This window comes from Alteromonas sp. MTD1, assembly GCF_042848195.1.
Lineage (GTDB): Bacteria > Pseudomonadota > Gammaproteobacteria > Enterobacterales > Alteromonadaceae > Alteromonas.
The window spans coordinates 519045-613339 of the sequence record NZ_BTGG01000001.1 but is presented as its reverse complement, the minus strand read 5'-3'; the positions used below and the strand labels follow the sequence as shown (position 1 = coordinate 613339).

Here is a 94295-nt window from a genome sequence, read left to right as displayed (position 1 = left end):
TCTGCAGCTTTATACCAACGCAAATACGCGCTTTAAGCTTCAATAAATGGCTAAATTAAACATTTATAATAAACAAGTAGGCGATGCGAAGAGGGGAGGGTTTTTAATTTTAGGAAGATGTAAAAAAAAGATGTTGTTATAAGAAAAAGAGTGGCTTATTGGCACTTATCAGCTTGATGGCGTTAGTGGTTTTTTGTGGTGGTTAAGAAACAGTGTTGTTTGAAAATAGCGGTGTGCATTTACCGTCATGCGCACTCTATCCTGCCTGAACATTGTAAGCCAAAAAGAAAAAGCCCGACTTGCGTCAGGCCTTTAGAATTCTTTCTTAACGCTCTGGCTCTTCTTTAAAGCCTATATTTTCCGCGTGAAGCCCTTTAGGGCCTTCTTGAACCTCGAATGTCACTTCTTGGCCTGCTTTCAATGAGCGATAACCTTCCATTTGTATCGTAGAGTAGTGGGCAAAAATGTCTTCACCACCGTCCTCAGGAACGATGAACCCAAAACCCTTCGCGTTGTTAAACCATTTAACTTTGCCGATCGCCATACTTCAACTTCCTCTTAGTCCTTGAACTCGCACGTTTATGCCCCCATTATAGATCCGGAAGCACAGTGGTATGAGTATTGATTCAGTGTTGATACAGTATTTAAAAGTATTGAAACAGAGTAACACTCAATCCCACTATCAAAATGTAGATTTTTTAACCACATTATGTCAAGGGCAAATGTGAATAAATTTATTCGAAAGTTTGTGCACACAAATGCCATTAAACCACTATTATTAAGTTATGAGTAAAGACAACACCATTAGTATCGATAAGGAAAAACAGAAAGACGCGCAGCGACAAAAGCCGCAGCCGCCTCCCATGTACAAAGTGTTGTTGAATAATGACGACTACACGCCGATGGATTTTGTCATTGAGGTACTCATGCAGTTTTTCAATATGGACGCTGAGAAAGCCAACCAACTTATGCTAGCCGTTCATTATCAGGGTAAAGCCGTGTGTGGCATTTTCACTGCTGAGATAGCAGAGACGAAAGTAATGCAGGTAAATCAGTACGCACGCAAGCATCAGCATCCGTTGATGTGCACGATGGAACAGGCATAAGGTATTTTGTAGAGGGCGAGCAATATGTTAAACAAAGAATTAGAACAAACGCTGAATAGCGCGTTTGTATTTGCCAGAGAGCACCGTCATGAGTTTATGACGGTAGAGCACTTGTTGTTGGCATTGCTCGACAACTCAGCTGCTCGAGAAGCTCTGAAAGCGTGTGGTGCTGATATCGAGTCGATTAAAAGCGAGCTCCTATCTTTTGTGAAAGACACTACGCCACTTATTTTAGAAGACCAGCTAACGGACCGCGAAACACAGCCTACTTTAGGTTTCCAACGTGTGTTACAGCGTGCAGTATTTCACGTGCAATCGTCAGGTAAAGATGAGGTAACGGGCGCTAACGTTCTTGTAGCGATTTTCAGCGAACAAGAATCTCAAGCCGTTTACATTCTTAAAAAGTCAGACGTTACGCGCCTTGATGTGGTGAACTTTATTAGCCATGGCGTAAGCAAAGCTGATGACGACGAGCCAGTGAATCCAGAAGCCGGTGATGAGGCCGAGGGCGGTGAAGAGGGCGGTTCTGCATTAAGTAAATACGCTACCGATTTAAACCGCCAGGCCAAAGACGGCAAAATAGACCCACTTATTGGTCGCGACTCGGAAGTAGAACGCACTATTCAAATCTTATGTCGTAGAAGAAAGAACAATCCTCTGTTAGTTGGTGAAGCGGGTGTAGGTAAAACAGCCATAGCCGAAGGTCTTGCTTATCGTATTGTTAACGACGATGTGCCAGCTGTTATTGCCGAAAGCACGGTTTATTCTCTTGATTTAGGTGGTCTTCTAGCGGGTACTAAATATCGTGGCGATTTTGAAAAGCGTTTAAAAGCTATTCTGAAAGAGCTTGGCAAAGACAAAAATGCTATCCTGTTTATTGATGAAATTCATACTATTATTGGTGCCGGCGCTGCATCGGGTGGTGTTATGGATGCATCTAATCTGCTCAAGCCTAAACTATCTAGTGGTGAATTGCGTTGTATTGGTTCAACTACTTACCAGGAATACCAAGGTATTTTTGAAAAGGATCGTGCTCTGGCACGTCGATTCCAAAAAGTGGACGTTACTGAGCCTAGCGTAAGCGATACGACTAAGATTCTAATGGGTCTGAAAAGCCGTTATGAAGAGCACCACAATGTGCGCTTTACGCAAAAAGCTATCCAAGCTGCGGCTGAATTGTCTTCAAAGTACATAAACGAGCGACATCTGCCTGATAAGGCCATCGACGTGATGGATGAAGCCGGTGCAAGCCAGCGCTTGTTGCCACCGTCAAAGCGTAAAAAGATGATTGGTGTGGGCGATATCGAACAAATAATTGCTAAAATGGCACGCATTCCAGAGAAGTCGGTATCAGCATCTGATAAAGAGGTGCTGAAGAACTTGGGTCGTAACCTTAAGATGGTGGTGTTTGGCCAAGATAAAGCCATAGAGACGCTGAACGACGCTATTTTACTCTCACGCTCGGGCTTAGGTGCTGAAACGAAGCCAATTGGTAGTTTCTTGTTTGCCGGTCCGACAGGTGTTGGTAAGACAGAGGTTACACAGCAGCTAGCGAAAATTATGGGGGTAGAGCTTGTGCGTTTTGACATGTCGGAATACATGGAGCGTCATGCTGTAAGCCGTTTAATTGGTGCCCCTCCTGGTTATGTTGGCTTTGACCAAGGCGGTCTACTTACTGACGCCGTCATTAAGAACCCTTACTCAGTGGTACTTCTTGATGAGATCGAAAAAGCGCACAGCGATATTTACAACATTCTGCTACAGGTAATGGATCACGGTACGCTTACCGACAACAATGGCCGTAAGGTTGATTTTAGAAACGTTGTGTTGGTAATGACGACCAACGCTGGTGTTCAGGAAACGGTGCGTAAGTCGATTGGCTTTAAGCAGCAAGACCATAGCCACGATGCTATGTCTGAAATCAATAAAGTGTTTACACCTGAATTCAGAAATCGCCTAGACGGAATTATCTGGTTCAATCACCTAGATTCAGAAATTATTCTGCAGGTGGTAGATAAGTTTATTATCGAACTTCAAGCTCAGCTTGACCAAAAAGGCGTTTCACTTGAGGTGACAAGCGATGCCCGTGCATACCTTGCTGAAAAAGGCTATGACAAGTCTATGGGCGCTCGCCCAATGGCACGCCTTATTAAAGATGAGCTTAAGAAAGAGCTGGCAAATGAGCTATTGTTTGGAGAGCTTTCAAAAGGCGGCAATGTGAAAGTGGACTGCGTAGACGACAAACTAACGTTTTCGTTTACTGGTGTAGATGCCACGTCAGAAGAGGCTGAACCAAGCTAAGGCTGAAAAAGTTATTATACGTTTAGCAAAAGAAGGTCAGTGAAAGCTGGCCTTTTTTATTGCTTCTAAAAGCTAAGTTTTGTTTATTTGAGATACAAAAAAGCCCGATAGTCATCGGGCTTTTTACAATGCGTTACCGCTTCAATGGCACATTATCTGGCGCGGTATACGATACGACCTTTAGTCAAATCGTAAGGCGTCATCTCAACGGTGACCTTATCGCCAGTAAGAATTCGGATATAGTTCTTACGCATTTTACCAGAGATGTGTGCAGTCACTACGTGACCGTTTTCCAGTTCAACGCGGAACATAGTGTTAGGTAGTGTGTCTAGCACAGTACCTTCCATTTCAATACAATCTTCTTTTGCCATGTAAAGCAGTTACCTCAGTAATTCAAAATTTTTGCCGCGCAGACCTTACCCAATCTTGAGTTCAGTGTAAAGCAATTAAGTGGGTTTTTTAGTAAATAGACGCCATTCGTTGTCGCTAAACTGTTCAAAGGGCAAAAACTTGTGCTTATATGACATCTTTTGACACCCTTGTACATAATAACCCAAATACACAAAGCGATGACCAAGTGTTTTAGCCTGCTGTATTTGCATAAGTATCATCCATGTACCGAGTGATGCAGACGCATAGTCTGGATCGAAAAATGTGTAAAGCGCAGAGAGTGCACCCTGAGACTCGTTAGCATCAACAATGTCTGTCACGGCTACTGCGATTAGTTTATCGCCGTCATAGGCCTCTAAAAAGTGTGTGGTCATCCACTCGCATCGAACGAAGCTATCAAATTGTGTTTTAGACGGTGGATACATACTGCCATCCGCATGTCGTTCACTGATATAGCGCTCGTAAAGTGAATAATAAAGGGCGTTAGGTTCATCAACTAGGCGCACGCTAAATGCGCTGTTTGCATTTAAAATGCGCTTCTGACTGCGAGATGGGCGGAAGTCGTCAACGGGAATTCGTACCGATTGGCACGCATTACAGTTAGGGCAATGGGGGCGATAAATTTGCTCGCCGCTGCGTCTGAAGCCTGCCTGAATTAACTGAGAATATCGCCATGCTTGGAAGTCGCTACTTTCAGCATATACAAGTAACTGTTCTTGCTCATCAGGCAAATAGCTACAGGTAAAAGACTGCGTAATTCCAAACTTCATGGTGTTATAACCTTGGCTTGCCAACGTTCAATATATTCATCAGAGAGTTCACCTTTGTCGTTCAAAGTGTGGTTGTTTATACGCAATTTTTCAATAAAAGTGTTTCTTGAAATTGCTTTTGCACCCAAAGATTCAAGGTGATCGGTTGGCAACTGGCAGTCGATAAATGCCATGTTGTGAGACTTCATGTGTTGCACAAGCGACAGCATTGCTAATTTAGATGTGTTACTTTTAACGTGAAACATAGACTCACCACAAAAAATATTGCCTATGCCCACACCATATAAACCACCCACTAGCATATCGTCTTCCCAAACCTCGACAGAGTGCGCAAGACCAAGCCCATGCAGCTGTGTGTAGGCCATCATCATATCGTCGGTAATCCATGTCTCAGTTGACATGTCATTACCGTCTGTACGTTTTCTCGGAATAGAAGAACAAGCGTCGATAACGCGTTCGAACGCATGATTGAGCGTTACTTTGTATTTTTGTTGTCTAGCAAGCTTCTTAAGGCTTTTCGACACGATAAAGTCGTCTAATTCAATAATGGCGCGTGGGTCCGGCGACCACCATAACAACGGCTCGTCATCGCTAAACCATGGGAAAATACCTTGTGAATAGGCTGAAAATAACCTGGCGGGGCTTAGGTCAGCACCGAAAGCGAGCAGTCCATTGGGCTCGGATAACGCAGTATGTACAGGAGGGAAGGGCGCGCCTTCTTCAATATAATGTAACGCAATCATAATAAAAAAGGCCCTTGGTTAAGGGCCTTATCATATTAAAGCTAATGCTATTTAGACGCTAAACCGTCAAGGAATTTTTCAGCATCAAGCGCAGCCATACAGCCAGTTCCAGCTGATGTAATAGCCTGACGATAAATGTGATCGCTTACGTCACCTGCTGCAAAAACACCTTCTACGCTGGTTTGTGTCGCGTTACCATTTGTACCACTGTTAACAGTGATATAGCCGTCTTTCATTTCAAGCTGACCGTCGAAAATGTCGGTATTTGGCTTATGGCCTATAGCAATGAATAGACCCATTACATCAAGCTCTTCCGTTGCTTCGCTTTCAGTGTCTTTAATACGGATCTTATTAACGCCCATGTCGTCACCCAGCACTTCGTCTAGCGTGCGGTTTAAGTGCAGTACAACGTTACCGTTCTCTGCCTTATCACGTAAACGCTGCTCTAGAATCTTTTCGCTACGGAAGGTGTCGCGTCTGTGAATTACATGCACTTCTGAAGCGATGTTTGATAGATAAAGCGCTTCCTCAACAGCCGTATTACCACCACCAACAACCGCAACTTTTTGGTTGCGATAGAAGAAACCATCACACGTTGCACATGCCGATACACCTTTACCCATGAATGCCTGTTCAGACTCCATACCAAGGTATTTTGCAGACGCGCCCGTTGCGATGATAAGCGCATCACAAGTGTATGTGCCGCTGTCGCCATAAAGCGTGAATGGGCGTTTGCTAAAATCTGTTTTATTGATATGGTCAAAGATGATTTCAGTATCAAATTTTTCAGCATGCTTCTGCATACGTACCATTAAATCTGGGCCAGTAAGACCTTCTGGATCACCCGGCCAGTTTTCTACTTCTGTAGTGGTAGTAAGCTGTCCGCCTTGTTGAATCCCAGTAAGAAGTACAGGTTCCAAATTAGCGCGCGCTGCATAAACTGCCGCTGAGTAGCCAGCAGGGCCTGAACCTAAAATAAGTAGACGGACGTGTCTGCTTTCTGCCATTTTCGTCTCCAAGTATTGTACCCACTTATGGGCATCTGTTCTCTCTGTAATACGCTAGATGAGGGTATCACGTTATATTTCAACCTCAATGCTAGTCTGCATTTTTATTGTTCTAATTTTGAAGGCCGTATGATGCCTTCAATGAGGTCAAAAGTCACTTAAAGAGTGAACGTTCTTATGTGTTCTTGTTCTAAATAAATGTGGCTTATGGTGTCTTTATGATTGAATACAACTGAGATTGAATGTTACTTATTAAAGTTTCTCCACATTAAGCAGTTGCGGTGAGTCATCCGTATTTTATGAATAACATAGCTTGTATTAGTTAAAAAGCGTATTACAATTTTGGGTGAAAGCAGCAACGAGTGTACGTAACTTTCGTTCGGATCTTAAACTCAAGTATGAGCGCGGTTAAAACTGCCTGTGAGATAACTTAAGACCAAAAAGCCTGAAAGTTTAACTGCGAAGAATACAAGCTCCGAGTTGTGTTATTTTGAGGAGAGAAGCCATGTCGCAATCAGTGATGGCAATGATAAAAGACGGTCAGCAGTACATGAAAACATGGCCAATGAAGAAAGAGTTGTACGCCTTTTTTCCTGAGTGTCGCGTTGTGGCTGCAACTAAATTTGCGATAAAAACCATGCCTCCAGTAGCGTTAGTATCTTGTGCTTTGTTATTGCAGAACCTTGGCGCCGAGTATCTTCCTCAAACCATCGCTATTGGCGCATTTTTCTTAAGCCTTCCTCTACAAGGCTTGTTATGGCTTGGCCATCGTTCTGATCAGTATTTGCCTCCACAGCTTAAAAGTTGGTATCAAGAGATCCACGCAAAAATGCGTACGCAAGGTTGTAATGTGGCCTCCGCAAAATCAAAACCAAAGTACAAAGAATTGGCAAAGCTATTAAAAACTGCCTTCAACGACTTAGATAGCGTATTCACCGAGCACTGGTTCAACTAAAGACCTGTTTCAGTTTAACCCAGATTCAACCTACTGATACCAACTACTGCAAAGCGGGTACAAGGATTTGATTGCAACGCTTGCACCTGTACTGAGTACCCTTTCTAACGTTGTTATGCCTGCGTGTTGAGAGAGAATACGTATTGCATTGGCATTGATATGCAAATGTTTTTACAGCCGACTTGGTATCAAACGTGTGTGTAGTATTAGGTTCGCGATTGAATACACCACGCATAATGCTTTGCCATTCGGTGCCATGAGGTTTCACTTTTCCAAATAATTGCCATACCAATAAGTGACTTATCTCGTGGGGCACCACGTCGGTAAGAAACGCTTCGGTATTTTCTTTAAACAACACAGGGTGAAAGTTAATTCTGTTTTGTTGCAAAAACGCAGAGCCAGCATTTTTCCCTGAACGACGAAAAGAAAGCGTGGGGCGCGTAAAGTACCTTTTAAAATAGCTATCAGCCTGCTGATAGTATTGCTCTACAGCGTCTTCAATAGCATGTTTTAGGGCAGGGGGTAAATCGGAGAGTGCGATACTTACACCTGAATAGTAAATACGGTTAAAAATAAAAACGCGCTTGTGATAGTAAACACAAGCGCGATTTGAACTGTTTGATGTTGGTTATATATTCGTAGTACCTAACGCTAACTTTTTCTACCTAACGTCAGCTCTTTACTACCTTACGTCGCTTTTTTTTAACTGACGTCACAGGGCAAACAAAGTACGTAGGTGCCTTTAGGGTCGTTTAGGCGGTTAACAACGCTGAACTCTTTAAGTACGCGTTTAAACTCGTTTATTAACGCTGAATCGGCATTTGAAAATTGCCATTTACCAACATAAGTCATCGCCTGACCAAAGAACTCTTTCCAGAATAGGTCTTGTGCTGATAACGAGTGTTGTACGTACTGCGTATCGTATTCTTCCAATGCAGCAAACTCTGCCGCTGCAGACACAGCATCTTCAAGCGTGCCAAGCTGGTCAACAAGTCCAAGTTCAAGCGCATCTTCACCAATCCATACGCGGCCTTGCGCTACATCGTCTACTTCTTCAACCGTCATCTCGCGAGATGATGCAACAAGTGATAAGAAGTTGCCGTACGTGTTTTCAACATTACGCTGCAAAATTTGACCGAATTCTGGGGCCAATGGGCGCGCTACCGAGAACCCAGTTAGTTCAGTAGAACCAACGCCGTCACTATGAACACCAATATAATCAAGCGAATTTTCGTACGTCATAAACATACCGAAAACACCAATTGAACCTGTGATAGTGCTTGGGCTTGCAATAATCTTGTCGGTGCTGGCCGCAATCCAATAACCACCTGACGCTGCATAGGTGCTCATTGATGCAACAACAGGTTTACCGGCTTGCTGTAGCTGTAGCACTTCTTGCCTAATAATTTCCGACGCGAACGCGCTTCCCCCTGGAGAGTCAATTTGAAGTACCACTGCTTTAACGCTGTCGTCCAAACGCGCCTTTCTTAACAAACGCGCAGTACTGTCACCGCCAATTGTTCCTGCTTTTTGGTCGCCATCTAAAATGGTACCTTTAGCTACAACAATAGCCACTTTGTCTATATTGTTTTCAATTGCCGGCAATGGCGGGTTTACCACCTTCAAATAAGTACTGTACGCGGTTAAGTTCACGCCGTGGCGGTTATCACCTTCACCTACCAGTTCAATAAGCTCTTGTCTTACTTCTTCACGGGTTTTAAGCGCATCAACCCATCCATTTTCCAGAGCGTATTGTGCAAAGTCCCCGCCAGCTGCCTCAAACTTTCCTAGCAGCCCCTCAAGTGTTTCGTCGAAATTCGATGTTTCAATGCCTCGTGCAGCGGCAACATCTTGCTTGTATTGATTCCAATAGCCATCAAGCCATTGCTTCTCTGCTTCTTTGGCTTCCTCTGACATATCGTTACGCATGATTGGCTCAACAGCCGACTTGTACGTACCTACACGAAAAATGTGTGTTGTAACTTTAAGCTTTTCAAGCATATCTTTGAAATACATGCCGTATCGACCGTAGCCTTCAAGCATTAAGCCGCCCATTGGGTTCAAATAAATGTTGTCAGCATGCGCAGCAAGATAGTATTGGTCTTGAGAGAAGTAATCGCCAATCGCGTACACCGGCTTTTCAGATGTTTTAAATTCATCTATGGCTTCTGCTACCACACGCAGTTTGTCTAATCCGCCACCTGTTAAACCGTGCAGGTCTAGGACTAGCGCTTTAATACGACGATCTTTCTGTGCATTTTCTAACACTTTGACTACATCGCGTACCAGTACCTCCGGGTTGTCCGGTTCATCACCAAGGGCGTCTTGTAGGAATTGTTCAAACGGGTCAATGCCTTCTTTTTCGATAACCAGTTTACCGTTTAGTGTTAAATACAAAGCACTATTTGCATTAACGGTAAGAGGGTCGTTGTCTGAGCTGGTTGCCGCGATAATGATACCCGCGAAAATGACAATAAAGATGATATTAAAGAAAAGTTTGCGGGTGAAGTTGAGCACCGTCCACAAGCCAATAAACAAGGATTTTGTCCAATTTCCTTTGGCTGCCATAAATCACTACCTTTTTTAAATTATTTTCAACAGGTGTTTGTATCGATGTAATTCAGTGCGTTGAGGTTACTCGCACGTCGTCATTCTATTATGTTACCTAAATCGAGTAAGATCGCTAATAGAATTGTAATTTTTTGTTATGTTTGACACATCCAAGTTTAATTCTCTTTGCTATCAAGCCATTGGCTTATGAGCTTCGCAATACGTTTATGATCATTTTCACTTAGCTGCATAAGCAATTTACCTGATGGCGGTTTGTATCGGGTTTTTTCGTGCCCTTTTTGCATAATTCGTGTAAACGGCGATGTTTTTGACTGCTTAGATGAAATTTTTTTCATAGTTTGTCGTTCTACTAACTACCACACAATTACAGGTTGATGCTCATGACATCTCTTTATTCTAAATTCGTAGACAGTTTACGCCATGTAGACGGCATCCCATTATTACTGCTTCGCTTATATCTTGCACCAGTAATGATTCAAGCAGGCTGGAACAAAGCGTCAAGCTTTGATGGTATCGTAGACTGGTTTGGTAATGAAGATTATGGGCTTGGTCTTCCATTTCCGCTGGTCATGGCATTTTTGGCCACCGCAGCGGAGTTAGTGGGCGGAATATTCATTTTATTCGGTGCATTAACACGGTTGGTAAGTATTCCATTAATGATAACCATGATTGTAGCGATGGTAAGCGTACACGCAGAAAATGGCTGGCTGGCCATAGCAGATGCTTCGTCTTGGTTAGCAGACGGTACCATTTTACTTAATGAAAGCGTAATGGAAGCACCTGACAAACTGGCCGCAGCGAAGTCGCTGTTACAAGAGCACGGTCATTATGACTGGCTAACATCGAGTGGAAACTTTGTTGTGCTGAACAATGGTATTGAGTTTGGTGCAACGTACTTCGTTATGTTGTTGGTATTGTTTTTCTATGGTGGCGGGCGTTACGTAAGTGTTGACCACTTCTTTACCAAGAGAGAACTCAGCTAAGCCATACCGCTTACTTAAACCAATTAAGACCGGATTTTTCTGGTCTTTTTTGTAAGTGAGTCGTAGGATCCTGTGTATACAAATCAACGCCGTTATCTTGTTGATATTAACAACACTTTTTGGGTGGAGAACGCACATGGATGCACTAACGTTATTATTAAATAGAAGCTCTCAACCTCGTTTATCGGCGCCCGCGCCATCGGGGGACGCGCTTGAAAACATAATGCAAGCAGCGCTTCGCGCGCCAGATCACGCTTGCCTAACGCCGTGGCGCTTTATTGTTTGTGAAGGTAAGGGCCTCGACAAATTAGGGGCGTTGTATGAGCAATCAGCCATTGAAAATGATAAGTCGCAAAAAGAAATTGAGCGTGCAGTGCAGCTACCGCATCGAGCACCAATGGTTATCGTTGCAATAGCCAAATACACTGAACACGAAAAAGTGCCTAGAGTTGAACAAATCGCTTCAGCAAGTTGTGCAGTGATGGCAATGCAAATGGCTGCGGTAGCGCAAGGTTTTAACGGAATGTGGCGCACGGGTAGCTACGCACAGTGTGAAACGGTTAAAAATGGCTTGGGGTTAGCCGAAGATGATGAAATTGTAGGATACTTGTATTTAGGAACACCTGCGTTTGAGCCTGCGCCTAAACCGCAACGAAACAGTGCAGATTACTTCGAATATTGGAAGTAAAGGGTTATGAGATAGAAAAAAGCGCCGTTTATGGCGCTTTTTTAATGCCTAATATCTACAAACAGTGGGTATTTAGCCTCGAATGTTTAATTACACAATCTCGGCGCTAAAAACTCAATGTTGCGTTATAACCAGCGAATTTGCGGATATTGATAACGCGGTCTTCATCTAGCATCCAGTATTGACCTTTAATACCTTTGAGCACGCCGGTAAATGCAGGTGTTTTATCAAGGTTTAGCGATTTAATCTTTACCGGATATTCTTCTACAGGATAGTGAATATCGTGTGTAACCGCGTTGACCTCTGATACCGCTTGTAAACCTTTTTCTTGTTTAAGTGCCTCGAGCTCAGCGCTAATCTTTTCCATAAGTTCAGACTTAACCGCCTCTAGGTCAACCTCGTCTGGCTTTCCTTTTAGCATGGTTCGCCAGTTTGTTTTATCGGCTATGTGATCTTTACACAATGTTTCTACTAAGCCGCTTGTTAAACGGTCGGGCACGCGCAGCATTATCGTTGCCTGTGTAGCACCTTGGTCCATCCAACGTACTGACACACCATCAGAGACTTGGCGAGTAATGCCTACTTTTACGGTGCCTGTGTTCGCCAAGTAAACAAAATGCTCGCTAAAACAATGCTCTTCACCCCACTGTGGCTCGCGGCAGGTGCCCTCATGATAGTGACATTTTTCAGGTTTAATAATGCAGCTATCACATTGCGCAAGTGAAATTAGACAGGGATAGCAGTAGCCCTGATTGAAGCTTTTTTTGGTTTTACGGTTACAGCTGACGCAGTTTATTTCGCCATTATAAGTAAGTGTAACTTCTTTACCTATAAGCGCATTAACATCAACCAAATCATCACCAATAGGGAGCATATAGCTTACTTTGTTGTTTTCATCTGCTTGGGTACGCATCTTTTTAAGCATACCCGTATAAGTCGTTGTCACTGTATTGCCTTATATTTATTGTTTGTTTTAATGGTTTGAAAATTAAAACCTAGTTTTACTAGTCGCTTAGCTCACCACGCAAGTTTTGCGTTAGCATCTTACTTACTTCGTCAAATGTGAGGTCTTTACTTAGTAGGTAGTGCAGCTTTGCCAGTGCCGCTTCTGGCGTCATATCACTGCCAGATAATACACCTACCTCTTGTAAACCATGCCCTGTAGCATAGCCGCCCATATTAACGCGACCGCGCATACATTGTGTGCAGTTTAGCACTGGTATTTCACGAGACTTGGCATATTTTAGCTGTGAAATAAGCTCTGGGTTTTGTGGCGCGTTGCCAACACCATAACTTAATAAAATGAGTGCATTGACAGGTTGTTGAAGCGTATTTTTTATAACCTCTGGCGCAATGCCGGGATACAGGCTAACCATGCCAATGGGCTGGGCTTTTACGCTCGATACCGTTAAGGTGTTTTCAGGCGATTCAGCAAGCTTGCCCGCTTTTACTCGAATGTTAATACCGGCTTCTAAAAGGGGAGGGAAATTGGGTGAATCGAATGCGCTAAAACCGTCAGCGTCCACTTTACGACTTCTATTTCCACGTAAAAGTCGGTTGTTAAAAAATAAACCGACTTCAGCAATAGGGTAGTTTGCCGCAACATACAATGCATTCAGTAAGTTTACTTGCCCGTCTGAACGTAACTCGGCTAATGGAATTTGTGACCCTGTAACAATAACAGGCTTAGACAAATCTTCTAACATGAAACTTAGGGCTGATGCCGTGTAAGCCATAGTGTCAGTGCCGTGCAAAATAATGAATGCGTCGTAAGTGTCGTAGTTGTCGGCGATATCGTCAGCTATGCGCTGCCAATCAGACGGATTCATGTCAGATGAATCGATAAGGTTATCGTACTCATGTAACGTAAATAACGGCATTTCAGGGCGATGGAACTCAGGCATGTTTTTGAGCGTGTCGGCAAGGAAGCCAGCAGCTGGCACGTAGCCTTGTTTTGACGGCTTCATGCCTATGGTTCCGCCAGTGTAGGCAATGTAAATATGTTTGCGCATCAATAAACCTTACTTACCACTGTAAACAAAAAAGCGGTGTTAACACCGCTTTTATATTTTAGTTTGTACTGGCACCAACGTCTTTACGGTGCCTTGTTTTTATTTTACTTCCTTACCTGCCGCCTGTTGGTCGGCGTGGTAGCTTGAACGTACCATTGGGCCACAAGCTGCGTGAGTAAAGCCAATCTCTTTTGCGTAGTCGCCAAGCGCATCAAACTCTTTTGGATGAACGTAGCGCTTAACTGGATAGTGGTGGCGACTTGGCTGAAGGTATTGACCAAGTGTAAGCATATCAACGTTGTGCTCACGTAAGTCGCGCAACACGCCTTGAATTTCTTCGTTCTCTTCACCCATACCCATCATAAGACCTGATTTAGTCATAACATCCGGGTGTTGTGCTTTGAATTTCTTCAACAGGTCAAGAGACCACTGGTAGTTTGCACCAGGACGACACTCACGGTACAAGCGCGGGATAGTCTCTAGATTGTGGTTGAACACATCTGGTACGCCATTTTTGAAGATTTCAAGTGCGCGATCCATACGGCCGCGGAAGTCCGGTACAAGCACTTCAATGGTGGTAGAAGGGCTGTGCTCACGAATTGCGTTAATGCAATCGACAAAGTGTTGTGCACCACCGTCTCTTAAATCGTCACGGTCTACAGAAGTGATAACAACATAGCGAAGGTTCATCTCAGCGATGGTTTTCGCTAGTTTTTCTGGCTCTTCTGCACTGGGAGGAAGTGGTTTGCCGTGCGCAACATCACAAAATGGACAACGACGAGTACAAATGTCGCCTAAAATCATAAACGTTGCAGTACCGTGGTTGAAACACTCTGCCAGGTTCGGGCAGCTTGCTTCTTCACACACTGAATGAAGGTTGTTTTTGCGCAACGTTTTTTTAATGTGGTCAATTTTCTCGGTAGTACGAGGAAGCTTAATTTTGATCCACTCAGGCTTGCGCAGCATTTCTTCCTTTTCTGTAGGAATAATGGTGACTGGAATGTGTTTTACTTTTTCATCATCGCGGAGTTTTACACCCGCTTGAGGTCGTGCGTTACTCATCAAAACCTTCTTTATATGTTGTTTCCGTGATGGAAAGCGCTTCAAGTAGTAATTGGGTTAACTCACTGCCGGCAACAGAAAGCGATGTTGGACCTTGGAGTCTGGCAGTGTCTACCATCTCCATACCCGCATATCCACAAGGGTTAATTCGCTGAAACGGTGATAAATCCATATTAACATTTAACGCTAACCCATGGAACGAACAGCCATTACGTATTCTTAAGCCAAGGGAACACACTTTTTTTTCGTCGACATAAACGCCAGGTGCATCGGGCTTTGGATAGGCTTTAACGCCATATTTTGCAAGTAGTCCGACCACAGCTTCTTCCATCGCCGTGACTAAATGTCGAACACCCAGTTTGCGGCGCTTAATATTGAGCATTAAGTAAATAACTTGCTGGCCAGGCCCGTGATACGTCACTTGACCGCCGCGATCGACTTGTACCACCGGAATATCGCCAGGCATAAGAATATGCTCGGCCTTTCCAGCTTGACCTTGGGTAAATACAGCGTCGTGTTCTACTAGCCACAATTCATCTTGGGTGTGCTCGTCACGTTGGTCCGTAAAGCGTTTCATAGCTTCAAAAATTGGCTCATACGCTTGACGACCAAGTTGTCGTACTATGACGTTTTGCATGCTTGGCGTAGTGTTTGTAGCTGCGTTAGCAGTTAGTTCGCTCACTTACAGGACAACCCTAACCAGTTCTAGTTTTGCTAGCTCTGTGTAAATCGTTTCCATGTGCTCTTTACTGGTAACTCGCACACTAACCGATACCGAATGATACGTGCCTTTACTGCTTGGTTTAACTGCAGGAGAGTAGTCGCCTGGTGCGTGCTGCTGCAAACACGATACTACCTGTTGAGGCAGGTCTTCATGTGCCACACCCATCACTTTAAAAGTTTGGTTTGTTGGGAAGTCTAATAGTTCGTCGAAACGGGTATCCATGCGATATCCTTGGTACTGTCAATCTCATATAAAAAACGGCCAGATTGTAACAAATCTGGCCGCTTCACAACTAGCATTTACGCTAAAAAAACATAGCTAACACGCTTGGCGTGTAAACCTATTTACCCATGAAATAGAATAAAAGGCTTATGTTTATTCATCATCAAAACCTAGTTGAAGCATAATGTAGTCTTTCATTCGGTTGAAAAAGCTACCTTCTTTTACTTCTTGAAGGGTGACTAGCGGATAACTTGCCACGTCTTCACCATCTAATTGAAGGTAAAGCTTACCTACCACTTGGCCTTTTGCCAGCGGCGCTTCTAGCTTCTTATCAAGCTCGAAATTCGCTTCAAGATTAGCGGCTTGGCCGCGTGGGATAGTAATGGGGGTAGATTGGTTAATTCCAAGGTCTACCGTTTCTCTGTCACCCATGTAGATGCGGTGCGCTACAAAACTATGACCTGCTTGATAAGGGGTTAGTGTTTCGAAGAATCTAAACCCGTACTTAAGTAGCTTCTTGTTTTCTACCTTACGAGCACGCTCACTGTCTGTGCCCATTACAACCGAAATAAGGCGCATATCGCCTTGTTCTGCTGAGGTAATAAGGCTGTAGCCAGCATCTGACGTATGACCCGTTTTAATACCGTCTACGTTAAGGCTTTTGTCCCAAAGTAGGCTGTTGCGGTTATACTGCTTGATACCGTTAAAGGTGAACTCTTTCTCGCTGTAAATTTTGTACATTTCAGGCGTTTCAGCAATCAATGCTCTTGAAAGCACTGCCATGTCACGTGGTGTTGTATAGTGGTCTGGGTCGTGCAAGCCGTGTGCATTAACCCAGTTTGAGCCTACAAGGCCTAACGACTGAGAGTGTGCATTCATCATGCTAGCAAAGGCTGACTCTGACCCTGCTACGTGTTCGGCCATTGCAACACAAGCGTCGTTACCCGACTGCACCACAATACCGCGGAGGAGATCACGAACAGAAACCTGCGTACCTACTTCTATAAACATTTTTGACGAGTCAGGGAATTTTTTAGCCCACGCGTTTTCAGAAATGGTCACTTCGTCGTCTAGGCTGATGTTGCCTGCTTGAAGCTCTTTACCGATAACGTAAATCGTCATTATTTTTGTAAGGCTTGCCGGAGCCAACTGCATGTCGGCGTTTTTCGAAGCAATAACGTGACCTGTTTCAAAATCGGTAAGTAAGAAACCTTCAGCTGCAACAGTGGGGGCCGGCGGTGTAACAACCGCTGCGTGAGCAATGTTTAGCAAAGCGCCGATCAGAAGGAAGGCGAATGAAAGTAATGACGGTTTAGCGCGTTGAATTGTTCTATGCATGGTTCTAATATCTTTGACCGTTTTATCCGTTTATGTGTGTAGCAATAAGATAAAGACAATACGTGAAACTATAATTATCACGATATCTAAGCTACCCAAATTAGCGTTTTAGTAGTTCAGCCTTCAACGATGTTGAATGACGATGGGGTGATCCTATCGAAAGGCTGAGTATAAGACTAGGTTTTATCAAAAAAGTTTAGGCGTGAGTAGGTATTAGACGAAGAAACTCTGATATTGCCTGTTAAATGACACAATTGCGCCATGTTGTTGATTGAATTGTGTTCAGCCTGCGGCGTTTCAGCTAATGCGTTTGACCTAATATGGTTGCGATAGAGCGTAGGCATTTGGGTAACCGTTTTGTCGAAGTTGTTGTAACACTTCCTCGACTATAGCTTCATCGTAGATGGGACCAAGCTGCAATTTGTAGATACTTTCTGCCTGAGGAAGATGGGCAGGAATTTGATAAAGTGCCGACAGCACATTTGATATCGATTTCGCTTTTTTGGCGTCGGACAAGGCAGCTACCTGTATAAACATAGCTTGTTCACCTTGCGCTTGCATTGCATTTTCTGCGCCTGATTCTGAATAGGTCTCACCGTCTATCAGCATGCCTTCGTTAGTATTGCTGGCAACGGCGGGCGTGGCGTCGATACCTAAATACTCGTCATAAGATACGGTAGGCCTATTCCCTATAGTCACGTTGTTGTGTTCGTCAAAATGGATAACTTCAAGCTTAACTTTTGTCGTGCCTTTACTGTGATAGCCTAACTTTACCGCAGCGGCATAAGATAAATCGATAATGCGGTTATCGTGAAAAGGGCCTCTATCGTTCACGCGTACAATAGCTTGTTTATTGTTTTCTAGATTCGTCACACGAACATATGAGGGCAGGGGAAGCGTCTTGTGAGCTGCGCTCATGGCAAACATGTTGTAAGTTTCACCGTTCGACGTTAAGTGCCCGTGGAATTTCTGACCATACCAGCTGGCGTATCCCGTTTGTTCATAGCCCTTGCCCGACGTCATTGGCGTATAGTGTTTACCAAGCACCTTATAAGGGCGACTGTTGAACATGCGGTAGGCTTCATACTTAGGCACTGCATCAAGCGTTTCTGGCTCTTTAGCTATATGGCGTGGAGCCGAGTCGTGCTTTTGTGCGTATCGACCTGAAGGTGTAGATTCACAGCCCACAATCAACGCAACACAAATAAGCATAAAAAACGTTTTGGTAAATCTAAGTGCGTGGTTCTCACTATGCTTAAACAACATGTTTTCTACCGTGACATCAATCGTTTTTGAGTAGCAATTGACATTAGAATGCCAAAGCCAGCCATTAAAGTCACCATAGACGTGCCGCCATAGCTCACTAACGGAAGAGGAACACCAACAACCGGCAAAAGACCCGATACCATGCCCATATTTACAAACACATAAACAAAAAATGTAAGCGTTATACTGCCGCCTAGTAATTTAGAGTAGGCGTCTTGGGCTCGGCTTGAAATAATTAGGCCTCGCGCAATGATGAAAAGATAAATTGCCAGCAATACCATTACACCAGTAAGGCCAAACTCTTCACTGAACACAGAGAAAATAAAATCGGTATGACGTTCGGGCAAAAATTCTAATTGAGACTGAGTGCCTTGCAGCCAACCTTTGCCGTCCACGCCACCTGAACCGATAGCTATTTTAGATTGAATAATATGGTAGCCGGAGCCCAAAGGGTCGCTCTCAGGGTTCAAAAAAGTTAACACGCGCTGTTTTTGATAGTCTTTCATTAGGAAAAACCACATGACAGGCGTAAATGCACTTATAAGCGCACCCACTATAGAGATTAAGCGCCAGCTCATTCCGGCAAGAAATATGGCAAATATTCCCGAACTGGCGATCAGAAGTGACGTTCCCAAGTCGGGCTGCTTGGCAATTAAAATGGTAGGCACAACAACCAGCCCAAACCCTATTACTATATGTGTAGTGCGCGGTGGCATAGTGAATTTACTGATATACCAAGCCACCATCATAGGTACTGCAAGTTTCATAAGTTCAGATGGTTGAAAGCGAATAAAGCCAAGATCTAACCAACGCTGTGCGCCTTTGCCCATATCGCCAAACAACAGCACCGCTATCAGCATTAATAGCCCTAACGCAAATGCATAGGTGGACAAGCGTCGATAAAAACCTGGTGGAAGTTGAGCAAGCGCAAACATGACGATAAAGCTTAAACTTAAGCGCACAAACTGACGTTCCATTTGTCCAGCATCCTGACCCGATGCAGAGTACAGTGTGAAAAGACCCACACCGCTTAATACTAGAAGGCCAACGAGAAGCCAGCCATCAATATGTATGCGCTGCAGAAAGCTCACTTTGTTTGGATTTATTGTTGTTCTTTTCATTAATGGCCGCTACTTACGCTTTCTTGGTGTTGATGCGAATAATTTGGCTGGTTTTTAGAGTCAGCGTCTTTATTACTCTGTGTGGAAGCAACATCGAAAACGCGATCTCTAAAATAAAAGTCCATGATTTGACGAGCCACTGGTGCGGCATTCTTACTACCGCCACCTACGTTTTCAAGCACTACCGTAACGGAAATTTCAGGGTCATTAAACGGTGCAAAACCTACATACATGGCGTTATCGCGCAGTCGTTCATCTATTTTAGTCGCATCGTATTTTTCGTTTTGACCCACGGTGAACAACTGTGCGGTTCCTGTTTTACCTGCAGAGTCGTAGTTTGTGTCGGCAAATGCTGTACGAGCACCACCTTCTTCACCGCTAACCACGTCGTGCATGGCATTTAAAATCACATCTAAGTTTTCTTGGTTTTTTATTTCAATTGGACGAAGTGATTTTAATGGTATTAAGTCCACAGTGCTGTCGGGGTTTTTATAGCCGCGAATAATCTGTGGTATGTAGCGCTCACCTCGATTGATAAGCGCATTGACTGAATGAGTAAGCTGTACTGGGGTTGTGGTCCAGTAGCTTTGACCAATACCTACTGGAATAGTATCGCCCACATACCATGGTTGATTAAAACGGGCGCGTTTCCAGCCTCTACTTGGCATATTCGCGTCCGACTCTTCATACAAATCGATACCGGTAAAATCGCCAAAACCAAACTCGTACATCGCTTCGCTAATTTTATCGATACCAAGTTTGTACGCTAAGTCGTAATAAAACGTATCGCACGATACTTCAATGGCCTTAGACACGTTGACATTACCATGGCCCCAACTGCGCCAGTCACGCCACGTGTGTGATACGTTGGGCAATTGATAACGACCGTTATCAACGATGGTGTAGTCTTTGGTAATTATACCTTCTTCAAGACCTAATAAACCTAGGTGCGGCTTTACGGTTGATGCTGGCGGGTATTGGCCCTGAGTGGCTCTATTGATAAGGGGTCTATCTGGTGAATTTAAAAGCGCCGAGTAGTTTTTGCTGCTAATGCCATGAACAAATAGGTTAGGGTCGTAGCTGGGGTTTGAATAAAGCGCTAGCACACCACCGGTTTTAACATCCGTGACAACAATAGCACCGCGAATACCCTCTATAATGCGCTGGGCTTCCAACTGAAGCTCTAAATCAAGATTTAGCACAATGTCTTTGCCTGGTGTAGGCGGATCTACATTAAGTACGCGAATAATGCGCCCTTGGTTATTTACCTCAACCTGCTGATAACCAACCTCGCCGTGAAGTAATTCTTCATGATATTTCTCAATACCCAGTTTACCAATGTCGTGAGTGGCTGCGTAATTGTCTTCTTGGCCGGCTTCAACGAGTTTTTGCAAATCTCGTTTGTTAATGCGAGCTACGTAGCCCAGTGCATGAGTGAGGGTATCTTTGTAGGGGTAGTAACGGGCAAGACGAGCTTCAATTTGAACACCGGGAAATTTATGTTTACTGGCGGAAAATAGCGCCACTTCTTCTTCGCTTAATTGGGTTCGCAGTGCAACGGGTTTGAATCGCCGAGTGCCTTTTAATGTAGACTGAAATCGCTCAAGTTCATCATTAGTAATTCCCATTAGCGAGGTTAGTTCGCTAAGGGTTTTATCTATGTCTTTTACTTGCTCGGGAATGACTTCCAAGCTGAAAACAGGTCGATTCTCTGCCAAAAGAATACCGTTTCTATCGTAAATGAGGCCGCGATTGGGCGCTACTGGAAGTACTTTTATCCGGTTACCGTTTGAGCGGGTTTGATAGTCTTCGTATTGCGTAACTTGAAGTGAGTAAAGATTGTTCAACACAATGCCCAGCATGGCAACAACAATAACGAAAGCGATGGTAGCTCTGCGGGCGAAAAGGTTTGCCTCGGCGGAGTGGTCTCGTATTGCTTGACGCTTGCGGTGCATTGATTTCCTTTGCATGAGTACTGTAAGTCTATTCTCGATGATAGGGATGGTTTTGAGTGACAGACCAAGCCCGATACAAACTTTCCGTTAAAATAATACGCACTAGAGGGTGCGGCAACGTTAGCGCCGACAGCGACCATTTTTGTTCAGACGCTGCGATGCACTCAGGAGCAAGGCCTTCAGGACCGCCAATAAGCAAGCTTACATCGCGTCCATCCATTTTCCAGTTGTCTAGCTGTTTAGCAAGGGTAGGGGTGTCCCAAGGTTTACCGGTAACCTCTAAGGTTACAACGCGATTTCCCTTGGGAATAGCAGCAAGCATTTGCTCGCCTTCTTTTTCTAAGATGCGCTTGATATCGGCGTTTTTCCCACGCTTTCCTGCAGGTATTTCAGTGAAGCTTACTGGCATATCACTAGGGAATCGACGAATAAACTCATCAACTCCAGTATTTACCCAGCTGGGCATTTTTGTACCCACGGCCACTATTTGAATCCGCACACTGCCTTCCTTTTACTTCTTTCGGCATTTACTGCCTATACACTTTATCAAACGCGTGCTTGCCTTAAGACCAAAGCTTTTCTAGCTGATAGAAGTCACGGGTTTCATCTTGCATAACGTGCAAAATAATATCGCCAAAGTCTACAAGTACCCATTCACCCGTTTCTTTACCTTCAACGCTGCTTGGTGCATGCCCAGCATTTTTAGCTTCAACCATCACGTTTTCAGCAATAGAAGACACATGACGCTTTGAATTACCTGAGCAGATAATCATGGTGTCGGTAATAGTAGACTTGCCGCGTACGTCTAGTTCAATAACGTCACGGGCTTTCATATCGTCAATTTTATCAATAACGAATTGTTTGAGTTGTGTACTCTCCAAGAGTTTCCTCACTTACTTAACTTTTATATAACTGATTTGCTTCAATATATTCAATAACACCCGAAGGAAGCCATTGATCTAATATGTCTGCACTGCTTTCATCACCGTTTTTATCAATGTTACTGCGCTTGCACAGCATGTCGCGTAATGCTGTAGAGGACACATTAAACAGTGGGGTGTCGACAAGCAGAACGCAACCATTGGGTTTAGTGTAAAGCTCATCTTTGTTAGTGATAGCGTTTTTTCCAAGCCAGCGCGTTATTGCGGGGCCTGGTGAGAAGGTTTCACTATCTCTTCTCATCACAATTAAGTGACAATAAGAAAGTAACGCCTCCCATTCGTACCATTGGTCTAGATTATACAGCGAATCGGCACCAATGAAAAAACAGATTGTATCGCTTGAAGCCTGTTTTAATGCTCGCAGTGTTTTTACTGTGTAAGACGGCGAAGGCAGCGATAACTCAATAAGCTGTGGTGACAACCTCTCGTTGCCTTGGCAGCTGAGTTCAATCATGTTCACACGATGCACTTCCGACACATCAATCTGTTTATGTGGCGGCAGCTTCGAAGGCATTAACTGAACGTTGTCTATACCTAACGTATCGGCAGCACTTAAGGCCGCATTGATATGACCTTGATGAGGAGGATTAAAGGTACCGCCGAGAATGGCGGTAATTGATGGATGTTGGGCGTTAGACACGTTTACGCGTCCAACAGAGGAACTGCACGAAGATCTAGCCCCATAAACATCATACAAAGGTGACACAGCTCAATATAGGGGCGGGAAATGACGTTTTGTTTAAAAGCATGGTCGGCTTTTGTTAATGCCTGTTGTATATCTTCTAGCTGTTCAATGCTTAAGCGGTTGAGTGCGTTTTGATAGTAGCTTTGTCTGTTTCGCCAAATACCAAACTTTTGCCACTGAATAGGCTCACGGTTTTGTAGTGCCGTTTTAAGCTTCCACAATTGTTCCCACTCACGAATAAGCGCCCAGATAACAATATTTGGCTCTAATCCCTCACTTTCTAATCGATAGAGCATTTTTACGCAGCGCGTGTTTTCGCCGTTAAGCATAACGTCTACCAACTGGAATACGTTATAGCGAGATTGATCTACCATTGCTTGCTCAATCTGTGCTTCCGACACAGATTGCTGCGGGTAAAGCAGTGCAAGCTTGTCTATTTCCTGCTTAGCAGCAAGCATATTGCCTTCGCAAAAATCGCTTATCATTTTAGCACCGGCAGGTGAAACAGAAAGCTGATGAGACTGAAGCTGTGTGTTAATCCATGCGTTTAATTGCTTACCTTCAAGCGGATAGCAAAGTACGGAAACGCCAATTTCATCAAGCACTTTAAACCATTTGCCACGCTGTACATCTTTACCAATTTTGGGGCCGTGTACTAATAACAAAATATCGGGGTTCAAGTTTGCCGCCACTTCTTGCAGCATTTTACTGCCCTCAGTACCAGGCTTGCCCGTTGGTAGCTCCAATTCGATAAACTGCTGTGATGAAAACAGCGACATGCTTTGTGTTGCTTCGATTAGCTGATTCCACGAGAAACCAGATTCCGCTACCAATACCGTGCGCTCGACAAAACCGCTTGTTTTCGCTTTTGAGCGGATCTGTTCAATAACATCAAACTTTTGCTGTGGCTCATCACCAAATATCAAATAACAAGGGCGTAGTGCCTTGTTAATATCTTGCGAAAATTGATTTGGATAAATTTGCATGAATAAGCGCTAATGGATATTGGTTTGTGGATGAACGTTTAAAAGTACGTGCTAATAACAAAAGCCTAGGGCAAATCAACAGCAGCTACGGCTTGGCTAGATAAACGACGCACAATAATATCTGCAGCTTCGTTTCGCATCTCGTCAAGCATTAACTCAAGCTCACGTGATTTTGCAAGTACTTGATCAGGATCGTCCTGGTAGTCTCTTACCACTTCAAACTGTGCCATTTGCGCTTCTTTGCCAGGAAACTGTACGCGATAGCGAACCACATAGATAAGCTCATACTCAGCGACTTGGCCTGATGGGTATACAGAAAGAAGCTGCCTTTCCAACTGTTCTGGTAACAGGTAAATGTTAACGTTTTTAGCATTAGGGCTAGTATCGGTAGGTACTGCACTAAGTCCATACACGTCAAGATGGGTTTTTAGCGCACGCGCCAACGGCGCGTGTGCTCGCGCACTTTCAATGGCCACAGTGTTAATGTTGTCTGGCAGGCTTGGACCACTTCGCAAGTGGAAGCCACAGCCAGTAAGCACGATGGCACAAAGTAAAACTGCAGCACGTTGAAAGTACGTTTTCATCTCACAAATACCTAGTTGGCAACTATATTGACAAGCTTACCTGGAACCACGATAACCTTGCGGATAGTTTTCCCATCAATAAACTGCTGTACGTTAGGTTGCTCCTTCGCTGCTTCTTCAATTGCATCTTTCGTTGCATCAGCCGCAATGGTCATTTTTGCGCGCACTTTACCGTTAACTTGAACAATGATGAGCTTTTCATCTTCTACCAGCGCTGCTTTATCGGCTTGCGGCCATGGCGCTACGTCAATATCTTCGTTATGACCAAGCACTTTCCACAGTTCATGCGCTATGTGCGGCGTTATTGGGTTCAGTAACAACAGTACAGATTCAACGGCTTCGCGCATAATGGCAATATCTTGCTCGTTGTCTTGTGGCGCTTTTTGAAGGTGATTAAGAAGCTCCATAATCGCGGCCACAGCAGTATTAAACGTTTGGCGGCGGCCAAGGTCGTCAGATACCTTTTCAATGGTTTTATGTACTTCTCTACGTAGGGCTTGCTGGTCTTTCGTTAACGCTTTCGCATCAACAGCAACCGCTGCACCTTTTTCAACGTGCTCAGTGACTAGTTTCCAAATTCGGCGAAGGAAACGGTTAGCACCTTCAACACCTGAATCTACCCACTCTAGCGTTTGTTCCGGTGGTGCTGCAAACATAGTGAATAAGCGAACGGTATCAGCACCGTATTGGTCAATCACTTCTTGAGGGTCTATGCCGTTGTTCTTCGACTTTGACATCTTAGTCATGCCGCCGTGAATAACTTCTTCACCATCGGCAGTTAGCCATGCTTTAACAATGCGCCCTTTGTCGTCTTTTTCTGTGCTTACTTCAGTTGGCGAGAACCATGTTTTCTTGCCTGCAGCATCTTCACGGTAGTAAGAATCTGCCAATACCATGCCTTGACACAATAGGCGTTTGAACGGCTCATCAGAGTCAACCAGGCCTTCGTCGCGAAGTAATTTATGGAAAAAGCGAGAGTATAATAAGTGCAAAATGGCGTGCTCAATACCACCGATATACTGATCTACAGGCAGCCAGTAGTTTGCCGCCGTTGGGTCTAACATTGCGTCGGTGTTGGTTGCACAAGCGTAACGTGCGTAATACCAAGATGATTCCATAAAGGTATCGAAGGTATCGGTTTCGCGCAGCGCCGGTTCACCGTTATAAGTGGTTTTTGCCCACTCTGGGTCTGCTTTAATAGGCGAAGTAACACCGTCCATTTCAACATCTTCAGGTAGTACAACCGGAAGTTGATCTGCAGGCACAGGTACCGACTCACCATTTTCCAAGTTAAGCATTGGAATAGGCGCGCCCCAGTAACGCTGGCGGCTTACACCCCAATCGCGTAGGCGATAGTTTACTTTTCGTTTACCACAGCCTTTTGCTTCTAATTCATCGGCAATGCCATTAAACGCTGCGTCAAAGTCTGCACCGTCAAATTTGTCGGAGTTTATTAACGTCCCTTTTTCAGTGTAAGCAGACGTGCTTAAATCACAGTTTTCTTCGTCACCGGCTTTTGCAGCAATAACTTGCTGGATAGGTAAGTTATATTTGGTTGCAAACTCCCAATCACGCTGGTCGTGACCAGGTACTGCCATAACGGCACCTGAACCGTAATCCATCAATACGAAGTTAGCTACCCAAATAGGAAGCTTCTCACCTGTTAGCGGGTGTACAACTTCAAAACCTGTTGCACAACCTTTTTTCTCCATCGTAGCAAGTTCTGCTTCAGCTACTTTGGTGTTTTTGCATTCTTCGATAAATGCTGCAAGCTCTGGGTTTGATTTCGCAGCAAATTCAGCAAGCGGGTGTTGTGCTGCTACCGCAACGTAAGTTACGCCGTAAAACGTGTCTGGACGAGTGGTATAAACCGTTAAATCTGAAATGTCGTTTACAGCAGACGCCATTTCGAAGGTAATCTCTACACCCTCTGAACGGCCAATCCAGTTTGCTTGCATGGCGCGAACCTGATCAGGCCACTCTTCTAGTTGCTCGAGATCGCCTAACAATTCTTCTGCGTAATCAGTAATTTTAATAAACCACTGAGGAATTTCTTTTTGTTCAACTAGTGCACCTGAACGCCAGCCTCGACCATCGATAACTTGCTCATTGGCGAGTACGGTTTGGTCTACTGGGTCCCAGTTTACGGTAGAGTTCTTCTTATAAACCAAGCCTTTTTCATACAAGCGAGTGAAGAACCACTGTTCCCAGCGATAGTAATCAGATTTACAGGTAGCAACTTCGCGGCTCCAGTCGTAACCGAATCCTAATGAGCGAAGCTGCGACTTCATGTAATCGATATTGGAGTACGTCCACTTAGCAGGTGCCGTGTTGTTGTTAATTGCCGCATTCTCAGCAGGAAGACCGAAGGCGTCCCAGCCCATTGGCTGCATTACGTTTTTACCCTGCATGCGCTGGTAGCGGCTGATTACATCGCCAATAGTGTAGTTACGTACGTGACCCATATGGAGTCGACCGCTAGGATAAGGGAACATAGACAGACAATAGAACTTCTCTTTGTCTTCATTGTCGTTTGCCTTGAAAGATTGATTATCTTCCCAGTATTGTTGAACACGTTGTTCTATATCTTTAGGGTTGTACTGATTATCGGCCATGAAACGTAGGCTTCCGCATTAAAAGTTGATCATTTATAGGTCGTTTTGACGTGTTTAAACGCCATTTAGCCCAATAGAATACCCCAGCGCTAAGCTATGCCTCAATAGCTTAGGCGAGACTTGTGCTATTTTTATTGCCGCTTGCTGGAAAAGTGACCACTTTGCACATGTCTGCGGTCACTATTTTACGCGCAACACATGCGACACTAATTTTCGTTGCTAAAAGCGGTGAGGGCTTTTAATTGCTGCGCCTGAACTTTATCAACTACTTTCACTAAGTTTGTTGCGTCTTCACTACTGCTTAATACACCGTTGAATTGAATTGCACCTGAAGCGTGGTAGGTTAGTGTTACCTTTGTTCCTGAGTCAGTTTCTGTAAATAACCAGGTAAGGGCGCCATAAATACCCATTTCTTGAAGGGGGCCAAGACCGCCAGTCATCACTACTTTCTTATTAGGCTCGATATACGCAATCTGCATATGTGCTGCACTTTTTGCATTGTGAGTTTCGCAAAAACAGCCACCCGCTAATTCATCGATACTTAGCGTACCTTTCCACCAGGTGTGATCTTTAGGCCACCACATGTCAACGTGTTGTACAAAGTGCGAGTATACGGCTTCCACGGGCGCACTGCTTGTACTGCTATTGGTAATTGAAAATCCATTGGTGTTTGCATAATTAACGTCGGCTAATGCACTGCTATGAAAGAACGCAGTCGCTATCAACCCTATAAATGCTGCACTAACTTTACTCTTAAATGACAGCTTACGATTTTGTTCTACTTGTGAAGTTTTCATTCTACATTCTCGTTTGTGCTTCTATTTTTGTCGCGATTGATTATGTGCGTATGGTGATAGTAGCAAAGAGTGTACAAGTCACACAGAGTCTTTTTAACGCTGTTTTAATTCACGTTGTGATGTTTTCTTGTTCAGTTGACAGTAAAACCATGTTTTATTCAGGATAAGCGTTTGACACGTCTTCGAATAAGGGTTTCACTTACTTCAAAGTAATAACGATAGATAAGCATGTCTGTAGACACCACTTTGTACGCGCTTGATGTAGACGCGTTAACACCGACCATAAATCGCAGAGCAATAAATAGTGCGCTGAAAGACAATGAAGCGCTAAACGCCACATTTATTGGTCAAGAGCGCGCCCGCGAAGCGCTCACTTTTGGACTTGGCTTGAATACAAAAGGTTACAACCTTTATGTGATGGGTGAGCCAGCCACAGGTCGATTCACGCTTGTAAAAGACTATATTGAACGTCATGTATCGCATTCAACCGCTCCAGATGATTGGTGCTATATCAATAATTTTGACGAAGAGCGAGAGCCAGTAGTGTTACGTTTTCCGCCAGGCGGTGGTAAGACTTTCCAAAAAGATATGGCAAATTTGATAGATGATGTGCTTGATTCACTACCAATTGCTTTCGATAACCCAGGCTATCAGCGTAGAAGGGCATCTATTACTCGCGAATTTGAACAAAAATACGATGCAGCCATTGATGCAGTTGAGCGCTATGCACAAGCCAATGACGTTGCCTTATACGAAGAAGGCGGGTCTATAACATTTTCGCCCATTATCAACGGTAAACCGGTAAGTGATACTGAGTTTGCATCGTTTAGCGAGAGCGACCGTGAGCGCTTCTATACTATCATTGATGAACTTGAGAACCGCTTAAGCGAGAACTTACTCAGCTTGCCCGCATGGAAGCGCGAGAACTCAGAACGTTTGCGCGAATTAGATACAACCACCGCTGAGCAAGGTATTAAGCCACTTATTAAAGTGCTAGAGCATAAATACGCTGCAGCGCTAGGGGTGATGAAATACCTTAAGCAGGTAAAAAATGCATTAGTCTCGGCAATCTCAGTTATTCATAGCGAAGAGCAGAAAGACGAAAAAAGCGATGATTTCGACAAGAAAGTTTTTCTTGAAGAACAATTTCTACCTAATGTGCTGGTGTCGAACAAAATAGATGATGCTGCACCAGTTATTTATGAGCCCAATCCAACCTATCAAAACCTGTTTGGCAAAATTGAATATACAAACATTCACGGTAGCGTTTTCACAAATTACAGAATGATTCAGCCAGGTGCGCTGCACCGGGCAAATGGCGGCTATTTATTGTTAGATGTCGACCAACTTATTGAGCAACCTTATGTATGGGACTCATTAAAGCTTGCCATCAAATCTACGCGTTTGCGTATGGATTTGCCGCAACAAGATGTGGGCATGGTAAATAACATTACCTTAAATCCACAGCCCGTTGACCTAAACGTCAAGATTGTTTTGCTTGGGTCGAGAGACTTGTATTACACCTTGCAAGACTACGACGATGAATTCGATGAGCTCTTTCGCGTATTAGTTGATTTCGATTTAGAAATCCCCGTTACTAAACAAGCGCTTTTTGATTTTGTAGGGAAGGTGCGAGCGCATGTGTATTCACTTGGGCTTGAAAGTATTACCACCAATGCCATGTGCCGTTTAGTTGAATACTCGCTTCGTATGGCTGAACACAAAGAAAAGCTGTCGGCGCATTTTGCAGAAGTGATTGAGTTGGTAAACGAAGCGCATTATTTTAGTAAGAAATCGAATGCGAGCGCCAATACAAATGTCCTTGAACTCGATCATCTTAAAGCGGCATTGAGTGCCAAAAAACGTCGTACAGGAAGAGTAAGTCAAGCGCTGCTAAACGACATAAAAGAAGGGCATGTACTTATTGCCACAGAGGGTAAAGCTGTGGGTACGGTAAACGGCTTAACGGTTCTAGATATTGGTGATACAGCATTTGGAACGCCTGCGCGTATTACCTCAACCGTGTTTGCTGGCGCCAGCGGTGTAGTAGATATTGAACGCGAGGTTGAGCTTGGTCAGCCAATTCATTCTAAAGGCGTTATGCTACTAAATGGTTATCTTGGGAATAAGTACGCTCAACATTTCCCGCTAACGTTATCGGCAAACATTGCCTTAGAGCAGTCTTATGGACATATCGATGGGGATAGCGCGTCTTTAGGGGAGTTAGTAGCTCTTATTTCTGCCCTCACTGAAATTCCATGTCTTCAAACCTTGGCCATTACAGGTTCAATCAACCAATACGGTGAAGTGCAGGCTGTGGGAGGTGTTAATGAAAAAATTGAAGGGTTCTTCGATTTATGTCAGCACCGCGGTTTAACGGGAACACAGGGCGTTATCATTCCTAAATCAAACGCCATTAATTTAGTGTTAGATGCCACCGTGGTAGATGCAGTTAAAAAAGGGCTTTTCCACATTTATACCGTTGAGACTGTAGATGACGCTTTGACCATTTTAATGGAGCAAGAAGCCGGAAAAATTAGCTCTAAAGGTCGCTATCCAAAAAATTCCATCAACTACCATGCAGTAAATCGCTTGTACAACATTGCGCTTATTGTAAATGGCGGTGATGGTGAATAGGTCATTCATTCTGTGACAAAAAAGGGAGCATCTGCTCCCTTTTTTTGAAATTAATAAGCCAGCTTATTTTGGTGGCATACGTAGGCCGCCATCTAGGCGCACTGTCTCGCCGTTTAGGTAGCTGTTATTAGCCATATGGATTACTAGCTTGCCGAATTCAGCTGGTAGGCCTAAACGCTTAGGAAACTGTACGTTAGCAGAAAGCGCATCTTGCACTTTTTCTGGCATTGCAAGCAACATAGGTGTGCCCATCACGCCAGGTGCAATGGTGTTTACTCGAATACCTAGTGGTGCTAAATCGCGGGCCATAGGTAAAGTAAGACCAATAATTCCGCCTTTACTCGCTGCGTACGCTGTTTGGCCTATTTGACCTTCATAGCCCGCGACTGATGCAGTATTAATAATAAGACCGCGTTCACCTTCTTCGTTAAGAGGCGATTGTTTTGCCATTTGCGCAGCAACCAGTCGAGCAACGTTAAAGCTGCCAACTAAGTTGATATCGATAGTAGTTTGGAAATCTCCAAGCGGGGCTGGGTTGGCTTCTCTGTCTAATAAACGCTTTGCCGGTGCAATACCCGCGCAGTTTACTAGTAAAGCAATGTTGCCGAATTTAGCCGCTGTAGCTTCAATAGCCGCTTGTACTTGCGCTTCATCGCGTACATCAACTTTGTTGAAAAGCGTATTGTCGTTACCGAGTTCTTCAACGCGTTGCGCGCCCATCTCTTCATTAAGGTCGAAAAGGCTTACATTAGCACCTGCTTCTCGAAGCGCAATGGCAGTAGCATGCCCAAGACCAGAGCAGCCGCCGGTTACAATGGCGGTGAGATTATTTAACGTCATGATATTCCCGTGTATTCACTATTATTAACGTGATGTTAACGGGAAGTAAGAAGAAAAACTATGGTGCCGACGGGCATCGGCACCTTCAATTGCATTATTTTGGCAACTGAATTTTACAGTCTTCGCTTTGACGGTAAATAATTAGCGTATGACCAATTACCTGAAGCTTTACAGACGATGTCTCGCGAACGATAGCGTCCATAATTAGCGCTTTCTCTTCACGGTCGTCGGTGGGAACCTTAACTTTAATTAATTCGTGATGGTTAAGCGCGCTATCAATTTCAGCTACCACGCCCTCAGTAAGACCGTTTGCACCTAGCTGTACAACAGGCTTAAGCGGGTGAGCAAGGCCTTTAAGAAATTGTTTCTGTTTATTTGAAAGTTTCATGAAGTAATAATTCTTACAATTAATCTGTTAGTTTATGCTTGAAATAACGTATTCTAACGCCATCTTCTCTACAATCCTAATGACATTGTGCTGGAATGACAAAAAAGAAACACTCTGCCAGTAGTAAACGCTGGCTACAAGAACACGTAAATGACCACTATGTGCAAAAAGCACAAAAGGAAGGTTGGCGATCTCGTGCCATTTACAAACTGGAAGAAATTCAGAAAAAAGATAAGCTTATAAAGCCGGGGATGACGCTTGTCGACCTAGGTGCTGCCCCCGGCGGTTGGTCTCAATTTGTTGCGCAGCAAGTAGGCGATAACGGTCAAGTCATCGCGTGCGATATCTTGCCAATGGATCCCATCGTAGGTGTTGACTTCTTACAAGGCGACTTCAGAGAAGACGAAGTGTTAGAGGCCTTATTGAACAGAATTGGCGGCAAGAACGTAGATATAGTGTTGTCGGATATGGCACCTAACATGGCGGGCAATTCGGCGGTTGATCAATCTCGTTCAATGTACCTGTGTGAGCTGGCGCTTGATATGTGTCATCAGGTACTAAAGCCAGGCGGGTCATTCGTTATTAAAGTGTTCCAAGGGGAGGGGTTTGTTGAGTTTATGAACGCACTTAAACAATCTTTCACCACAATAAAAACGCGCAAGCCAGACTCGTCGAGATCGCGGTCTCGTGAGGTGTATTTGGTGGCTTGTGGGTATAAAGTGTAGTACGCTTTGAGATAAGCGTTATTCGTTGCGAGTTGTACTGGTTGTTCGACAAGCAAGTTGTTGAATATCGAAGCAATTCCGATTTATAGAGGTTAGTAGCATTGAGCGATATGGCAAAAAATTTAATTTTATGGTTAGTCATCGCGGTTGTGTTAATGTCGGTGTTCCAGAGCTTTTCACCTAGTGAATCAGCTCGCTCACAAACAGACTACACGACATTCTTAAGAGAAGCAGAACAGGGAAATATTCGTGAAGTTCGCATCAATAATAGTGGCGAGATTCGCGGTACAAAGCGTTCAGGCGAGACATTCCAAACTTTCGTTCCTTACTTCGACGACAAGTTAGTTTCTGACTTAGTTAAAAACGACGTAAGGGTTTATGGCGAACCACCTGAAGAGCAGTCTCTTCTAACGTCTATATTCATCTCTTGGTTCCCAATGCTGTTGCTTATTGGTGTGTGGATTTTCTTCATGCGTCAAATGCAAGGTGGTGGCGGCCGTGGCGCAATGTCGTTCGGTAAAAGCAAAGCGCGTTTGCTTGGCGAGGACCAAATTAAAACAACATTTGCCGATGTCGCTGGCTGTGACGAAGCGAAAGAAGACGTTTCAGAGCTGGTAGATTTTCTGCGTGACCCATCTAAATTCCAAAAGCTTGGCGGTAAAATTCCAAAAGGCGTATTAATGGTAGGTCCTCCAGGTACAGGTAAAACGCTACTGGCTAAAGCTATCGCTGGTGAAGCAAAAGTACCGTTCTTTACTATTTCTGGTTCTGACTTTGTGGAAATGTTCGTAGGTGTTGGTGCTTCTCGTGTTCGCGATATGTTCGAACAAGCGAAGAAAGCAGCGCCTTGTATTATCTTTATCGACGAGATAGACGCAGTTGGCCGTCAACGTGGAGCTGGTTTAGGTGGTGGTCACGACGAGCGTGAACAAACACTTAACCAAATGCTTGTTGAAATGGATGGCTTTGAAGGCCACGAAGGTATTATCGTTATTGCGGCAACCAACCGTCCTGACGTACTTGACCCTGCGTTGCTTCGCCCAGGTCGTTTCGACCGACAAGTTGTTGTTGGTCTTCCAGACATTCGTGGTCGTGAACAAATTCTTAAAGTTCACATTCGCAAAGTGCCAGTTGCTGATAACGTAGAGCCATCTGTGATTGCTCGTGGTACGCCTGGCTTTTCTGGTGCCGACTTGGCAAACCTTGTTAACGAAGCAGCGCTATTTGCAGCGCGCGGTAACAAGCGTCTAGTATCGATGGAAGAGTTCGAGAAAGCGAAAGACAAAATCATGATGGGCTCTGAGCGTAAGTCTATGGTTATGTCTGAGCCAGAAAAGGAAATGACGGCATACCACGAAGCGGGTCACGCTATAGTGGGTCGTTTAGTACCAGAGCACGATCCGGTTTACAAAGTGTCTATCATTCCTCGCGGTAGAGCATTGGGTGTAACCATGTATCTTCCAGAGCAAGATCGTGTGAGTCACTCTAAGCAGCACCTAGAAAGTATGATTTCTAGCTTGTTCGGTGGCCGTATTGCAGAAGCTATCATTTACGGTGATGACAAAGTGACAACTGGTGCGTCTAATGACATTGAGCGTGCAACCGAGATTGCTCGTAAGATGGTTACGCAGTGGGGCTTATCTAGCAAGATGGGGCCAATGTTGTATGCTGAAGACGAAGGTGAAGTTTTCTTAGGCAAGTCTATGTCTAAAGCAACTAACATGTCTGATGATACGGCGCGCGCAATTGACGCGGAAATTAAGTCACTTATCGATCGCAACTACGAACGTGCTCAGAAGATCCTTGAAGATAACATCGATATCCTTCACACAATGAAAGACGCACTAATGAAGTACGAAACCATTGATGCGAAACAAATTGATGATTTAATGAATCGTACTGATGTTCGTCCTCCTGCGGATTGGGACGACAGCCAGCGCTCAGACGGTGACAAGCCTAGCGGTGGTTCGCCGGTTCGTGAAGGCGAAATCAAAAACGATGGCGTTGATAAGCCATCGGTTGGTAAGCCGGGCGACATTCCAAGTTAATCCTGCTTACACTTAATAAAAAACGCCAGTTCTGCTGGCGTTTTTTATTAGCACTCTAAAAAATTCAAAAGAAGTAGCGAGAAGAACATGCAGTTTGGAAAGCATTTTATTTCACTCAGCGAGCCTCAGGTAATGGGCATTTTAAATGTTACCCCCGACTCATTCTCAGACGGAGGCAAGCATTCTACGGTTCAGCAGGCAGTAGACCATGCGCTAAAAATGATAGAGCAGGGCGCTACATTTATTGATATTGGCGGAGAATCAACACGTCCGGGCGCACCAGATGTAAGTCTACAAGAAGAGCTCGATCGCACCATTCCAGTTATTGAAGCTCTTGCTGATAAGAGCGAATGCGTTATTTCCATAGACACGAGCAAAGCAGAAGTTATGACAGCCGCTGTTAATGCTGGTGCAGGCTTAATTAATGATGTTCGAGCGCTAACTGGCGAAGGCGCACTAAAGGCAGCAGCGCAAACTGATGTACCTGTGTGTTTAATGCATATGCAGGGACAACCGCGTACTATGCAACAAAATCCAACGTATGATGATGTAGTGAAAGATGTTAGCGCGTTTCTTGAACATCGTGTACAGGCTTGCATGGATGCGGGTATAGATGAATCTAGAATATTGCTTGACCCTGGTTACGGCTTTGGGAAAACGTTGGAGCATAACTACGCGTTGGTTAAATATTTACCGAATATTATGGATTTGGGTTATCCAGTGCTAGTCGGTATGTCTCGTAAGTCTATGATTGGTAACTTACTCAATAGAAACGTGGATGAACGCTTGGCTGGAAGCATATCCCTCGCTACAATTGTAGCCCAAATGGGCGCACAAATAATTCGCGTACACGATGTGCAAGAAACTGCGGATGCGGTAAACATCGTAAAAATGCTGAACACAATCAAATAAGGAATAAAAATGACTCAGCGTAAGTATTTTGGTACTGATGGTATTCGAGGTAAGGTTGGTGAAAGCAACATCAATCCAGAATTTGTAACCAAGCTTGGTTGGGCAGCAGGTAAAGTGCTTGCAGGACGCGGCACAAACAAGGTTTTAATTGGTAAAGATACACGTATTTCTGGCTATATGCTCGAGTCTGCGTTGGAAGCCGGCTTGTCAGCAGCCGGTATTAATATTGGCCTTCTAGGACCAATGCCAACGCCAGCGATTGCGTATTTAACCAAAACATTTCGTTCTGAGGCTGGCATTGTTATTAGTGCCTCTCATAATCCGTTTTATGACAACGGTATCAAGTTCTTCTCTGCACAAGGCTTCAAATTAGATGACGATATCGAACTTGCCATTGAAGAAATGCTTGAACGTCCTATGACGTGCGTAGCGTCTGATAAGCTGGGTAAAGCCAATCGTATTGATGACGCAGCAGGTCGCTATATTGAATTCTGTAAAGGCACGTTCCCTTCTGATTTATCTCTTACAGGGCTTAAAATTGTGGTTGATTGTGCCCATGGCGCAACTTATCACATTGCACCAAATGTATTGCGTGAATTAGGTGCAACGGTTATTGAGCTTGGAACTGCGCCAAATGGTTTAAATATCAACGACAGCGTTGGTGCAACCTCTATGGATGCGATTGTAGCAAAAGTGAAAGAGGCAGGTGCTGATCTTGGCTTTGCTCTTGACGGTGATGGCGATCGCATCATGATGGTAGATCATTTAGGTAACATTTTAGACGGTGACCAAATTGTCTACATCATTGCCCGCGATGCGCTAAAGAACGGCAACTTACAAGGTGGTGTAGTTGGCACGCTAATGAGCAATCTTGGTCTTGAAAATGCACTAAGCAAGCTGGGCGTTCCATTTGCAAGAAGTAACGTGGGTGACAGATATGTCATGGAACTGTTACAGCAAAAAGGTTGGTCTATTGGTGGTGAAAACTCTGGTCACGTATTGAATTTAAACATGAGTTCTACTGGTGATGGTATTGTGGCTGGTTTGCAGGTAGTGGCTGCAATGCTTCGTTCTCACATGGACTTACACGACCTTGCCAGCGGTTTTGAGATGTATCCGCAAACCTTAATTAACGTGCGTTACGCAAACAAAGACGTTGATTATCTTGCTCATGCCGATGTTCAGGCCTCGAAGGAAGAAGCTGAAGCGGCATTAGGTAAAACGGGAAGGGTATTGTTGCGTAAAAGCGGCACTGAACCTCTTATTAGAGTGATGGTTGAGTCTAACGACGAACAGCAGTCTGAGAAGTGGGCAGAGCATATCGCGCAAACTGTTCGTAATCTCGCCAATTAGTTGGCGTAGCTGCGATTTTCGCTATTTGTGCTTGTAACTTAGTGATTAAATAGTTAATATCACGCCCGCTTAAAAGACAGGGCTAAGGTCTGCGTTGTGAGTAAAAATGTAAGAAAGCCATTCGTGGCTGGCAATTGGAAAATGAACGGAAGCATGTCACTTGTGGCAGACTTCAATGAAAAGCTTGCTTCAGTAAGTGCTCAGGCTGACATAGTAATATGTTCTCCTGCTACGCTTCTTCACGGCTTCAATAATTCAACCTTTTCAATTGGTGCTCAAAACGTTAGCCACTTAGACAATGGCGCTCATACAGGCGAACTTTCGGTTGAAATGCTGAAAGAAGCCGGATGTGAGTATGCAATTGTAGGGCACTCTGAGCGTCGTGAAGACCAAGGTGAATCCAACACACTCGTTGCTCAAAAAGCGAAAAAGTGTGTTAGTGAAGGTATCACACCAATCATCTGTGTGGGTGAATCACTAGACGTTCGCGAGGCTGGGAATGTAGAGTCATTCGTTGCTGCACAGCTAGACGCAGTTGTTGAAGCCCTTTCTGTTGAAGAACTCAGTAAAACAGTCGTTGCATACGAGCCTATCTGGGCTATAGGCACAGGTAAAACTGCAAGCCCGCAACAAGCACAAGAAGTTCACGAATTTATTCGCGGCTACTTTGAGAAAGTAGACGCCGACTTAGCACAAGGTCTTCGTATATTATACGGTGGCAGTGTTAAGCCTGATAACGCCGAAACGCTGTTTGCTCAGAAAGACGTAGACGGTGGCTTAATTGGCGGAGCTAGTTTAAAAGCAGAAGATTTTATTTCAATTTGCCAAGCGGCAGACTGACGAGGTATTTATGGTTTACGAAGTGCTATTGGTAGCATACTTAGTGGTTGCGCTTTTATTGATTGGATTTGTTTTAATTCAACAAGGTAAAGGCGCAGATATGGGCGCTTCATTTGGCTCTGGTGGTTCAAACACAGTGTTTGGTTCAACTGGGTCAGGAAATTTCATGACGCGTACAACTGGCATTCTAGCTGGCTTATTTTTCTTTATCAGCCTTACGCTTGGTGCAATGACTGCAAATCGTGAAAGCGCTGAAGACGAGTGGAATAATCTGGAAGTGCCTGCTGCGGTAGAAACGCCAGTAGAGGTTCCAGCAGACCAAGACGTGCCTGTAATTGAAGGTGCTGCAGGGTCAGATGTTCCTGCAGTTGAGTCTTCAGACGTACCAAAGGCTCAAGACGAGAATATTCCTGATTAAGGAATGCGTTTAATATTCGCGGAAGTGGTGGAATTGGTAGACACGCCATCTTGAGGGGGTGGTGAGCATAGCTCGTGCGGGTTCAAGTCCCGCTTTCCGCACCAAATTAAAAACCCGTTACTAATGTAACGGGTTTTTTCTTTTCTACTCAATGAGTTTTCATTCAAAACAACCTTTGTCTTACAGAATAAAATACGTTGTCTGATTAAATTCTGTCACTAGCCATTCTAGATAATATTTTTCCCTTAATTGCAATTTGTAACAAAGCGTTTAATTTTAGAAAATACAGGACGTTACTACTGTTCGATTTTCAAAGAATCAGCTATCCTGATTATTAACGAATGCTCTTTCCCTCTATCGAGCTACACCAAACAAGAGACACTGTAGTGCAAAAAACGCTTAGCCAAAGCTTATTTCAAACCCTTATTCTGGGTATTGTTATCGCATCGCTGCTTATAATAGGCGCCGTTTGGAAATCTGCGAATTCGTTTGTTGTTGAAAATATCGACCAAGATATAGCCTTGGCCGAGAAAGTATTCGATAAAGTGGTGGAAGATCGCCAAGAAGTTATAAAAAGTGTATCAAATGTTTTATCTCGCTCCTTTGACTTCAGACGAGCGGTAGGCACCCAAGACCTGCCTTCAATAGAAGCTGCGCTTACTAGTTACGCCAGTAGATTAAATACCGATATTATTGCGCTTGTGAACTTGGACCACACGGTAGTTGTGTCTCACTCCGATATTTTTGAAGCTGGACAGCAACTTCAAAGCAGTGTGGCGCTGGTAGCGAAGGGCAAAGACAGCGGCTTCTTTGTGGTAAACGACAAGCTGGTTCAACTCAATTTATACCGCGTTGAAATACCAACACTTCGTTACTATATGCTGATCGGAGTTGAGTTCGATAAAACACTGCTAAACGAACTAAAGACGTTAATTGACGCTGATATCATTGTTTCTCAACCTAAAACTAACAACATTATAATTACAACGTTAGACGCAGCGGTCGCAAGTTACCTTCTCGATAAAGAGGAAGACCCTTCATGGTTAGATGTTACGTTTGGCGACGAGCTTACTTACTTTAAACGCAATGCAAATATCTCTTCTGACATTCATTTACCCGTAGATATAACCTTAGCGGTTGACACAACCGTATCCTTTGATGCGTTTACCAGCATACAGATTACAATTCTAGCCTTTGCACTCATTGCAATGCTCATTGCACTGGGTTTGTCTATGCTACTGGCAAGAAACGTAAGTCAGCCTGTTTCAAATCTAGTCGCTGCGGTTAACAGAGTGGCATCTGGAAAATATGGTGCAACCCTAGACAAGCCGTCGAAGCTAAAAGAGATCACTGAATTAGCGAATGCTGTCGACAGCATGCAGGAGAGTATAAAAAGCCGTGAGAAGCACATACGCTATCAAGCTCAGCATGATGTGCTAACGGGTTTGTACAATCGCAATTACGTAGAAGACTATTTTTCTTCTCAAATGGCATCGAGCAATACTGTTCAAGTAATAGCGATTACAGTGTTGGGTTTTAGGACTATAAACGACCTGTATGGTTACCAAAATGGTGATAATACCTTAAAAGCGCTTGCACAACGCTTACAGCGATGGCCCGGCACATCTGCGCGCCTTGCAGGCGGTGAAATTCTCTACATTTCTCATGAGCCGCTACAAGAAGATCAGTTAAATACATTACGTCACATACTTGAACAACCCGTGGAAAGTAATTTAATAGCCATTCCGGTTAAAATTACGATGGCGGTGGTGAATTGTCCCATTGATGCGAGTAATTCCGAAGAGTTGTTTAGAAAAATAAACATAGTTACCGATGAGGCCATACACACTGGCGCATGGTGTGTGAACTACAGAACTGAGCTTGAGGATAGGTATAACAGGCGCCTTTCAATAACCACAGAATTAAAACGTGCTTTGGCAAGTCAGCAAGACGAACTCTCTATGGTTTACCAGCCAAAAGTAGATCTTAGAACAATGAAAGTAAGCAGTATGGAAGCGCTTATTCGTTGGAATAACTCTGAGCTTGGATTCGTACCTCCTGACGAGTTTATTACTATTGCTGAGCAAGCAGGGTTAATTGAGCAAGTGACAACATGGGTTATGCAACAAACCATTACCGATCTTGCGTACTTTAGAAATAAAGGTTTCAACTTTACGGTTGCAATGAACTTGTCTACTCAAGATATTCAAAACAAAGTATTGCTGAGCAATTTGGTTACGCTTTTAACTGAAAAAGGGTTGTCTCCTGAAGCGCTCGAATTAGAAATTACCGAGAGCGACTTGGTGGCAGACGCAAGTCTGGCTATTGAAAATTTAACCGAGCTTACTGCACGCGGTTTCCATTTTGCTATCGATGATTTCGGAACAGGCTATTCATCGTTAGCGTATTTGAAAAACTTACCTGTCAAAACCATAAAAATTGATAAAAGTTTCATACTGTCGTTAGCGTCAGATGAAAACGACCAGCAAATTGTGCATACGGTGTTAAGCCTAGCCAGTATCTTTAATTTGAAAGTTGTTGCTGAAGGGGTAGAGGACGAAACATCTCTTGATATCCTTAAAGGGTGGGGCTGCGATGTGGCGCAAGGCTACTATATAAGTAGGCCGCTTAAAGTGGCTGACTTAGAAACATGGCTGCGTAATTCGCCTTTTGGTGAATAGTAAAAAAGCTGAGCTCTTAGTAGTGAGTTCTTATTAACGTGTAATAAGACGTGTAATTAGGCGTGAAGTACTCGTTTTGAAACCTTGACTTTACTTAATAACGTTGGCACTGAATGTGCTTAGTTCTACATGGGTTAAATGAACGTGGTTTTAACAGCGTTGTTTAAATGTCTCTCGCCAATAAAAAATAACAAAATAAGGAAAAGATTATGGATATCATCCGCATATTACTATCAATTTTACTGCCGCCACTGGGTGTGTTTTTGCAAGTAGGGATTGGCGCACAGTTTTGGATAAACATTTTACTAACCATATTAGGTTACTTTCCAGGCGTAATTCACGCAGTGTACATCATTGCTAAGCGTTAATAAGCACTGTAAATGCAGTGACTTTTAGCGTTTAATCATAAAAAAGCCAGCTTAACGCTGGCATTTTTATGATTTGAAGAGAGGCTGCATTGGCACATTATGCCGTTGCAGTAGCTGTTGACATTTCCTGTCCCATCTCATTTACGTAATCATCAGCCAATGTGGTTTTTTGCTTATCATTAAGCACGCGACCTGCCACTTGGAAAAACTCGTGTTCTTCGTCTGCCAAATGATGCTCAACCTTATCTTGTAAGTTTTTAAGATGACGTAGCCAAGCAGGAGAACTCATCTCAGTGTCATCTAGTTTTGCCAATAGCTCATCAATTTCATGGTGCTCAGCAATGCCGTGGCGCGTTAAATCTATCGTTGCATCTTTTTCTAGAAGGTGAGCATAAAAGTGTCGCTCTTCAGCCAGTGCATGACCTTCTAACTGCAGTTTTAACTCTTGATAGTATTCGCGACGAGCAGCAGTATCGCCGCTTGTTTCAGCTAATATCTTTAAAAGTAGACGTTGTTTCTCATGGTCTTTACGTAGTGCTTCGAAAATATTCATAATACATTCCTCAGGTAATTTTAACTCTACCTTAGTAATGCGATATACGTTCCAACATGCGAACAACACTTACTGCTTGATTTTTATTACTATTTTAAAATTGCCACCAGGGTAGCAAATTCGACTTTAGAAAAACTTACATAACGATTGGAGAATATACATTGCTTTTTACACGCCTTGGGCAACGATAGCATCAGCCAAACGCCTGAAAGCCGCTATGTTAGCGCCTTTCATATAATCAATGTAATTGTTAGCAGTATCTTTCCCTTCCTCTACACAGCGCTCATGAATACTTAGCATGATACTTTGCAATTGTTCGTCTAGTGTATCTGCGTTGCGTTGGCTAAACATGGCATTTTGTGACATTTCTAAACCAGAAAGTGCAACGCCACCTGCGTTTGACGCCTTGCCTGGAACATACACTAGTTCTTTGTCTTTAAACACGTCTTGAGCTTCATCGGTACACGGCATGTTCGCACCTTCCAATACCATATTACAGCCGTTATTCACTAGCGTTAATGCATCGTCTCTATCTAGTTCATTCTGAGTTGCACAAGGTAATGCAATGTCGCAAGTTAAATGCCATGGCGTTTTGCCTTTTTTCCAGTCACCAATGCCTTTATCAGCAAGATCGGTAAGAATGTTGTTGCTTTTTGCGTGCTCAGCAATAGCAAATTTTATGGCTGGCTCGTCAAACCCATCTTGCTTGTAAAGAGTGCCGCGACTGTTCGACAGGCTAATTACCTTCGCACCTTTTTGCGTTGCTTTAAGTGCAGCATGAAGCGCTACATTCCCTGCACCCGAGACAACAATGTTCTTCCCTTCAATGTCAGTGTTGTGCTGTTTACATACTGCGTCTAAGAAGTAGATAAGCCCGAAACCAGTGGCTTCCGTGCGCACATAACTACCGCCAAATTCAAGCCCTTTTCCTGTCAGTACACCCTCAAACTTGTTGTTAAGTCGTCGATACTCACCGTACAAGTAGCCTATCTCTCTTGCTCCCACGTTTATATCACCTGCCGGTACGTCCGTGTTTGCGCCAATATGGCGCTGTAATTCACGCATAAACGCTTGGCAGAAAAGCATTATATCTCTATCACTTCGGCCTTTAGGGTTGAAATCTGCACCGCCTTTACCGCCACCCATGGGTAGCCCCGTAAGTGCATTTTTGAAACACTGCTCGAAGGCAAGAAACTTTAATACCGATAAATTAACCGTTGGGTGGAAACGCAAGCCGCCTTTATAGGGTCCCATTGCTGAGTTGTGTTGAACACGCCACCCCTGATTGACTTCAATGTCTCCGCTGCTATTCATCCAAGACACCGTAAAGTAAATAACGCGCTCTGGAAAACACAACCGCCTAACTATGTCATCACGTTTATAGCTTTCGTTTGCGTTATAGATGGGAATAATATCGTGTAGTACTTCTCTTACTGCTTGAAGATATTCGTTCTCACCCTCAAATTTCTGGGCGACAAAGTTATAAATTTCATCAAAATTGCTTTCGTATGGCATTGAATTAATTATCCTTCTCTTCAACGTTGGTTAGCACTATTAGGCTTCTAGGGTACGTTGTAATTTCGATTTTACTGTCTTTAAATATTTCCCCATCTACCGCATAAAGGGTAGGTGAATCGAACGCAAGCCTAATGCTTCGTGCTTGAGCATGCTTTATTGCATTTGAATGTTGTTTCGCGTCGTTGGGGCTTAATACAAGTTCAGCCAATGACAACAACTGTCTATCTGATGACGCCTGCGGGTTAAGCCATGTTAAGTCAAGCTTTCCATCGGTCACATCTGGTGGCGCTGAACCTTGTGCCAGTGCAGTAGTTAGCGGCGCTGCATTTGCCACTACAAGGCTAGGTGTAGTCATTGACTGCGCTTCGTTTTCATCAAGCGTAATAGTGAATGACATGTCTTCATTATTAGAAATCGCTTGCAAAAGCCCTTTGATATAGGCGAACTGGCCGCCAATATTTTTTGCTTCTCTGTCGGCGGCAGAGATCATTTTCTCTTCAAAACCGACTGCAGCGACAAGGAGCATGACGTGGTCATTGCATTTTGCGGTATCGATAGCCAATGTATTGCCGGCTATTATCACATCACATGCTGTGCTTATCGGCATGACTTTACTCATATAGCCATGTAGAACCTGGCTTAGCGCATTTGCAGTACCTAAAGGGATAATGCCCATTGTGATTTCGCTATCAATAAGTTCGCTTGCCACTTCTGTAAGGGTGCCATCACCGCCGCACGCTACTACAATGTCTGCACCATTGCGTTTGGCTTCACGAGTCAGTTCAGTTGCTGTTATGTCTGGTGTGGTTTCTTTAACTGACACACTAAACTTTTCATTCAGCCGAGATAATATGTCGTCTTTGTTCTGTTCCCATTTGCCACCGCCAGCTACGGGATTAACAATAAGAGCAAGGCGTCGTTTCAGGTTTAGAAGGCCACCGTCGCGTATTTTTTGAAGCGATGCCAACTGACGTTTATTTAATCGAGCAGTTTGTCGGATATCGTTAATCTGGCTTAAGGCTTCTTTTACGCTCAACGAAGGATTCTTTGCTAACAAGTAAGCGGCAACAACAAGCACCGACCTGCCTCTACCTAATGCACAGTGCACTACAACACTTTTTCGTTCGTCAACCTGCTGTTGGATGAAGTTAATACCCTGCATCAATTGGTCTTGGGTAGGGCTGGTGTGGTCAAGAACAGGAATGTTGAGATAACGGTAGTCTTCTTGGAACGCGGTCCAGTCTAAGCCATCGAATTCAGCAGTGACATCCAGTATTGCCCCAATTTTGTTTTCATTGAGCAGATCAACATGCTTGTTAGACATGCGGCAAGCTAGAAACAGGTGAGGTTCAATTTGTTGAAGTGGTGGTACTTTATCAGTGCGTCTGGCGTATTCATTGTAAAGCCATGAGCCAAACAAAAAGGGCACAAAGACCCAACGAATATAAATTGGGATAGAGCCATCCTGACGCTTGCGAAAAAGGCTTGGGAAATTTAATAAGTAAGCACTACTTACAGCAATCAGCGAAAACGCAGTCCATCCAAGCAGCAGCTTTAAAAGAGTGTAGGGCGCAAAGTACGTTGCAAACAGTGCAGCTATTGCGCCCGCTACATAAAACTTCACCATCTTCATATAGAAACATATCCTTTGTTTGCGAGAGTACTATTCTTACTACGCGAGAATGGTTTTCGTTTACTTTACAAGTGAACTATCGTGCAATTGAATCCATTACCTATTGTAAACTTACATAATGAACTTACCTTTGACGCTGCGCGTAAAGGCTAAGTATTAAAGCTAAAATGTGGAAGCGCTTATGTGGTTAAAGGTTGGCAATTTTGTTTGGTTTCAAACAATTTGGTGGTTGATCATTCTTTTTCAAAACAATGCAATATTACCCGTCGTTGCCCTCATTAGCGTTTGGTTAGTTTTATCTCCGCAAAGAGCCGCCGACATCAAACTTATGTCCATCATGTTAGTGATAGGAACTGTCGTGGATGGCTTACTCACCTATGGTGGGCTTTTCAATTTCACTGAACAAAATGCGCTTATTCACTTTTGGCCGATTCCAATTTGGCTTTCTCTACTTTGGGTAGCTTTTTCGGGAACGGTTCATCATAGTATGGAAGCGTTTAAGGGCAGATACGCGTTGTGCGCTGTTGGTGGCGCAATATTTGCCCCTTTAAGCTACTTAGCGGGCGAACGATTTGACGCAGTAGAACTAGGTGCATCTTACATAGTGTCTTATGCAATTATCGCTGCTGTTTGGAGCGTGGTTTTTCCTCTGTGTTTTTATATCTCGTCCAAGTTATTGAAGACGCAGCTTACACCCAACATTCAAGGAGAAAGTACATATGACTAAAACTGTATTAGTTACTGGTGGAAACCGTGGCATAGGTTTTGAAGTAGTGAAGTCGATGGCTACAGCAGGATACAAAGTACTGATGGGGTGTCGTGATGAAGAAAGTGGGGAAAAAGCGAAAGCTGAAATTCCAGGCGCAGATGTACATGTGATTGAAATGCCGCTCAATAACGAGAATGCCATAACCGACGCCATTGTTCAGGCACAGGCTGTTTATGGGCATATCGATATTTTAATAAACAATGCGGGCGTTCTCGATGATACGCCATGGGATGAAGTATCGTCTGAGGGGTTGTCAAAAAGCATGCAGGTAAATGTGAACGCGCCATTGACACTCATACAGCACACGTTGCCTAAAATGATCGAGCGAGGATTTGGTCGAATTGTAAATGTGAGCTCTAGTTATGGAAGTTTCGATCAGTCACTACAGGGGCCGTTAAGCTATGCCATTTCGAAAGCCGCGTTAAATGCACTTACGGTAAAAATGGCGGCAGTAGTTGATAAGGCAAAAGCTGACAAAGCCGACGATGACGAGTTTGACGTTACGGTAAACAGTGTCACCCCCGGATGGGTTCATACACGGATGGGTGGTGCCGATGCTCCCAGAACGCCTGAAGAGGGTGCTGATAGCATTGTGTGGCTAGCAACGTCTGCAAAAGGTGGTCCGCACGGCGCGTTTATAAAAGATAGAGAAACGGTTGCGTGGTGATAGTTACCAATAATTGCTCGTAGCGAGAGTTGCGCGTAGCAAGAACTGCGCGCTTCGAAGGTGAAATTTAACGCTTTAACGTGCGGCTAAAGCGAAAAACGTTCTCTTAAAAAACGTGCAATGCCGTCTTCATTATGATGGCCAATAATCGAGGTTGCCGCATCCTTAATCATTTGCTTTGCATTTGAAGGCGCATAGGCTTCGTCAGCAAGCTCGAACATACTAATGTCATTATCACTGTCGCCGAAACATATTACGTTACTGGCCCCTAGCTTGTTTTTAAGTATCTCAACCGCACTACCTTTATTGGCCAACTGGTGATGAACATCCATCCAACGGTATTGGTCTCCCTCTATAGCGGGACCAGAATACGCAATTAGCTCATCATGGTTATTTAAGTACTGATACATTTCGTAAACCAACGGCGCATCACCAATCATGCTAATGTTTGTTATGTGGGCGTGGGCAGGTAGCTGCTCAATAGGAGCAAGTGTGGCATCAGTACGAGAAAAGTACTTATCAATTAAGTCACGTTCAACCTGATGCTGCGGGATAGCGTGATAAATCACGTGGTCGTTGGACTCACTGTTAATATTTACGGTGTTTACGAATGGTGTGATACGGTTTTCGTTAGCACATTGCACAATGGTGTTAACCTCGCTAGGTGCCAACAGGTTCTCTAGTGTCAATGCCTTATCTGATGGGTCCCAAATGGCCACACCATTATTATAAATGTGTGGAAGAACAAACTCGGTGCCTTTTAAAACATGCTGCGCTGAGTGCATCGTTCTGCCGGTTGCAACAGTGAAAGCGATGTCTCGCTCGGCAAGTAAACCTAACGTGTCTTTGGTATAGGTCGAGATTACTGATGATTTGTTGAGAAGGGTACCGTCTAAATCGAAAAAAATTAAATCCATAGTAAATCCGTAGAGAAGAGCCTGATAATGCATCGTTAAAAAAGAAGGCAATAGAGCATAATACGCAATTATTGCCTTTTTGTTTACTTCATCTCACTAATGTCATACCAGTATGGATTGCGTTAATAGGTTGGCGTGGAGGAGTCATCTACTATTAACCTAGTCAGCTTCGATATACTCTCCCGATGAACCTTAATGAAACGATATCCATTCATATTTTCACAGAAAAAAGCTGCGTTATTTAATGGCTTCTACAACGTCACTTGCGTGTGGGCGCAGTACGGTCTCAAGCTCTGCAACTGATTGCGGCTGTTTAAGGCTTATAATGAGCGCTACTTGTTTATTGCGTATAGCATGACGCACTGTTTGCACAATTTGATTTCGGTCGGGGCGTAAGCCCAACAAACCTGCTATAAACAAACCAATGAAAATACCTGGGCTAATTAATGCAATATAGGTAAACATCGGGTTTTGTTGAGTCAGTGCTGGACCATACTGTGTAAGTAGAAACGCACAAATTAGCCCTATGAACAAACCCACGCTTCCTAATACAAGGTGTGATGTCCACAAATTGTTGCCGATGGTTTCAGTGCCTTTCTCAAGTTTTTCGCTCAGTTTTGGGTCGCCTGATTCCACCAACTCAACTTGAGAGAGTGCAATATTGGTTTGCTCGCTGACAGCATCAATTGCGTCTTGGGCATTTGCCCTTGTGTCGAACACCGCAGCAACTTGAAGATATTCGCTTGCCATCATTGACGCACGGCGATTGTTTGTATTTTCGTTTGATCCCTTCTTTTGTACTTTATGTTCAGCTTTCGACATAACACACTCCATTTCTTAAGTTCTTTATCAATTCAAAAAATCATGAATTTATTTATCCAATATTCATTCCGGGTAATTAATTTATGATGTTTTTGAACGCCTAGTGATGCTTGGGATGCGTTTTACTACTCTGTTATTTAAAGCTTTCTTTGAGAGTATTAAAGGGTTTTAAGGTAGGAAGGTATTCAAAAAATATGACGTTTAATATGCCTTAAAAAAGTCATTACAGCCCACTTTCAATGAATCTGATTAAGAATGTGACTTTTTTACACGCAGTATGAAAAAGTGTTACACCATTTTGATTAGACGGCGTGCTCTTGATCAATATATTCAAAGCGTCAGTAACAAATTTTTTAACGCAAAGATAAATTCAGAACCGTGTATAAGAAGTGGCAATGGCAGAAAAAGGAATGCTAGCGTGTAGACAGTATGATAGCGCCGAACATCTTGCTATTACGCGCCACAGAACAGGTGAAAAGCGCTTCTACTATCGTTATGCCAGTGGAAGAAAAGTATCTGGTAAACGTACTTTAAAACGCATAAACCAATTAGTTATCCCACCAAAATGGGAGTCTGTCTTAATTAGCAAAGATCCAAAAGCCTGTATTCAAGTAATCGGTTGTGATGAAAAAGAGAGACGACAGTACATTTACCACCCTAGTTGGCATGAACACCAACAAGCGCTTAAATTTGAAAGGCTTTGCGAATTCGGAAATAAAATTTCAGCTTTCAGACAGCGGTGTGTTTCGTTAGTAGAAGAAGCCGGGTGGCAACAAGAAAAAGCATGCGCTTTAGTGTGTTTGCTGCTTGATAACACTGGTGCGCGAGTAGGGAACGCGCAGTACAGTAAAGTAAATAATACGTTTGGTTTAACTACACTGCGGCATAAACATCTGAAACAGAACGATGATGATACTGTGTCGTTACATTATGTGGGTAAGCATGGCAAGCAACGCCAATTAACGATAGAGGATCCAGCACTAGCAGCACTGGTTAATGAGTCATCGGAAAAGCCAGGGTATTGTTTGTTCCGCTATCAAAATAACGATGGTAAATGGCAAGATGTGACAAGCGACGATGTAAATCAGTTCATCCATGAAAATCTTGGGAATTCATTTAGTTGTAAAGACTTCAGGACATGGGCTGCTAGCCGCCATGCATTGATGATGTTACCACGTGTTTATGACGAGATAATTCAAGCTTCAAATAAAAAATGGGAAAGTACACTAAGTAAATCTGTGAGCAAAGCATTGGGAAATACGCCCAATGTATGCCGGAAATATTATATTCACCCTAATCTTTTTACCCTTCTTAAAGACAAACAAAACACAGAAAGTCTCATTTTGCAGGTATCAGAACTTGCGCAAGAAAACCTTAGTCATTTTACAGCGTATGAGCGCATTGAAAGGCTTTTATTGGGCGTAATATCAGCTGAATGAAGTTGTTTATATATTTGTAATGAAAATGATTTAGTTGATGCTAACTTGCAATAAAATTGCTTCAAAAGTTGAATCTAACTATGTTTCACGTTTCTTGGTTTTTATTTTAAGTGTCTGATATTTATTGTTTTAATTTAACTTTCTAGCAGGTTTTTTTCTGTGAAACCATCATCCCACTTTTTGCATATGAACAAGTGTTGAAATTAAGTTGTACATTAATTGCACTTGAAAAAATTTAAAAAACCTTTATATTGTTTGAACTCAAATGATTACTGTTCGAGTTATCTTGCGTTGGCGTTGACGACTTGTCGTTGCTGTTAGCTGATAAATCGCGACGTTGACCACCTCTGTCACAGACACGCGGATTGGAAAGAAAGCTTCATAGGTAACGGGTACTTTAATCATTTATTTTTTGAGCAACAAAGGATTTATCCCTCGCTATGCCTTTAGAAAGTTATATCTCATTGTCGCTTTATTTTATCGCGATGTTGGGGATAGGGTTGTTTGCATATCGTCAATCGACCAGTGATATATCAGGTTATATATTGGGCGGAAGAAAGGTAAGCCCTCAAGTCACTGCTCTATCAGCAGGCGCGTCCGACATGTCTGGTTGGATGTTAATGGGGCTACCCGGTGCAATGTTTTTAACCGGGTTCGACGCTTTATATATCGCGATTGGTTTAGTAGCAGGCGCACTGGCAAATTACTTACTTGTGGCACCGAAATTGCGTGTATATACAGAAGTGGCTGATGATTCACTTACGGTTCCTGAGTTTTTTGCTAAACGTTTTAATACACCGAATTCAAGCATAAGAATTGTGTCTGCTGCAATCGTTGTGATGTTTTTCACGTTGTATACGTCGGCAGGTTTAGTGGCAGGCGGCAAGCTTTTTGAAAGTGCATTCAATGTTGATTATCAACTTGGGCTGTTCATAACGCTGGGTGTAGTAGTGTCATATACCTTGCTAGGAGGCTTCTTAGCAGTGAGCCTTACCGATTTCGTTCAAGGCTGCATTATGTTTGTTGCGCTTGTTCTGGTGCCGGTGGTGGCGTTTACCGAGTTCGACAGTGTTTCGCAAATGACAAGTGCAGCATATGCATCGGTACCCAGCTTTTCTGAGTCGTTAGAAACGCTTACCGTGGTAGGTTTACTTTCCAGCTTAGGCTGGGGGCTTGGGTACTTTGGTCAACCGCACATTATTGTACGTTTCATGGCAATTAGGTCGGTGAAGGCAATTAGCACAGCGCGAAACATTGGTATGTCGTGGATGACAGTAACCATCATCGGTGCACTTGCAACAGGCTTTGTTGGCATTGCTTATGCAAATCAATTTAATTTGAAAGTGGATGATGCTGAGACCATTTTCATTATTTTTTCTCAGCTATTGTTCCATCCATTAATTAGTGGATTTTTAATGGCGGCAATTTTAGCAGCCATTATGAGCACAATCTCGTCACAGTTGTTGGTGAGTGCAAGCTCATTAACAGAAGATATTTATCGTGTAGTAACGAGTAAAGAAGTAAGTGAAAAGCAAACAGTAACGATAGGACGCTACGGTGTAGCGGGTGTCGCAATTGTAGCGCTTATGTTGGCTATGGATGCGTCAAACACCATTCTATCTTTAGTGAGTAACGCATGGGCAGGTTTTGGTGCTGCGTTCGGCCCGCTGGTACTTTTTTGCTTGTATAGGAAAGACCTCACAGCAAAAGCTGCGATGGCCGGAATGGTAAGCGGTGCGGCAACGGTACTGTTTTGGATTTACGCACCGGTCTTGGCCAATGGTGAGGCATTAAGTAGCGTGATGTACGAAATTATCCCTGGTTTTGCGGTAAGTACGCTAACCTTATATGTAATGAGTAGGTTTGGCGAAAAGCCCGCAGATAGCGTTGAAAAAACGTTTATCCAAGCCAGTGAAGAATTAGCGAATCAACAATCTTAAGGTTTAGAAGTTTATTATGAGTAACCCTAATTGGAAACGCGTAGTAATAAAAGTAGGTAGTGCACTGATTTCACCTAATCAAAAAGGGTGCAGCAGCCATTACTTGCTTAGTATTGCGCAATTCATCGTGCGATGCAGAGCGAACGGTACGCAAGTTGTGCTGGTTTCTTCTGGCTCGGTCGCAGCAGGTGCGCATTTGTTTCCAGAGCTAGAGAAAACAGATATTGCCATTAAGAAAGCGATGGCAGCGGCAGGGCAAACAGAAATGATTGCAACATGGGACAGGTTATTTGACTTTCCATCTGCGCAGATACTGTTGACCCATGCCGATTTACGAGACCGTGAACGCTACGTAAGTATTCGAGAGACAATTTTCAGCCTGTTAGACAATGGCGTACTTCCCATTGTTAATGAAAATGACACAGTAACAACTGACAAGCTGAAAGTTGGTGACAACGATAACTTGTCGGCAATGGTAGCGTCAGCTGCCGAAGCGGATGCGCTTATTATCTGTTCTGATATTGATGGATTGTATGATAAAAATCCGCATGAACACGACGATGCGACTTTGCTTAAAACGGTGGAAAACATTGATGCAAGCATCTACGCCATGGCTGGTGGCGCGGTTAAAGGCGGAGTAGGTACAGGCGGAATGCGCACAAAAATTGAAGCTGCCGAAAAAGCAGTTTCGCATGGTATAGATACTTATATTATTAACGGTTTTACAGAGCTGTCGTTTAACATGCTGCTAAATGGTGAAAACCCTGGCACGCATTTCAAGCCTCATGCGAAGCCAATGCAAGAAAACGTACATTGGATGCGACATACGTCGAACGCACAAGGTGAAGTTATTGTAGAAGGCGACTTCGACGCACAATTAGATAGTGACGCTGAGCAACTTACAAGTAGCGAAATTGTAGACGTGAAAGGCGAGTTTTCAGTGGGCGACACTATTTTGGTGCGCAAAGAAGACGGCACTAAGCTGGTTAAGGCGAGGTCGAATTACAGTAGCTGTTTATTGAATTTCATTGCTAATCAGGAAAACGAAGAATTTGCCAACGAATTCGAAGAGAAAACGGGGCCAATTATTTCTGATCAGCATATAGCAAACTTGGAGAAAGAATGAGCATTATTACAGAGTTAGCACAACAGGCGAAAAAAGCTGCACGTACATTGGCAATTCTAAGTGAAAGCCAAAAGAACGCGGTGTTAACTGACATGGCAGCAGCTATTCGCGCAAACAAAGACAAAATTATTGCGGTTAACGAAAAGGAAGTGGCGCGTGCGAAAGAGAACAACTTAGACGCAGCCATGGTAGACCGCTTAATTTTGAATGAAGAGCGTATTGAATCGATGGCCGAAGGCATCGAAGTTATTGTAGAACTTGATGATCCAGTTGGAAAAGAGCGTGTAATTGGCACTCGTCCAAATGGTATCGAGATTAAGAAAATGCGTATACCACTAGGTGTAGTGTGTATGATTTATGAAGCACGCCCTAATGTAACTGCTGACGCAGGCGCATTGTGCTTTAAATCGGGCAATGCCGTAATTTTACGCGGTGGTAAAGAAGCGCTAGATACAAGTTTGGCAATTGCTGAACTTATGCAAGACGTTCTGGAAAAGCACAATTTACCAAAAGCACTGGTAACAGTAGTACCGAATCCTGACCGTGCATTAATGCAAGAGTTAATGGAACAGCGTGACTACATTGACGTGATAATTCCTCGCGGTGGTGAAGGCTTGATTAATTATGTAACTGATAACGCTAAGGTACCGGTTATTCAGCACTTCAAAGGTGTGTGTCACCTTTATGTTGATAAAGAAGCTGACCTAGATAAAGCCATGGCATTATTGCTAAATGGTAAAACACAGCGTACCGGCGTGTGCAATGCACTAGAAGCGCTGGTAGTACACCAAGCTGTTGCAGGTGACTTCTTACCTAAGGTTGCACAGGCATTTAAGGAAAAAGGCGTGAAAGTGCATGTGAGCGAGAAGGGAAGTCAGTACTTCGACAATGCTAACGTTATTGCTGAGGACGCATTCGGTGAAGAGTATCTAGGGTTAGAAATTGCGATTCGCGTAGTAGACGACTTTGACGCAGCTATCGAGCATATTGCTCAGTTTGGTAGTAATCATACTGAGGTTATCTGTACCGAAGATGCTGACAAAGGCAAGCTATTCCAGCGCGCGGTAGACGCAAGTGTAGTGATGGTTAACGCCTCGTCACGATTCTCAGATGGAAGCCAACTAGGTTTGGGTGCTGAAATTGGTATTGCAACGACGAAACTGCATGCTTACGGACCTATGGGCTTAGAGTCATTAACGTCTGAAAAGTACCTAGTAAATGGTGAAGGTCAAATTCGCGAATAGAGACTGAGGTCTTTTACGCTAACCACACTAAAAGCAGGGGCGGGCGCAGTATTAAATCAATACTACGCTTAGGAAAAAGGCAGACTAAACCTTAAGGCAGGTACTAAGAGAAGGCACTGGTCAGCATTGTACCCTGAGTCCTCATGCTTCATAATGTAAAGCGCTAACCTTAGTTGGCGCTTTTTCGTTTCTATTCATATGGTTAATTTGACTATGGCGTCTGGCCGTGTTTATCACGGTTACTAACACTAAAAGATCACCAATAGAAGCACCACAAATACACAACCCAAAGATGGAGCCGTAATGGAGATAGTGATAGACCCAGCACAAATGTGGCAACAGTTCATTGCATTTGCGAATGAATACAAACTGCTGACGTCTTTGGTTTTCCTCGTTATTTTACACTATATCAAGAAAGGCTCATTGCGCCTTATTAAACGCAGAAGTTCGCGCAAAGGCGAAGACCGTCGTAATCAAATTAATATTTTAGAGCAACTTGGTAACGCACTTATCATCATATTACTTATGGTGATGTGGTCATCTGAAATACAAACCCTCGCTATTTCAATAGCTGCGTTTATGGTGGCAATAGTGCTTGCCACGCGTGAATTTATTCAATGTTTTATGGGGTTCATTTACTATTTAGGCGCAAGGCCTTTCAGGGTTGGCGACTGGATCCAAATGAACAACATCATTGGCGAAGTTGTTGAAATGGACTGGGCTAAAACGGCGTTATTAGAAGTCGACCCAGAAAGCTTCAACTACACGGGTAAACACGTTTATGTGCCCAATAGCCAATTAGTAACACAAACCGTTAAAAATCTTAACTTTATGCGTCGCTATCGATTGCATTCTTTTGAAATTGTGAACGAGCCAACGGTTAATGCGTATAGCCTGTTGCCAGCTTTTCATGCGCGAGCGCAGGCACATTGCGAGTATTTTCGCGATGTAGCAGAGCGTTACAAAGGCTTAATTGAGCGACACCTCGAACAAGAGTTTATTCGCATAGATCCAGAAGTAGAGATAAAAACAAACGAGTTGGCAAAAGTAGTAGTAAAGGTAAGTTTGTTTTGCCCCACTGCAGAGGCTCACGAGCTTGAACATAAAATGTGCTCAGACTGGCTAAGCCTTTGGTTTAAAGCCTTGAAAGAAGAGCAAAAAGCCCTTGAAACGCAACAAGGCGAGTTTAGTACCGCACCGTAATAAAATGCGCCTACTATGACTAGCGCAAGCTAGTCACAATCCCAGGCACGATTTTGGGTAAAGTGGCTTTGTAAAAAAGCCATTTGATCTGCCAATATACGCCTATTCATCAAGTAGAAACGTTCATACACGTTTGGGCGAAACGGCACTGCTAACAGCGGCATATTCGCTTCTTCAGGTGTTTTTGCGCCTTTTGCGTGATTACACCGCTGACAAGCAGTGGCAACGTTCGTCCAGCTGTCTTTACCTCCACGCGAGCGAGGTACAATATGATCGCGTGTTAGCTGCTTGGGTGAGAACTTTTGACCACAATACATACACAGGTAGCTATCGCGTCTGAACAAATATCGATTAGTCAAAGCGACTTTGCCCGACATATCGGTAACTTTTCCATCGCAGGCAATAATACTAGAGAGGTTTAACTGGCTTTGAAGGCCGTTTCTATTCCAACCACCTTTTAACGTAATGCTGTCGCTTCCCAATTCAAACAGCACCTTGTCTTGGCAGTAAAGTTTTGCGGCGTGTTCAACATCTATCCACTCTTGTGGCATGCCTGCTTTGTTAAGTCGAAGTACCAACATGGGTTTCTCCTTTAGCACACTATAATTAGACGTTCTTGTTGTTTTAAGCTGAGCAACTTTTCACTGGTAGACCGCTAAACTGGTAGACCGCTAAAAGAATGGACGCGGACAGTAAATAAGGTGCGTTACTTATTGTTCTAGCATACGCTGTTTTGTGTCATTATGATGAAAATATAGCCAAAAAATGAAATTTCACAGAGTTTTCATACAGTCATGGTGCAATAGGAACTAGCAACTACACTAAAATGTGTATAAGAATTTCTGCATGGCGCTGTATTTGATCGTGGTATTAACGCTATATCATGGCTATACTATGCGCCGCGTTTAAAAGCGATAAATAAAGATTGAAATTAAAGGACAAATAGTGACTCCTATTACAAAATCATTCCAGTATGGACAGCATACTGTAACTCTAGAAACGGGTGTAATTGCCCGTCAGGCAACAGCTGCGGTACTTGCAAGCATGGACGACACGTCTGTACTAGTAACAGTAGTTGGTAAGAAAGAAGCGAAAGCAGACCAAGATTTCTTCCCACTTACTGTTAACTATCAAGAAAAAGCGTATGCTGCGGGTAAAATCCCAGGTGGTTTCTTCAAGCGTGAAGGTCGTCCATCTGAAGGTGAAACACTGATTGCACGTCTTATCGACCGTCCAATCCGCCCATTATTCCCAGAAGGTTTCAAAAACGAAGTACAGGTTGTTGTTACTGTAATGTCTGCTAACCCAGATATTCCTACAGACATCATCTCTATGATTGGTACTTCTGCAGCCCTTGCTATCTCTGGTATCCCATTCAACGGCCCAATTGGTGCGGCACGTGTTGGTTTTAGCAACGGTGAATACATTCTTAATACACGCAACGAAGAGCAAGCGGAAAGCGAGCTTGACCTTGTTGTTGCGGGTACTGAAGGCGCAGTACTTATGGTTGAATCAGAAGCAAGCGTGCTTTCTGAAGAAACTATGCTTGGTGCGGTTATGTTCGGTCACGAGCAAATGCAAACTGTGGTTAACGCAGTAAATGAATTTGCTGCGGAAGTTGGCACTGAGAAGTGGGACTGGACACCAGAAGCAGAAAACACTGCGCTTAAAGACAAAGTTAAAGCACTAGCTGAAGCTGAAATGACAGCTGCTTATCAGATTTCTGACAAACTAGAGCGTAAAGACGCAGTAACTGCTGCGACTGAAAAAGCACTTGAAGCAATCCTTGCTGAAGACGAAGAGCAAGACAAGAAAGAAGTACTAGACCTTCTTCATGACCTTGAGTCTGACGTAGTTCGTTCTCGCATTCTTTCAGGCGCACCGCGTATTGACGGTCGTGACCCTGCGATGATTCGTGCACTAGACGTTGCTACTGGCATTCTTCCACGTACTCACGGTTCTGCACTATTTACTCGTGGTGAAACACAGGCACTTGTTGCAGCTACTCTTGGTACAGAGCGTGACGCACAGATGATTGACGAGCTTCAAGGTAAGCGCGACAGTCGTTTCATGCTTCACTATAACTTCCCTCCATACTGTGTTGGTGAAACAGGTATGATTGGCTCGCCTAAGCGTCGTGAAATTGGTCACGGTCGTCTAGCGAAGCGTGGTATTCAAGCAGTAATGCCAAGCGAAGAAGAATTCCCGTACGTAGTACGTGTGGTTTCTGAAATCACAGAATCAAACGGCTCATCTTCAATGGCGTCTGTATGTGGTACTTCACTAGCGCTAATGGATGCAGGTGTTCCAATTAAAGCGTCTGTTGCGGGTATCGCAATGGGTCTTGTTAAGAGTGACGACAATTTTGTTGTACTTTCAGACATCCTTGGTGACGAAGATCACCTTGGTGATATGGACTTTAAAGTAGCGGGTACTACCGACGGTATTACTGCACTTCAAATGGACATTAAGATTGAAGGTATCACTAAAGAAATCATGCAAATCGCGCTTAAACAAGCAAAAGAAGCACGTTTGCACATTCTTAAGACCATGGACGAAGCCATTGGCGGTCACCGTGAAGAGCTAAGTGAATTTGCTCCACGCATTTACACAATGAAGATTGACCAAGACAAGATCCGTGACGTTATCGGTAAAGGCGGCGCAATGATCCGTCAAATTACTGAAGAGTCTGACACTAACATCGAGATTGAAGACGACGGTACTATCAAAATCTTTGCGACAGAGCGTGCGAAAGCAGACATCGCTATTAGCAAGATTGAGCAAGTAACGGCTGAGATTGAAGTTGGTAAGACTTACAACGGTAAGATTACACGTATTGTAGACTTCGGTGCGTTTGTAGAAGTACTTCCAGGTAAAGAAGGTCTTGTTCACATTTCACAAATCGCTCACGAGCGTGTGAACAAAGTAACTGACTACCTAGAAGAAGGCCAAATGGTTGACGTTAAGGTTATGGAAATCGATCGCCAAAACCGTGTACGTTTAAGCATTAAAGAGCTTCTAGAAAAGCCTGCGCCAAAGTCTGACGACGCAGAGTAATGCTGACTGGGTTTAAATAAAACCTAGATAACAGTAATTCAGTAAAAAGGGAGCTTGGCTCCCTTTTTTCGTTATAGGTTGCTACAGGTTTTATAGAGTTGCGTTTTGTGAATTAACCCACACATTCAACTTATAATGAAATGCGTATTTTAAAGGTATTTGATAATGGATAAGCAAACCCAAACCGAAGTAGAAGCAGCAGTATTCCGCCGCTTAGTAGAACATTTAGATGCGAACAAAGACGTTCAGAACATCGACCTTATGATTTTGGCCGACTTTTGCCGTAACTGCCTAGCAAAGTGGTATTCAGCAGCTGCCAGCGAGCAGGGTGCAGACATCGACTACGAAGCGGCGCGTGAAGTGGTATACAAAATGCCGTATTCAGAGTGGAAGGAAAAGCATCAGCTACCAGCTACTGACGAACAACTTGAAAAGCTAGCGGCCAGACAGAAAAAGTAGTTGCTAGTTTGTACGATGATAATCTATCAGTTTTAAAAGCCAGCGATTGCTGGTTTTTTTGTATATTTTTCTATTGGTTATGGTTTAAAGTATTAATTAATAGAAGAACAAGTCTTTTAAAGTGGATTGAGAAAGCATGACGGTTTAAAGACGTGAGGATTGTTATGCTTTTTAAAAGGGATTTAGAGTTATGAGAAGAGCATCGCCAGAAGCATGGCTTTTTGTCGGATTTATTATTTGCCTTGTAGTCCTCCCCGTAGTTGCAGGTTTAATTGCACTCAAAACATACCGAAAGTTTAAACCTATCGAGGTTCAAGAAACGAATTCCACTGCAGCCCTGCATCAAAAGACACATGACAGTTTCTTTACCGTTCTAGTCGTTGGGTAGAAGAGCACACCGTGAAAGCAAACATCAAAAGCAAAGTTCCACTTATTTTCCTTATTGTGGTGTCGCTTTGGTGGTGGTTCTATTATGCCTCATCAAATGCGTTCAATGGCTTTGGGTCAGAAAAGCATGAATGGTTATTTATGCTCGATACGTTGCTGGTGTTACCAATACTCTGCTTTATTTGTGAAGGCAACAAACAAAAAGCGAGTTTAAAGGCCGCTATGCTTTGTTGCACTGCCGTGTTTATTGGGAGTGTGATTATTCCAGAGCAGAACAAGGTGTTGTTTCAATACCTTGAAAGTGGACGGTATGTGGTTTTAGCTTTTGTGCTTCTGCTTGAATTGACTGCTGTTATTACCGTAGTGCTAGCTGTGCGTAGTTTGTTAGCAAAAAACGAAGATCCTGATGTTGCACTTCAAAAGCCTATTGATAGTATGCTGGGAAAATCGGCATTAAGTACATTGCTACAGTTTGAAGGCCGTGTTTGGACCTTCGCGTTATTTGCGTCACACATAAAGCCAATGGCGTACGCTGGAGAACATCATTTCTTTTATGATAAAAAAGACGGCGCACGAAGCAATCTTGCTGGTTTTCTTGCTTTAATGGTCATCGAGCTACCTTTAGTTCATTTTCTTACTCATTTTCTCTATAGCAGCACCGCTGCCAATATTGTTACTGGCCTTACGCTATTTGGACTCGTATTTTTCTTTGCGGAATACAAAGCAGTGGGTAAGCGTCCAATTTCGATAAGTGGCAACTACATCATTGTCCGCTATGGTCTCTATCCGTCGCTTACCATTTCAATTCATAATATTGCTGCAATATCGGCTAATACAGGCTTTATAAAGCGTAGCCGCTACATTAAAAGGTTTAACTATGCTGGTGTACCCAACGTTGAAATTCTTTTGCATGAACCAATGAATGGTAGGAAGGCAATATATTTGGGCGTTAACTCGCCATGTAGATTTATACATTGCGTAAAGCAAGTAAAAACCAAGGACTCGTTTTTTTAACAAGGAAGCACTTAATGCGTACAACAGTTGTAATAGTGGCTGCGCTAATTAGTTTGTATTCAACAATACTCAAAGCAGATTCAGTAAAAATTCACGCAATTCACAAAGAAACCTTTGCCTGTACAGAGCATTGGGACGGGCAGTTTGCACACGCGGGTGATGCGTTAGGAACAGACTGTGTTATTGGTGGTTGGTATGAGGATGATACTAGGCTTTTTCAGCGCTCTTATATTAATAAGGGTTTCGAGAACGAAGAGTGGTTTGGTTTTAAAAAGGATGTGTTAGCACCTTGTGAATGCACGGTAGACAGTATTCATATTAACCCTATTACGAATAAGCCAGGTGTAATGACGCCCGGTAGAGCAAGCTCAATTACGTTTAAAACAAAAGAGGGTCAGTTTGTACTGCTTGCACACGTAAGAGATATCGCTGTAAAAGTTGGTCAAGAAATCAAGCGCGGCACTGTAGTAGCCAAGGTGGGTAATAATGGTTACAGCCGAAACCCACATATTCATATAGGCGCGTGGGATAGTAATGGTAAGCCAATGCAAATTCAGTTTGACCAGAGCACGCTCGCGTTAATAGACCGTCAGTAGTTTAAGTTTATAAAGCAGCGAAGTAATTCATACCGTCGCTGCTCGCTACGAATTATGGAAGAAACTAGCTCAAGGAGGAAAAATTGATAGTTTTGTTTTTCATCGCATTTATGTTTGCGTGGCTTTTTATTGCATCACTTCTTTTAGAATGGTTATGGAACATGACTATTCCCGATCTTTTTAATTTATCTAAAATAACGTATTGGCAGGCGTTTCGTCTTCTTATCATTTCCGCTTTATTGTTTAGCGGGTTAGGCATCAAATTCATCAATTTTTAACAAGGAATGTTCAATGAAAAAGGTTTTATCTTTAGCGTTTATCTCATTAACTCTAGTCGGCTGTAATGGTAATAGCGATGACGAACAACCATGTGGCGAAATCACGCTGCCTGTAATTGTTCCTGCTATTCGAGTGAATCTATTCGACATTAATGAGCAAGCACTAAATGCATGCGATGCAATATTAACCATTACTAACTCTTCGGGAACAGAAGTAGTGTACGGCTCTGCTTTCAATAATTGCGAAGAAGAATTTAGCCTTGATGGTGGTTTCAATTTAGAGGAGCACGACTTCCTGATTGAAAAAGCGGGTTTTGTAAACCAAGAATTTAGTAATATCTCGCCCATAGAAACACGTTGCGCATACGAAACCATAGAGATAGACGTATTTTTAGAGGCTAATTAACGGTGTTCAATTTGTAATTAAGTGCGTCACGTTACTTTCTGTCATCCTTTGTTGGGTGTTTATAGCACACATTTACGGTAAATTAAGCTCACACTACTTGTAACCTTAGTTAGGACAACAACTTATTATGGCTTCTATCCTTACCCCTGTCGTCGCCCATATCTTTTGGTGCGCACTTCTTTATGCATTGCTAACTGTGGCACGTGCGCCAGCTGTGTGGGGAGTAGGGCGCAAAGTTGATGGAAGCAATCCATTTCAAAACATCCAAACCAAAATAAGTGCTAATCTGACGAATCAGTTTGAATGGCCGGTATTTTTTCATGTGCTTTGCGTAATGCTTTATCTAGAACAAAGCGCTGTAACAAGTACCATGATGCTAATGGCATGGGCATTTGTTATAGGTCGAGTTCTACATAGCCTTGTTCAAATTTGTAGTAGCAACGTTCGGATTCGCGGGCTAGTGTTTACTATTAATTTCCTTGCTGTGATAGCCATGTGGATTTTGTTTTTATTTAAATTGTAGGGTGATTATTGTTTTTTAAACGCTTCTAGCGTGCATTTGCAGGTAAGTAAAACAATTTACAAAAGAAGGAGTTTGGGAAAACGTGGCACAGCTTGTATTTGAAAACACTACTTTAAACACACCGTCACTCATACTTGCGCCGCTTACATCAGCGCATAAAAGCGATTTATTAAAAGCTGCAACTGACGGCGAGCTATGGAATTTATGGTTTACCAATGTACCCAGTGAAAATACAATCGACACTTACTTTGAAGCTGCATTAGAACAGAGAGAAGCCGGTACTTCTTTACCGTTTGTCGTTCAGCACAAAGCGACGGGAGAAATAATTGGTACCACGCGCTTTTGTAACGCTGATTTGAAGAACAAGCGTTTAGAAATTGGCTACACCTGGTACGCTAAAAGTTATCAGCGTTCTTCGGTTAACACAGAATGTAAGCTAGCTATGCTTACGTATGCATTTGAAACCTTGCAAGTTATTGCTGTTGAGTTCAGAACTCACTGGCATAACCAGGTCTCTAGAAACGCAATTTTAAGGTTAGGGGCAAAACAAGATGGCGTATTACGACAGCATCAACAGCAGGCCGATGGCGCATACCGCGACACGGTGGTATTTTCTATTCTAAATAGCGAGTGGCCCACCGTTAAAAAAGGCTTAATTCACAAGCTTTCATATAATACTAACACCCACGAAGAATAGCTTTACAACCCTATCGCTGCTAAAAAACGTTGCGTTTTAAATAATGATCAATGATTACCAACAAGGAAACAATATGGACTTTTTTCTAAACATTCTTATTTGGGTTGGGGTTGTTATATTCGCCGTGTTTTTTATTGGCTTTTTGGCAGCAGTAAAATTAAATAAACGCCAGGACGATAATGATCAAAGCACCAAAAATAAAAACCCAAATAACTAAAACCAGAATGATAAAAACTAGAATAAATGAAGCTTGATTAAAAAAGCCTGACAGTAGAATAATTAGAACTAACATCGGTTTATACAATGTACCTTCCTAAAAACCTTACCATGACGCCAAATTCTGCTGTGCGAAGCTTTATCTCTCAGTACAATTTTGGCGCGCTTATTACTAGCGACTTACGCACAACGCAACTGCCTTTCATGGTGGAAGAACGAAAAGATGGCAGGCTTGTGCTTACTGCGCATATGGCGAAAGCCAATAGCCAGTGGAAACAGTTTGAGAGCTCTGCTGATTCAAAGGTAAACGCCAGCGTCTTATTCGCAGGTCCTCATGCCTACATTTCACCTACTTGGTATCAAAGCCGCCCAGCAGTATCTACATGGAATTATGCTTCTGTTCAGTGTTTTGGGTCGGTTACATTATTAGATGAAGCGGCAACGCTGGATGCAGTGTATAAACTTACGCAACAGTTTGAGCCTTCTCTTGAAAGGGGAGCTAAAGCCATAGAAGCATTAATGCCTGAAGAGTATGTAAACAAACTAATTAAAGCTGTGGTTGGCTTTGAAATGGTGGTTGAAACAGTAGAAGCAAAAGAAAAACTGGGGCAACACAAAAGTAATGTTGATCAAGCTTCTGTTTTTAATGCGCTAACAAAAAGCGAAAGTTTAGATGCTCAAGCGTTAGCGGCCTATATGGTGAAAAGAAATACGGGTACTGGACAGAGCTGATAATAAGTACTTCTTCAAAATTTAAATAACCCCTTTTTGAACATTTCCTCGTTTAGTCATAAACAAGAAGGGGAAATGCTATGTTACTAACACTTCAACATGCTTCAAATGTTGCTCCGTCGTCACCTTGGCTTTCGTTGTCTCAACGGTTAGTTAAGGCGTTCTCTTTAGGCACCGCTGGTTTGGTGATAACTGTTGCGCTTTTCGTTTTGATGGCGCGTTTAATTGAGCAAGACAAAGTATCGGTAGAGAAGGTACAACCTGTACATTTAGACCCCATTATTTATCAAGCAGAAGATGAGACCACCGTTGTAAGGCCAAAGATTAAGCCCATAGAGCAGGTGATAAAAACGCCGCCAGTACAAAAGGTTGAGACTAACCCTGAACCTAATGACACATTAAACAATGTAGCCATGTTCACTCATGTACCTAACACTAATTTAGACATTAAGATTGGGTTTAATGGGGCTCAGGGTAACATGCAGGCGTCTCCACAATTTCGCGTCGACCCTACATACCCACCTGAAGCGTCTAGGAATGGAACAGAAGGATGGGTAAAACTTGGCTTTACAGTAAGTGCCAGTGGTGCCGTATCAGATATAGAAGTACTAGAGTCGCAGCCTGCGAGAGTGTTTGATAGAGCGGCAAAACGAGCGCTTAAAAAGTGGAAATATAAACCTAAGTTAGTTGACGGTAAGCCTGTTAGTCAGACAGGTATGATCGTAGTATTAGATTTCAAGCTAGAACAATAAGGAAGAAGCCTATGAGCATAGGCGCAAGCTTACAGGGTATTTTTCGTCGCTCGGCTAGTACGAGCGACAATATAAAGCATACAGCCACTACCAATTCGTTAGGATTAAGCGAAAGGTTAATGGTGCAATATCGCGATACACAAAGCGACCAGGCGCTGTCATCGCTTTTCGATTTGCACAGTAACAAGCTTTATTACTTTTTACTGGTAATGTCAGATGCTGCTACAGCTGAAGATATAGCGCAAAAGGTATGGGTAACGGTAATTGAAAAGCGTCACCAATTTGTGAATGCAGACAATTTTCAAGCGTGGTTATTTACCATAGCGCGTCGGGCTTTAATTGATGAATTTCGTCGAAATGCCCGAATAGATTACGACAGTGACGCAGTGAGTAAAGCGCCCAGCGATAATATAGATATAGGCGAAACGCTCACTAAAAGCGAAGCTATCCATTCGTTGTTGTGTGCACTGCCACTTAAACAGAAAGAAGCGCTTTCGTTGCAGCTTGAAGGGTTTTCTTTAGAGCAAATAAGCGCTATTTGCCACGTACCAAGAGAAACAATTAAAACACGCTTGCGCTATGCGCGCGAAACTCTTAAAAAAATGACGGAGCGTGATTAGCATGTCTATGTCAGATAAAGAATTACAGGACGCTTTTAAACAAAATCAACAAGTGCACAATGCCCCAAGGGCGCTTAAGCAGTCTGTTATGCAGCATCACATGGCGAAAAAAGCACAGCAACAAAGCGGGTTTTCTCACGCTGTAGAACTGTTGGTTATATGGTTTCATTCATCATCTGTAAGATTTGCTGCATTAGCTGTTGCCATGGTTGCGTTGTTTGGCGTTTATGGCGCGGGTAAATGGCAGATGGCCAACTTTTCATCGTATGATGCTCGCAACAACCCCGATATAACAACGGTAAGTATTGTTAATTACCACGGTTACGATGCTGAAGCTGAGCGTTTCAAAACCGATTATTTCAATACAGAGCGAGATAACGCTGATAAGCGCAGAGCAAAGTTTAACACCTACACGGATAACTATTTTTCTAGCCAAGCGTTAGCGCAAGCCGTAAGCGTGCAAAATGCTACGCTTTATGCCAATAACGGAAGTTGGACACTGCTTAATTGTAACAAAGAAAGCGTGGTGATTTCTGAAAGTATCGTAGCGAAACTGAGTATTGCAAACCGTATTTCAAGCGATATAGCCGTTGGTACCAGTGTGGCACTGGCGTTTGATTCACAAGGTAGAATAACGTCAATTCGCTCGGCGCCGAAGGCGCTTATGTGTTAACACTAGCGGTTTACGTGGCTAGAACGCTTAACAAGGTGCGTACCAATAGCACCTTGTTGGTATTTTTTTAGCTCAATTAAGCTTAGCGTCATTAAGCAGTACTTAACACTATTGAGTCGCGCTATTTTTCTAAGTCGTGAGCTCTGAATGCATTAGGCAGCAATTCACCAATTGTCGTGTTATAGGTTTCGCCTTGCTTACTCACCATGGTAACCGGCGTGTCATCAGTGGCAAATTCAGCAATTTTCTGTCGGCAACCACCGCAGGGAAAACAAAACTCTTCGTTTGGGCTTGCAATAACAATGTGTGAAATGCGTTTATGACCTTGAGAAACCATGTTGCCTATGGCTGTAGCTTCGGCGCATTGTCCTAACGGAAACGCTGCACTTTCAACATTACATCCTGCAAAGGTCTCGCCCGTAGGTGTAATGACAGCGGCACCAACTTTAAAATTGGAATAAGGAGAGTGGGAGTTTTTCTGTGCGTTGAACGCTAAAGCCGAGAGTTGTTCAATATTATTTTTGTTCATGGCTACCTTTGTTATCCGCCCAATACGCTTTACTTTTCTTACTAAATGCGAGAAGGTTGGCGGCAATATCGCCGCAACAAATGTATACTTTGTATTTAGACGGTCTTTTCTCTTTTTATAGAATGCTTTTTTACCATGTGCAGAAACGTTAGTCTCATCTTTTTTTCTTTATTTGCTGCTATTTTAAGCGGTTGCGCGCAAACAGTGCCTGTGGCAGAAAGGCCACAGATGGGAAACCTTTTATTAGCCGAACCTGCACCCATTAACCCGCGTTCAGAAATGGCAATTGCGCGCTACAACCAGGTGCTTAGCAGTACGGCATTGTCTGATGAAGATAAAGCGGAACTGCACTTTCAGCGCGGTATGCTTTACGACAGTGTTGGTTTAGGTGGTTTAGCGCAATTCGACTACAGCCAAGCAATTAATTTTAAGCCCGATCTTGCTGAAGCATATAACTCGCTTGGCATTCACTACATACAGCAAAGCGATTTTTTACAAGCGTATGAAGCGTTTGATTCAACGTTGGAAATAAACCCAGAGTATGACTTCGCGTTTTTGAACCGCGGAATTGCTTTGTATTATGGTGGCAGAGCAGAACTTGCTACTACCGACCTAGCCGCGTTTTTAGAAAAAGACGAATCTGACCCGTTTAGGGCTTTGTGGTCGTACTTTGCTCACCACGACGTATCGCCGGAAGAAGGGCAAATATATTTAGCCACTATTCGCCCAAGTTTAGATAACAGCCATTGGGCTACTACACTCACCGATCTGTTTCTTGGGGTTGTAGACGAAAACGACGTACTTAATTCTCTTCTTGTAGGCGTGAGCAGCCAGAAAGAGCTTACTGATAGATTGTGTGAAGCTTATTTCTATTTGGGTAAATATCATACGCAAAATGGAAATAGTGGCATTGCGTCTAACTACTTTAAGCTTGCACTTAGTACCAATGTGTTTGATTACGTTGAACACCGCTACGCGCGAATGGAACTAAATAGGTTGCGAGAGCGCGCAAATACCGAAAAAACCGCAGACAGTGCAACAGAGTAAGCACTAAGTACCATGCGCGGCCTATTCCTAGCAGTTTTTGCACTGCTTATTGTTGCAGGCGATAGCGGCCGCTTCTCGCCTCAACTTGTTCATAATGCATCCGCTGTTCTAAACCAGTCAAAAGCTGAGCGACAGCAAGTAAATAGCGCATTAGCGATGCTGTGGGATGCGTCGATGCAGGGAAGTGAACAAGGACAGTCGTTACTGCTTTCTACTTTTCAAAATGCCTACAACACGAACTTTGAAAACAACAGCATAAATCAAGAAGATGCCAGTTACTGGCTTGAAAAGCTTGTAAGGCTTGAAAATGCTGACGCGGCTTGGTTGCTGTATCAAATGTTAGGTGAAGAGGGCGCCTCTAAACGATTTATGCGATTGGCGGCCATAGGCGATGTTGCTGAAGCACAGCTGGCTTTTGCTATGTCTTCTGATTCGCCTGAAAAACGCGAAAAATGGTTAGTACGTGCTGCTTCACAAGGCTATGTACCGGCTCAAGCTGCGCTAGCCGACTGGTATTTGCTGCATGGGAAACAGCAGTTAGCAAAACCGCTGCTGGCGGCTACCGCAGAATTAGATATGCAAAGCGCGTTTAAATACGGTCGCTTACTTTGGGACGAAGAAAATGTAGATGAAGCCAAAATACATTTTTCTCGAGCAGCGAAGCTTGGTCACCAGCAAGCCAATCGTGCCTTATCGGTTATAAACAGATACAAGCAATACTCGCCTTCGAACCTGCCAACAATAAGTTGGGCATCTGTCTCTAGTACTGCCAGTGAGTGCCTGCAACGTATTCAGCCCTTCGCAACCAGCCTAGCAACCATTATTAGAGCAGATAGTTTGTATAATGACTTTGTTAAAGATACCCGATTATCATCGCTACCGATTTGTATCGCTCCGCCAATTTGGCTAAAAAATGACGTGCTTTCCTGCAGTGCTAATTTTAAGAAAAGCGGCGTTCTAGGCTGCGATGTTGCGCCGCTGGCAATTGCAGCAAAACAGCGCGAGTTTAGTCATGCAGTAGTGGTTAGCGAGCAGGGCAAGGCAAACGTTCAAAATGGCGTTATGTATTTGGATATTAGTGACGCTTATTCAGTGTTTGTACATGAACTTGCTCACTTCTCTGGCTTTGCTGATGAATATCCCATCGGCCGAGGTATGGCAAGAAAGCTGTGCGACGAAGATGGTATTGAAGACTTTGTGCCACCCAATGTTATTGTTGATAGTGAGTATTGGTATTCCCCGCACAGCACCGTTGATAAGTGGTTGAGCATAGATCCTGCTACCATTATTGCACCAGCGAAAACATGTATGGTACTTGGTAAAAACAGTTATAAGCCAAGCAGGCGTATAACGTTTATGGAGCACCATGACAGTGGCGTTATTCCACCGCTTTATCTGGTGTTATGGCGTGAACAGCTGAAAAAGCAAAATTCGCAGCGTCCTATTTCAATGAACTTTTTTCAGGTGTTTCACCAAAAGGGCAACCAAAAAGAAGCTGCCCATTGGTTAGAAGAATATGAGGCGTTTGTTGGTGAGTAGTGTGTTGTTAATGCTTAGGGTTTGGCTAAGGTATTTTTCAATTCATTCACCCACATAGACGTAGCGCCACAAATGGCGACGGGCATCACAATAAAGTTCACTACGGGAATCAGTGAAAACACATTCACCATCATTCCAAATGTCATTGCCTTTCCTTTGTGTTCACCTAGGTGCATGCGCATTCGCGTAAAGTCGACTTTATGGTTGTCGTAGGGGTAATCGCAATACTGAATGGCCATCATCCACGCATTAAATAAAAACCACAGCACTTGCCCAATAATTGGCAGCAAGAAAAACAGCAATAAAAAGCCGATAGCGCGGGGTAAATACCATGCTAATTTAGACACTTCTCTGCCTATTGTTCGTGGTATGTCTTTAATCAGCGCCATAACGCCCTCATCGCCTAAATCTTGCCCAGTGAGATGACGCTCAACTTTTTCAGACAAAACGCCATTAAATGGGGCTGCTATCCAGTTTGCTAACGTCCCAAACACAAGCGCGAAAATCAACAATACACTTATAACCGCTAGCGGCCATAGAATGAAAGATATCCCCGTTTTTATCCAGCCTAGCCAGTCTGGTACCAGGTTTATGACATAGGTAATTCCTACTTCGATTTGTCCGAACAAGAAATAAAATGCTACAGAAAACAACAAAAGGTTGATGGTGAGAGGCACAAAAACAAAGCGTTTGAGGCCCTTTGTTTTAATGAGTGAGAAACCTTCGAAAAAGTAATGTACACCACCTGCGCTCATATAAACTCCTTGCGTCAGATACGTTTGAAAATGTAAAACTTGGTTGCTTACTGTACCATTTTAATAGGGAAAGGCGTGACACTGAAATGGCAATTGTTACAAGCTGTTAGATTTGATAGAGTCGAGTAATAATAACAAAAGAAAAATTTTTGTGACGCTAACGTTTTCTCTCCATTGTCATAACACACGATACCCCTGTAATGTTGCGGTAGTCTTCGCTGTTTGCGCAATTATATATATAGGAGTGATTGCGTGAGACTAAAAAAAATAAAGCTAGCGGGCTTTAAGTCTTTTGTTGAGCCAACCTCTATTCCTTTTCCTGGGGAAATGACCGCCATTGTTGGGCCCAACGGTTGCGGAAAATCAAATGTAATAGACGCCGTTCGTTGGGTGCTAGGTGAAAGTTCAGCTAAGAACTTACGTGGCGATGCGATGACGGATGTAATTTTCAACGGTTCGTCAAGTCGAAAGCCTGTTGGTCAATGTAGTGTAGAGCTGGTTTTTGATAATAGTGCCGGTCGTATTGATGGCGAATATGCTAAATATAATGAGCTTTCGGTAAAGCGTCTGGTAACACGCGATGCTCAATCTAACTACTTTTTAAATGGTACTAAATGTAGACGTCGCGATGTAACCGACCTTTTCTTAGGTACAGGCCTCGGGCCGAGATCTTACGCCATTATCGAACAGGGCATGATTTCACGCTTAATCGAATCGAAACCGCAAGAATTGCGTGTATTCATTGAGGAAGCGGCGGGGATTTCTAAATACAAAGAGCGCCGAAGAGAAACTGAAAATCGTATAAGGCACACACACGATAATCTTGACCGTTTAAATGACGTTAGGGATGAGCTAGGCAAACAACTTGAAAAACTACAACGCCAAGCTGCCGCTGCAACGCGCTATAAAACGTTAAGGGCTCAAGTTCGAGAACTGAAAGGCCAACTTGCTGCAATACGCTTCCTTAAAAACAGCGAGCATATTGAAACGCTTCAAAAGCAGCAACAAGCACTGCAGCTAGAGGTAGATGATTTAACAGCACGATTACAAGGCGATGAAGCCGGGCTTGAAACCTACAAAACACGTCAGGTTCAAACTAAACACGATATTGACGACCTGCAGCAGCAAATATTCACCACCGGAAATGCGATAACGCGGCTTGAGCAAAATGCATTACATGCAAAGCAGCGAAAAAGCCAAGTTGAACAAGAACTCCAACGTATTGATGAGCAGCATACGGTACTGAACGCCACCATTGTGGAAGCTGAAGATGCGCTTTCAGTATCAGAAACCGCGCTCATTGCTATTGAACCTGAACTGGCCTTGAAAGAAGCTGAACTAGAACATGCTAGAGAGCGTTTTGACGATGCTGAACAAGGGCTGCGAGAATTTAACGCCAAAGCGCGTGAGCAAGAACTAACCTATAATCAGCTTCGTCAAAATGTGCAGCAGTGCCATAGCCAAGTTCAGTCGACCATGAGTATGCAGCTTCGTACTTCACAGCGAATCAGTGAGCTTCAAGAAGAAATTAAACAGCTTGATGACGATGAGCTAGCAATACAAATTGAAGTGTTGAGCGAGCAAATAGCAGAGACAGAGCAGCTTGTTCATGCCAAACAAGCGCTTGTTAACAAAGAAAGCGACACGGTTAACAACGAAAAAGAAAAGCTCAAGACTTTAGAAAATACGATTAGAGAAATACACGGTAAGTGGCAGACGGCAAACTCGACAAAGTCTGCATTGGAGGCATTGCAGCAAGATGCTCTGCAAGTCACTTCACAGCATGCCACTGAAGGCTTTGATGGTATTGCACCCTTATGGCAGCACCTTAAGTCCTCAGACGAGCTTGCTCCTTGTGTGGAATCAGTACTTCGTTACTTACGAGAGCCATGTGTGGCGATAACGCACAGTGTTTCAGATTTGCTTCAAAGTATCTCATCAATACCGGCTGGTACGCCGTTATATGCCAGCAAAACGTTTATTCAAGACGCTGACGAGGGTACCTTAGCTAACGCGCTATTAGCCTTTAATGATTCGGTTCCCGCATTATTTAACAGCATTAAGTTATTTGAAAACGACGATGACTTGCGCGCAGCAACCAGTGCATTAGAAAAAGACATTACAGGCACTCATGTAAGTTTGCTTTCTAATACCGGGTTGTGGTCTAGCCCTCATTGGGTGCTGAAGCCGGGAGAGGTGAACGATGGTGCATTGCAACGAGCAAACAAAATTGAAGCGCTAAATGCACAAATTAATGACATTGATGAGACAAAGTCGGCATTAATTGAGGAACGCGAGCAATGTGAGTTGCAATGCGAGGCGCTGAGTGAGCAGTTGCAAGAAAAGGTGCGTGCACTTAACGAATTGGAAGCATCACTGACGCAGCTTAAAAACAAGCTGTCTTTGCTTACTATGCAACAAGAGCAGCAGGCATCGCGCAGCACTAAACTGAATGATGAACTTGAAAAGCAAACGTTACTGCTCGCCAAAGAAGAAGAGCAGCTAGCGCAGCTTTCCGAGAAGTTAGAGCTTGAAGAAGCGCAAATACTTGAACACGAAGTGCATATCGAGGAGGTAAATACAAAGCGCGAGTCGTTAGAGCGCAGCGTGTCGGAGCTTCGAGCATTAAGCGATTCACTTACGTCACAAAATCATGAGCTAGCGCTTAAGAAACAGCAGCTAGATAACCATCAGCAAATGTACTCTAAGCAACTTGAACGCAATAAAGCGCAGCGAGAAGAGTATATTCAAAACAAAGAGCGCCTTCAGCAAGAGCTTAATCAGTTAACCGCACCACAAGAAATACAAGAGGCAGAGTTACAGAATCTATTGGCTGAAAAAGAAACGTTTGAAGCGCTGCGTATAGAAAAACAAACCGTACTTGAAGATATTGAAGCTTGGTTGAAAGAAGCTGAAAAGGGAAATCAATCGCTTACCAAAGACATTCAAGCACGACAAACCAATATCGATAAGCTCAATATTGATATTGAAGGGTATCGAGTGCGCGCGAACACCATTTTAGAGCAGCTAGAAGATACTCAGCAGTCCCTTAAAACCATTCTTGAAAGTCTGCCAGAAGAAGCTGAAGAGCAAAAATGGCAAGAGGATTTGGAGCGCACGCAAAGTGCACTACAACGTTTGGGGGCAGTGAACTTAGCTGCCGTTGAAGAGTTTGAAACACAATCTGAAAGAAAAGCGCATTTAGATACGCAACATAACGATTTAACGGAAGCGCTTGAGACACTTCAATCGGCTATAAGAAAGATAGATAAAGAGACTCGCACTCGTTTCTCCTCAACCTTTGAACAGGTAAACGAAGATTTAAAAATGCTGTTTCCAAAAGTGTTTGGGGGCGGCTCTGCGTATTTGGCATTAACCGATGACGACTTACTCGAAACCGGTGTAACCATAATGGCGCGACCACCAGGTAAGAAAAATAGCACTATTCACCTTTTAAGCGGTGGAGAAAAAGCATTAACCGCTTTATCATTGGTGTTTGCTATTTTTAGATTAAACCCAGCACCGTTTTGTCTGTTGGATGAAGTGGATGCACCACTGGATGATGCAAATGTGGGGCGTTTTTGTAACTTGGTTTCAGAAATGTCGCAAACAGTGCAGTTTATTTATATCACCCACAATAAAATAGCGATGGAAATGGCGAGTCACCTTACTGGGGTAACCATGGCAGAACCGGGCGTGTCGCGCATGGTTGCTGTTGACGTAGATGAAGCTGTTGCCTTCGCAGAAGCATAACAAAGGGCGAAAGAAATTAAATGGAAGATGAATTACGTCTATTTTTACTCCTTGGCGGCACCGTTTTTATCATTGGTGTACTGGCGCACGGGATTTGGAAGATTCGCAAAAATTCAAAACCAGAAGAGAAAACACGTTTAGAGCCTAGACAATGGGCCGAAGACGATGTTTTTGAAGAAAATGGTGCAGATATTGACCTAGATGAAGGCATTGAAGGCGCTGTTAGTGGCAGCAAACATCAAGAAGGCTTTGATGAGCTTGGACTTGGTGCTGTTCGAGTCGTGGGTAAGTCAAATACCCGCGAACAAGAACAAAGCGATTCTGACGATACTTTAGCATCACAGCCGCTCCACAGTGGTAGCGACATTAATAGCGACAACAGCAGTGCTGTTGATAAGTTTGATGAAACTGCATCTGCAAACACGCCTTCCAATAGAAATGAACCTATCGATAATGAAGAGGGTGTTGAGCCCAACTCGCCAACTTCAACTGTTGAACCTGAAGCGGCCCCAGAACCAAAGCTTTATGGTTCGGTAGTAAGCAATCCAAAACCTCATATGTCTCATGTGAAAGGGGCTTCACGTGGGCATACCGGCACAGGCAGCACAAATGCAGCACCGCCCAATAATGTTGCCGACTTCCCTGAGCCACCGGGCTTCTTATTAAAAGAAGGGGAAGAGTATGACAGTGAATCAAGTGCAAGTGAAGCACAAGAGGGCGGTAACACTGAGGCACCTGCAAATCAGCCGGTAACACCAGCTTACGAGCCTGTAACGCGCAAAGAGCCTAAGCTATACGTGGACCCGACGGATGAGGCAAACACTGAAACAGCCGACACCATGTCTGCGCAACAACGTGAAGTGGCAGATTTCAGTTTAGATGCGCCATCACAACCAGAGCGAGTGACAACGTCTTCTGAGCGCACACAGACAAAGCCTGATGAACAGCCTAAACGCTTTAGCCGAAATAAGTCTGCGAAAGCGCAAACAAGAAAGCGCGAAGAGCCGAATTTCGGTGATGATCAAATGCGCATTGATTTTGATGACAGCGATACAGAAGGCGCCTTTAGTGCCAACGACACAGATGAAAGTGCATCAGCTAATGCAAAAGCGCAGTCGAATATAGAACCAGAGGTGTTAGTACTTAACGTACGTGCACCAGAGGATGCGCCTATCGCCGGTGCGGCGTTATTACCTATGCTGCTGACGTTAGGTTTTAAATTTGGCGATCAGGATATTTTCCACCGCCATGTAAATTCAAACGGCAAAGGCCCGGTGTTATTTAGCCTTGCAAATATGTTCAAACCTGGCGTTTTCGACATAGATAACCTAGAAAACTTTGAGACACAGGGCGTATCGTTATTTATGATTTTGCCCATAGAGGGCGATCCGCATCAAGTATTTAACATGATGCATAATGCAGCCCGTAAGTTGGCCGACGAATTTGGCGCTCAAGTGCTTGATGGACGACGTAGTGTGCTTACCAAACAAGGTTTACAGCAGTACGTTGAAAAGATCCGTGAGTTTGAACGTAAGCGAATAATTGCCCGTAGTTAGTAAATAATAGTTGATAGCTTTACTAGGCTTAAACAAAACTTTAAAGGACTTGGTTTCAGCCAAGTCTTTTTCTTTCTAGCTTGTAATTATCATGACCTGATTTTTATAAGTATTGATTTAGTATTTTCTTTTAGATGGCGTAAAAAGTATCTCTATGTCTGAGACTCTCGAACAAGCACAGCAAGATGTTGCGACTCTTCGCAATAAGATAAATGAATACAACTACCAGTACTATGTATTAGACGATCCTTCAGTACCTGATGCCGTATACGATCGCGATATGCAGGCACTTATTGCTTTAGAGAAAGCGTATCCTTCACTGCAAAGTCCAAACTCGCCAAGCCAAAAAGTAGGTGGCGAAGCACTATCTGCATTCGAACAAGTAACGCACGATGTGCCTATGCTGTCACTAGACAATGCTTTTGACGATGAATCGTTACTGGCTTTTGAAAAGCGTATAAAAGACAGACTTAAATCTAATACACCTGCAGATGGTGTACTAGCATTTAGTTGTGAACCTAAACTAGACGGATTAGCAGTAAGTATTCTTTACGAGAACGGTGAGCTTGTTCGTGCTGCTACCCGAGGAGACGGTCAGGTAGGCGAGAACATCACAGCTAACGTTCGTACTATATCAAATGTGCCGCTAACGTTACGTGGAACTGATATTCCTGCGCGTGTAGAAGTGCGTGGTGAAGTGTTTATGCCTCGTGATGGCTTTGAAAAGTTGAATGCAACGCAGCGTGAAAAAGGCGGGAAGGTGTTTGCTAACCCGCGCAATGCGGCCGCAGGAAGCTTACGTCAATTAGACTCTAAAATAACAGCCAAGCGTCCACTGATGTTTTATGCGTATTCGTTAGGCGTAGTGCAGCCAGATACATTTACGCTGCCAAATAGCCACAGCGAACGGCTTTCACAGTTGGGTAAATGGGGGCTACCGCTTTGCCCTGAAATAGATACCGCCAGCGGCGGCAAAGGTTGTCTTGATTATTACAATCGCATACTTAATGTAAGAGACGCTTTGCCCTACGATATTGACGGTGTTGTATTCAAAGTAAACGCCATTGAATTACAAAATGCGCTGGGTTTTGTTGCACGAGCCCCGCGTTGGGCCATTGCGCAGAAATTCCCTGCTCAAGAAGAAGTTACAACGCTAATTGACGTAGAGTTTCAAGTAGGAAGAACCGGCGCTATCACTCCTGTTGCTCGTTTAGAGCCTGTATTTGTAGGTGGAGTTACAGTATCGAACGCTACGTTACACAATCAGGATGAAATCAGCCGCCTTGGCGTTAAAATTGGCGACACTGTGGTGATCCGCAGGGCTGGAGACGTAATTCCGCAAGTCGTATCTGTCGTTGAGGCAAATAGAACCGGTGACGAACGCGTTATCGCGTTTCCATCGCAATGCCCTGTATGCGACTCGCATGTTGAAAAACTTGAAGACGAAGCTGTCGCGCGCTGCACAGGTGGACTTATTTGTGCAGCACAGCGCAAACAAGCACTTAAACATTTTGCTTCACGTAAGGCGTTCGATATTGATGGCTTGGGTGACAAATTAGTCTACCAACTCGTAGATGCCGACTTAGTACACAGTCCAGCAGACTTCTTTACCTTGTCGCTGGGCAGTCTAATTGGCCTTGAGCGTATGGCAGAAAAGTCGGCCAGTAAATTGCTCGATTCATTGGAAGCGTCTAAAACAACCACGTTAGCTAAATTTTTGTATGCATTAGGTATACGAGAAGTCGGTGAGGCAACAGCGGCAAACCTAGCGTCGCATTTTGAGACATTAGACGCTATTAAAAGTGCTTCACTCGAATCGCTTGTTGAAGTGCCAGATGTTGGCGAGGTAGTTGCTGCACACATATTCAACTTTTTCAATGAAAGCCATAATCTAGACGTAATTGATGCGCTATTAAGAGAAGGCATTAACTGGCCTGCTATTGAAAAGCCTTCTAGTGATAATTTACCGCTTGAAGGTAAAACATGTGTAATTACAGGCACACTAAGCGAGATGGCGCGGTCTGATGCTAAAGCCCGTTTACAGTTACTTGGTGCTAAGGTAGCAGGGTCGGTAAGCAAAAACACTGATTTCTTGGTAGCAGGTGAAAAAGCAGGCTCTAAGCTGACTAAAGCGCAAGAATTAGAGGTTGAAGTGTGGGATGAAGCTGCTCTTCTGGCCTTTCTTTCAGAGCATGAGAAGTAGTTGTTAATAGAAGTTCTATTTCATTGCTTTAATTAAAAACGCCGCTTGTTGTTAACTTGCGGCGTTTTTTAAAACTTTCGATATGTTTACTGTTTAGCTTCTTCGCGCAGAACTCTTCTGCGCTCCCAGGCTTTTTTCACTTGCAAACGCCACAGCCAGTTAAGTGAAAAATAACCCGCAAGGCCAAAAAATACCGAGCAAATGCCACAGCCAACAAGAAATGCGGGGCCAATGGTATTTAGGCTTTCTACCACCCACTGCCAACTAAACTGAAATTCAAAATGCTGAGGAGTGGTCCCCAGTACAGTAGTTCCAACTTTGTAAGCACCGTAGAATATGGGCGGAATAGTAAACGGGTTTGTTATCCAAACGGTAGCAACCGATAAAGGAAGGTTTGCTCTGAACGGTATTGCAACACCTGCTGACAGCCACATCTGAAATGGCACTGGCCAGAATGCAAAAAACAACCCTATGCCAAACGCACCAGACGCAGAGCGACGGTTCAAGTGCCACAAATTAGGCTCGTGAAGCACTTTGCCGAATATCTTTAGGGCTTTATTTTGCTTGATGCTCTGGTGATCAGGCAAAAATCGTCGAATAAATTTCTTTGGCATAAATCTCGATGCGTCTCGAAAACAAATACTAATTACATATATTACTGCGTTCACATGACCGCTTGATGTTAACTATAAACGAACTAGGCCAGTTGCCTTTCATCCACAATTAACATGAACAGCAATGAATTCTATCGTCAAAGCCGAACTGCGAAATTCAATGATACCACAATTTGGCTTTACTGCTTTTGTCTAGCTACGTTAAGCAGTGCTTTTTGGCCGTCGCTACCAACAATAGAAACGCTTGGGTATTGCCTAGTGTTGTTGGTAACTGTAAACGCATTAGTATTATGTCATACAAAGTTAGGTGCTTTACTTGGTAACAATACTGCTTTTTACGGTGCAATATCCTGCATAACGTTCGGTATAATATTAGGCGTAATCTGGGCCGCGAGTGTAGGGCATTTACACTACGCTTGGCAACTGCCTAGGGATAAAATTCAACAAGATGTCATGATTGTAGGTAAGGTATTAAATGGCGGGTGTGCTGTCTCGTCAACCCTGCTGAATAATGCGCGTAGTTCTCAGAATCAACACAGAACACAGCGTTATACTGTTGAGCTTGTAACACTAGACAATAAATCTGCCGCATACTACACACCAATGCCTTCTCTCTTTTCACTATGGTATTCAATCAATCCTCCTAAACTGACGTTGAGCTATAAAAGCTCATGGCGTAAGCCGTCCAATTTGAATGAAAGCATGAGCGTACCCGATGCCGACGAATGCCTGCACAACGGTGATACTTTTCACGCAACGGTAAAGTTAAAACCCGCATATGGCACAGCTAACCCTATAGGGTTTAATAAACAGCAGCATCTAGTAAGTCAGGGCGTGGTCGCTACGGGGTACATAAAACACATTTACCTCACCAAAACTCTGCATCAACACAAGCAAAGATCAGCTTACAAACAAACGTTGGCCAGCTTACAACTTCAAAATCAAAAATGGTGGCAGGCCTTACTTTTTGGGGATAGAAGCGCGCTAAACGAGCAGGATTGGCAGTTACTTCAATTAACCGGTACGGGTCACTTGTTTAGCATTTCGGGCATGCACCTTTCAATTGTGGCAAGTACGGTACTTATTGCATCTAGTGGGTTAGTCGTCTTACTAGCATTTTTAAGCAAGTTCAGCCGTTTTGTTTTTGGTATACACAGCAAAACAACACTAACTCGGTCGCTACATTTAACACCACTGCGTGTATGCGTGTTTCTGTTTGTACTGTTGTTGTGTTGGTTTTACGCCTCACTCAGCGGGTTAGCATTGCCTGTTGTTCGTGCATATATATTGTTAGTTATTGCGTGCTTTATTGTTTGCATGCATTTTGTGATGAGACCATTACACATTATTGCCCTAATGTGCGTGGGGTGTTTGTTGGTTTTTCCATTGTCACATTTGACGGCCAGCTTTTATTTAAGTGTAGGGGCTGTTGTTGTAATCACGCTTATTTCATTGCGTTTTAAGCTACATCAAAAGCCGTGGTACGTTGCGTTGTTTCAACTTCAGGTTTGTATCAGTGTAGCCATTATTCCTCTTGCGCTAGTGTGGTTTGGAAGCGCTAGTATGCTTGGGTTAGTGGCTAACCTTTTGGCACTGCCGCTTATTACTGTCCTACTACCTGTTTCACTGCTGCTGTTATTTTCACTGCACTTTTCTCACTTATATTGGCCACAACCGCCTACTTCACAACAAGTGTTACATCAAGTTGCACCGAATAACAAACTAGATGGGTTTGTTGGGGGGTTGAAGCAGGCTTTCGAACAGGTAGACACAGTACTTACTTGGTTCTTTGACTTTCTTCACGCTCTGGCGGCCTTTGATTTATTTGGACTTTCAGATGCAACTAGCAGCTCAGTACACAACTCAATAGACATGCCGCTGTCGGCCCCGGCAGCCATAAGTAGCTTAGCGGCGTTGTGTTTATTATTTTTCCCTTATTTTCGTGGTAAATATTTTTTTAGTGCTGTATTGATTGCGCCCTTTATTTTGGCCTTTTTGCCAAATAGCAAAAACGTATGGCAAGTTCACGTGTTTGATGCGGGTCAAGCCAGTGCTATCGCTGTCACTCAAGGTACGTCCGCTGTTATCATTGACTCGGGGTTAAGCGTAAATGGTCACGCAACAACGGCTAAGCGGGTAATGATCCCGTTTTTACGCGGTCTTCACATAGAGCGCATTGCCCACGTTATTCATACTCACGGTGACAACGATCATGCCGGTGGCGCTTCAACCATAATTAATTCACCTTTGGCGAGCGGGAGCATTAACTACACGCCGCTAAATGGTTGTGAGCATGGTAAAACCGTAGAATGGGAACAACTACGTATTCTCTTTTTATGGCCTAAAGCGGGAAACCAAGAAGACTCTAATGCCCAATCGTGTGTTGTGAAAATAACTGACGGAGAGCAAAGTGTTCTTATTCCTGGAGATATTGAGCGCTCTAGTGAATACGCATTACTTACACTGCTAAATCAAAGCAACGAATATAATTTATACAAACACGATTTAGAAGCAGACCTTCTTATTGCGCCACATCACGGAAGCAAAACCTCTTCAACTAATGCTTTTATTCGCGCAGTAAACCCAAAGGCAGTAGTGTTTACGCAAGGCTATTTAAACCGCTGGAAATTTCCAGCAAAAGAAGTACAAGAGCGGTACCGTAATAACCGTGTTTTGCAGCTTAACACCAGTTATCACGGCTATATTAAAGCCACGTTTCTTTTTAATAATCATTCCGACGTTATTAATGTAGAACAAGATTCATTCAGGCTTGAAAGTTATCGAAAAGATCTGCACAAACGCTGGTTTATTCCTGCGCGTTAATAAAAAGGTCTTTATAAATAAGCATTAGCCCTTACTTAGCTAGAAAGGCGGTGTGTATTTGTTTGTGTAAGATGTTGATAGATTGACCAGTTTTATGGGTATATTAGTGATATTCCACAAGAACGAGTACAATAAAGCAATTGCGTAGCATCTTAGCTTTCGAAAAGATGGTGTCGCAAAGTCGTCGTATCACAAAACGCTTCGCGCTGAATACGTGGTTAAACACAGTTCATTTACAAGGTTCATACGTTCGCTGTGTAGCTAACTAGCGAAATGAAAAAAACAAAGGTTCATAAAATCCATGCAGCAAGCCGACAACTCGGATATTCAATTAAAACGCTTTTTAGCTTATTTGAAAGCGTACAAGATGCCATTTGTTATCGCTATTATTGGCATGATTGGTTATTCGGCAGTGGATACTTTTGTATTTGCACAGTTGCAGCCCATGATAGATGAATCTTTGGGTAAAAATGATCACGACTATTTACGTTTAGCGGCTTACGCTATCGTTCCACTCTTTTTGTTACGTGGTATTTTCAACTTTTTAGGTAGCTACACGTTAAGCTGGATTGGCGCACAGGTTGTAATGCGTATGCGTCAGCAGCTCTTCGAGAAATATATTCACTTACCCGTTTCATTTCACGATAACCACTCGGTAGGCGGGCTAATTAGTAAAGTGACATACGACACCGAACAGGTTGCCAATGCCTCTGGTAAAGCGCTGTTGACCTTGGTAAGAGAAGGGGCGCTGGTTATCGGTTTGTTGTGCGTAATGTTTTATTACTCGTGGCAGCTTTCACTCATATTCTTACTTATTGGCCCTCTTGTAGCTGTTATTGTGTCGTTTGTTAGCAAGCGATTTAGAGTGGTAAGTAAGAACATTCAGCAATCGATGGGTAACTTAACATCGTCGGTCGAACAGGCTGTGAAGGGCCACAAAGTGGTCATTATGTTTGGCGGTCAAGAAATTGAGCAGTCGCGTTTTAAAGACAAAAACAATCATAACCGCCAGCAAACCATGAAACTGTCGGTTACTCAAATTCTTAGCGTATCTTCTATTCAGGTTATTGCATCGATTGCGTTGGCGGTAGTGTTGTTCATTGCAAGCACGCCGGGCATGTTAGAGCAGCTTACCGCAGGTGTATTTATCAACGTGGTTTTTTGTATGGTGATGTTACTTAAGCCGCTTAAACAGCTAACCACTATCAACAATCAATTTCAAAAAGGTATGGCAGCGTGTGCCAGTATTTTTGAAATCCTAGACAAACAAGATGAAGAAGACGAAGGTGGCAAGCAGCTTGGCCGTGTGCAGGGTAAAATTGAATTTGATGATGTTACGTTTACTTACCCTAGTAAAAATACCCCTGCGCTTACCAATGTCAGTTTTGTTGCTAAGCCCGGTCAGTCTATTGCCCTTGTTGGCCGCTCTGGGAGCGGAAAATCAACAATCTCATCGTTACTAACCCGTTTCTACATGCCGCAACAAGGTGAAATTCGCCTTGATGATTCACCACTAAACAGTATTGATTTAAAGTCTTTGCGTGCTCAGTTTGCCGTGGTTTCGCAGAACGTCACCCTGTTTAACGACAGTATTGCAAATAACATCGCTTATGGTGCTAAGCAAAATGTGTCGCGTAAGGAAATTGAAAACGCAGCGAAAATGGCACACGTCGAAGAGTTTTTATCAAATCTTCCTGAAGGCCTAGACACCGTAATAGGCGAAAATGGCCTAATGCTTTCAGGCGGTCAAAGGCAGCGTATAGCAATAGCACGCGCGATATTAGCGCAAGCGCCCATACTTATTCTAGATGAAGCAACTTCTGCTTTAGATACAGAGTCGGAAAAGCTTATTCAAGACGCCCTTGAAACATTGCAGAAACGCTGCACGAGTATTGTGGTTGCGCACAGGCTGTCTACGATTGAAAACGCAGACTGCATAATGGTGGTAGAACAGGGCCGTATTATAGAACAGGGTAAGCACCACGAGTTGCTTGAGAAAGGTGGTCACTATGCCCAACTTCACGCTTTGCAATTTGGTGAGGCTAAGTGAGTAATTCCTCAAAGCCAATGACTGGGGCAACATCAAATCATGATAAATGGTATTTCGGCCACCCTGCAGTGTGGCTGCTTGCCCCTTTTTCTTTGCTTTTTTTCTTTATTACAGCGCTGCGCCGTGTGCTGTATAAAGTTGGAGTTAAGCGCGCTTACAAACCCAATGCTCCGGTTATCGTTGTAGGCAATATTAGCGTAGGCGGTAATGGGAAAACGCCGGTGGTGCTCGCGTTAGCTGAGTACTATTCTAGCATTGGGCTAAAAGTTGGCATTTTAAGCCGAGGTTATGGCGGCAAGTCAGATTTTTATCCAAGGTTGGTTACACACACCGACAAGGCCAGTGAAGTAGGTGACGAGCCACGACTTTTGGCGGGACGAAGCGGTTGTGATGTAGTGATAGACCCAAAGCGTGCTCGTGGTGCTAAGTACTTAGCTGATGAATTGCATTGCGATGTTATTATTTGCGACGATGGGCTTCAGCATTACGCCCTACACAGAGACGTTGAATTAGTTGTAATGGATGACAGGAAAGTGGGAAGCGGCTATTTGCTTCCAATGGGGCCACTACGAGAAGGGCAGTGGCGTCTTGGTCTTGTTGATGCACTTATTCATAACGCACGCAATATGCCTACCTTTGACAATGCGGTGGCACCGCAATTTTTAATGACACTGGTTGCTAATAAGTTTGTCAATGTGGTGGACCCAACAATTACTCACGACGCCAGCGAGTTTGCCTATAGCTCTTGTAGCGCTATTGCTGGAATAGGCTCTCCAGCACGTTTTTTCCAGCAACTAAAGCACATGGGTTTGAACCTTACTAATACTTTCCCAATGCCAGACCATCATGCTTATGATGCTTCTGACATACCACGCGGAACTGTGTTAATGACTGAAAAAGACGCGGTTAAAGTGAAAGACTTTGCCCATGAAGACTGTTGGTATTTGCCGGTAGAAGCGCATTTGGCGGCAGACTTTTATACTTTAATAAATACAAAGCTTGCACAGGCTGGGCTTGCACAAGTGAAAAATAGATAGGAAGTAAAATAAATGGCTTTTGATAAAAAACTATTAGATGTTTTAGCGTGCCCAGTGTGTAAAGGCAAATTAGTGTTAAGTGAGGACAAGTCTCAACTGATCTGCCGATTCGATCGCCTTGCTTACGACATTAAAGACGGTATTCCGGTATTAATTGAAAGTAAGGCTACCGCTTTGTCTGTTGAAGAAGTAGACGCTACACGTTAGGAATTATTATGTCATTTACTGTTGTTATTCCAGCGCGCTATGGCTCAAGTCGGTTTCCAGGTAAGCCATTAGCGTTAATTGACGGAAAGCCAATGATTCAACATGTCGTTGAGCGTGCTAAAGAAGCTGGCGCTGACACTATTATTGTTGCTACCGATGACGATAGGATTAAAAACGTAGTAGAGGGGTTTGCCAAAGTATGCATGACGTCACCATTGCATCAGTCTGGAACGGAACGCATTGCTGAAGTAATACAAACAGAGAAGATTGCCGCCGATACCATTGTTGTAAACGTACAGGGTGATGAACCTTTTATTCCCGCCGCTAATATAATGCAGGTGGCCGAAAATCTTGCTGCTGCACCACAGTGTCAAATGGCTACCCTTTCAACGCCAATAAACGATGTAGATGATGTCTTTAATCCCAATGTAGTAAAGGTGTTGGTGAATACACACGGCGAATCAATTTATTTTTCTCGTTCGCCTATTCCATTTGAGCGAGATCGCATGATGGCCGACGCGTCATCTGCTGATACAGCGCTTTATAAGCGACATATCGGTATTTACGCTTATCGCGCAGCTTATGTGTCGTGCTATGTATCTTACGAAGCGTCTGCGCTAGAGCAGATTGAGTCGCTGGAACAGCTTCGCGCTATTTGGTATGGCGATAAAATTCATTGTGCCGTGGCAGTGGCTCCACCGCCCATAGGCATTGATACACCAGAAGATCTTGAGCGTCTTACGGCGACTATAAAAGCATAGCCCATTGCCTTTAATGCACGGTTAAGCTTATTTTTCAATAATTACGCATATACAAGGAACGGACTATGAACGTTGTTATAACAGGTGGTAATCGCGGCATTGGTTTAGCCCTCGCAAAACAATATAAAGCGCAGGGCGCAAACGTCTATGCAACATGCCGTAATAGTTGTGATGAGCTAAATAGCTCTGGTGTGAATATAGTAAGTGGTGTTGATGTATCAGACGCCAACTCTCTGGCCGAAAAATTAGCACCGCTGCGTGAGATAAACATCGATATATTGATTAACAATGCTGGTGTCTTGGGGCGTGAAAGTATCGACGATTGGGATCCAAACACCATTGACTACCAATTTCGAGTAAACGCGTTGGGGCCGCTATTGGTAACGCAAACTCTGTTACCCGCTATGGCAGAAAACAGTAAAGTTGCATTAATTACAAGCCGTATGGGGTCAATGGCCGACAATGGTTCAGGCGGTTATTACGGTTATAGAATGTCGAAGGCAGCCTTAAATGCCGCAGGCGTTTCTATGGCTAATGACTTAAAACCGAAAGGCATTGCAGTAGGTATTTTCCACCCAGGCTTTGTTCAAACTGAAATGGTAAACGGCGCTGGTGACATTGATGCCGACACCTGTGCGTCTCGTCTAGTAGAGCGAATTGGTGAACTTAACGTCGAAAATGCAGGGCGATTCATCCATTCAAACGGTGAAATATTACCTTGGTAGGCTTCGGCTTGTAACGAATGCAGCTCGCAGAATGAAGCGTTGTGAGTTAGGTCCTATCGATAAATAGTTAGTTGATAGAAACTCTTTTGAAATAACGCTCTAGAAATAACGCATAGAACGTGTTGTTAGTATCTTAGTTGGCGTAGACATGTGAAAAACAAAAAAGGCCTAGGGAAGATAACACTTAGGCCCTTTTTTATCAGAAAGAGAGTAGCTTACGCGTTGTCGCTGTCTACTTCTTCATCTTGCTCTTCAGACAAAACTGCCCAAACGTCGTGTTCATTAGCGTGAATAACTTCAGCCCATACACGGTCGCCAGGTTTTACGTCGTATACACCATTTAGGTGAACAACGCCGTCAACTTCTGGCGCGTCCGCGTAGGCTCGGCCTACAGCCCCTTCAGCGTCCACACTATCAATAACTACTTGATATTCATTGCCGATACGGGCTTTTAATCGTGCGGCGCTGATTTCGCCTTGCACTTCCATAAAGCGTGCTAGTCTCGCTTGCTTTATCTCTTCTGGAACGGGATCTGGCAGATCGTTTGCTCTAGCACCTTCAACAGGTGAGTAAGCAAATGCACCGACGCGGTCAAGCTGGGCTTCGCGAAGAAAATCAAGAAGCTCTTCAAACTCTTCTTCGGTTTCGCCTGGGAAACCAACGATAAACGTAGAGCGAATAACCAAAGAAGGGCACTGTTCGCGCCAATTTTTAACACGTTCAAGCGTTCGCTCAGCGCTTCCAGGACGCTTCATCAGTCTAAGAATGCGTTTGTTAGCGTGTTGGAATGGAATATCTAGGTAAGGGAGTATTTTACCTTCGTTCATTAATGGAATAAGGTCATCCACATGTGGGTATGGGTAAACGTAATGAAGGCGAACCCAAATTCCCATTTCACCCAGTTTTTCACACAATTGCTGCATGTGTGTTTTTACCGGCACACCATTCCAGAAACCAGTGCGGTGTTTTACATCTACGCCATAAGCGCTGGTATCTTGAGAAATAACAAGTAGCTCTTTCACGCCCGCTTCTTTTAAGCGTTTTGCTTCATCAAGCACATTGCCTACTGGTCGGCTAACCAAGTCGCCACGCATTGAAGGAATAATACAGAAAGTACAACGATGGTTGCAGCCTTCGGAAATTTTAAGGTAGGCGTAGTGACGCGGCGTTAATTTAACACCGTGATCAGGAATAAGGTCTTCAAACGGATTGTGTTGGGGTTTTGGCAAGTGTTCATGCACTTGTTCAACTACTGTTTCATAGGCATGAGGGCCAGTAATAGCAAGCACGTTAGGATGTAGCTCGCGTATCTCGTCTTCTTTCACACCCAAGCAACCGGTAACAATTACCTTGCCGTTTTCTTTTAGTGCTTCGCCAATGGTATCTAGCGACTCTTCAACCGCTGCGTCAATAAAGCCACAGGTATTTACAATAACTAAGTCGGCATCGTTGTAAGTTGGAACAACGTCATAACCTTCAGTGCGCAGCTGTGTAAGTATGCGTTCTGAATCAACGAGGTTTTTTGGACAGCCGAGGCTCACAAACCCAATGCGGCTACCGTTGCTTGCTGCGTTAGATTTGTTATCGCTTAATACCTTAACAGGCGTTTCAAGCGTTGTGGTTTTGTTGACCATGTTTTTTGGATTGTAGGTCTCTACTGTCATCTAAAAATTACCCGACAAATGACTGTGTTTAAAATGGGCGCGGATTATACAGTAAAAGCAAAAATAACTCAGTAACAAACATGCTTTTTATTGGTCAGTTTTTTAATTTACAGTACCCATCTGCCCAGAATCGACCAATCAAACTTGTATAATTAATAGTTTTTAATGTTTGGTTAAAATAACTGAACGTTTGTCTTCTTCACCCTCTATGTCAGAAAGTACTTGGAAGCGCGATGAAAACGCTATCGCAGTTTATGCCTAGCACTAACTCATCAGCTATTTGAAGAGCTGCAAGTTAACATCACAAAATAGGATTAAAGGGTTTTAATTTAAGCGTTGCACCCCATAGTAAGCTAATCAGGAAAATATTAGTCATTGGCACAGCACGACTCATACGAGGCGTATCCAGTGATACTTGGTGCAACAATGCTTAAACTCCCATTACAATTTTACGATGAGTCGGGCCGTATTTTACCGCCTAAATGGCTGTATGCGTTGTGCATGTTGCTGTGCATTGACTGGATAGCTTTCATATTTTCTTTGGCTTCTCGCGCTCAAACCAATGAGCTGCTGAGCTTTTTCTATCCAAATAAAGCGAGCTTGGGCATTGCGCTTATTGCAAGCCTACCAATTCTAACGGGTCTATTATTGGTTAGTCAGCGGGACCGTTTATGGAAAAAAGGGTACATAAGGTGGTGTACCGCTATCAAACCAACTATTTTATTCGGCTCTTTTTTACTATTCGCAGTTCAATTGACGTACTTACTGGATCACGAATGGCGTTTCGAGTTCGTTGTAGCGCTTAGAATGGCGTTTTGTCTTTTTGCATTGTACGCATTTTGGAAAAGTCGTCATTTGCATTGGATGATTGAAGACTGGTTGATTGTTGGAAAAGAAGATAACGAAAAACAAGTCAATAACGTATAGTTGCTGGTGCTTTTCAGTATGCAACTGTGAGAGAAAAAGTTTCGGATCTGGGCGGCATGTGGGAATTGCCGCCCAATGATAGTCTTAGTGCTTGTGGTTCGACAATGCCTGCTGGTAATAAGCGTTTACGCTAATTTGGCTATCGTTTACCAAGCGTTCGTAACAAATTCCAGCAAATGCGTAAGTGTTATCACTCACTTTCAGAAACACAGTAGGCGCATTAGGATTTGTTTGGTCATATACCCATTCTCCACCGAGTTGTGTTTTAACTATTTCTCCCACGTACGCACCGAAGATATTACAAATCGTAAATACGGCTTGGTCTTCCAATGCCTGATCATGGTATTTATCGATAAAACTCAAAAGAATATCATCCACCAAGGCTACGCTTTCTGGCGTGTTGTTAAGCACGATATCAAATTCTTGCTGTGCGGCTACCACTGCGTCTTTTGCACAATCTTGCATCAGTGTATTTAGTTCTTCGGGTGACATGGTGTTCTCCTGTACGCCAGACATTATTTTAGTGCTTGTTACATTAATTAGTCTTTATTCGTTAAACAAGCAACGTATTGAGTTATCGTTATTTTTCATCAATGCGTTTTCCGCTATTGTGCTTAGGTTATCGGCGAAAGTCTATTTTTGTGCAGTTAATCTATTAATCACGCTAGCTGCTGCAAACATTCCAAACGTTGCTGTTACTGTTACTACCGCGCCAAACCCTCCTGCGCAATCTAGACGCGTACCGCCTTCCATAGCCGATTTATTATGGCAAACCGAGCCATCTGGCTGTGGGTAGCGCAACTGTTCTGTGGAATAGATACACTCAACGCCAAAACGTCGTTTCGGGTTTTTACTAAAGTTATAATTACGACGAAGCTCACCGCGTAATTTGGCCGCGAGAGGATCTTGCGTTGTTTTCGATAAATCGCCTTTGGTAACTTGAGTTGGATCTATTTGTCCTCCAGCGCCTCCCACTGTAACGATAGGTATTTTTGCGCGTTTGCAGTGCGCAATCATAGCGGCTTTTGCACGAATGCTATCTGTAGCATCCACCACTGCATCCATCTCTTTGGTAAGTAAAGTTGCGGTATTTTCTGGTGTAACAAAATCCTCAATGCATACAACTTGGCAATTGGGGTTGATTAGCGCTATCCGCGCAGAAATTGCGTCAACCTTCGCTTCACCAATGGTGTTGGATAGTGCGTGAATTTGCCTGTTTGTGTTAGTAACACAAACGTCATCTAAATCTATAAGCGTGATTTTGCCAATGCCTGAACGGGCAAATGCTTCGGCAGTCCAACTACCAACACCGCCAATACCAACTACCGCAACGTGGCTAGCAGCTAATTTTTTGGTTTGTTCAGCACCGTACAAACGCACAATGCCACCTAATCGTTGATCGTCAGACATCTTTATCACTTTCTTCATTTAATAATCAGTTAATGCTTCAGCATGATGCGAATGGAATGCACTGTTTCTTCAAGGTACACCCTTGCAAGTTCTTAGCTGTAGCGCTTGGCGCGCATGATCGCAGAAAGCATTAAAATTGCAAATATGAAATTTACTGTTGTTTACACAACGTGTGATTTTTTCGAATAGTAAATCCGTTTTATACCGACATACGTTCCAGTTTATGTATGTTTAAATGCATCCATCAATACAGATCAGGAGGCAATCATGGGCCTATTAGTAGACGGACAGTGGCAAGATAAATGGTATGACACCAAAAAGAGTGGTGGGAAATTTGAACGTCAGGCATCACAATTTCGTGATTCTATATCTAATGAAGACGGCGCAAAATTCAAAGCAGAGTCTGGTCGCTATCATCTATACGTTTCATTGGCGTGCCCTTGGGCTCACAGAACCCTTATCTTTCGAGTGCTAAAGGGGCTTGAAGAACATATTGATGTTTCTGTAGTGCATCCTGAGATGTTGGGCAAAGGATGGGAGTTTGGTGAATATCCAGGGGCAACAGGCGACAAGTTGTTTGGTAAAAACTACGCCCATGAACTTTACACGAAAGTAAAACCAGATATTACATCGCGAGTTACGGTTCCCATTTTGTGGGATACTCACACCAACAGCATTGTAAACAATGAATCGGCTGAAATTATTCGCATATTCAATAGTGCGTTTAATGAGTTAACCGGAAACACAGACGATTATTACCCTGAGGCGCTTCGTAAAGACATCGACGATATAAACGATTTGGTTTATCACGGTATCAACAATGGCGTGTATAAATCTGGCTTTGCCACTACACAAGAAGCGTACGAAGAAGCGGTAGGTGCGTTGTTTAATGCGTTAGACACAGTAGAAGCACGTTTAGCGAAACAACGTTATTTGGTAGGTGACGGTTCAAGCAGCCAAATTACAGAAGCAGATTGGCGGTTGTTCACAACGTTAATTCGCTTTGATGCCGTTTATCATGGTCATTTCAAATGTAACGTAAAGCAAATAGCTGATTACCCGAATATTTATGGCTACATGAAAGAGTTGTATCAAATGCCTGGGATAGCCGAGACGGTTAACTTTGACCATATAAAACGTCACTATTACTACAGTCATACTATGATTAACCCAACACAGGTTATTCCAGTTGGTCCATCACAAGACTTGCTTGCACCGCATGGTCGCGACAAGCAGTATTGATAATGAGTACTACTATGTTGGCTTCAAACCAAGATTCAAACAAACGCGTTGAAAAAGTAGTTAGCGGAATCGCAACTAGCGATGGCGCAGGCGTATCGCTAACCCGCATTATTGGTCAACCTGATTTACCGCGGTTAGATCCATTTTTAATGTTGGACTTCTTTGGCTCTGATAACCCAGGTGAGTATATCGCTGGTTTTCCTGCGCACCCTCACCGAGGTTTCCAAACGGTTACCTATATGCTTGCTGGTAAAATGCGACATAAGGATTCAGTAGGTAATGAAGGCGTTATCGAGGCAGGCGGGATACAGTGGATGAATGCCGGAAAAGGCATTATTCATGAAGAAATGCCCGAACAAGAAGAAGGTCTATTACAAGGTTTTCAGTTATGGGTAAATTTACCCGCGTCTGAGAAAATGTCCTCGCCTAATTATCAAGATATAAGGCCCGATGAGGTTCCCGAGGTTAGTTTGCCTAATGCCACTGTGAAGGTGTTAGCGGGGAGCCTGCAAGGAACAAGAGGCCCAGTAAAAACAGCCGCAGTATCACCTTCTTTCTATGACGTAACGCTAAAGCAGGGCGAGACGGAAATTCAGCTGGAAGAGGGCAGTAGCGGATTTGTTTATGTTTACGAAGGGCAATGCAACACCAAAGCCAATAGTGACGAAAACGGGAGTAGTAGCGACTCGAATACAACGCTTAAAAGCGGTGAGCTAGGCGTGCTTTCGAATGCCGGCAATAGAATTGTTTTAAGCACAGACACGCAATGTAAGTGTATTGTTGTTACTGGGCAGCCTATTAATGAGCCTGTTGTACAATATGGTCCTTTCGTGATGAATACACAGCAAGAGATAATTAAAGCGTTTAATGACTACCAAAGTGGAACTTTAGCGTAACAACTCACTATTCTGAGGGTTTTTGGCAAGTTGAAGTTTGTAATTAGGTTATAAGATTTATCATCACAAGAAAACGCTTGGTAACAAGCGTTTTTTTACCTTTCTATTAGTAATTCACTCCTCCAAATGATTTAATACTTCGCCAAAAGTGGCGCGCAGCCCAAGAATTCAAATTTCCAAACTCAAATAAGAGCAATGTTAGGGATTAAATATAGAAATGGCGATTGAAATTACGTGCTTTAAAGCGTACGACATACGTGGTGAATTAAACAAACAACTTACTGAGACCGTGGCATACCGCATTGGCTTTGCTTTCGCCAAAGAGTTAAATGCAAAAACGGTAGTCGTTGGTAGTGATGTACGATTAACATCAACACCATTGAAGCTGGCACTAAGCGCGGGTTTAGTTGACGCCGGTGCACGCGTATTTGATATTGGCTCAGCGGGTACAGAAGAAATTTATTTCGCCACCAAACACCTAGAGGTTGATGGGGGCATTGAGGTTACAGCAAGCCATAACCCAATAAACTACAACGGAATGAAGCTAGTTAAAGCCGGGTCTGTACCTATCAGCGGTGATACTGGTCTAAATGCGATTAAAGCGACGGCAGAACAGCTTGACGATGCAGCTATAAATGAGCGTATTGCTTTTTACACGAATAATTGTGAAATAAGCGACGATGCATTCTTCAATGGGAAAGCTCATGTGAGCGTTGACAAGCTTGTAGAAAGCGGGCAGTTTGAAGTTATTTCATGTATGGACGCCTATGTTGAGCACATGCTTTCTTACGTTAACGTAGACAATTTTACGCCGCTAAAAGTTGTTGTTAACGCTGGTAACGGTGCCGCTGGTCCGGCACTTGATGCAATTGAAAGAGCTATGCTTGATAAAGGTGTGCCCATTGAGTTTATAAAAGTACACCATGAAGCGGATGGTACGTTTCCTAACGGTATTCCAAACCCTTTACTTCCTGAAAATCGCGACGACACTGCAAACGCGGTAAAACAATCCAATGCCGACTTTGGTATTGCGTGGGACGGCGATTTCGATCGTTGTTTCTTGTTTGACGCAGAAGGACAATTCATTGAAGGCTATTACATAGTAGGCCTATTAGCTTCAGCGTTTATCGAGAAGAATACTGACAGCAAGATAATTTACGACCCTCGTGTTTATTGGAATACGGAAGATATTGTAGCCAATGCGGGTGGTACACCAATCAAATCAAAAACAGGGCACGCGTTCATTAAAGAACGCATGCGAAAAGAAGATGCGGTTTATGGTGGTGAAATGAGTGCGCACCACTATTTCCGTGATTTTGCATACTGTGATTCAGGCATGATTCCATGGTTACTCGTGGCTGAACTGCTTTGTGTGAAAAAGCAAAGTCTTGCTAGCATGGTGAAAGAGCGCATTGAGGCGTTTCCTTCTTCAGGCGAAATAAACAGTAAGCTAAAAGATGCTGATGAAGCTCTAGCGCGTGTAACAAATAAATACAAACCAGAAGCTGATGTTGTTGATACCACTGATGGCTTAGGCCTAGAGTTTGGAACATGGCGCTTTAATTTACGTAAATCAAACACCGAGCCGGTTATTCGTTTGAACGTGGAGAGCAAGGGTGACATTGCGCTAATGGAAGAAAAAACCGCTGAGTTACTTGCGCTTATTCGTGCAGAGTAGAAAGTTTTAATTAACGTTAAAAAAGGCGTGCATTTAATGCACGCCTTTTTTGTTTTAGGCAAGTAATTTCTGGGTTTAAAGGTGGTTACTGAATTATCTATTATGTTACGCGTAACTTTTCGGTGTAGAGTTACGAGCACTGATACACGCTAAGCTAGCAAGTAAATCATCCACGCATGACAAAGTACCACAACGGTGGTTAGCCCCATTCGCATACTGATATAGCTTACCACTTGGTCTTTTGGCATACTTAGCGTGAACTTGTCGTACACTAGTAACGCAACATAACTAAGTGACAAAACGCCGAGCACCTTTATATCGTTTGCAAAAACTAAACACAACCACCCCACAATGGTGGGCAACATGGCGATGTACATTTGTTTGCCATATCGCTGATTGCTTACTGAGTCCCACCAGTGAATACCGCCAAAAAAAGACAACAATACGGCAGAGTACTGAACGAAATAAGCGGTACTCTGCGTTATAGAAAACAGATTTAATTGATAGGCCAGCGGCATTGCTATGAAGGGAATTAAACCAGCAATACCTAAAAACAATGCAGAATAGGGCATTCACGTTCCTTTTATAAATATTTTCTGTGTACATAAAACAAAAATAGCGCCGTTAGGCGCTATTTTTACAATTAAAGTAAAAACTAAGTTCAGTATTACTTAATTGGGTTGTACTTACGCTGGCTGTGACCAGTGTATAGCTGACGAGGACGACCAATCTTTTGCTTAGGGTCGCTCATCATTTCATGCCAATGTGAAATCCAGCCTACTGTACGAGACAGTGCGAAGATACACGTGAACATGTTGGTAGGAATACCAATTGCCTTAAGTACGATACCTGAATAGAAGTCTACGTTCGGGAACAGTTTCTTCTCAGCGAAGTATGGGTCGCTTAATGCAATCTTTTCAAGTTCCATAGCTACTTCTAGCAGAGGATCTTTAACATTTAGCTCGCTTAGTACTTCGTGACAGCTTTCGCGCATAACTGTAGCACGTGGGTCGTGGTTCTTATAAACACGGTGACCGAAGCCCATAAGACGGAATGGGTCGCTCTTGTCTTTTGCACGTGCAATGAATTCTGGAATACGGTCAACCGTACCGATTTCTTCAAGCATGTTTAGACACGCTTCGTTTGCACCGCCGTGAGCAGGGCCCCATAGTGATGCTACACCCGCAGAAATACATGCATAAGGGTTAGCACCTGAAGAACCTGCAAGGCGTACAGTAGACGTTGATGCGTTCTGCTCGTGGTCTGCGTGAAGCGTAAAGATACGGTCCATAGCACGTTCAACAGCAGGGCTGATTTGATATTCTTCTGCAGGAACAGAGAACATCATGTTCAAGAAGTTAGCAGCATAGCTTAGGTCGTTACGTGGGTAAACGAACGGCTGACCGATGTTGTACTTGTAACACATAGCAACTAGCGTAGGCATCTTCGCAATTAGTCGATGTGCGCTACGGATACGTTGCTCTTCATTCGATACGTCTAGGTCGCTGTGGTAGAACGAAGACATCGCGCCAACTGTACCGCATAGCATTGCCATAGGGTGCGCGTCGTTGCGGAAACCATGGAAGAACATGTTAATTTGTTCGTG

88 protein-coding genes and 1 tRNA gene (1 of these 89 only partly in view) are annotated in these 94295 nt (G+C 43.5%); 49 read left to right on the top strand and 40 right to left on the bottom strand.

Annotated elements, in window-relative coordinates; translation table 11 throughout:
• Nucleotides 1-325: 325 nt before the first annotated feature.
• Nucleotides 326-544, bottom strand: a complete 219-nt coding sequence (gene cspD / locus ACGHAV_RS02640) for a cold shock domain-containing protein CspD (RefSeq protein ID WP_334014354.1) — start codon at nt 542-544, stop codon at nt 326-328.
• A 241-nt stretch (nt 545-785) separates the two neighbouring features.
• Between cspD and clpS the strand changes: the two genes are divergently transcribed.
• Both clpS and clpA read left to right on the top strand, forming a co-directional pair.
• On the top strand, nt 786-1106 hold the full coding sequence (gene clpS, locus ACGHAV_RS02635) for an ATP-dependent Clp protease adapter ClpS (RefSeq protein WP_390376006.1): 321 nt from the start codon (nt 786-788) through the stop codon (nt 1104-1106).
• Nucleotides 1107-1130: 24 nt separating this feature from the next.
• Nucleotides 1131-3407, top strand: coding sequence for an ATP-dependent Clp protease ATP-binding subunit ClpA (clpA, locus tag ACGHAV_RS02630; RefSeq protein WP_390376003.1), 2277 nt, complete (start codon nt 1131-1133; stop codon nt 3405-3407).
• A gap of 152 nt (nt 3408-3559) precedes the next feature.
• On the opposite strand, the gene infA is transcribed toward clpA, so the two are convergent.
• The 4 genes from infA to trxB all read right to left on the bottom strand — a co-directional run bounded on the left by infA (nt 3560) and on the right by trxB (nt 6317).
• Nucleotides 3560-3778, bottom strand: coding sequence for a translation initiation factor IF-1 (gene infA, locus ACGHAV_RS02625; RefSeq protein WP_014949333.1), 219 nt, complete (start codon nt 3776-3778; stop codon nt 3560-3562).
• 75 nt (nt 3779-3853) lie between these two features.
• Nucleotides 3854-4567 carry an arginyltransferase gene (locus ACGHAV_RS02620; protein WP_390375999.1) on the bottom strand — a complete coding sequence of 238 codons (714 nt, stop codon included), beginning with the start codon at nt 4565-4567 and terminating at the stop codon, nt 3854-3856.
• Complete coding sequence (gene aat / locus ACGHAV_RS02615) at nt 4564-5310, bottom strand: leucyl/phenylalanyl-tRNA--protein transferase (protein ID WP_390375996.1); 747 nt, start codon at nt 5308-5310, stop codon at nt 4564-4566. Before aat ends, ACGHAV_RS02620 begins: the two co-directional genes overlap by 4 nt.
• A gap of 47 nt (nt 5311-5357) precedes the next feature.
• Nucleotides 5358-6317, bottom strand: coding sequence for a thioredoxin-disulfide reductase (trxB, locus tag ACGHAV_RS02610; RefSeq protein WP_390375993.1), 960 nt, complete (start codon nt 6315-6317; stop codon nt 5358-5360).
• Nucleotides 6318-6822: 505 nt separating this feature from the next.
• On the opposite strand from trxB, the gene yfbV reads away from it, so the two are divergent.
• Nucleotides 6823-7272 carry a terminus macrodomain insulation protein YfbV gene (gene yfbV / locus ACGHAV_RS02605; protein WP_390375990.1) on the top strand — a complete coding sequence of 150 codons (450 nt, stop codon included), beginning with the start codon at nt 6823-6825 and terminating at the stop codon, nt 7270-7272.
• Nucleotides 7273-7315: 43 nt separating this feature from the next.
• Here yfbV and ACGHAV_RS02600 read toward each other — a convergent pair whose 3' ends face one another.
• The 3 genes from ACGHAV_RS02600 to ACGHAV_RS02590 form a co-directional block, all read right to left on the bottom strand.
• Nucleotides 7316-7813, bottom strand: coding sequence for a SprT family zinc-dependent metalloprotease (locus ACGHAV_RS02600; protein ID WP_390376065.1), 498 nt, complete (start codon nt 7811-7813; stop codon nt 7316-7318).
• A 161-nt stretch (nt 7814-7974) separates the two neighbouring features.
• Nucleotides 7975-9840: a signal peptide peptidase SppA gene (sppA, locus tag ACGHAV_RS02595; RefSeq protein WP_390375988.1), complete on the bottom strand. Its 1866-nt coding sequence runs from the start codon at nt 9838-9840 to the stop codon at nt 7975-7977.
• 158 nt (nt 9841-9998) lie between these two features.
• Nucleotides 9999-10178, bottom strand: a complete 180-nt coding sequence (locus ACGHAV_RS02590; RefSeq protein WP_390375985.1) for a hypothetical protein — start codon at nt 10176-10178, stop codon at nt 9999-10001.
• A gap of 45 nt (nt 10179-10223) precedes the next feature.
• On the opposite strand from ACGHAV_RS02590, the gene ACGHAV_RS02585 reads away from it, so the two are divergent.
• Both ACGHAV_RS02585 and ACGHAV_RS02580 read left to right on the top strand, forming a co-directional pair.
• Nucleotides 10224-10826 (top strand): DoxX family protein, encoded by a 603-nt coding sequence (locus ACGHAV_RS02585; protein ID WP_390375982.1) that lies wholly within the window; start codon nt 10224-10226, stop codon nt 10824-10826.
• Nucleotides 10827-10962: 136 nt separating this feature from the next.
• A complete protein-coding gene (locus ACGHAV_RS02580) occupies nt 10963-11514 on the top strand; it encodes an NAD(P)H nitroreductase (protein ID WP_390375979.1) in 552 nt (183 codons plus the stop codon).
• 106 nt (nt 11515-11620) lie between these two features.
• Here the strand turns inward: ACGHAV_RS02580 and ACGHAV_RS02575 are convergent, their stop codons facing one another.
• The 16 genes from ACGHAV_RS02575 to ACGHAV_RS02500 form a co-directional block, all read right to left on the bottom strand.
• A complete protein-coding gene (locus tag ACGHAV_RS02575; protein WP_390375976.1) occupies nt 11621-12460 on the bottom strand; it encodes a DUF2797 domain-containing protein in 840 nt (279 codons plus the stop codon).
• A gap of 58 nt (nt 12461-12518) precedes the next feature.
• The gene (ansA, locus tag ACGHAV_RS02570) at nt 12519-13526 is read right to left on the bottom strand and encodes an asparaginase (protein ID WP_334014342.1); all 1008 of its coding nucleotides are present in this window, start codon (nt 13524-13526) and stop codon (nt 12519-12521) included.
• A 99-nt stretch (nt 13527-13625) separates the two neighbouring features.
• Nucleotides 13626-14588, bottom strand: a complete 963-nt coding sequence (gene lipA, locus ACGHAV_RS02565; RefSeq protein ID WP_334014341.1) for a lipoyl synthase — start codon at nt 14586-14588, stop codon at nt 13626-13628.
• Nucleotides 14581-15225 carry a lipoyl(octanoyl) transferase LipB gene (gene lipB, locus ACGHAV_RS02560; protein ID WP_390376062.1) on the bottom strand — a complete coding sequence of 215 codons (645 nt, stop codon included), beginning with the start codon at nt 15223-15225 and terminating at the stop codon, nt 14581-14583. Before lipB ends, lipA begins: the two co-directional genes overlap by 8 nt.
• Nucleotides 15226-15270: 45 nt before the next feature.
• Nucleotides 15271-15534 (bottom strand): DUF493 family protein YbeD, encoded by a 264-nt coding sequence (gene ybeD / locus ACGHAV_RS02555; protein ID WP_334014340.1) that lies wholly within the window; start codon nt 15532-15534, stop codon nt 15271-15273.
• Nucleotides 15535-15687: 153 nt separating this feature from the next.
• Nucleotides 15688-16872 carry a D-alanyl-D-alanine carboxypeptidase family protein gene (locus ACGHAV_RS02550; protein ID WP_334014339.1) on the bottom strand — a complete coding sequence of 395 codons (1185 nt, stop codon included), beginning with the start codon at nt 16870-16872 and terminating at the stop codon, nt 15688-15690.
• A gap of 315 nt (nt 16873-17187) precedes the next feature.
• Nucleotides 17188-18084: a septal ring lytic transglycosylase RlpA family protein gene (locus tag ACGHAV_RS02545; RefSeq protein WP_390376059.1), complete on the bottom strand. Its 897-nt coding sequence runs from the start codon at nt 18082-18084 to the stop codon at nt 17188-17190.
• 59 nt (nt 18085-18143) lie between these two features.
• On the bottom strand, nt 18144-19259 hold the full coding sequence (rodA, locus tag ACGHAV_RS02540; protein WP_390375971.1) for a rod shape-determining protein RodA: 1116 nt from the start codon (nt 19257-19259) through the stop codon (nt 18144-18146).
• A complete protein-coding gene (gene mrdA, locus ACGHAV_RS02535; protein WP_390375968.1) occupies nt 19259-21214 on the bottom strand; it encodes a penicillin-binding protein 2 in 1956 nt (651 codons plus the stop codon). Before mrdA ends, rodA begins: the two co-directional genes overlap by 1 nt.
• A gap of 28 nt (nt 21215-21242) precedes the next feature.
• The gene (gene rlmH / locus ACGHAV_RS02530) at nt 21243-21713 is read right to left on the bottom strand and encodes a 23S rRNA (pseudouridine(1915)-N(3))-methyltransferase RlmH (protein ID WP_334014335.1); all 471 of its coding nucleotides are present in this window, start codon (nt 21711-21713) and stop codon (nt 21243-21245) included.
• Nucleotides 21714-21777: 64 nt separating this feature from the next.
• Nucleotides 21778-22095, bottom strand: coding sequence for a ribosome silencing factor (gene rsfS / locus ACGHAV_RS02525; protein ID WP_334014334.1), 318 nt, complete (start codon nt 22093-22095; stop codon nt 21778-21780).
• 16 nt (nt 22096-22111) lie between these two features.
• Nucleotides 22112-22795 carry a nicotinate (nicotinamide) nucleotide adenylyltransferase gene (gene nadD, locus ACGHAV_RS02520; RefSeq protein ID WP_390375963.1) on the bottom strand — a complete coding sequence of 228 codons (684 nt, stop codon included), beginning with the start codon at nt 22793-22795 and terminating at the stop codon, nt 22112-22114.
• Nucleotides 22796-22797: 2 nt separating this feature from the next.
• Entirely contained in the window at nt 22798-23826 is a 1029-nt protein-coding gene (gene holA, locus ACGHAV_RS02515) for a DNA polymerase III subunit delta (protein ID WP_390375960.1), read from the bottom strand.
• Between the two features lie 65 nt (nt 23827-23891).
• A complete protein-coding gene (gene lptE, locus ACGHAV_RS02510; RefSeq protein WP_334014331.1) occupies nt 23892-24410 on the bottom strand; it encodes an LPS assembly lipoprotein LptE in 519 nt (172 codons plus the stop codon).
• 11 nt (nt 24411-24421) lie between these two features.
• Nucleotides 24422-27025 (bottom strand): leucine--tRNA ligase, encoded by a 2604-nt coding sequence (gene leuS / locus ACGHAV_RS02505; protein ID WP_390375957.1) that lies wholly within the window; start codon nt 27023-27025, stop codon nt 24422-24424.
• Between the two features lie 206 nt (nt 27026-27231).
• Complete coding sequence (locus ACGHAV_RS02500) at nt 27232-27822, bottom strand: SRPBCC domain-containing protein (RefSeq protein ID WP_390375954.1); 591 nt, start codon at nt 27820-27822, stop codon at nt 27232-27234.
• A gap of 228 nt (nt 27823-28050) precedes the next feature.
• Between ACGHAV_RS02500 and ACGHAV_RS02495 the strand changes: the two genes are divergently transcribed.
• Nucleotides 28051-30459, top strand: a complete 2409-nt coding sequence (locus tag ACGHAV_RS02495; RefSeq protein ID WP_390375951.1) for a Lon protease family protein — start codon at nt 28051-28053, stop codon at nt 30457-30459.
• 63 nt (nt 30460-30522) lie between these two features.
• Here the strand turns inward: ACGHAV_RS02495 and ACGHAV_RS02490 are convergent, their stop codons facing one another.
• A complete protein-coding gene (locus ACGHAV_RS02490; protein ID WP_390375948.1) occupies nt 30523-31299 on the bottom strand; it encodes an SDR family NAD(P)-dependent oxidoreductase in 777 nt (258 codons plus the stop codon).
• A gap of 94 nt (nt 31300-31393) precedes the next feature.
• Nucleotides 31394-31687 (bottom strand): ribosome assembly RNA-binding protein YhbY, encoded by a 294-nt coding sequence (gene yhbY, locus ACGHAV_RS02485; protein ID WP_334014326.1) that lies wholly within the window; start codon nt 31685-31687, stop codon nt 31394-31396.
• Between the two features lie 95 nt (nt 31688-31782).
• On the opposite strand from yhbY, the gene rlmE reads away from it, so the two are divergent.
• From rlmE to ACGHAV_RS02440, 9 genes are all read left to right on the top strand, one after another.
• Nucleotides 31783-32412, top strand: a complete 630-nt coding sequence (rlmE, locus tag ACGHAV_RS02480; RefSeq protein ID WP_334014325.1) for a 23S rRNA (uridine(2552)-2'-O)-methyltransferase RlmE — start codon at nt 31783-31785, stop codon at nt 32410-32412.
• Nucleotides 32413-32513: 101 nt separating this feature from the next.
• Nucleotides 32514-34460 (top strand): ATP-dependent zinc metalloprotease FtsH, encoded by a 1947-nt coding sequence (gene ftsH, locus ACGHAV_RS02475; protein WP_390375944.1) that lies wholly within the window; start codon nt 32514-32516, stop codon nt 34458-34460.
• 87 nt (nt 34461-34547) lie between these two features.
• Nucleotides 34548-35372 (top strand): dihydropteroate synthase, encoded by an 825-nt coding sequence (gene folP / locus ACGHAV_RS02470; protein ID WP_390375941.1) that lies wholly within the window; start codon nt 34548-34550, stop codon nt 35370-35372.
• A gap of 9 nt (nt 35373-35381) precedes the next feature.
• Nucleotides 35382-36725: a phosphoglucosamine mutase gene (gene glmM, locus ACGHAV_RS02465; protein WP_390375938.1), complete on the top strand. Its 1344-nt coding sequence runs from the start codon at nt 35382-35384 to the stop codon at nt 36723-36725.
• Nucleotides 36726-36821: 96 nt separating this feature from the next.
• Nucleotides 36822-37565 (top strand): triose-phosphate isomerase, encoded by a 744-nt coding sequence (gene tpiA / locus ACGHAV_RS02460; RefSeq protein WP_390375935.1) that lies wholly within the window; start codon nt 36822-36824, stop codon nt 37563-37565.
• A gap of 10 nt (nt 37566-37575) precedes the next feature.
• The gene (secG, locus tag ACGHAV_RS02455; RefSeq protein WP_390375932.1) at nt 37576-37983 is read left to right on the top strand and encodes a preprotein translocase subunit SecG; all 408 of its coding nucleotides are present in this window, start codon (nt 37576-37578) and stop codon (nt 37981-37983) included.
• 18 nt (nt 37984-38001) lie between these two features.
• Nucleotides 38002-38087: transfer RNA gene (locus ACGHAV_RS02450), tRNA-Leu, on the top strand.
• Nucleotides 38088-38369: 282 nt separating this feature from the next.
• Entirely contained in the window at nt 38370-40664 is a 2295-nt protein-coding gene (locus ACGHAV_RS02445; protein ID WP_390375929.1) for an EAL domain-containing protein, read from the top strand.
• A 209-nt stretch (nt 40665-40873) separates the two neighbouring features.
• Entirely contained in the window at nt 40874-41032 is a 159-nt protein-coding gene (locus ACGHAV_RS02440) for a YqaE/Pmp3 family membrane protein (protein WP_334014318.1), read from the top strand.
• A 97-nt stretch (nt 41033-41129) separates the two neighbouring features.
• On the opposite strand, the gene ACGHAV_RS02435 is transcribed toward ACGHAV_RS02440, so the two are convergent.
• The 3 genes from ACGHAV_RS02435 to ACGHAV_RS02425 all read right to left on the bottom strand — a co-directional run bounded on the left by ACGHAV_RS02435 (nt 41130) and on the right by ACGHAV_RS02425 (nt 44736).
• On the bottom strand, nt 41130-41585 hold the full coding sequence (locus ACGHAV_RS02435) for a hemerythrin domain-containing protein (RefSeq protein ID WP_390375926.1): 456 nt from the start codon (nt 41583-41585) through the stop codon (nt 41130-41132).
• Between the two features lie 168 nt (nt 41586-41753).
• Nucleotides 41754-43100, bottom strand: coding sequence for an NADP-specific glutamate dehydrogenase (gene gdhA / locus ACGHAV_RS02430; RefSeq protein ID WP_390375923.1), 1347 nt, complete (start codon nt 43098-43100; stop codon nt 41754-41756).
• A 4-nt stretch (nt 43101-43104) separates the two neighbouring features.
• A complete protein-coding gene (locus ACGHAV_RS02425) occupies nt 43105-44736 on the bottom strand; it encodes a diacylglycerol kinase family protein (RefSeq protein WP_390375920.1) in 1632 nt (543 codons plus the stop codon).
• A gap of 181 nt (nt 44737-44917) precedes the next feature.
• On the opposite strand from ACGHAV_RS02425, the gene ACGHAV_RS02420 reads away from it, so the two are divergent.
• Together ACGHAV_RS02420 and ACGHAV_RS02415 are read left to right on the top strand one after the other, a co-directional pair.
• A complete protein-coding gene (locus ACGHAV_RS02420; protein ID WP_390375917.1) occupies nt 44918-45463 on the top strand; it encodes a DUF2878 domain-containing protein in 546 nt (181 codons plus the stop codon).
• Nucleotides 45456-46172: an SDR family NAD(P)-dependent oxidoreductase gene (locus tag ACGHAV_RS02415; RefSeq protein ID WP_390375914.1), complete on the top strand. Its 717-nt coding sequence runs from the start codon at nt 45456-45458 to the stop codon at nt 46170-46172. The genes ACGHAV_RS02420 and ACGHAV_RS02415 overlap by 8 nt, the downstream gene beginning before the upstream one ends.
• An 86-nt stretch (nt 46173-46258) precedes the next feature.
• On the opposite strand, the gene ACGHAV_RS02410 is transcribed toward ACGHAV_RS02415, so the two are convergent.
• Together ACGHAV_RS02410 and ACGHAV_RS02405 are read right to left on the bottom strand one after the other, a co-directional pair.
• Nucleotides 46259-47089 carry an HAD family hydrolase gene (locus ACGHAV_RS02410; protein ID WP_390375911.1) on the bottom strand — a complete coding sequence of 277 codons (831 nt, stop codon included), beginning with the start codon at nt 47087-47089 and terminating at the stop codon, nt 46259-46261.
• Between the two features lie 237 nt (nt 47090-47326).
• Nucleotides 47327-47911 carry a hypothetical protein gene (locus ACGHAV_RS02405; protein WP_390375908.1) on the bottom strand — a complete coding sequence of 195 codons (585 nt, stop codon included), beginning with the start codon at nt 47909-47911 and terminating at the stop codon, nt 47327-47329.
• Nucleotides 47912-48306: 395 nt separating this feature from the next.
• On the opposite strand from ACGHAV_RS02405, the gene ACGHAV_RS02400 reads away from it, so the two are divergent.
• The 5 genes from ACGHAV_RS02400 (at nt 48307) to ACGHAV_RS02380 (ending at nt 54863) form a co-directional block, all read left to right on the top strand.
• Nucleotides 48307-49350, top strand: a complete 1044-nt coding sequence (locus ACGHAV_RS02400; RefSeq protein WP_390375905.1) for a DNA topoisomerase IB — start codon at nt 48307-48309, stop codon at nt 49348-49350.
• Nucleotides 49351-49790: 440 nt separating this feature from the next.
• Complete coding sequence (gene putP / locus ACGHAV_RS02395) at nt 49791-51290, top strand: sodium/proline symporter PutP (protein ID WP_390375902.1); 1500 nt, start codon at nt 49791-49793, stop codon at nt 51288-51290.
• A 16-nt stretch (nt 51291-51306) separates the two neighbouring features.
• Complete coding sequence (gene proB / locus ACGHAV_RS02390) at nt 51307-52416, top strand: glutamate 5-kinase (protein WP_390375899.1); 1110 nt, start codon at nt 51307-51309, stop codon at nt 52414-52416.
• On the top strand, nt 52413-53660 hold the full coding sequence (locus ACGHAV_RS02385) for a glutamate-5-semialdehyde dehydrogenase (RefSeq protein WP_390375896.1): 1248 nt from the start codon (nt 52413-52415) through the stop codon (nt 53658-53660). Before proB ends, ACGHAV_RS02385 begins: the two co-directional genes overlap by 4 nt.
• Nucleotides 53661-53963: 303 nt before the next feature.
• Nucleotides 53964-54863: a mechanosensitive ion channel family protein gene (locus tag ACGHAV_RS02380; RefSeq protein WP_390375893.1), complete on the top strand. Its 900-nt coding sequence runs from the start codon at nt 53964-53966 to the stop codon at nt 54861-54863.
• 29 nt (nt 54864-54892) lie between these two features.
• On the opposite strand, the gene ACGHAV_RS02375 is transcribed toward ACGHAV_RS02380, so the two are convergent.
• Nucleotides 54893-55444, bottom strand: coding sequence for an HNH endonuclease (locus ACGHAV_RS02375; RefSeq protein ID WP_390375890.1), 552 nt, complete (start codon nt 55442-55444; stop codon nt 54893-54895).
• A 364-nt stretch (nt 55445-55808) separates the two neighbouring features.
• On the opposite strand from ACGHAV_RS02375, the gene pnp reads away from it, so the two are divergent.
• The 12 genes from pnp to ACGHAV_RS02315 all read left to right on the top strand — a co-directional run bounded on the left by pnp (nt 55809) and on the right by ACGHAV_RS02315 (nt 65273).
• Complete coding sequence (gene pnp / locus ACGHAV_RS02370) at nt 55809-57920, top strand: polyribonucleotide nucleotidyltransferase (protein WP_071814683.1); 2112 nt, start codon at nt 55809-55811, stop codon at nt 57918-57920.
• 165 nt (nt 57921-58085) lie between these two features.
• Nucleotides 58086-58379, top strand: a complete 294-nt coding sequence (locus ACGHAV_RS02365) for a DUF1244 domain-containing protein (protein WP_061485818.1) — start codon at nt 58086-58088, stop codon at nt 58377-58379.
• A 190-nt stretch (nt 58380-58569) separates the two neighbouring features.
• Nucleotides 58570-58767, top strand: coding sequence for a hypothetical protein (locus tag ACGHAV_RS02360; protein WP_390375885.1), 198 nt, complete (start codon nt 58570-58572; stop codon nt 58765-58767).
• An 11-nt stretch (nt 58768-58778) separates the two neighbouring features.
• Nucleotides 58779-59780 (top strand): hypothetical protein, encoded by a 1002-nt coding sequence (locus ACGHAV_RS02355; RefSeq protein WP_390375882.1) that lies wholly within the window; start codon nt 58779-58781, stop codon nt 59778-59780.
• 14 nt (nt 59781-59794) lie between these two features.
• A complete protein-coding gene (locus ACGHAV_RS02350; RefSeq protein WP_390375879.1) occupies nt 59795-60376 on the top strand; it encodes a M23 family metallopeptidase in 582 nt (193 codons plus the stop codon).
• A gap of 291 nt (nt 60377-60667) precedes the next feature.
• Complete coding sequence (locus ACGHAV_RS02345; RefSeq protein ID WP_390375876.1) at nt 60668-61060, top strand: hypothetical protein; 393 nt, start codon at nt 60668-60670, stop codon at nt 61058-61060.
• A gap of 127 nt (nt 61061-61187) precedes the next feature.
• Nucleotides 61188-61583 (top strand): MAPEG family protein, encoded by a 396-nt coding sequence (locus ACGHAV_RS02340; protein ID WP_390375873.1) that lies wholly within the window; start codon nt 61188-61190, stop codon nt 61581-61583.
• 82 nt (nt 61584-61665) lie between these two features.
• On the top strand, nt 61666-62280 hold the full coding sequence (locus ACGHAV_RS02335; protein ID WP_390375870.1) for a GNAT family N-acetyltransferase: 615 nt from the start codon (nt 61666-61668) through the stop codon (nt 62278-62280).
• Nucleotides 62281-62583: 303 nt separating this feature from the next.
• Nucleotides 62584-63228 (top strand): FMN-binding negative transcriptional regulator, encoded by a 645-nt coding sequence (locus ACGHAV_RS02330; protein ID WP_334014295.1) that lies wholly within the window; start codon nt 62584-62586, stop codon nt 63226-63228.
• Nucleotides 63229-63308: 80 nt separating this feature from the next.
• Nucleotides 63309-63980, top strand: coding sequence for an energy transducer TonB (locus ACGHAV_RS02325; protein WP_390375867.1), 672 nt, complete (start codon nt 63309-63311; stop codon nt 63978-63980).
• 11 nt (nt 63981-63991) lie between these two features.
• Nucleotides 63992-64600 (top strand): RNA polymerase sigma factor, encoded by a 609-nt coding sequence (locus ACGHAV_RS02320; RefSeq protein WP_390375864.1) that lies wholly within the window; start codon nt 63992-63994, stop codon nt 64598-64600.
• A 1-nt stretch (nt 64601) separates the two neighbouring features.
• Nucleotides 64602-65273 (top strand): hypothetical protein, encoded by a 672-nt coding sequence (locus ACGHAV_RS02315; protein ID WP_390375861.1) that lies wholly within the window; start codon nt 64602-64604, stop codon nt 65271-65273.
• Between the two features lie 121 nt (nt 65274-65394).
• Here the strand turns inward: ACGHAV_RS02315 and cdd are convergent, their stop codons facing one another.
• Nucleotides 65395-65802: a cytidine deaminase gene (gene cdd / locus ACGHAV_RS02310; protein ID WP_390375858.1), complete on the bottom strand. Its 408-nt coding sequence runs from the start codon at nt 65800-65802 to the stop codon at nt 65395-65397.
• A 135-nt stretch (nt 65803-65937) separates the two neighbouring features.
• Between cdd and nlpI the strand changes: the two genes are divergently transcribed.
• A complete protein-coding gene (gene nlpI, locus ACGHAV_RS02305; RefSeq protein WP_390375854.1) occupies nt 65938-66849 on the top strand; it encodes a lipoprotein NlpI in 912 nt (303 codons plus the stop codon).
• A gap of 12 nt (nt 66850-66861) precedes the next feature.
• Nucleotides 66862-68388, top strand: coding sequence for a sel1 repeat family protein (locus ACGHAV_RS02300; protein ID WP_390375851.1), 1527 nt, complete (start codon nt 66862-66864; stop codon nt 68386-68388).
• 14 nt (nt 68389-68402) lie between these two features.
• On the opposite strand, the gene cysZ is transcribed toward ACGHAV_RS02300, so the two are convergent.
• Complete coding sequence (cysZ, locus tag ACGHAV_RS02295) at nt 68403-69143, bottom strand: sulfate transporter CysZ (protein WP_390375848.1); 741 nt, start codon at nt 69141-69143, stop codon at nt 68403-68405.
• A gap of 252 nt (nt 69144-69395) precedes the next feature.
• Here cysZ and smc point away from each other — a divergent pair, with 252 nt between their 5' ends.
• The 3 genes from smc (at nt 69396) to ligA (ending at nt 76655) form a co-directional block, all read left to right on the top strand.
• Nucleotides 69396-72896: a chromosome segregation protein SMC gene (gene smc, locus ACGHAV_RS02290; protein WP_390375845.1), complete on the top strand. Its 3501-nt coding sequence runs from the start codon at nt 69396-69398 to the stop codon at nt 72894-72896.
• A gap of 20 nt (nt 72897-72916) precedes the next feature.
• The gene (zipA, locus tag ACGHAV_RS02285) at nt 72917-74452 is read left to right on the top strand and encodes a cell division protein ZipA (RefSeq protein ID WP_390375842.1); all 1536 of its coding nucleotides are present in this window, start codon (nt 72917-72919) and stop codon (nt 74450-74452) included.
• A 154-nt stretch (nt 74453-74606) separates the two neighbouring features.
• Nucleotides 74607-76655, top strand: a complete 2049-nt coding sequence (ligA, locus tag ACGHAV_RS02280; protein WP_390375839.1) for an NAD-dependent DNA ligase LigA — start codon at nt 74607-74609, stop codon at nt 76653-76655.
• 86 nt (nt 76656-76741) lie between these two features.
• Here the strand turns inward: ligA and ACGHAV_RS02275 are convergent, their stop codons facing one another.
• Nucleotides 76742-77269 (bottom strand): DUF2062 domain-containing protein, encoded by a 528-nt coding sequence (locus tag ACGHAV_RS02275; protein ID WP_390375836.1) that lies wholly within the window; start codon nt 77267-77269, stop codon nt 76742-76744.
• Nucleotides 77270-77383: 114 nt separating this feature from the next.
• On the opposite strand from ACGHAV_RS02275, the gene ACGHAV_RS02270 reads away from it, so the two are divergent.
• The 6 genes from ACGHAV_RS02270 (at nt 77384) to ACGHAV_RS02245 (ending at nt 84872) form a co-directional block, all read left to right on the top strand.
• Nucleotides 77384-80092 (top strand): DNA internalization-related competence protein ComEC/Rec2, encoded by a 2709-nt coding sequence (locus ACGHAV_RS02270; RefSeq protein WP_390375833.1) that lies wholly within the window; start codon nt 77384-77386, stop codon nt 80090-80092.
• A gap of 301 nt (nt 80093-80393) precedes the next feature.
• Nucleotides 80394-82142: a lipid A export permease/ATP-binding protein MsbA gene (gene msbA / locus ACGHAV_RS02265; RefSeq protein WP_390375830.1), complete on the top strand. Its 1749-nt coding sequence runs from the start codon at nt 80394-80396 to the stop codon at nt 82140-82142.
• Nucleotides 82143-82159: 17 nt separating this feature from the next.
• Nucleotides 82160-83179 (top strand): tetraacyldisaccharide 4'-kinase, encoded by a 1020-nt coding sequence (lpxK, locus tag ACGHAV_RS02260; RefSeq protein ID WP_390376056.1) that lies wholly within the window; start codon nt 82160-82162, stop codon nt 83177-83179.
• 12 nt (nt 83180-83191) lie between these two features.
• Nucleotides 83192-83386 (top strand): Trm112 family protein, encoded by a 195-nt coding sequence (locus ACGHAV_RS02255; RefSeq protein WP_334014280.1) that lies wholly within the window; start codon nt 83192-83194, stop codon nt 83384-83386.
• Nucleotides 83387-83394: 8 nt separating this feature from the next.
• On the top strand, nt 83395-84147 hold the full coding sequence (kdsB, locus tag ACGHAV_RS02250) for a 3-deoxy-manno-octulosonate cytidylyltransferase (protein WP_390375826.1): 753 nt from the start codon (nt 83395-83397) through the stop codon (nt 84145-84147).
• A 65-nt stretch (nt 84148-84212) separates the two neighbouring features.
• A complete protein-coding gene (locus ACGHAV_RS02245) occupies nt 84213-84872 on the top strand; it encodes an SDR family oxidoreductase (RefSeq protein ID WP_390375823.1) in 660 nt (219 codons plus the stop codon).
• A 215-nt stretch (nt 84873-85087) separates the two neighbouring features.
• Here the strand turns inward: ACGHAV_RS02245 and rimO are convergent, their stop codons facing one another.
• Complete coding sequence (gene rimO / locus ACGHAV_RS02240; RefSeq protein ID WP_390375820.1) at nt 85088-86536, bottom strand: 30S ribosomal protein S12 methylthiotransferase RimO; 1449 nt, start codon at nt 86534-86536, stop codon at nt 85088-85090.
• 375 nt (nt 86537-86911) lie between these two features.
• Here rimO and ACGHAV_RS02235 point away from each other — a divergent pair, with 375 nt between their 5' ends.
• Nucleotides 86912-87463 carry a DUF2919 family protein gene (locus ACGHAV_RS02235; RefSeq protein WP_390375817.1) on the top strand — a complete coding sequence of 184 codons (552 nt, stop codon included), beginning with the start codon at nt 86912-86914 and terminating at the stop codon, nt 87461-87463.
• An 84-nt stretch (nt 87464-87547) separates the two neighbouring features.
• Here ACGHAV_RS02235 and ACGHAV_RS02230 read toward each other — a convergent pair whose 3' ends face one another.
• On the bottom strand, nt 87548-87955 hold the full coding sequence (locus ACGHAV_RS02230) for a hypothetical protein (protein WP_390375814.1): 408 nt from the start codon (nt 87953-87955) through the stop codon (nt 87548-87550).
• 141 nt (nt 87956-88096) lie between these two features.
• Nucleotides 88097-88891, bottom strand: a complete 795-nt coding sequence (tcdA, locus tag ACGHAV_RS02225) for a tRNA cyclic N6-threonylcarbamoyladenosine(37) synthase TcdA (protein ID WP_390375811.1) — start codon at nt 88889-88891, stop codon at nt 88097-88099.
• Nucleotides 88892-89140: 249 nt separating this feature from the next.
• Between tcdA and ACGHAV_RS02220 the strand changes: the two genes are divergently transcribed.
• The 3 genes from ACGHAV_RS02220 to ACGHAV_RS02210 all read left to right on the top strand — a co-directional run bounded on the left by ACGHAV_RS02220 (nt 89141) and on the right by ACGHAV_RS02210 (nt 92689).
• Nucleotides 89141-90115 (top strand): glutathione S-transferase family protein, encoded by a 975-nt coding sequence (locus ACGHAV_RS02220; RefSeq protein WP_390375808.1) that lies wholly within the window; start codon nt 89141-89143, stop codon nt 90113-90115.
• Nucleotides 90116-90117: 2 nt separating this feature from the next.
• Complete coding sequence (locus ACGHAV_RS02215; RefSeq protein WP_390375805.1) at nt 90118-91011, top strand: pirin family protein; 894 nt, start codon at nt 90118-90120, stop codon at nt 91009-91011.
• A gap of 217 nt (nt 91012-91228) precedes the next feature.
• On the top strand, nt 91229-92689 hold the full coding sequence (locus ACGHAV_RS02210; RefSeq protein ID WP_390375802.1) for a phosphomannomutase CpsG: 1461 nt from the start codon (nt 91229-91231) through the stop codon (nt 92687-92689).
• 149 nt (nt 92690-92838) lie between these two features.
• Here ACGHAV_RS02210 and ACGHAV_RS02205 read toward each other — a convergent pair whose 3' ends face one another.
• A complete protein-coding gene (locus ACGHAV_RS02205; protein WP_390375799.1) occupies nt 92839-93261 on the bottom strand; it encodes a DUF3429 domain-containing protein in 423 nt (140 codons plus the stop codon).
• Nucleotides 93262-93356: 95 nt separating this feature from the next.
• A protein-coding gene (locus ACGHAV_RS02200) for a citrate synthase (protein ID WP_334014264.1) crosses the window boundary here: on the bottom strand, nt 93357-94295 show its 3' portion. It continues 339 nt past the right edge of the window; the window shows 939 of its 1278 coding nt (coding positions 340-1278); its start codon lies off the right edge, out of view; its stop codon occupies nt 93357-93359.

What these genes read in the sequence shown, in the direction of transcription:
- folP (WP_390375941.1), top strand. Translation starts at nt 34,548, where the DNA reads ATGCAGTTTGGAAAGCATTTTATTTCACTCAGCGAGCCTCAGGTAATG.
- yhbY (WP_334014326.1), bottom strand. Translation starts at nt 31,687, where the DNA reads ATGAAACTTTCAAATAAACAGAAACAATTTCTTAAAGGCCTTGCTCAC.
- ACGHAV_RS02550 (WP_334014339.1), bottom strand. Translation starts at nt 16,872, where the DNA reads ATGCATAGAACAATTCAACGCGCTAAACCGTCATTACTTTCATTCGCC.
- rlmE (WP_334014325.1), top strand. Translation starts at nt 31,783, where the DNA reads ATGACAAAAAAGAAACACTCTGCCAGTAGTAAACGCTGGCTACAAGAA.
- ACGHAV_RS02275 (WP_390375836.1), bottom strand. Translation starts at nt 77,269, where the DNA reads ATGCCAAAGAAATTTATTCGACGATTTTTGCCTGATCACCAGAGCATC.
- ACGHAV_RS02420 (WP_390375917.1), top strand. Translation starts at nt 44,918, where the DNA reads ATGTGGTTAAAGGTTGGCAATTTTGTTTGGTTTCAAACAATTTGGTGG.
- putP (WP_390375902.1), top strand. Translation starts at nt 49,791, where the DNA reads ATGCCTTTAGAAAGTTATATCTCATTGTCGCTTTATTTTATCGCGATG.
- ACGHAV_RS02495 (WP_390375951.1), top strand. Translation starts at nt 28,051, where the DNA reads ATGTCTGTAGACACCACTTTGTACGCGCTTGATGTAGACGCGTTAACA.
- ACGHAV_RS02345 (WP_390375876.1), top strand. Translation starts at nt 60,668, where the DNA reads ATGAAAAAGGTTTTATCTTTAGCGTTTATCTCATTAACTCTAGTCGGC.
- lipA (WP_334014341.1), bottom strand. Translation starts at nt 14,588, where the DNA reads ATGAGTAACGCACGACCTCAAGCGGGTGTAAAACTCCGCGATGATGAA.
- ACGHAV_RS02360 (WP_390375885.1), top strand. Translation starts at nt 58,570, where the DNA reads ATGAGAAGAGCATCGCCAGAAGCATGGCTTTTTGTCGGATTTATTATT.
- ligA (WP_390375839.1), top strand. Translation starts at nt 74,607, where the DNA reads ATGTCTGAGACTCTCGAACAAGCACAGCAAGATGTTGCGACTCTTCGC.
- ACGHAV_RS02215 (WP_390375805.1), top strand. Translation starts at nt 90,118, where the DNA reads ATGAGTACTACTATGTTGGCTTCAAACCAAGATTCAAACAAACGCGTT.
- rimO (WP_390375820.1), bottom strand. Translation starts at nt 86,536, where the DNA reads ATGACAGTAGAGACCTACAATCCAAAAAACATGGTCAACAAAACCACA.
- msbA (WP_390375830.1), top strand. Translation starts at nt 80,394, where the DNA reads ATGCAGCAAGCCGACAACTCGGATATTCAATTAAAACGCTTTTTAGCT.
- ACGHAV_RS02580 (WP_390375979.1), top strand. Translation starts at nt 10,963, where the DNA reads ATGGATGCACTAACGTTATTATTAAATAGAAGCTCTCAACCTCGTTTA.
- tcdA (WP_390375811.1), bottom strand. Translation starts at nt 88,891, where the DNA reads ATGAAGAAAGTGATAAAGATGTCTGACGATCAACGATTAGGTGGCATT.
- ACGHAV_RS02330 (WP_334014295.1), top strand. Translation starts at nt 62,584, where the DNA reads ATGTACCTTCCTAAAAACCTTACCATGACGCCAAATTCTGCTGTGCGA.
- ACGHAV_RS02585 (WP_390375982.1), top strand. Translation starts at nt 10,224, where the DNA reads ATGACATCTCTTTATTCTAAATTCGTAGACAGTTTACGCCATGTAGAC.
- clpA (WP_390376003.1), top strand. Translation starts at nt 1,131, where the DNA reads ATGTTAAACAAAGAATTAGAACAAACGCTGAATAGCGCGTTTGTATTT.
- secG (WP_390375932.1), top strand. Translation starts at nt 37,576, where the DNA reads ATGGTTTACGAAGTGCTATTGGTAGCATACTTAGTGGTTGCGCTTTTA.
- ACGHAV_RS02300 (WP_390375851.1), top strand. Translation starts at nt 66,862, where the DNA reads ATGCGCGGCCTATTCCTAGCAGTTTTTGCACTGCTTATTGTTGCAGGC.
- cysZ (WP_390375848.1), bottom strand. Translation starts at nt 69,143, where the DNA reads ATGAGCGCAGGTGGTGTACATTACTTTTTCGAAGGTTTCTCACTCATT.
- ACGHAV_RS02255 (WP_334014280.1), top strand. Translation starts at nt 83,192, where the DNA reads ATGGCTTTTGATAAAAAACTATTAGATGTTTTAGCGTGCCCAGTGTGT.
- ACGHAV_RS02435 (WP_390375926.1), bottom strand. Translation starts at nt 41,585, where the DNA reads ATGAATATTTTCGAAGCACTACGTAAAGACCATGAGAAACAACGTCTA.
- ACGHAV_RS02590 (WP_390375985.1), bottom strand. Translation starts at nt 10,178, where the DNA reads ATGAAAAAAATTTCATCTAAGCAGTCAAAAACATCGCCGTTTACACGA.
- trxB (WP_390375993.1), bottom strand. Translation starts at nt 6,317, where the DNA reads ATGGCAGAAAGCAGACACGTCCGTCTACTTATTTTAGGTTCAGGCCCT.
- ACGHAV_RS02410 (WP_390375911.1), bottom strand. Translation starts at nt 47,089, where the DNA reads ATGGATTTAATTTTTTTCGATTTAGACGGTACCCTTCTCAACAAATCA.
- ACGHAV_RS02385 (WP_390375896.1), top strand. Translation starts at nt 52,413, where the DNA reads ATGAGCATTATTACAGAGTTAGCACAACAGGCGAAAAAAGCTGCACGT.
- holA (WP_390375960.1), bottom strand. Translation starts at nt 23,826, where the DNA reads ATGCAAATTTATCCAAATCAATTTTCGCAAGATATTAACAAGGCACTA.
- kdsB (WP_390375826.1), top strand. Translation starts at nt 83,395, where the DNA reads ATGTCATTTACTGTTGTTATTCCAGCGCGCTATGGCTCAAGTCGGTTT.
- cdd (WP_390375858.1), bottom strand. Translation starts at nt 65,802, where the DNA reads ATGAACAAAAATAATATTGAACAACTCTCGGCTTTAGCGTTCAACGCA.
- ACGHAV_RS02415 (WP_390375914.1), top strand. Translation starts at nt 45,456, where the DNA reads ATGACTAAAACTGTATTAGTTACTGGTGGAAACCGTGGCATAGGTTTT.
- ACGHAV_RS02340 (WP_390375873.1), top strand. Translation starts at nt 61,188, where the DNA reads ATGGCTTCTATCCTTACCCCTGTCGTCGCCCATATCTTTTGGTGCGCA.
- lipB (WP_390376062.1), bottom strand. Translation starts at nt 15,225, where the DNA reads ATGCAAAACGTCATAGTACGACAACTTGGTCGTCAAGCGTATGAGCCA.
- ACGHAV_RS02350 (WP_390375879.1), top strand. Translation starts at nt 59,795, where the DNA reads ATGCGTACAACAGTTGTAATAGTGGCTGCGCTAATTAGTTTGTATTCA.
- ACGHAV_RS02545 (WP_390376059.1), bottom strand. Translation starts at nt 18,084, where the DNA reads ATGCTTATTTGTGTTGCGTTGATTGTGGGCTGTGAATCTACACCTTCA.
- ACGHAV_RS02245 (WP_390375823.1), top strand. Translation starts at nt 84,213, where the DNA reads ATGAACGTTGTTATAACAGGTGGTAATCGCGGCATTGGTTTAGCCCTC.
- ACGHAV_RS02490 (WP_390375948.1), bottom strand. Translation starts at nt 31,299, where the DNA reads ATGACGTTAAATAATCTCACCGCCATTGTAACCGGCGGCTGCTCTGGT.
- ACGHAV_RS02405 (WP_390375908.1), bottom strand. Translation starts at nt 47,911, where the DNA reads ATGTCGAAAGCTGAACATAAAGTACAAAAGAAGGGATCAAACGAAAAT.
- aat (WP_390375996.1), bottom strand. Translation starts at nt 5,310, where the DNA reads ATGATTGCGTTACATTATATTGAAGAAGGCGCGCCCTTCCCTCCTGTA.
- infA (WP_014949333.1), bottom strand. Translation starts at nt 3,778, where the DNA reads ATGGCAAAAGAAGATTGTATTGAAATGGAAGGTACTGTGCTAGACACA.
- ACGHAV_RS02220 (WP_390375808.1), top strand. Translation starts at nt 89,141, where the DNA reads ATGGGCCTATTAGTAGACGGACAGTGGCAAGATAAATGGTATGACACC.
- clpS (WP_390376006.1), top strand. Translation starts at nt 786, where the DNA reads ATGAGTAAAGACAACACCATTAGTATCGATAAGGAAAAACAGAAAGAC.
- lpxK (WP_390376056.1), top strand. Translation starts at nt 82,160, where the DNA reads ATGACTGGGGCAACATCAAATCATGATAAATGGTATTTCGGCCACCCT.
- zipA (WP_390375842.1), top strand. Translation starts at nt 72,917, where the DNA reads ATGGAAGATGAATTACGTCTATTTTTACTCCTTGGCGGCACCGTTTTT.
- yfbV (WP_390375990.1), top strand. Translation starts at nt 6,823, where the DNA reads ATGTCGCAATCAGTGATGGCAATGATAAAAGACGGTCAGCAGTACATG.
- ACGHAV_RS02500 (WP_390375954.1), bottom strand. Translation starts at nt 27,822, where the DNA reads ATGAAAACTTCACAAGTAGAACAAAATCGTAAGCTGTCATTTAAGAGT.
- ACGHAV_RS02270 (WP_390375833.1), top strand. Translation starts at nt 77,384, where the DNA reads ATGAACAGCAATGAATTCTATCGTCAAAGCCGAACTGCGAAATTCAAT.
- proB (WP_390375899.1), top strand. Translation starts at nt 51,307, where the DNA reads ATGAGTAACCCTAATTGGAAACGCGTAGTAATAAAAGTAGGTAGTGCA.
- ACGHAV_RS02380 (WP_390375893.1), top strand. Translation starts at nt 53,964, where the DNA reads ATGGAGATAGTGATAGACCCAGCACAAATGTGGCAACAGTTCATTGCA.
- ACGHAV_RS02205 (WP_390375799.1), bottom strand. Translation starts at nt 93,261, where the DNA reads ATGCCCTATTCTGCATTGTTTTTAGGTATTGCTGGTTTAATTCCCTTC.
- ACGHAV_RS02400 (WP_390375905.1), top strand. Translation starts at nt 48,307, where the DNA reads ATGGCAGAAAAAGGAATGCTAGCGTGTAGACAGTATGATAGCGCCGAA.
- ybeD (WP_334014340.1), bottom strand. Translation starts at nt 15,534, where the DNA reads ATGGATACCCGTTTCGACGAACTATTAGACTTCCCAACAAACCAAACT.
- gdhA (WP_390375923.1), bottom strand. Translation starts at nt 43,100, where the DNA reads ATGCCATACGAAAGCAATTTTGATGAAATTTATAACTTTGTCGCCCAG.
- ACGHAV_RS02230 (WP_390375814.1), bottom strand. Translation starts at nt 87,955, where the DNA reads ATGTCACCCGAAGAACTAAATACACTGATGCAAGATTGTGCAAAAGAC.
- ACGHAV_RS02365 (WP_061485818.1), top strand. Translation starts at nt 58,086, where the DNA reads ATGGATAAGCAAACCCAAACCGAAGTAGAAGCAGCAGTATTCCGCCGC.
- lptE (WP_334014331.1), bottom strand. Translation starts at nt 24,410, where the DNA reads ATGAAAACGTACTTTCAACGTGCTGCAGTTTTACTTTGTGCCATCGTG.
- rodA (WP_390375971.1), bottom strand. Translation starts at nt 19,259, where the DNA reads ATGAAAAGAACAACAATAAATCCAAACAAAGTGAGCTTTCTGCAGCGC.
- sppA (WP_390375988.1), bottom strand. Translation starts at nt 9,840, where the DNA reads ATGGCAGCCAAAGGAAATTGGACAAAATCCTTGTTTATTGGCTTGTGG.
- mrdA (WP_390375968.1), bottom strand. Translation starts at nt 21,214, where the DNA reads ATGCACCGCAAGCGTCAAGCAATACGAGACCACTCCGCCGAGGCAAAC.
- ACGHAV_RS02210 (WP_390375802.1), top strand. Translation starts at nt 91,229, where the DNA reads ATGGCGATTGAAATTACGTGCTTTAAAGCGTACGACATACGTGGTGAA.
- ACGHAV_RS02440 (WP_334014318.1), top strand. Translation starts at nt 40,874, where the DNA reads ATGGATATCATCCGCATATTACTATCAATTTTACTGCCGCCACTGGGT.
- glmM (WP_390375938.1), top strand. Translation starts at nt 35,382, where the DNA reads ATGACTCAGCGTAAGTATTTTGGTACTGATGGTATTCGAGGTAAGGTT.
- ACGHAV_RS02620 (WP_390375999.1), bottom strand. Translation starts at nt 4,567, where the DNA reads ATGAAGTTTGGAATTACGCAGTCTTTTACCTGTAGCTATTTGCCTGAT.
- ACGHAV_RS02375 (WP_390375890.1), bottom strand. Translation starts at nt 55,444, where the DNA reads ATGTTGGTACTTCGACTTAACAAAGCAGGCATGCCACAAGAGTGGATA.
- ACGHAV_RS02425 (WP_390375920.1), bottom strand. Translation starts at nt 44,736, where the DNA reads ATGAAGATGGTGAAGTTTTATGTAGCGGGCGCAATAGCTGCACTGTTT.
- ACGHAV_RS02315 (WP_390375861.1), top strand. Translation starts at nt 64,602, where the DNA reads ATGTCTATGTCAGATAAAGAATTACAGGACGCTTTTAAACAAAATCAA.
- leuS (WP_390375957.1), bottom strand. Translation starts at nt 27,025, where the DNA reads ATGGCCGATAATCAGTACAACCCTAAAGATATAGAACAACGTGTTCAA.
- ACGHAV_RS02320 (WP_390375864.1), top strand. Translation starts at nt 63,992, where the DNA reads ATGAGCATAGGCGCAAGCTTACAGGGTATTTTTCGTCGCTCGGCTAGT.
- nlpI (WP_390375854.1), top strand. Translation starts at nt 65,938, where the DNA reads ATGTGCAGAAACGTTAGTCTCATCTTTTTTTCTTTATTTGCTGCTATT.
- ansA (WP_334014342.1), bottom strand. Translation starts at nt 13,526, where the DNA reads ATGCGCAAACATATTTACATTGCCTACACTGGCGGAACCATAGGCATG.
- ACGHAV_RS02325 (WP_390375867.1), top strand. Translation starts at nt 63,309, where the DNA reads ATGTTACTAACACTTCAACATGCTTCAAATGTTGCTCCGTCGTCACCT.
- cspD (WP_334014354.1), bottom strand. Translation starts at nt 544, where the DNA reads ATGGCGATCGGCAAAGTTAAATGGTTTAACAACGCGAAGGGTTTTGGG.